We start from the raw sequence: 86,103 nt of genomic DNA, 5'->3' as shown, positions 1-86,103 counted from the left end.
GCTATTTCTAATATGGTGCCCGGAGGCGGAATCGAACCACCGACACGGGGATTTTCAATCCCCTGCTCTACCGACTGAGCTATCCGGGCTAACGGGGCGTTATTAAACGGATTTTCGGTCTCACCGTCAACTGTTTTTTTGAAAAAAGTCCGGATATCGCATTGTTTGGATAAAAAGACAGCGAAGTGCGATAAAAACACGCAAAAATTCGACCCTTATCGCGGTTTACTGGGGAAGTTGCGCGAAGTCTTTTTGATAGCGTGTGACCTTTTGTAAGTAGCGTCTTGACTCCGAAGAGGGGTGGCGATGGGTTAGCGCCCAGTAGACTTGGTTAGGTTTTAAACGGTTCAGGTATTGCATTGCACGCTCGCGGTTATTATCAAAGGTCAGTAGCACATTACCGGTGCCGCCGTTATAAGCGGAAATCATACTGTAGTGCAAAGAAAGTGGGTCTCGCACCGCTTTGAGATAGCGATTTTTGAGAATATAGAAATAGGCGGTTCCCATATCAATGTTCTTTTCTGGATCAAAAAGGTACTCAGGTGTGGGCTGGCCACGACGTTTTTTTACCAGTTTGAATACATCGCGTCCCGCCGTTTTCGGGACCACTTGCATCAATCCATAGGCGTTGGCCCAGCTCACAGCATACGGGTTAAAGCTACTCTCGGTTTTAATAATGGCATAAATCAGCTTTTCAGAGATGCCGTAACGTTCAGAGGCACGACGGACAATATCCGCATATTGATAGCTGCGTTGTGCGGCGTGATCCGTCACCATAGGAATAGTGACAAAATACATGTTTTGAAAACGGACCTGTTTTTTCTTTAGCCGCCGGTCAATAAGATAGTCAGCAAAGCGATTGGCGCGCCATTGCCAGGTGATGGCTTTACCTTCGTGATCAACCACTTGCCCTTCGAGAAATGGGCGTCCCGTCAGCGGAACTTTTGCTGCAGAGTAAAGATCCACAGAAGCAGGATCGCGCGGGGTTAATAGGGTGGTGACAATGGCTTGTCTGAGGTGATCTTTCGGATCGTCAGTTGCGACGGTTTCCACTTGGATCACACCGCGTTCAAAGTCGATTCGTGCGCGACTTTTGTAATTATCCGTGTATTTGACGTAGTCACGTTTTCCGGAAACAAAGACTTGATCTTCGCCCCAGCGGACTTCGATTTTGCCAGTAAATTGGCTGATAAGCTGATTCAGGGCGTCGATATCTTTTTCGAATTGCCCTGGAATAGGCGCTAGATTTTTCGCAAACCGGTTAGTCGTTTGGTAATCCACGCCCACATATTTTTCGACGCTCTCTCGGCTGCAGCCGGAGAGCAACGCGCCATAACAGCACACTAACAAACAGAGTATTCGCGTCATTTTTGATTGTATTAGGATAAAAAAACACCCGCATTGAGCGTAACACAATGCGGGTGCGTTGCTGTGGTCAAGCCGCCTAGCTGTGGGCGACACCACGGAATTTACGCTTCGGGTGGCACATAGCCATCGATTTGCACGTCTTTTCCTTCAAACAAAAAGTTGACCATTTCTTGTTCAATGATCTTACGATGTTCAGGATCCATCATATTGAGCTTCTTTTCATTGATAAGCATGGTTTGCTTCTTTTGCCATTCCGCCCAGGCTTCTTTGCAAATATTGTCATAAATGCGTTTGCCCAACTCTCCCGGGTAGAGTTGAAAATCGAGTCCATCGGCTTCTTTTTGGAGACGTTGGCAAAATACGGTACGGCTCATAATCTAGGCTCCTTGTCATCGCCGGTTAGAGATTGTTGGCGCTCATGTTCAAGCAAGGTTAACAGCTTTTTCACTGGGGCCGCTAATCCTACTTTTGCAGGTTGTGATAAGTTATACCAAAGCCCTTGGTTGGCTTCCATGATGATTTGCGGTCGCTCAGCCACCGAGACTTTAATCGGTACAATATCTAAGTGAAAGTGACTGAAGGTATGTCTAAACGCGGTTAAGACCTCAGTTTTGACCGGTTTGATATTATGTAGCTTATCGGCAATATCGGCCTCGAGCGTGTGCTCAACCGCTTCAGGCAAGCACCATAACCCGCCCCAAAGGCCGCTTGGTGGTCGTTGCTCTAACCAGATTTCATCTTGATGCTGGATCAGCAAAAAACTGGTTTGTTTGACCGGTAAGGTTTTTTTCGGTTTTTTGCCAGGAAAATCCATTTGCCGACCTTGTGCGCGTGCCTCGCAGCGGTCGGCAACAGGGCAAAGATCACATTTAGGCTTGCTTCGTGTACAAACCATCGCGCCCATATCCATCATGGCTTGGTTGTACTTGTCGGTATCTGTGGTGGGCGTGAGTGTTTCGGCAATCTCCCATAACTTGTTTTCTACCGGCTTTTTACCCGGCCAACCTTCGACGGCAAAACAGCGCGCTAAGGTGCGTTTGACGTTGCCGTCTAAAATGGGGTGCGGTTGACTGAGCGACAAAGAAAGCACGGCGCCGGCGGTTGAGCGGCCGACACCTGGGAGCGCCATGACCTCATCGAGCGTGGTAGGAAATACGCCATCATGGTGGTTGGCAATCACTTGTGCCGCTTTGTGAAGGTTGCGGGCACGGGCGTAATATCCTAACCCCGTCCATAAATGAAGAACTTCATCCTGATCGGCATTCGCTAAGTCGATAACGGTCGGAAACCGTGCCATAAACCGTTCAAAATAAGGGATTACTGTGCTTACTTGGGTCTGTTGCAGCATAATCTCACTGAGCCAGACTTTATATGGCGTTTTGTTTTGCTGCCAAGGTAAGGTTTTACGGCCATATTGCTCATACCAGTTTAAGATGGCATCGGAAAATGATTGACTCACTGTGTTCTCTCTTATTGTTTTGCTCACACGTGCACAAAGGCAGGCCACAGGGTACACTAACGGCAGGGCGTACTAATAGGATCAGCGCGTCCACCTTGCGCTATCGCAAAAACTTTGCATAATGCGCAGTCCGTTTAGATTTCCAACAATCGATGGTGACGGCTACCGGCATCATTACTACTGCATCACAGGCACCCAATCATGACTGAAGTCACTAAAACCGAACTCACCGAGGATGGCAAAGTTATTCGTAAAGTACGCAGTTTTGTGCGTCGCGAAGGCCGTTTAACGAAAGGGCAAGAGCAAGCGCTAAACGAATCCTGGCCGACCATGGGGATTGACTTTGACGCCACCGAGCTTGATTGGCAGCAGGTGTTTGGTAATGATAATCCTGTGGTATTAGAAATCGGTTTTGGCATGGGCGCCTCTTTGGTTGAAATGGCAAAAAATGCCCCTGAGAAGAACTTTGTGGGCATTGAAGTGCATACCCCTGGTGTGGGCGCCTGTTTAATGGCAGCGCGTGAAGCCGGTGTCACCAATCTGCGTGTGATGTGCCACGATGCGGTCGAAGTGTTTGAGCAAATGTTGCCGAAAGAAAGTTTGGACACGGTGCAACTTTTCTTCCCTGACCCATGGCATAAAAAACGTCACCACAAACGCCGTATTGTGCAGTTACCGTTCGCTGAAATGGTAAGAGACAAGTTAAAAATGGGTGGCGTATTCCACATGGCGACGGACTGGGAAAACTATGCTGAGCACATGATCGAAGTGATGGAAGCGGCGCCTCACTATCAAAATACCGCAAAAGAGGGCTATTATGTTCCTCGTCCTGAAGAGCGCCCGCTGACTAAATTTGAGCAGCGCGGGCAGCGCCTGGGTCATGGTGTATGGGATATCAAATACACACGCACAGCCTAATGTGCTAAGGCGCGACGGCGCAGATAAGTGAAAGCGGAAAGCCAACCTCAGGTTGGCTTTTTTGTCCCCTGTTGTAAAAGGATCCTGTTGGTGAAACCAAGCTCTCAACTGTTAGCGCAAATCCTGGAGGATGTCCGTCCTTTAATGGGTCGCGGTAAGGTGGCTGATTACATTCCAGCCCTTGCGGATGTGCCGAATCATAAACTCGGTATTGCGGTTTGCTACAACGATGGCGACCTGATCACCGCCGGTGACGCGGACGAAGCCTTTTCTATCCAGTCGATTTCTAAAGCGTTAAGCCTGACATTGGCAATGCAAAATTATCGCGCGGAAGAAATATGGACACGGGTTGGTAAAGAGCCCTCTGGTCAGGCTTTTAACTCATTAATCCAGCTTGAGATGGAGCAGGGGATCCCGCGTAATCCGTTTATCAACGCTGGCGCCTTAGTCGTCAGTGATATGCTGCATACGCGTCAATCAGCCCCTCGCCAGCGGATGTTAGAGTTTGTGCGTCAGTTAGCGGACAACCCCCATCTTTGTTATGACAAGGTGGTTGCGGATTCAGAAATGCAGCACAGTGATCGCAATGCGGCAATTGCTTATCTGATGCGTGCGTTTGGCAATTTTGACAATGAGGTGGTGCCGGTTTTAACTAATTATTTCCACTATTGTGCATTAGAAATGAGTTGTGTTGATTTGGCCAAAGCCTTTTTCTACCTGGCGAATCAAGGAACGCCTTTATCGGGAAAAACGCGGATTTTAACGCCGACGCAAAGCAAGCAAATGAATGCGCTCTTAGCGACGTGTGGCTTGTATGATGGTGCGGGTGAGTTTGCCTACCGTGTTGGTATGCCTGGCAAGTCTGGCGTTGGTGGTGGGATTATTGCAATTGTGCCAGGCGAAATGTCGATTGCCGTTTGGTCGCCAGAACTGGATCCATCGGGTAACTCGTTAGCAGGCACCGCCGCTTTAGAGCTGTTATCTGCTCGGATTGGGCGGTCTATTTTCTGATCCTAGCCCCGATACCGGTGAATAAAAAGCCCCGCATGCACGATGAGCGGGGCTTTTTGTTATTAGGCGCAACCGCTATGACTGGGCTATACGCCCTTGGTTAGCCTTGTGCCGCGAGCGTAGCGAAGGCGTGGTCAGCAGCTGCCAGTGTCGCATCAATTTCCTTTTGGCCGTGCGCCAAGCAGGTAAAGCAGGCTTCAAACGCAGACGGTGCGAGATAGATACCTTGCTCGAGCATTAAGTGGAAGAAACGCTTAAAGCGCTCAGTATCGCACTGCTGCACGTCTTTGAAGCAAGTGACTGTGTCTTGGTCCGTAAAGAAAAAACCAAACATTGCACCGGCTCGGTTGGTCGCTAATGGAATACCGTGTTTGTCGGCCAAGGCTTTAAAGCCATCAGCAAGTTGTTTGGTGACACTATTGAGGTAATCATGATTGCCTGGTTGACGTAGTTCACTAAGACACGCGAAGCCAGCTGCCATGGCGACCGGGTTACCGGCCAAGGTGCCCGCCTGATAAACCGGACCGGTCGGTGCTAAGTATTCCATCACATCGCGACGACCACCAAATGCACCTACAGGCATGCCACCACCGACGATTTTACCTAGGGTAGTCAAATCAGGTTTGACGTCGTAATAGGCTTGTGCGCCGCCAAGTGCCACGCGAAAGCCCGTCATCACCTCATCAAAAATTAGCAGGGCACCAAATTCATCGCATAGCGCGCGTAAACCTTGTAAGAAACCTGGCTGTGGTGGCACACAGTTCATGTTACCGGACACTGGCTCGACAATAATACAAGCCACCTCGTCAGGGTAAGTCTCGAACGTTTGGCGTACCGAGTCTAGATCGTTATAGGTGCAGGTCAGCGTGTGTTTGGCAAAATCTGCCGGTACCCCGGGGGAGTTTGGCTCGCCGAGCGTGAGTGCGCCTGAGCCTGCTTTCACGAGTAAGCAGTCACCATGGCCATGATAGTTGCCTTCAAATTTGATGAACTTATCGCGTTTGCTATAGCCGCGCGCGAGACGAATGGCACTCATGGTCGCTTCGGTGCCAGAGTTCACCATACGCACCATTTCCATGGATGGAACAAGCTCAGCAACCAGTTCTGATAAAGTGGTTTCACTTTCGGTGGGTGCACCAAAGCTCAGTCCACGCTGGGCGGCATCAACCACAGCTTCTCGAATGGAGGCGTGGTTATGGCCGAGAATCATTGGGCCCCACGAGCCGACGTAGTCGATGTAAGCTTTGCCGTCGGCATCAAAGATGTACGCGCCGTCAGCACGCTCCATAAAGACAGGGTCACCGCCGACACCGGCAAATGCACGCACGGGAGAATTCACGCCACCGGGAATGGTGCGTCTAGCTTGTTGAAAAAGTTGTGCTGATTTGGTCATGACATATCCTGTTAGGTAAGGCTTCGCCTAAATTGCGTCGGTGTATTTTAACCAAAGATACAGAACACTGGCGAGGTAGAGTATGATTTCATTGCAACAAGTTTGGCAATTAATACGTACTGATCACAATTGCGATCAAGCGCGCAATACTTGAACACTTTACTCAGGTATTAGATAATCCACTACTAAGCACCAAGAGCATGTGAGGTAACAATGAGCGAAGCACCTTTGCCGTTAGAGTTTTCTGAGGCCGCGGCGACCAAGGTAAAGACGCTGATTCAGGAAGAAGAAAACCCAAACCTGAAACTACGCGTCTACATTACCGGTGGTGGCTGTAGCGGCTTCCAGTATGGTTTTACCTTTGACGAAAACGTCAATGAAGGCGATATGGAGATCGAGAAAAGCGGCGTGATGTTGGTAGTGGACCCCATGAGTTTACAGTATTTAATGGGTGGGAAAGTCGACTATACCGAGGGGCTGGAAGGATCGCGCTTTTTCATTGATAACCCGAATGCCACCACCACGTGTGGCTGTGGCGCATCATTTAGCGTCTAATTTTTCGGCTGCGATAAAACGTACGACTTTTCGTTCCATCACAAAAACGGCGCCCTGTAGCGCCGTTTTTTGTCGCAATAGCCTGTTTAACCGCCACGGTTATAATGGTTTAAGTTGCCTACTGTCGCCAGTAGCTGGTTAAATTTGCTCAACTGTGCCATACGAGATTCAGCCAAGCGAACGAATTCTCGCTTGTCTTTACCTTGCAGGGATTTCGCTTCTGGCAATGCGACGGTGCGTGGGTTCTTATGCACACCATTGACCAAGAACTCGTAATGTAAGTGCGCCCCCGTAACACGCCCTGTTGATCCAAGCGTGCCGACGATATCGCCTTGTTTGACGCGCTGGCCGGTTTTCACTTTGCGTTTGGTCAAGTGCAAATACTTAGTGATGTATGTCGAGCTATGGCGGATAAAGACATAATTGCCGTTAAAGCGATTATAAGACGCTTTCATCACGATACCGTCACCAGCCGCTTTGATAGGCGTACCAACCGGTGCGACATAATCGGTGCCGCGATGCGGTTTGACCCGACCCGTCACCGGGTGCAGACGGCGTGGATTAAAGTTTGAACTGACATATCTAAAGTTCACCGGCGAGCGCAAGAAGGCTTTTTTCATCGCTTTACCGGTTGGTGTGTAGTATTTGCCACTCTCTGCTCGCACGGCGGTAAAGGTTTCACCACGGTTGGTGAACGTGGCTGCCAGAATATTACCGCTGCCAATGTGTTCACCTTCGACAAACTCCTCTTCATATAAGACGGAAAAACTGTCTCCGTTACGAATATCGAGGGCAAAATCGACATCCCAGCCGAAAATCCCCGCCAGTTGCATGATTTGGTTTGGAGTGAGGCCTGCGCCTGACGCGGCTTGCCAAAAGCTCGATTGAATGGTCGCTCGGGCAAAATTTATCTGGGTATCAACGTGTTTGGTTTCAATACGAGATTGATAGGTGTCATCGATCTTATTGACGATGAGGGTTTCATTGCTACCGCGTGGCTGAATCAGTTGCACCAGCTCGCCGCTGTCATCAACGCCTAAACGTACTTCATCACCAGGATTCAGATACGCCAAACGCTGGGTATGCTCATCGGCATTCACGAGGCGATAGAGATCAGTTGGGCTCAGGCCCGCGCGGTTAAACAGCAACGCCATACTTTCACCCGGTTGCACCTCATAGGTGGACCAATGGATAGTGCGGCTAAACTGTGCGGGCATTTCATCTTGTGGTGGCAGTAACGAGACGGCATCCACAGGGACAGGGTAGTGCTTACCCGGTTCAAAATTGGGTTGAGGGCGCGGGGTGCTTGGGCCATCAGGCACCAACATTAATAAGACTACGAATGCACTTAATGCACCGATAATGAGTTTATGTAACTTGGGTAAGGCTGCGAGTTTATTTAACGGCATGAAGACTATGTTGAATCACTACGAATAAAGTTATGACAGTCAGACACCCAATCGGTTTTATTGGGGATGATGCCCTGAAGTAGATTTGACACGGCTGACACAAAGACCACACACATTTTTTGATGGCAGCCACTGCGCACACCCTGTATACACTCTATCAGTTTAACTGGTTTCAAAAACTGTCGCTATTCGAGTAATATGTCCGTTTATCACATTTTTGCCTATTAGGTAGGAGCAACAGACTATGGCGAGCCTTGAAGCCGCGCTAGCAGAACTAAAACGTGGCGTTGATGAAGTAATCCCGGAAGACGAGCTGGTGGCAAAGCTGAAAGAGGATCGTCCTCTTCGCATTAAGCTCGGTGCGGATCCTACTGCACCGGATATCCACCTCGGTCACACAGTGATCTTAAATAAGCTCCGAGCTTTTCAAGCGCTTGGCCATGAAGTGATTTTTTTGATTGGCGATTATACCGGCATGGTTGGTGACCCGAGTGGTAAAAACACGACGCGCCCGCCATTGACACGTGAGCAGGTACTGGCAAACGCAGAAACCTACAAAGAGCAGGTCTATAAAATTTTAGACCCTGCTAAAACACGTATTGAGTTTAACTCTAAATGGCTGGGCGAATTAGGCACGGATGGCATGATTCGTCTCGCGGCGAGCTCAACCGTGGCGCGTATGCTCGAGCGTGATGACTTTAAAAAGCGTTATACCAGTAACCAAGCGATAGCTATTCATGAGTTTATCTACCCACTCTTGCAAGGCCACGATTCAGTCGCGTTGGAAGCGGACGTTGAGCTGGGCGGGACCGACCAAAAGTTTAACTTGTTAATGGGGCGTGAGCTGCAAAAGCAAGCGGGACAAAAGCCGCAAGTCGTGATGACGATGCCGCTATTGGTTGGGCTTGATGGTGTTAAAAAGATGTCTAAATCGGCCCATAACTACATCGGCGTCAGCGAACGTCCAGATGATATGTTTGGTAAAATCATGTCGATTTCTGACGATCTCATGTGGGATTACTACGAGCTGTTGTCATTCCGTCCTCTCGAGGAAGTGGCTCAGTTTAAGCAAGATGTTCAAGCGGGTAAAAACCCTCGTGATATTAAGATCTTGCTGGCGAAAGAAATCATTGCCCGTTTCCATTCAGACGCCGATGCTGACGCGGCCGAGCAAACTTTTATCAATCGTTTCCAAAAAGGGGCGATGCCAGATGAGATGCCAAGCTTTACCTTTGAGCAAGGTATTGCGATTGGTAATCTGCTAAAAGAGGCGGGACTGGTAAATTCCACCTCAGACGCGCTGCGTATGATCCGCCAAGGTGCGGTGAAAATTGACGGCGAAAAAGTGGAAGACACTAAGCTGGTGCCAGCAGCGGGTGAAGCCGTATATCAAGTGGGTAAGCGTAAGTTTGCGCGTGTGACGTTAAGCTAGAGATCCCCTAAAAGGGGACTCTACGTAACGTATAAAGGCATGACTAGCTGATAACGAAAAGCCCTCGCGTAATTCGCGAGGGCTTTTCTCATGATTTACTGACTAGGTATGCCAAACGCCTTTTAGTGCACGTACCATGTGTTGACCAAGGTAAAACGCCGTTTGTAGGCAGGCTTCGCTAAGTTGGGCATCGTCTGGAGTGTGTGCAGTCACCCCAAGGCTTGTGCCACTTGGGTTAATGTTTTCTACCCCGATATTGGCACGGCCTAGGCTTAGCCACAGCATGTCATGCTGGCTGGCTAAGGTTTGGAAATACTGCAGTGTCTGGGGCTGATCGCCACCTGGGTAGGTGCCTACGGTAAAGCCTGCCGCGTACTTTCCTCGCCAATCTTGTGTTTCCCAGCTTGGGCTGGACGCATCGGCAAAGGCTTTAAATTGTGCGCTTGGCCCACCCATGTAGGTGGGAGCACCAAAGATGATCGCGTCGACCTCTTTGAGTTTTTCAAACAGCTTATCATCGATAAAGCGTCCGTTTTCTATCATTTCTGATGTAATGCGATACACCACTGGCTCGGCATCGCCGGCATGAATGCCTTCTGCGATGGTGGTGGCGAGTGCATGCGTGTGTTCATCTTCAGAGTGATAAATGATGGCAATGCTGATCATAGAGGCTCCTTTATTAGGCTGTTCTCCATGACATTAGGGTGTGCTGCCTAGATTTCAACCACCATTTGCCATATATCACGACACCTTAACACTAATGGCTATCACTATTTATCGAGCGCAAACGGCGGTAAAGATAAATGCCAGCGAATGGCCGCTAAACGGATCAGTAAGGTGGTGAGCATACCGGCGAGCGATGCCGTGACTGTGTCTGGACTCACTTCGATAGCAAGAGTATGGACAATGCCGCCAGCAATACAGGCCGTTGCATACACTTCCGTTCTCAGCACCATAGGCACTTCCCGCGCGAGCACATCACGAATAATGCCACCGCCACAGGCCGTTATGACCCCCATGATCACCGCGACAAGTGGCGATGCACCATAGCTTAGGGCTTTATCCACCCCAATGCCGACAAAGACCGCTAAACCAATCGCATCCGCGCAAGGCAGTACGTACCAAGGTAGACGGCGCGGATGGCGGATCAGCAGCATGGTCGCCACGCAGGTGGCTAATATCACCCAAATATAAAGCGTATCGGTAATCCAAAAGGCTGGTGTGGCGCCCATGGCCATATCTCTGACGGTGCCTCCTCCAATGGCGGTGGCACAGGCCAACACCACCACGCCAAAGGGGTCCATTCTTAAGCGACCGGCGACTAACACCCCTGAAATAGCAAAAACGGCGGTGCCAAATAAATCGAATAAATACAGAATCATGGTTTGTGTCATGCTAGGTCCTATTGCGCGTGACGGACTTTATCGAGGGCGGTACAAATTTGCTCTGCGGCATTCAATGCGCGTGGTGTGGCGCGGGTTAACCAGTCAGGATTCAGTGGCCAGGTAAAACGTTGTGCGTGATCGGGCACTAATTCAGCCATCGATTGCCAAGATTCTGGCAATGTCGCACCGGTGTAGAACACCGTTTGTGGTAAGCGAGTGATCACCTGTTCCATATTCACTTGCGGATAGGCGGCTGGGCTTTCGGCGAAAATATTTTCCCCGCCGCATAAGCGAAATAACTGACTCGGCCAAGCACGATCACTGGCGGTCATTAAAGGCGTATCGCTGAGTAGATAAAAATAGCGTACAGATGGTGCGTTCTGATAACGCGCTTTGAGCTGTGCGAGCTTTTTATCAAAGGCTTTTGCGTTGCGTGTGGCGATATCAGACGTCTTACTGTAGCGGCCTAACTCGCGAATAAACTGGCCAATGTCGCTAAGCTGGTTGGGGTTAAGGTAACGAATCTCAAATCCCATCTTAGCGAGAGTTTCTAGCGGTTTAGGCGGATTGCCGCCACGCCAAGCTAAAATTAAATCAGGCTTTAGGGCGATAATGCGCTCTAACTTTATCCCGCGGTAATTGGCCACGCGTTCAAGAGACTTTGCTTGCTCTGGGTAATCACTATAGGCGCTGGCTGCGACTAGATGAGGACCAAGTCCTGCGGCATAGGCGAGCTCAGTCGCATGAGGAGCAAGACTGATCACTCGAGGTGACGTGGCATAAGCGCTGAAAGCCAGTCCCCAAAGCGAGATGAGAAACACAGGTCTACATACCAAAAGCAGCACGAGGCGGGCGCGAAAACGAGGCATCAATCCGAGTCCTTAAAGAATAAGAAGCAAAGAGCTTAACGCAAGCCAAATTAAAACACTGTGTTTTAATTTTAAACGCAAAAGCAATAGGTGGTAACACGCCGGGGTGACCCCGTAGCCAATTTTGGTTCTGAGGGTTTTCGTGCCTTGATAGATAGCCGGGCCACCGAGAGATAATTGAAAGCGGCTTCCCGCACAGGCGAGTAGCCAACCCGGTCCTGGCGTGCGCCAACGACGGCCTTGTTGCCAGCAAGCTTTGAGATGCGTCCATGGCGTACGCCCTAGCGCCAACACGAGCGCAAACAGCGACATTGGAATGGTGTCGACCAGGTTGAGTAATCGTGCGGTTGCAAGGCCGAATGGATAATAGGCTAGTCGGCTGGGTGACCAGACGCGATGGAGATGAACCACACTGGTATATAAAAGGGCACCGACGCCACCGGCAAGCGCATAGTAAAAGATCACACAGGCGCCATGCCGAGCCGTGCCAAGGATCAGCGTTTCGGCGCCGGCTTTACCGATGCCGATCAATGACAAGGACTCAGTGTCTCGGTTTACCTGTGTCGCGAGTAATGCACGCGAGGTACCTTTATCATGCTCATCAATGGCCTGCGCGAGTGCGTGTCCAAATTGGTCAATCGGTCGCCACGCTAATGCGAGCCAAAGCAAAATCCCATCAAAGAGTGGACGTGACCAGACGAGCTCACGAGCGGCAATCAATAAAATAGCCAAGGTGCCGCACATCAAGGCCAAGGCGAGACCACCCGCGAGTTTGCGTTGCTGTTTAGGATCGTTATCTTTATTGACTTGGCTCGCCAGCAATACGGCATACTGCTGCCAATATTGAAAAGGAGAGTGCTGGGTTGAGAGCGGCAGTAACCAGTGGATCAGCACCGCCAGCCACAGCGCCCATAAGCTTCCGTGGTTGGCGGCGAACAGTATCCATTGTTGCGGATTAAGCAAAGCATCCATGATCGTGGTCGGGTTAGTCGTTAATCATCGTCACCATTTTTTCGACCATGGCGGAGGAGCTTTTTGCTGCCAGAGGCAAGAATTCTTCAAAAGACATGGGTGACTCTTTTTCTGCGACCACGTCAGAAATAGCACGTACTACCACAAAAGGTGTTTTGAACTGGGCACAAACTTGCGCAATGGCAGCCGCTTCCATTTCTGCGGCAACGGCTTGGGGGAAGTGAGTGTGGATATGTTGACGATGTGCGTCAGTGTGGACGAAGGTATCTGCGGTACAAATGAGTCCGCGAACCACATGAGTCTCAGCGTCGACCGCTTTCTCAGCTAATTGCATTAAGGCTTCATCCGATTCAAATACTGCCGGCTGCTGTGGCACCTGCCCCATTTGATAGCCAAATGCGGTTGCGTCCGCATCGTGATAACCAACCTGAGAAGACACAACGACGTCTCCGACATTGAGCGAGGGCTCAAAAGCACCCGCAGAGCCGGTATTGATCACCCAATCAGGCTGGTGCTGTGAAAGCAACAAGCTGGTGCCAATGGCCGCCGCTACTTTACCAATCCCCGACTGCAACAAAACAATATCATGGCCGTGTAAGGTGCCGGAGTAGAAGGTGCAACCGCCCTCATGGTGCGTCGTTAGGCTGGTTAGCTTGTCGCGCAGTAGAGTGACTTCTTGCTCCATTGCGCCAATAATGCCGATTTTCATGGTTATAATCCTGTTCGCGCGTTAATGCCGTTAGTGTACATTAGACAATAAAAAAGTGCCTCCTTTGAGGCACTTCTGATGCTGTCGTTGATCTTAACGCGTTTAAACTTCAAGGTAATCCATGATCCCCTCCGCCGCTTTACGGCCTTCATCGATAGCCGTGACCACTAAGTCGGATCCTCGTACTGCATCCCCGCCGGCGAAGATCCGCGGATTCGTGGTTTGGTATAAGATCTCACCTTTGGCAGGCGCCTGAATCCGTCCTCGTTCGTCTAGTGCGACATCGTAAGGTTCCAACCATTCCATTGCATGAGGCTGAAAACCAAAAGCCATGATCACCGCGTCAGCTTCCAGTATGTGTTCACTGCCTTCAATCGGCTCAGGACGACGGCGGCCGGCGGCATCCGGGGCACCCAATTGGGTTTTCACTACGGTGACGCCGCGGACATTGCCGTTATCGTCCACTTCAATGCCAAGCGGTTGCAGGTTGAACATAAAGTTGACGCCCTCTTCACGCGCATTTTTAACTTCTCGACGTGAACCCGGCATGTTTTCTTCGTCACGGCGATAAGCACAGGTGACGCTAGCGGCTTGTTGGCGAATCGAGGTACGCACACAGTCCATAGCCGTATCCCCGCCACCGAGGACCACAACGCGTTTCCCTGCCATATCGATAAAGTCGGGCGCATGATCCAGATCCATCACTTTATAGGTGTTGGAGACTAAAAAGGGCAGGGCATCAAAGACACCGGGCGCATCTTCATTCGCGAGCCCGGCACGCATGTATTGATAGGTTCCCACACCTAAGAATACCGCGTCGTAGTCATCCACGAGGGTTTGCATCTCAATATCTTTGCCGACTTCGGTGTTGAGGCGGAACTCTACACCCATCTCGGTAAAGACGCGCTGACGATGACGCATGACATCCTTTTCTAATTTAAAGGAAGGAATGCCAAAGGTAAGCAAACCACCGATCTCAGGATAACGATCAAAGACGACGGGTTTAACGCCATTGCGTACTAACACATCGGCGCATGCCAGACCAGCAGGCCCTGCGCCAATCACGGCCACTTTTTTATCGGTCCACTCGACATGTGACATATCGGGCTTCCAGCCCATTTCAAAGGCTTTATCGGTAATGTATTTTTCGACATTACCGATAGTCACCGCACCAAAATCGTCGTTGAGAGTGCAGTCACCTTCGCACAGACGATCTTGCGGACAGACTCGGCCGCAGACTTCTGGCAAGCTGTTGGTTTGATGTGACAGTTCTACCGCTTCAATAATCCGCCCTTGGTTGGCAAGCTCTAGCCATTGCGGAATGTAGTTGTGTACTGGGCACTTCCATTCGCAATACGGGTTGCCACAATCGAGGCAACGATCTGCTTGGGCCGATACTTCCTTCTCGGTGAAAGGCTCATAGATCTCAACGAACTCAATCTTGCGCGTTTCAATCGCTTTTTTGCGCGGATCAATGCGCTGGACATCAATAAACTGATAGATGTTCTGGCTCATGGGTCCCTCCTTTTATTGCGCCTGAACGCGCAACTCGGTCGCGCTACGACTTTGATGGCCTAATAAAGTATTCACATCCGCCGCTTTGGGTTTGACCAAATAGAAGCGATGCACCCAATGATCAAACTCATCCAGTAGCTGTTTTGCACGATCCGAGCCAGTTAGCTCAAAATGCTGAGCAATTAAGCCACGTAAATGCTCTTGGTGGATCGTGAGAGCTTCCAGTGAGAGTGCCTCGACCAATTCAGCATTGATATGGGCATGGAAGTCGCCCTCTTCATCCAGCACATAAGCAAAGCCGCCTGTCATTCCAGCGCCAAAGTTGACACCGGTGCGCCCTAGAATTGCCACAATACCGCCTGTCATGTATTCACATGCGTTATCGCCTGCGCCTTCCACAATGGCATGGACGCCTGAGTTGCGTACCGCAAAGCGCTCTCCTGCTTTACCCGCAGCAAAGAGCTTGCCGCCCGTTGCACCATACAGGCAGGTGTTACCCATAATGGTGGACTCATGGCTGGCAAATGCCGATCCAACCGGTGGACGGATGACAATCTGTCCGCCACTCATGCCTTTACCGACATAATCGTTGGCATCACCGATGAGGGTAATGTTGACTCCAGCGGCATTCCATACCCCCAGAGACTGGCCTGCGGTGCCTTGCAGTTGAATATCGAGCGGATTGGCTGCCATTCCGGCATTGCCATAGCGTTTGGCGATGACGCCTGACAAGCTAGCACCGACTGAGCGGTCGGTATTACGGACCGAGCGGTAAATACTCGCGCTACGATTCGCCTCAATCGCATCACTCAGTTCACTCAGCAGAGTCTGGTTCAGCGCCGCTTTATCGAATGGCGTATTCGGCTCACTGCAATATAAGGTTTTTCCCGGCCAAGGCGTTGGCGCCTCAAGGATATGGCTTAAATCCAGTTTCAACTGTTTGGCGGTAAAGCCTTCAACTGCCTCTAATAAGTCGGTACGGCCAATCAGATCGGTGAGTTTCTCGACCCCGAGCTCAGCGAGCAGTTCGCGTACCTCTTCACCCAGGCCTTTGAAGAAATTCATCACCTGTTCGGGGAGGCCTTTAAAGTGATCGCGACGCAAGGTTTCATCCTGGGTTGCCACACCGGTCGCGCAATTGTTGAGATGGCAAATTCGCAGATATTTACAACCGAGTGCCACCATGGGGGCGGTACCAAAGCCGAAACTTTCTGCGCCTAAAATCGCCGCTTTAATAATGTCGAGACCGGTTTTCAAGCCGCCATCAACTTGCAGGCGAATTTTGTGGCGTAAGCCATTTTCCACCAAAGCTTGCTGGGTTTCGGCTAGGCCGAGCTCCCAAGGGCTACCTGCATACTTCACCGATGTCAGCGGGCTGGCACCGGTACCGCCATCGTAACCCGAAATGGTAATCAGATCGGCATAGGCTTTCGCGACGCCAGTGGCAATGGTGCCAACACCTGGTTCCGAGACCAGCTTAACCGAGACCAGTGCCTGCGGATTCACTTGTTTTAAGTCGAAGATCAGCTGCGCTAAATCTTCAATTGAGTAAATATCATGATGAGGCGGCGGCGAAATCAGGGTGACTCCAGGCACGGAAAAGCGTAGTTTCGCGATCTCTGCGGTCACTTTATGCCCTGGCAGCTGCCCGCCTTCACCCGGTTTCGCACCTTGCGCGACCTTGATTTGCAGCACGTCGGCATTAGTTAAGTAGTGCGGGGTGACGCCAAAGCGGCCCGAGGCAATTTGTTTGATCCGAGAATTACGCTCGCTATTGAAGCGACGTGGATCTTCACCGCCTTCTCCAGAGTTGGAGTGACCGCCTAGACGGTTCATGGCAATGGCGAGAGCTTCATGGGCTTCTGGACTTAAAGCGCCAATTGACATAGCGGCTGAATCAAAGCGTTTAAACAGCTCGGTCGCGGGTTCTACGCGCTCGAGTGCAAGCGGCGTTTGTGCTTTTTTCAAGCGCATTAAGTCACGCAAGGTCGCGACCGGACGTTCATTGACCGTGTTGGCGTAGGTTTTGTAATCCATGGTTTCACCCGAGCGGACCGCGCTTTGCAAGTTGGTCACTACATCGGGGTTATAAGCATGGTACTCACCGTCATGCACATATTTGAGCAAGCCACCGTGCTCAAGCGGTTTGCGTTTAATCCACGCGCGACGGGCAAGGTTGATGAGGTCTTGTTGGAAATCGTCAAAATTTGCCCCTTGAATCCGACTCGCGACGCCTTTAAAGCAAAGTTCAATGACATCGTCATGCAGACCTACGGCTTCAAACAGTTGCGAGCAGCGGTAAGACGCAATGGTCGAGATCCCCATTTTCGACATGATTTTGTAAAGGCCTTTATTGATGCCATTACGGAAGTTAACCATGACGTCACGATAAGGTTGGTTGACCGCACCAATATCGACCAAATTAGCCAAAGTTTCGTAGGCTAAATAGGGATAAACCGCGGTGGCGCCAAAACCGAGTAACACCGCAAACTGATGGGCATCACGAGCGCTACCGGTTTCGATGATGATGTTGGCATCACAGCGCAGGTTCTTGCTGACCAAACGTTTTTGCACTGCACCGACGGCCATGGCGGCTGGGATTGGGAGCGTGTCTTTATGAATACTGCGATCGGACAGCACGACCAAGACGGTGCCATCGCGGACACAGCGCTCAGCTTGATCACAAAGGTCAAGGATCGCTTGGTGAAGATCTTTCTCGTTCGGGTTGTAGTTAATATCGAGAACCGTATTGCGGTAATAGGTGTCGTCCAGCTCGAGTAACTGGATCAGATCTGAAAACAGCAGTACGGGCGATTTAAAGGCAACCCGTTCGGCATGGCCATCGGTCTCGCAAAAGACGTTCATCTCGCGACCGATACAGGTCGCCAATGACATCACGTGATTTTCCCGTAACGGATCGATAGGTGGATTGGTGACCTGAGCAAATTTTTGCCGGAAATAGTCACTGACACAGCGCGGACGCGAAGAAAGCACCGCCATTGGTGTGTCATCGCCCATAGAGCCGGTCGCTTCTTGGCCGATATCACCCAAGACCTTGACTACCTGGTCAATCTCTTCGTTCGACATGCCAAACAGCTTTTGATACGTCTTGAGCTGACCATCTTGCAGGTTGCGGCTGCCTTCACTGGTTTGTGGGTCCAGATCTTCAAAAGGCGTCAGGCGACGGACGTGTTGATCGAGCCATTCGCGATAGGGGTGGCGGCTTTTGAGCTCATTATCGATTTCACCCGAGTGCCAAATTTTCCCTTCTCGTGTATCAATGACCAGCAACTCGCCTGGCCCGACACGCCCTTTTTCCTCAACTTCATCCGGTGCGTAATCCCAGATGCCGACTTCAGATGCCAAGGTAATAAATTTATCTTTGGTGATTACATAACGCGCTGGACGCAGACCGTTTCGGTCAAGATTACAGGCCGCGTAGCGACCGTCTGACATCACGATGCCGGCTGGGCCATCCCAAGGCTCCATATGCATCGAATTAAAATCATAGAATGCGCGGAGCTCATCATCCATATCTGGATGATTTTGCCAAGCAGGCGGCACAAGCAGGCGCATGGCTCGGAACAAGTCCATACCACCGGCAAGAAAGACTTCCATCATGTTATCGAGGCTGGATGAGTCTGAACCGGATTCATTCACAAATGGCGCCGCTTGGTATAAATCTGGCAATAATGGCGAGTTAAACTTATACGCACGGGTCCGAGCCCACTGGCGATTCCCTTCAATGGTGTTGATTTCACCATTGTGTGCGAGGTAGCGGAAAGGCTGGGCAAGCGGCCAGCGCGGCTGTGTATTGGTACTAAAACGCTGGTGGAACAAACAAATCGACGACTCAAGGCGAAGATCGGCCAAATCAGTGTAAAAGCGCGGCAGATCTGCCGGCATACACAGTCCTTTATAGACAATGGTTTGGGTCGACAAGCTGGTCACATAAAAATCTGCATCATCGGTGAGGGCCTTTTCGGCGCGACGACGTGCAATGTAAAGGCGACGTTCGAGATCGCGAGCTCGCCAGCCGGCTGGACCATTGATAAAGACTTGCTCAATCACCGGTTGAGACTGTTTGGCGATGTCTCCAAGTACGTCAGAATTGGTCGGTACCGTTCGCCATCCCACCACTGAAAGGGTTTCAGCGTTGATTTCTTGCTCGAAGCGTTGTTTGGCTTGTTGGGCTTTAGCTGGATCGGCGCTTAGAAAAATCATGCCGACCGCGTAAAGGCGGCTAAGCTTCCATTGATTTTGCTCAGCGATAAGGCGGAAAAAGCGGTCTGGCTTTTGCAGCAGCAATCCACAACCATCGCCTGTCTTACCGTCTGAGTTGATACCACCTCGGTGGGTCATGCGGTCAAGTGCAGCGATAGCGGTACGAACCAGTTTGTGGCTTGGCTCTCCCTCTTGGTGGGCAATAAGGCCAAAACCACAGTTATCTTTTTCCAGCATTGGGTTGTACAGCGACATTGCAATTCTCCCTTGCTACTGCGTGATGCGCAGTGATTGCATTTATTGTCGTGATCCTCCTGACCACTCTGAGCGGGCTTAGCCTTGTGACTATGCTCCCGTTATGTTGTGATTTTTTAACGAGATTTGTCGGTTATTGGTTATTTAACTAGCTGTTTTTAAAAACAATAACCGAATCAAATAAGGGGAAAACACGACTCAGCGACCTTCCAAATTAACGGGAAACCCCGCAAAGGTCAAATTTTTGTATGCAACCTTTATGCATATAAAAATGTAAAAAACGACGATTTAAGGTTATGATTTAGCGTGATTTTAATGCGGATAATCAGGGAATAATAGCTATTCGCAATTATGCTTTTTAGTTAAATAATTATTAAATAAAGGCATAATTTGAGTAGATATTCTAATTTTAACAACAAATAGAGAAGGGTGCGTTTTATGCGTCCACTTTCATAGCGAAAATCACTACAGATTGATGTAATAAAATAACAGATGATATTTATAAAGCTGTGAACAGGGTAATTACGCCCCCAATGTAATGTGTGGCAGAATACGATGCGAGTGAAAACTGGATAGAACACATTAGGGACAAGGGCACAGGAGCGGCATGGCGTTTTTTATTTTTTTGCTTGTTTTATTGGCCGGTGGCGTGCTGGGTTACGGATGGCGAGCGCGTCAAGAGACAGTGGCGCTATCTGACTGGCAGGTTTACATGGCCAGCTTGGAAACGCCGCATGCCATTGTGACTGCCGAACAGGGCGACATTTTATATGCCAATGCTGCATGCGTAGACACCTTTTCACTGGTCGATAGCCAACAGCAATTTAAAACCGCTACCCCGCGACAGCAGCAAGCCGTTCAGGCATTCATCCTAGCACAGCCCTGGCCGCAACCTTTTTCTCATGTTGATGCGAAAGTCCGAGCGCCGGGGGCGAATCGGGTGCGTGTCAACGTGCAGTTATCGGGGTTACCGATTCGTTGTCGAGGAAAGCGAGCATGGGTTGTCTCCTTATCATCGACGGATCAGCGCACCCATTGGCAGCTTCATGAGCAAGAGCAAGGCGTACTCTTGAGCGTGATTAACTCGCTGGAGGAGTTGGTGTGCTTTCAAGATGTGGAAGGGAATGTGGTCGGTACCAATGCGGCATTTGATCGTTTTTGGCAAGGCCGTGAGCAAGAGGCCATTGTTTGGCAAGCGGATCAGCCGCTGACGCAGCCTCAAACTGAACGGACATGGGCGACACAACACAATGATGAAAGCTGTTTATTAGAGACCAATATTACCGCACTTAAAAATGATAAACAGGCAATCATTGGTACCTTGTGTATCAGCCACGATGTGACCAACTGGCACCAGATGCAAGAGCGATTACAAAAAGAAGCGCAACAGCGCCAATCCGTTGAGCAGGTCTTAGAGCAACGCAGTCATTTACTCAGTGCGATTTTTAAGTCGAGTATCGATCCGATTGGGATCTATGACCAAGACTACTATCACTTGGCTTGCAACCAAGCTTATGCTGATGCATTAGGCACGACGATTGAGGCGTTGGAAAACGCCCCTGCGCAGAAAGTGGTTGATCCTGATATCTTCGAACAACACCGACAGCGTGATCAACAAGTATTGGATACGGGTGAAACCATGACTTATGAGGATGTCATTCTTGGTCAGTTAGGCGAGCAAACCTGGTATGAGGTGGCAAAATCACGCATTCAAGATCCGGTGACGGGCGATCCTGCCATTTTGCTGATGGCACGGGATATTACCGAAAGAAAAGACACGCAACAGCAGCTTGCCGACGCCATTATGGCTTTGCAAGCACTCAGTTTTGTCGACAGCCTCACCCAAGTGGCGAATCGACGTAGTTTAGATGAACAGCTGAGCAAACTGTGGCGTTCACAAGCGCGTGAAGGCACGCCACTTGCCTTTATCCTCTGTGATATCGATCATTTTAAACTGTACAATGATCACTATGGTCATCAACAAGGTGACTGGGCGTTACAAAAAGTGGCAAACGCGTTGACCTCAGCCGTTCACCGGCCGCTTGATGTGGTGGCGCGTTATGGCGGCGAAGAGTTTGCCATTGTATTGCCGCAAACCGAACTGAACGGCGCTATCCAGGTTGCCGAGACTGCACGCGAGCGGGTGCTATCGGCAGACATTGCCCATCATCAGGCAGTGATTACCGGTAAAATTACTATCAGCCTTGGCGTTGCTTGTGTGACACCCTCCGCGGATGGTGATTACGGTGATTTAATCCAGCAAGCGGATCGCGCTTTATATCAAGCTAAACGCAACGGTCGAAATCAAGTGAGTGTAGTGAAAGGCATGCCGACACCACACGGATCAAGCCCTCGACGCGCCTCGGTCGCCGAATCGACTTACCTAGAATCTAGCGGTTAATCATCCTTTATGAAACAACTTAAAGTCCTCGCACAATATTATGTCGATTTACTGGTTAAACTCGGGATTGTGCGCTTTAGCATGCTGCTCGCCTTAGCCTTAGTAGCGCTGGCGGTTGTGGTGCAAGTGGGCATCACGCTGGTGCTTGAAGGCACGGTCCAGAATATCGACATTATTCGTTCTGTATTTTTTGGTCTGATCATCACTCCCTGGGCGGTCTATTTTTTATCAGTGGTGGTGGATCAACTGGAAGAGTCTCGTCAACGTTTATCCAAGCTCGTCTCAAAACTTGAAGAAATGCGCGCGCGCGATATGCGTTTAAACCGTCAATTAACCGAGAACATTGAGCAGCTCAACTTAGAGATAGAAGAAAGAGAAAAAGCTGAGGAAGCGCGGCAACAGGCGATTAAAGATCTGGAAAATGAAGTTTATCAGCGTGAAAAAGCCCAGTTAGAATTGGCTGAGCAAACCGCGTTACTGCGATCATTTATCGATGCCTCGCCCGATTTAATTTATTACCGCAATGCCCAGGGCCAGTTTTCCGGTTGCAATCGCGCAATGGAAGAGCTCACCGGTTACGATGAGAAAACCCTAAAGGGCATGACGCCTTGGGATGTTTATCGTGAAGATATTGCTGAAAAAGTGGTTGAAACGGATCAGCAAGTTTTTGATGCCAATGTCTCGATTACCTATGAACAATGGCTGGAATATCAAGATGGTCGAAAAGCCTATTTTGAGTTGCGAAAAGTTCCTTTCTTTTCACGAGACGGGCGACATCTAGGATTACTCGGCTTTGGACGCGAAATCACCGAGCGTAAGCGTTACCAAGACGCGCTAGAAAAAGCGAGTCGAGAAAAGACAGCGTTTATTTCGACCATTAGTCATGAACTTCGTACCCCGTTGAATGGCATTGTGGGGCTCAGTCAAATACTGCTCGACTCTCAATTAGACGATAAACAGCGTAATTACTTACGCACCATTTACGTTAGTGCCATCACGCTAGGTAACATTTTTAATGACATTATCGATTTAGATAAATCCGATCGAAAACGTTTGTCATTGCATCCTACCAGCATCGATCTGCGCGAGTTTGTGACCGAGATTGATAATATATCGACATTGATGGCGGAGCAAAAAGGTCTACGTTTTGAACTCGAGCGGGTCACGGACTTGCCCGAGTACGTTGCAGTGGATGCGACCCGTTTACGGCAAATTCTTTGGAACCTGGTGGGGAATGCGGTCAAGTTTACCAAGCAAGGTTGTGTGATTATCACGGTCAGTGCTGAGGTTGATCACGATACTGCTCATCTGTGTTTTGATGTTGAAGACAGTGGTATTGGGATCCCTGCGGATGAGCAAGATAAGATCTTTGCAATGTACTATCAGGTAAAACAAGCCGGTGAAAACCTGCATGCCGTGGGCACTGGGATTGGCTTAGCCGTTTCGCGTAAACTGGCGCGTTTGATGGGTGGCGATATCAGCCTCGACAGTGAAGAAGGTCAAGGCAGTACGTTTACACTTACGGTGAGTGTGCCACTGAGTGAACCCAATGAAGAACAGATGCCTTCCCCTGCGCTGATAAACAATGCGTTACGTATTTTGCTTGTCGAAGACATTGAGCTGAATATCACCGTCGCCACCAGCTTGCTTGAAAGCCTGGGTCATGACGTCACCGTTGCTCGCGACGGGCAAGCCGCGCTTGATGCTTTTGTGCCTGGCGCGTTTGATCTCGTCTTACTCGACATTCAGTTACCGGATATGACCGGGTTTGATGTCGCCGCGACATGGCGACAGCATCACGCGCATTTACCGCCCTTGGTTGCTCTGACAGCCAATGTGATCAACGATAAAAATAGCTACTTAACGCAAGGTATGGACGATGCTATCAGTAAACCCATTAGTGTCTCAGCCCTCAATCACGTGATTTCGCATCATGCTTTGGCCGGCGAGGCGGTATCCGCGCAGACTGCTGAATCTGAACCTCAGACGCAAGCGGCGCGGCCAGTGGCGAATGAGCAAGCTGAGCGCTTATTGGATATGGACATGCTCACCGGATACGTCGAGCTGGTGGGAATTAAGCCTGTACGTCAAAGTATCGAAATGTTTGAAGCAACCATGCCAGACTATATCGCGATCTTAGACTCGAACATGACCGCACGCGATCAAGACGGCATTGTTTCAGAAGCCCATAAAATTAAAGGCGCCGCGGGGTCGGTGGGGTTAAAACATATCCAAAAAGTCGCGCAAAAAGCTCAGTCGCCTGATTTACCGGCATGGTGGGAAAACATTGCTGATTGGATCGATGAAATAAAAGCGGGTTACCCGCACGATTTAGCGGTATTAAAAGCCTGGTTAGATGAGCAAAGCGACACTCACCGTTAACTTGATAAGATCAAAAAAAGGCGCCTTAGATTGGGCGCCTTTTGCCTGTACAAACGGCAGTTTTCACCGACTATCGGCTTAGCGTTGACACTTACTGCTCTTCAATCTCGCCGCAGAAGCGATAGCCTTCACCGTGAATGGTGGCAATAATCTCAGGTGTGTCGCTGTGCGATTCAAAGTGCTTGCGGATCCGGCGAATGGTGACATCAACCGTACGATCATGCGGTTTCAGATCGCGGCCGGTCATTTTCTTCAGCAGTTCAGCACGGGTCTGGATCTTGCCAGGATTTTCACAAAAGTGAAGCAATGCACGGAACTCAGAGCGAGGCAGTTTGAAGGTTTCTCCCTCAGGATTGATCAGTGAACGGCTGTTAATATCTAACGTCCAACCATTGAAGGTATAAACGTCAACATTACGTTTCTCTTCACTCCCGTTCACACTGCTTAACGCACGCGTGAGCAGGTTACGGGCACGGATAGTCAGTTCACGGGGATTAAACGGTTTGGTGATATAATCATCTGCACCGATCTCCAACCCAAGGATTTTATCAACTTCGTTATCTCGCCCGGTCAGGAACATCAGTGCCATATCCCCTTGTTCACGCAGTTCACGCGCCAGGAGTAGGCCATTTTTACCAGGCAGGTTGATATCCATGATCACAAGGTGAACGTGGTGGTTTGACAGGATTTGATGCATTTCGTCGCCATCGCTGGCTTCAAACACATTGTAACCTTCGGCTTCAAAGATACTTTTCAGCGTGTTACGTGTGACCTGTTCGTCTTCTACAATCAGAATTTGCGGGGTTTGCATTGGCGATACCTAATATCTAAATAGAATCCGGTTATATTCCACAGTCTAGACCGACTAGCCTGTGAAAAAAATTTACAAAATGCGAGGAATGTCTACCGCGAACCTCGCAACTAACATATGGCACGCCATCCATAGAGAAGTGTTCGTCGATGCTAGACAACGCACCGTGTGTTCCAGCTTGAGACGGGGCATGGCGGACTTGATTCAACGCCAAGCCGATCACTGTGCTATCCATTAATTATCGCCAATTGTATTCATTTAACAGCACGCTAACAATATATTAGGATGAAGGTTGATGATTTTTTTCATCCTTTATTGACCCCAATCAAAAGCATGTTACGTGTCAGTTAGTACCAACTATCCGTTTAACTTCATGAATAATCGCGCATAATTAGTAATTAAGCATAGTATTAGTAGCCAATGGATGTAAATAATGTGTGATCAAAATACGCAGCAAGATTTGTGGAAAACTTACCAATCGATCGCTTTTCATGCCCCTCAAGCGCCCGATGCGGCTGCATTTGCTATTCTTACCGCATTTAATCCACGCAGCCAACCTTTATCTGACAATGAGAATTACTTACGTAATGAGCGGCTTGCCAAGGCGATGACGCAGGCCGGTCTCCGTTATTGGCCGATGAATGGTGGCGCACCGGATGGAAGTTGGTTTGAACCTGGTTTTGCGGTCGCGATTGCGTCATCGGATGCCGTGGCCTTGGCGAAAACTTGGGAGCAAAACGCGATTTACTGGGTTGAAAACGATACATTATGGTTGTTGCCTGCCTTAATGACAGACTTTACGCCACAATCACTTAACGTGCGTTTTTCTTCCTTGTTGGTGGCGGCAAAGACGTAAACGAGTCACCCTATTAATAATGAGGAGAAAGATATCATGGACGATAAACTGCCTGACTTATGTGACCAACACCCTGACGCGGTGCAATGGGTTCCGATGCAATGGTTTGACTATGGGGCAAAACGTGGCTTTGAAGGTCGAGTGCGAACGGTGCGTTGCTATCGCGATAACTCGAAAGTGAAGGCGTTATTGGCGTCGCCCGGTGATGGGCAGGTGTTGGTCGTTGACGGTTCAGGTGCCATGGATAGAGCTTTGTTAGGCGACTTAATTGGACAAAGTGCGGTCGATAACCATTGGGCGGGGATTGTGATTGCCGGGCCCGTGCGTGATGCGGCCACCTTATCCACCTTACCGCTGGGCATAAAAGCACTGGGGGTGTGTCCAATTAAAACGCACAAATACGATCAAGGTGAGGTTGATGTGGCGATTACGCTTGCGGGGATCACCCTGACAGTGGGGGATTATCTGTATGCAGACCAAAATGGTGTGATCGTGTGCACCAAGCCGCTAAACACGTGAATCAAAAACTTAGCCCTACCCCGAGTTGATAGATAGATTCGGGGGCGGCGTCGGCATCAAACTCAACATCTAGTCCGGCATTGACGCCAAAAGCGTCGCTAAATTGGTAGCGACTGCTGACGCCCCATTGATCAATTAAGGCGTTATCATTGTCATGGCTAATCTGGCTCGACACACGTAGCTTGTCGGTAAAATGATAATCAATGCCGCTGAGTAAACCATGCGCGCTGGTCGATTGCGCAGTCTCGCTTTTTAACTGTGTTCCTATGTAGACAGAGACATTCTGTAGTGGATAGCGATAGCCTGATTGGACCGTCCAACTGTCAAAGCCTTGGCTCGCCGAGGGAATAGACTGAATAAAAAAATGCTCTGACGCCAATTCAGGTGCGGTGTTCCACGTTAGTTTTTCAGCCCACGCGGGTGTCGCCACGACGTGTAGGGCGAGGGCCAACCATCCTAGTTGTTTTACGCTCACATCCTTTGCCTCTTAGCTTTTGATTAACGCTGAGCTCGGTGGGTTCTTGTTTGTTCGCTATCGTGAGTGTAGACAAAAAAACGTTTTGTAGCCCATGATCTGTGACGATCAAGCTGGTTTTATTGCCATCTGTGTATGACTCAGGCGGTTTTCATCGTTGTATGGGCGTACATCGTGAAAATGCCCCGCTTTCACTTGACGTTGCAGTTGTTGCCAATAGGCCGCCTCAAATAGCTCAGGATGAAGACGATCAAACTCTTTTGCCACCGTTCGGTTAACCAGTAAAAAGGTACGAAATTCCTCGGGGAATACATCGTTCTCTCCCACGCTGTACCATGGCTCAGCCGCTAATTCGTCTTCAGGGTAACGCGGCGGAGGAATACGGCGGAAGTTAACCTCGGTTAAATACGCGATTTCATCGTAATCATAAAAAATCACCCGGTTGTGGCGACTGACACCAAAGTTTTTAAACAGCATATCGCCGGCAAAGATATTGGCGGCGGCCAGTTCTTTTAATGCATCGCCATATTCTTGTACCGCCTGGGAAATCGCCTCGGGTGCCGCTTGCTCTAAATAGATATTAAGTGGGATCATTCGCCGCTCCATGTATAGGTGGCGAATCCGTACTTCGCTGTCGGTCACCGTGATGCAAGACGGCGCCACCGCGAGCAGTTCGTCGATTAATGCGTCACTAAACCGATCGCGAGGGAAAATAAAATGACGGTATTCTTGGGTGTCGGCCATACGACCAACACGGTCATGCTCTTTGACCAGCCGGTATTTCTCCCGCACTTGGGCATGGGTCATTTGTTTTTGCGGTGCGAACTTATCTTTGATGATTTTAAACACAAACCCGTATGAGGGGAGGGTGAATACAGACATCACCATGCCTTTTACGCCGGGGGCGATATCAAATAAATCGTCTGAGTTTTCCAGGTGATGAAGAAACTCACGGTATAACTCTGTCTTACCATGCTTTTGACATCCGATGGCGGTGTAGAGCTCTGCGGGCGTTTTATTGGGCATGAGCTGATTGAGAAAGTCGACTAAAGCGGCAGGTACCGGAGCGTAAACCATAAAGTAGGAGCGAGCGAAGCCGAATACGATACTGACGTCATCACTGTCGGTAATGCAGGCATCAATATAGAGCTCACCGTGATCAGAAATCGCGAGCGGTAATACCAGCGGTCGGCGTTGATTGGCCATATCGAGCCTGCCAATTAGATACGCGCCTTTATTACGGAAAAATGGCTGACGGACCATCTCAAGGGTGAAGCTCATTGTGAGCTGGGGGCCAAAGCGCGCCTGCAGGATTTGGGTTATTCGCTTAAGATCACCGGTTTTATCTCGCCAAGGTAGGGTAAACGGTGTGCTATCTAGCATTCGTTCTAGCGTGGCATAAATGCCTGCTTGAGATTGAAACCGCCGAAGTAGTGGCGTGGGGTACTTAGGAATCCGTCCCCCTTGAGCGCTTTGCACAAACAATTTGTCACGACGAATATTCCGATGCTCAAAGATCCGGCAGTAGACAGAGTTAAAAAAACTCTCAGCGATATCGTAGCGCGGGTAATCATCGAGCAACCGGATATAGGCCGCTTTTACCGCCATCAAAAACGAGCGAGTGGCGTGTTCTTTCCCAAGCATCGCGCGGAGCTGTTGGCTGACTAAGCCAACATGGTGGTCATAAAATTGAATACGCGTTTTAAGTGCAAGCTGCACACTTTGCCAATCTTGTTGTTCAAAGCGTTCTTGTGCGCCCGATGTCACATCAAGAAAGCGACCGTACATGGCATCCGAGCCTTGTAAGATGGTGTTTGCAACCAGCTGCGCCATGGCGTCCTGTGTCATTTTCGCTCCTTTCCGTGAACGTTTTTCCCTCGGTTCAAGCTCGCAGAGTTTTGCTGAAAAAGCAATCGGCATCACTTTTTTGTTGACCTTGGCAGCATGATTCGATACACCTAAGGGGAACTCAACAAAATAAATGATAAACGCAACACACATGCAACTAACGATCAGCACCTTGACCACCACAACCACCATTATTACTGGCACACTTTGTGTTGGTGCGGGCTGATACGCACAGAATTTCCAAAAAAAGCCCGTACCTTCCCAGGTACGGGCTTTTTTTTATCTTAAAGAGAGAGGTCCCAAAAGGATGCGAGTTTTAAAATTTGGTGGTACATCGTTGGCCAATGCCGAACGATTTAGCCGCGCTGCCGATATTATTCTGAGTAATCAAGGACAAAGTGATGTCTCTGCGGTTTTGTCCGCGCCTGCTAAAGTCACCAATATTTTGGTCTCAGTGGTCGACAACACGGTCAAACATGGTGAGGCAGAGCTGCCACTTAAAGAGTTAGAAAGCCTTTTTACCGATCTTTTTCATGGGCTTGCCGAGTGTCAACCTAACCTTGAAACTCAGCCTCTATTTGACAAATTAACCCGTAGTCTCGGACAGCTTCGTCAATATGTGCACGGCATGAGCCTGCTCGGTTTGTGTCCCGATAGCACCTATGCGCGCGTGGTAAGCAAAGGGGAGCGTTTATCGGTAGCGGCAATGCATGCGCTCTTAGAAGCTCGTGGCTATGCCGTGTTTGATATTGACCCCGTTAATTATTTTGCTGCGTCGGGCAGTTATTTAAGTGCCGAAGTGGATATCGAAGCGTCATCGCAGCGATTTAAACAATCTCCGATCCCGGCGCAACATATCGGGCTGATGCCAGGCTTTATGGCCGGAAATGAAAACGGTGAGCTGGTTACGTTAGGGCGAAATGGCTCTGATTACTCGGCTGCTGTGCTGGCTGCGTGTGTGCGCGCCCAATGTTGTGAGATCTGGACTGATGTTGATGGCGTTTACAACTGTGATCCGCGTCTAGTGCCTGATGCACGCTTGCTAAAATCACTGAGCTACCAAGAGGCGATGGAGCTGTCTTATTTTGGGGCCAAAGTTCTCCACCCTAAAACCATTGCGCCGATTGCCCGGTTCCATATTCCTTGCCTCATCAAAAATACCGCCAACCCGCAAGGTGCAGGCACCCTCATTGGTGATGATAGTGGCGAGGATAAGCTGCCAATTAAAGGGATCACAACCTTAAGTGACTTGAGCATGGTGAACCTGTCAGGTCCGGGCATGAAAGGGATGGTGGGGATGGCATCACGTGTGTTTGGCGCCATGTCGTCGGCTGGGGTATCGGTTGTTCTTATCACTCAATCATCCTCTGAGTACAGCATTAGCTTTTGTATTCAAAACCAAGATAAAACCAAAGCAGAAAAAGCACTGAGTATCCACTTTGAGCTCGAGTTGAAAGACGGCTTGCTCGAGCCGGTTGAGTTTATCGATGATCTTTCAATTGTTTCCTTGGTGGGTGATGGTATGCGCACATCAAAAGGGGTCGCATCGCGCTTTTTCACCTCTCTGGCGGAAGTGAATGTCAATATTGTTGCCATCGCTCAAGGCTCATCAGAGCGTGCAATTTCGGCTGTTGTTCCCTCAGAGCGGGTATCCGAGGCGGTCAAAGCCTGTCACGAAAACTTATTTAATAGCCAGCACCATTTGGATGTCTTCATTGTTGGGGTCGGTGGGGTCGGCGGCGAGCTCATCGAGCAAATTCGTCGTCAGCAGGCCAAGCTTCGTCAGCAAGGGATTGTGATGCGTGTGTGTGGGTTGGCCAATAGCAAGGGCATGTGGCTGAACAGCCAAGGCATTGATCTGGATACCTGGCGCGATGATTTACCCAATCATCTTTCCGACTTCAGTTTGGCCGGCATGATCCAGTTAGTGCAGCGTAATCACATTATTAACCCAGTGCTGATCGACTGCACCTCGAGCCAACAAGTCGCTGACCAATATACGGCGTTTTTACAGGCGGGGTTCCATGTGATCACGCCGAACAAAAAAGCCAATACCAGTAGCCTTGCGTATTATCACCAGCTACGTCAGGCGGCGCGTGCAACCCACCGTAAGTTTATGTACGAGACCACGGTTGGTGCTGGCTTACCTGTGATCGAAAACTTGCAAAACCTGATTGCAGCCGGGGATGAACTGTCACGGTTTTCCGGTATTTTATCCGGTTCACTGTCTCACATCTTTGGCAAACTAGATGAAGGGGCAAGTTTTAGTGAAGCTACCAACGTGGCGCGAGAAAACGGCTTTACCGAACCGGATCCACGGGATGACTTGTCCGGGATGGACGTGGCGCGCAAGCTTCTTATCTTAGCTCGAGAGGCTGGCATGGAGCTTGAACTCGATGACGTCAACGTGGAGCCGGCCTTACCGCCAGGCTTTGATCAATCCGGTGACGTCGACAGCTTTATGGCTCGGCTTCCTGAGGCGGATGCTTATTTTAAGCAATGGTCGGAGCAGGCTGCGCAAGAAGGGAAAGTATTGCGTTATATTGGTGGGATTGAGAACGGCCAGTGCTTTGTGAAAATTCAAGCTGTCGCCAGTGATGATCCAATGAATAAAATCAAAGACGGTGAAAACGCATTGGCATTCTACAGCCGCTACTATCAGCCAATTCCGTTAGTTCTGCGCGGTTACGGCGCAGGTACTGCCGTAACGGCGGCGGGGGTGTTTGCGGATCTGATGAGAACACTCGGCTGGAAATTGGGAGTATAACCATGGCGGTACGTGTTTATGCGCCAGCATCGATTGGTAATGTCAGTGTTGGCTTTGATGTGTTGGGTGCCGCAGTTAGCCCTATCGACGGCAGTTTACTTGGCGATGTGGTTGAAGTAGCTGATGGGGGAAAAACGCCTTTTTCATTGCGCTGCCAAGGCCGCTTTACCGATAAGTTACCGTCGGATGAGCAAGATAACATTGTGTACAAAGCTTACTTGGCATACGCCGCAGCCTTGCAGGCGAATAATCAGCCTGTCAAACCTGTCGCTATGGTATTGGAAAAGAATATGCCGATCGGGTCGGGGCTGGGATCTAGCGCCTGTTCGATTGTGGCCGCTTTGGATGCGTTAAACCGCTTTCACGATCATGCGTTAGATGAAACCACCATGCTGGCGCTAATGGGAGAGATGGAGGCATCGATTTCAGGCAGCCTTCATTATGATAATGTCGCGCCCTGTTACCTCGGTGGGTTACAGCTCATGCTCGAAAGCCAAGGCGTGATCAGTCAAGCGGTGCCGCACTTTGAAAACTGGTATTGGGTCATGGCCTATCCTGGTATCAAGGTATCGACGGCAGAGGCCCGTACTATTTTACCCGCGCAATATCGCCGTCAGGATGTGATCGCACACGGCCGTTATCTCGGTGGTTTTATTCATGCGTGTCACACCCAACAACCTAAACTGGCGGCCAGTTTAATATGTGATGTGATTGCTGAACCTTACCGACAAAAATTACTCCCTGGTTTTGCTGAAGCACGGGCGCACGCGGCAAACTGTGGGGCATTGGCTACGGGAATATCCGGCTCAGGACCCACCCTGTTTAGTGTCTGTGACGATCAACAGGTTGCTGAACGTTTGGCGCAATGGCTGCGTGAGCAGTATGTACAAAATAACGATGGCTTTGTTCATGTATGTCGCATTGATGGACAAGGCGCAAAAGCAATAGGAAGTCATGCATGAAGCTTTACAACATAAAAGATCACAGCGAAGTCGTTTCGTTTTCTCAAGCGGTTCAGCAAGGGTTAGGGCGTGGACAAGGGCTGTTCTTTCCCGATGCTTTGCCACAGTTTGATGACATGGATGCACTGCTTGCCATGCCATTGGTTGAGCGCAGTACCGAGATCTTGTCGGCACTGATTGGCGAGGAGTTGCCCAAAAGTCATGTGCGTGAGCTGGTCAGCGAAGCGTTTAATTTTGACGCTCCGCTTAAGCAAGTGGGCGAACATATTCATGCGCTCGAGCTTTTTCATGGGCCGACATTGGCGTTTAAAGACTTCGGCGGCCGTTTTATGGCGCAGTCAATTGCAGCGGTGTCTGATGGTAAAAAGATCACTATCTTGACTGCAACGTCCGGGGATACAGGGGCCGCGGTTGCTCACGCCTTTTATGGGATCGACAATATTGATGTGGTGATCTTATACCCAAAAGGCAAAATCAGCCCACTGCAGGAAAAGCTCTTTTGTACCCTTGGCGGCAATATCCATACCGTCGCCATTAATGGCGACTTTGATGACTGCCAAAGCCTCGTCAAACAAGCCTTTGATGATAACGAACTGCGACAGACGATAGGGCTTAACTCGGCGAATTCGATCAATATCAGCCGTTTGATGGCACAAATCTGTTACTACTTTGAAGCGGTCGCCCAAGTGCCCAAGCACAAACGCGATCAATTGGTCATGGCCGTGCCGAGTGGTAACTTTGGCAACCTGACGGCCGGGTTACTGGCCAAAGCGATGGGGTTACCGATTAAACGGTTTATTGCCGGAACCAATGCCAATGACACGGTACCGCGTTATTTGCAATCCGGTCAGTGGGCACCGCATCAAACCGTGGCAACCTTGTCAAATGCGATGGATGTGAGTCAGCCGAATAATTGGCCCCGTATTGAAGAGCTGTTCCGCCGTCAGCAATGGCCGTTAGCTGAGCTCGCCTCTGGGTGGGCAGACGATGAAGAAACGGCAGAGAGCTTACGCGCGTTGGCTCAAGCCGGCTATTTATGTGAACCTCATGGGGCAATTGCTTACCGGTTACTTGAGCAGCAACTTGAAGATGGGGAAGAAGGGATCTTTTTATGTACCGCTCATCCGGCGAAGTTTAAAGAGTCGGTTGATGCCATTTTAGAAAAAGATATTCCCTTGCCCGGTCCGTTAGCCAAGCATGCGCAGATGGCACTGTTATCTAGCGAGCAAGACGCTGATTTTACCGCTTTAAGGGCGTATTTACTTCGATTGGCAAACGCGTAATAAAAAAAAGCCCGCTCTCTACGTAGCGGGCTTTTTATTGGGTGTATTCGACCTTTGTTTATAGCGAGCTAGTAAAGGTGCGAGTAATCACATCACGTTGCTGCTCAGGTGTTAGCGAGTTAAAACGGACGGCATACCCTGATACGCGAATGGTCAGTTGCGGATATTTCTCTGGATGCTTGGCGGCATCTTCCAACGTTTCGCGCTTCAGTACATTAACGTTGAGATGCTGGCCGCCTTCGTTAACGGCTTGGGTTTCGATTTCGACTTCGCGATAGTCAAACTCACCCAAAGAAGACAAAGCAACTTCTTGGTCTGCTTCAAAGCCCTGCTTTGCACAAACACAACGAGCTTGGTCTGCGTCTTTATTGATCAACCAGATAGAATTGATAAGGTCATCATTGGCCGCTGAGGTTACTTGAATGCCGGTGATCATGGCCTATCCCCTTTATTGATAGTGACTTTAATGATGTAAGATTTCATCATTTTTAGCCCTTATGTATACGCCTTTTTCGATGTATATATATTGATTTAGGTCAACTTATGACCATTTTTAGGGGGCGGGTATTTATCTTGCATCAACATAAGTTCATTTATTTCAGTTATGTAGCACGTATTTAAGTGCAATAAAAACCTATTCGTATTAAACAATCTTTCTATGTTGTTATTTTATTACAAATGAAAGTTTTTATGCGCTCTTGTGCACACTCACAGGCTCTATCTGGGCTCTGTCGGTGTGCGATAAGGGGGCAGCATTGCACTATCGGTGCGCAACTACGTAGATGTCAGTCGGGAGACTGAGTTTAACTATATGATTAATATAGAATAAAAAGGTTGGCATTAATCTTTCATAAGCAATATGGCCTTAATAAAGAGGCGACACCTTTGTAGCGAGATAAGGAGCGACTTATGACTCAGCCAATCACGACCATGCCCCGTACTAGCTTGCCAACGCCAAACCGTGCGGTTCAAGGCCGCTGCCAGCGTCACTATCACGCCCACACCGAGCGAACAAAAGATCGGACTCCCCACTGATTTTAAGCGGCTGCCTCGTTAAAATAGCGCCGGTGTGATGATAAGGAGCAACCATGACTCAGGCGCAAACGTGGCAGCAGGTGCTGGCCGAGGAAAAACAACACGCGTATTTTCGCGATACCTTAGCGTATGTCGACGGTGAAAGAGCCAAGGGCGTTCCGATCTTTCCCCCCAAAGACGATGTGTTTAATGCTTTTCGATTCACCGAGCTTGGTGATGTAAAGGTGGTGATCTTGGGTCAAGATCCCTATCACGGACCGAACCAAGCACATGGACTGAGCTTTTCGGTACGGCCAGGGGTAAAAACACCGCCTTCATTGGTCAATATTTATAAAGAGCTTGCGACCGACATTGACGGTTTTAAGATCCCCTCGCACGGTTACTTACAAAGTTGGGCGCAGCAGGGTGTGTTACTTCTCAATACGGTGCTGACCGTGGAGCAGGGTAAAGCGCATTCACATGCTAAGTTAGGTTGGGAAACATTGACTGATCGCGTGATCGATGCGGTGAATTCGCAACGCGAAGGCGTTGTTTTTTTACTGTGGGGGGCACATGCACAAAAAAAAGGCAAAGCCATTGACCGTGATCGCCACCATGTATTGACGGCGCCTCATCCCTCACCGCTTTCAGCTCATCGTGGTTTTTTTGGTTGTAAACACTTTTCACAAACCAATGCATATTTGCTCGAGCAGGGAAGCAATCCGATTGATTGGCAACCGCGTTTAGATGACGAGACAGCGGATAAGCATGGATGAACGGTGAAGCGCTAGTCGATAAATAGACGCTAAGCGAATAGATGAGCGTTAAGCGGACGGATCCGCGTCGGATTGAAGATAAAAAAGGTGCTCATTGAGCACCTTTTAGTCATTTTATGTTGAGGGTGAGTTAATCGAGGTCCAGTTGAGAGAAATCGCCAAAAATATCGATGTCTTCCAATTCTTTTTTTAGCCGCTGTTTATCTTTCAGCGCTTCAATTTCTCTCCATTTACGTTTGACTGGTTTTGCGCGTCCATTGCGCCGTGGTGGGTCTTGCTCAAACATATCGTTAAAGGCAATGTTTTCCATAGTCACCTCTTTTCACCTTGCGGTTAGTTTTTTGATACCACACTCGCCCCTAACATAAAATTGAACTATTTCTCATTTGTGGCAGTGAGATGAAGTTTTTATGAGATTGCGCTCACTGATTTTCCAAATCAGTGACGATTCACTCAACAGCGGCGAGTTTAAATTGACCTCGGTAGCCGTTCACGCGAAGATTGCGCGCCATATCATCATTCCTTTTTAATATGACGAGGGACAGTCAATTGAGCCTACTCACTTTTATCAATGATCTGATTTGGGGCTCGGTACTCATTTATGTGCTCATTGGCGGAGGTATCTTTTTCTCGCTGACGTTGGGCGGTATCCAATTTCGTCATTTCTCGCATATGTTCTCTGTTATGCGTCATAGCCGCCGCCATGACCACGGTAGCATTTCCTCTTTTCAAGCCCTTTGTACGGGACTCGCGGCGCGCGTGGGCACGGGGAACATGGCCGGTGTGGCGGTGGCATTGTCGTTAGGTGGGCCGGGTGCCATTTTTTGGATGTGGCTGATGGCATTTCTTGGTATGGCAACGGCCTTTGCCGAAAGTACCTTGGCGCAAGTGTATAAGGTACAAGATCCCGACGGTTATTTTCGCGGTGGGCCGGCTTATTATATGGAGCATGGTCTTGGCATGCGTTGGATGGGGATCCTTTTTTCTATTTTACTCATTCTCGCCTTCGGGTTGGTGTTTAACTCGGTCCAAGCCAATTCTATTTCGCAAGCGGCTCAAGTGGCGTTTGGCTGGCCTCCTGCATACGTAGGCGCAGGGTTGGTGCTGGTCAGTGGGTTGATTATTTATGGCGGTCTGCGACAGATAGCCCGAACCGCAGAAGTCGTCGTCCCAGTGATGGCGCTGCTATATCTTTCGCTGTCCTTGTATGTGGTGATCATGCACCTTGATCAGGTGCCAGCCGTCTTTATGCTGGTGATAAAAAGCGCGTTTGGTTTACATGAGGCGGCATCCGGCGCGTTGGGTTATACCTTGGCGCAAGGCATGATCCAAGGGATTAAACGCGGCTTGTTTTCGAATGAGGCCGGGATGGGATCTGCCCCGAACGCGGCAGCGTCAGCGACGCCTTATCCGCCACATCCTGTCTCTCAAGGCTATGTGCAAATGCTCGGGGTTTTTGTCGATACTTTGGTGATTTGTACCGCAACTGTGGCGATCATTCTTCTGTCTGGAGAGTATATTCCCGGGGGGGAAGTGACGGGAGTTGAATTAACACAGCGGGCACTGAGTGCACAAGTTGGGGGGTGGGGAGAGCAATTCGTTGCCGTGGCGATTTTTTTCTTTGCATTCACCTCGATTATTGCCAATTACTCGTATGCTGAAACCAATCTACTTTTTATCAATGGCCGCTGGCGTCCGGCACTCCCTTATTTTCGTGCGCTCGTTTTAGGTATGGTCATGTTTGGTGCATTGGCGGAGCTACCGCTTGTTTGGACGCTGGCAGACGCATCCATGGGGATGATGGCGCTCGTCAATATGATCGCGATTTTATTGCTGTCGGGAATAGTGAAACGTCTCGCGGCCGACTATCACACACAACGTTCGTTAGGGCGGGTGCCTGTGTTTGATAGTCGCCGGTTTCCTGAGTTACATAGCCAATTAGATGAAAAAGCGTGGCCGCTTCCTAAGCGCTAGGGGCAACGGTGTTTTTTTTGCACCGGAATGATAGGCTTAGCGATAGACAGACAACAAAGGGGTTAGCAAAATGCTGATTGTGGTTTCTCCGGCAAAAACGCTGGATTATGAGTCACCGTTACCAACCGAACGATACACAAAGCCGCAGTTCACTCCGCATTCAGAGGCGTTGATAGCGGTATGCCGTCAACTGACGCCTGCCGATATCGGCTCATTGATGAAGGTGAGTGATAAAATTGCTAGCCTGAACGCGGTACGCTTTGCTGAGTGGTCACCGACATTTACACCTGACAATGCTCGCCCTGCAGCCTTGGCGTTTAAAGGGGATGTCTATACAGGCTTGGATGCAAATTCGATGTCAGAGCAGGACTTTGACTGGGCACAAGCGCATTTTCGAATGCTTTCTGGCCTTTATGGCCTATTGCGTCCGCTTGATTTGATGCAACCTTATCGCCTGGAAATGGGCACCAAGTTAGCGACGCCGCGTGGCGATAACTTGTACCAGTTTTGGGGCGATATCATCACAGATGCACTCAACGAGACGTTAGCGACGCAAGACAATCCGCTACTGATCAATCTCGCCTCCAATGAATATTTTAAAGCGGTCAACAAGAAAAAACTCGCAGGTGATATTATCACGCCCGTCTTTAAAGACTGCAAAAATGGGCAGTACAAGGTGATCAGTTTCTACGCGAAAAAAGCCCGTGGGATGATGGCGCGTTATCTGATTGATCAACGAGCGACATCCGTGACAGATATTAAAGGGTTTGATGTTGCTGGTTACTACTTCAGTGAAGAACTGTCTAAAGGTAATGAGTTGGTATTTCTGCGCGACGAGCAATAAAGACAAGACTGTGAGTGGTAAAAAAGCCCCATTTGGGGCTTTTTTTGATCGACGCTACTGGCGCGTTATCTCAGTGTAAGATACGTGCACGTATGGTGCCTTCAATGGCTTTGAGTTTTTTCAATGCTTTATCCGCTTGCTCCATCTCCACATCAATGACCACATAACCAATCTGTGCCGACGTTTGTAGATACTGAGCGGCAATGTTAATGCCCTCATCGGCAAAGGTGGTATTAATTTTGGTGAGCACACCCGGGCGGTTGGCATGAATGTGCAGCAAGCGTGAGCGACCTTGATGCTCAGGCAATGACACTTCAGGGAAATTAACACACGATAGTGTCGACCCGTTGTCCGAGTATTTGATTAATTTTCCTGCCACTTCAAGGCCAATATTTTCTTGGGCTTCATGGGTCGAGCCGCCAATATGTGGCGTGAGTAACGCATTATCAAAGGCCTGCAGCGGTGAACTGAACGCTTCTTTATTGGTTTTTGGTTCCACAGGAAAGACATCGATAGCGGCCCCTGCGAGGTGCTGACTTTCTAAAGCGCCGCAGAGCGCGTCAATATCAACGACGGTCCCTCGTGAAGCATTAATAAAGATTGCACCCGGCTTCATGCGTGCGAACGCGTCGGCATCAATCATATTTTGTGTGCTTGCGGTTTCTGGAACATGCAAAGAAACAATATCACTGCGATTCAGTAACTCCGTTAGCGAGTTAACTTGAATGGCATTACCGAGTGAAAGCTTGTTGTCGACATCATAGTAATAGACTCGCATCCCGAGGTTTTCGGCCAAAATACTGAGCTGAGTACCAATGTGGCCATAGCCAATGATCCCAAGCACTTTGCCGCGCGCCTCGTAAGAACGTTCAGCCGATTTTAACCATTCGCCACGGTGAGCCTTGGCGTTTTTCTCAGGAATGCCGCGCAGTAGCAACAAAATTTCACCCAGTACGAGCTCGGCGACGCTGCGAGTATTTGAGAAAGGCGCGTTGAAAACCGGGATACCGCGTTTCGCGGCGGCATCGAGATCAACTTGATTGGTCCCGATACAAAAGCATCCGACAGCCACCAGTTTTTTGGCCTGCTTAAAAACAGCTTCGGTGAGCTGGGTACGTGAGCGTAACCCAACAAAATGCGCGTCTTTGATCGCGGTTTCAAGGTCTTCACCGGTGAGTGAGCCTTTGTGATACTCGATATTGGTGTAACCCGCTTGTTTGAATGATTCAACGGCTGTGGGGTGGACGCCTTCGAGCAGTAAAATTTTTATCTTATTCTTGTCCAATGAATAGTGTGACATGTGGGCTGTTCTCTTCCTTAGAAACAATAGTGGGTCGCAATGTTGCGCCTGAACGCCGGGAGGCATCGTCACCCTTTCCCCTAGATTTCTGGTGAAGACAGTGCAACGGGTGACGTGGTCAGTAGCCTGATCTTTTTACGCCAAGTCGCACATGGGCCTGCGATGAACCGGTATCAGAACAGTGACCAAGATAACAAAAATTCATATAAGGGGTAAGAATTATCCGTTCTATGCCATAAAAAAAGCACCTTTAAAAAGGTGCTTTTAACTTATTGATTACATTGAGCGCAAACGTTTGGTTTTTAATGCTGCTAATGGGCGGGTATAAGCCGTTGATCTGCAGGATTATGCGTTTATTCTGCCACTTTTTTCACCCCGGAATCGGTGCCGGTTAGGACGATATCGGCACCGCGGTTGGCAAATAAGCCTACAGTCACCACGCCCGGGATCCCATTAATGGTATCTTCGAGACCTTTAGGATCCTGAATCTTGAGGTTATGAACATCCAGGATAACATTGCCGTTATCAGTCACCACGCCTTGACGATAGCAAGGATCACCGCCCAGCTTGACAAGCTCTCGTGCCACGTAAGAGCGGGCCATTGGGATGACTTCGACAGGGAGCGGGAACTCGCCAAGCACATCGACGTGTTTGGTATCATCGATAATACAGATAAATTTATCGGCAATGGCGGCAACAATTTTCTCGCGCGTCAATGCGGCGCCGCCGCCTTTAATCATATGATTGCGCTTATTGATTTCGTCCGCACCGTCAACATAGATATCGAGGTGACCCACTTCGTTGGCATCAAAGACTTCAATCCCTAGCGCTTTTAAGCGCTTGGTCGACGCGTCTGAGCTTGATACCGCCCCTTTAATTTTTTCTTTCATTGGCTCAAGGGCATCAATAAAGTAATTCACTGTCGAGCCGGTGCCAACGCCAATAATACTGCCTAGTTTAACATACTCTACCGCCGCTTCACCGGTGGCTTTTTTCTTTTCGTCCTGGGTCATGGTAACTCCTGCGTAACGGGGAATAAGGCGTGATTATAGCGAAGCCAAATCGTGGCGTCAGGCTATGGGTCGCGAAATCGATGCGAGTCAACGTCTAAGTTGGCGAAATGATGGCTCACCAATGCCAGTGTTGGCTTGGTGTCAGTATATGGGGTAAAGGAATATCCCATTGCTCGCAAGGTAATGAATGCCAACGTTGGCAATCATGGGCGAGGCCAATGGCGGTCGCATTTGGCGCGCACAAACCCAGCGTGCGATCATAATAGCCGCCACCCATGCCTAGGCGCTGGCCGTCGGCGTCAAAAGCCACTAATGGCGTGGCGATGATGTCCAGTTTTGAGCTAGGGATTAGGGTGCGAATATCTAAAGTGGGCTCGGCAATGTTATAACGATTAAGGAGCATGCGCGTGTGAGGGTGGTACTGTAAAAACAGCAAATGGCCGCGACTGAACGGATGAACAACCGGTAAATAAACCTGTTTTCCTGCCTGCCAGCAGGCGTTGATTGCCGGTTGGGTGTCCAACTCACCGTCAAAAGAGAGGTATAAGGCGATACGCTGCGCATGAACGACGTCAGGTAATGTCATAAAGCGTGCCGCAACCTGCTGGGCCGCCTCGGTTTGCTGTTCAAGCGAGAGCTGGCGACGCGCGTGACGGATGGTTTGGCGAATCTGCTGTCTGGGCTGCATAACTGTCCTTAATGCTAGCCTGTAAAGGAGGGCCCCGGGATGCCGTTGGGATCGATGGCCCTTGAACCCGCTGGTTCAAGGCGGGTGGGTAGTATAAACCGTAGGCTTCTCGGTACGAGCCGAGCTTGCTCAGTAGCTTATAACAACACACCCTTCGGTTTGCTTATCGGCTCAGGGACGTTGATCCGCTGACAAACACCCCAGGGAATTCGATTATTTTTGCGATCCTTGCACTGCCACTGCTTTATCGAGTTGGGCAGTCATCAGGGCGGTCCGTTGCTTGACCTGATCTTCAACTGTCTCCAACGCTTGTTTGGCATCATTTAATTCATGACAAACATTCAAAGCGGCAATGGCAATTAGCTGCTCTGTATTGGTTACTTTAGTGCGCTCTGCCAGCCGATGCAACCGTTGATCGAACTCGTTTGCTGCATCTTTAAGCGCTTGCTCTTGTCCAGGCGGACAATTGACGCGAACAAGGCGATCCAGGATTTTAATTTCAACCGGTTGTGTGTTCATAGTCCCAAGCTGGCTCCTCATACGGCCCGCAATGTCGAGGGCCAGATACAGAATAATGGCGCTATTCTAGCAATTATTTTCCCGAATACACTACATCGAAAGCCGCCTTGGCGAGTGATGCAGAGAATTTAGACAAAAATGGACACCGAGGGGTTGATCTTTATCATCGTGGCAACGGCCTTCCTGCTCTTACACTGGGTTTGTAACCACCATAATGGACAGAATAATTCTGCATCGCACAAGCTGGCCAAGAATCACGGGTTTTTTCGCTGAGTGATTCAGCCCTGTGGTGTGAAATGCTAAACTAACCCACTTATTTTTGAGCGCACGACCAAGGGCAACATTGTGACTGAAACCCGTTTACCCGCATATGCGAAGACCGCAGAAATATTAACAGCAGATAGCCTGGCGGTTACGCCGGCAGAAATGCATGGATTGATCGCCGGCATGCTAAGTGGTGGCTTGGCACTGGAAGAGGGGAGTTGGCTAACCATGCTTTATGATTATACCAACCAAGGAATGGGCTGGCCGACCGAGTCAAAAACCTTGGCCATGCAGAGCTACCATCAATTGAAAACCCAACTGACAGGAACGGATTTAGATCTCGATATTTATGTTCCGGATGATGAACACTCGGGTGTCGTTGCCCGTGCAGAAGCGTTAGTGGAATGGATTAATACCTTTCTTGCTGGCGTTGGTCTGATTGGGACAAAGGGGCGTAAACTATCCAAAGACGTCACAGAAGCGCTCAGCGATTTAAAGGAAGTGGCGCAGTTAGGGATTGACGAAGACGGGGATTTGCAAGAGCAAGCGGACTTGCTTGAGCAGGTTGTTGAGCATGTGCGTGTGTGTAGCTTAGTTGTCCATGCCGAGCTTGGCGCACGTCTTGAAACTGACGACGAGACGCCAAAAACACGCCATTAACCGCAATGACGTCTGCGATTTGAGGCGTGGTGATGACTCAGGGTGAGGAAAAGTAGGATGAAAGCCTATGACATAGTGATTGCTGGTGGTGCAATGGCTGGCGCAACCGCGGCACTGGCGTTAGATACGCTAAGTGGCGGGAGGTTACGTATTGCGGTCGTTGAGGCGATGGTGCCAAACCATGGTGATCATCCAGGTTATGATGCGCGGAGTATCGCGTTAGCCGAGGGCAGTTGCGCTGCTTTTGAGCAACTGGGACTTTGGGAGGCGTTGGCGCCGTTTGGCACACCGATCCAACATATTCACGTTTCAGATCGTGGTCATGCTGGGCAAGCGCACATTGATGCGCAAACGCAGGGCGTGTCATATCTCGGTCAGGTCATTGAACTGGCAGATGCCGGCGCGGTATTGCACCAAAAACTGCATGCGCGTCCCGCCATCGATGTCTTTTGTCCTGATGCAGTGATCGCGATTGAGCGAAAGCTTGACGCTGTTACTGTCACACTCAAACAAGGACAATCGCTAACGGCATCATTACTCATTGCCGCCGATGGCGGTCGCTCACCTTGTAGTCGTTTGCTCCATCTCCCCCGGCAGCAGCACGACTTTGGCCAAGTGGCTGTGATTGCCAATGTGTCTACGGCGCTTCCGCATCAAGGTCACGCCTTTGAGCGTTTTACCGACACGGGGCCCGTCGCGTTACTGCCCATGTCGCAAGGACGTTGCTCATTAGTGTGGTGCATGACTCCCGATGAGGCGCAACCGCTCACCCAAGTCAGCGATTCGGTTTTTTTACAACGCTTACAACAGGTTTTCGGTTGGCGTCTTGGTAAGTTACTTCATGTCGGAGAACGTCACGCCTACCCGCTGGTGCTCAATCAGGTCGTGCGGCCAGTGAGTCATCGCGTGGCGGTGGTTGGCAACGCAGCACAAAGTTTACATCCCATTGCAGGACAAGGCTTTAACCTCGGCCTGCGAGATGTCATCACGCTGGCTCAAACTGTCAGCGCAGCCTTCCAGCGCGGGCAAGATATTGGCGCGATACCGGTCCTGATGGATTATGCCAGTCAACGCCAGCCAGACAGAGACACAACCGTCGCACTAACATCAGGGCTCGTTCATCTTTTTTCTAATCAGAGTGCACTACTTGCAGCCGCACGGAACGCAGGTTTGGGGTTGATGTCGACCATAGAAAGGGTGAAACAACCCCTCGTGCAACGCACCATAGGATGGGTAGAACCGAAATGAAGATGATCAATGCAGATGTCGCGATTGTAGGTGGCGGAATGGTGGGGCTAACACTTGCCGCCTCACTGGCAGAAACGGACTTACGCATCGTTGTGATTGAAGGTAAAAAACCGGTAGCAACACTAGACGATCTACCAGAAAACCGTGTATCGGCACTGAGTCGTGCGAGCGAGAATATGCTTCGTGCCTTAGATGTTTGGGCGGGTATCGTCGCACGCCGACTGGCAAGCTATCAAAAAATGCACGTTTGGGAGAAAGATAGCTTTGCGCAAATTGATTTTGACGCACAGGCATTTGGTCAGCAAAACCTAGGACACATTGTTGAAAACCGCGTGATTCAACTTGCCCTGCTCGACAAAGTGCAGCAGCAGAGTAATGTCACCATACTCATGCCTGAGCAGTGCCAGTCTATGATGCAAGGTGAGCGCGAAACCTGGTTGCAATTGGCCTCGGGAGGTGGTGTGACGACAAAGCTGGTTGTCGGAGCCGATGGCGCTCGCTCATGGGTGCGCGAGCAAGCACACTTTCCATTGGTTCAGCGAGATTATGGACACCATGCTGTGGTGGCAACGGTACGTACAGAAGCCCCTCATCGAGGCGTTGCGCGTCAGGTTTTTACGCCTGATGGCCCTTTAGCGTTTCTACCACTGTCCGATCCGCATTTATGTTCCATTGTTTGGTCGGTGCCGCCTGAACAAGCGTCGGAGTATCGCGACATGGCGTCTGATGGATTCGAGCGGGCGCTCACGGCTGCCTTTGACGCTAGATTAGGCCGATGTGAGGTGGCCGGACCGCGTGCGAGTTATCCTCTTACCATGCGTTATGCTCAGAATTTTGCCTCTGAGCGCATTGCCCTTATCGGTGATGCCGCACATACCATTCATCCGCTTGCCGGCCAAGGGGTGAATTTAGGGATGTTAGATGCGGCCGCGTTAGCACAGACGCTCACGCAACTTTCAGAAAAAGGGAAAGATGTCGGGGCGTATGCGTCACTGCGTCATTTCGAGCGTTGGCGTAAAGCGGAAGCCATGCAAATGATTGCGGCGATGCAGGGATTCCGGAGCTTGTTTGATGGTCAAAACCCAGTGAAAAAGCTCGTTCGTGGTGTGGGTATGCGCGCGGTGAATCACCTACCCGGCGCCAAACAGCCCTTTATGGCCAAAGCCTTGGGGCTAGAGGGAGAGCTCCCTGATCTCGCGAAGCCACCTGCTCGGCGCGTCCATTTTTCATGATCGTGTGACAACGGAAATTGGCGAAAAAAAGAAAATATGCTAAACAGCATGACGAACAGCTTGTTTGGAAGTTTGTATTTACCGACGGATGTTGCACATTAGCACTGGGTACAACCAGAGCACTGGCTACAACCTGAGTATTGGGTATAACAAGGTCACTGAGTCTAACAAGGAACAATATTATGAGCGATATTCCATCCGGCTTAAAATTTACTGAGACGCATGAGTGGGTGCGTCCTGAAGGGGAAGGCCTCTTCACCATTGGCATTTCCGATCATGCTCAAGCGTTGCTTGGTGATATGGTTTTTGTTGATTTACCCGATGAAGGTGACACCTTTGATGCCGGGGATGATTGCGCAGTGGCCGAGTCGGTCAAAGCAGCGTCAGATATTTATGCGCCGATTTCCGGGCAAGTGATCGCCGTGAATGAGGAATTGGATAGCGCCCCAGAATTAGTCAACAGCGATCCTTACGGCGATGGTTGGCTCTTTCAAGTTCAAGCCACTGACGAATCAGAAATTGATGCCTTGTTTGATGCACAAGGATATGAAGAAACCTTAGGCGACCAAGATGCCGATTAAGGTGTAGTACCAACCGTGTGCCACTAGCATTGACAAGTGAGGGATCCTGGCGGGATCCCTTTCTGTTTATTGGCTTCCCGGTAAGTGACGTCGGCGTGATCAAGCGCCGACGTCACCTGTGTTTGCCAAGCCGTATGGGAGATGCCAAGCTCACTACTTATTCATCGTCAGTCAGAGAGTAAGGTAGAGGCTCACGCTGCCAGATAAACTCTGGCGCATCCGCTAGGCGAAATGCTGTCTCGTCATCGAGGTTGTTTGGCAGAACCGCTAGCACTGCTGCCTGGCCATTAGCTTGACGGTAACCGGCAATCACGGTTCCACCAGAGCGCCAGTTTTCACCGACAGAGCGCTCGATTTTATCCCCTGCCACCGGTGTATGTGTGGCTTGTCCTGTGAGTTTATACATGGCCCGCTTGTTTATTCCTCGGTATTTAGCGCGAGCAACGGTCTCTTGGCCGGTATAACAGCCTTTGGTGAAGCTGATCGCATTCAATGCCTGCAAATTCAACGATTGAGGAATAAATTCACCACTGGTTGCGGCTTCTATGCGAGGGAGTGCGGCATCGATTTCATATCGATCCCAATATTCACTGCTGAGAAGGACCGCGGACGACTGATACTGATTCACGAGCGCGGTTGCCGCCTCGGGAGTGATCGCGAGTAACCAACGATGAGGCGCGATCATCACCGCTGTTCCCTGCTCGCCCTGGCGGACGTTACCTTGTGGGCCAAAGTGGTCGGTCACCCACTTTTCCGCCTGGGTGCCAACCACGCCAAGAAGTACGCAGTCGACTTTATCAAATGCGATCTTAGAGAAGATGGCGTATTTTTTGACTTCCTGTAATTGGGTTGCCTCAATCGATGCCGGCTGCACCATGGCTAAGCCATCTTGGAAGTGGAAAAAACGTAACACGGACCAGACTTTACCTTTTGGATCACAATGCGCCGCTAAGGTCGATTGATCCACGTCGAGTTGCTCAATATCGCAAGTGAGCTGGCCTTGTAAGTATGACTTAGTGTCGTCGCCACTAATTTTGGTTAACGCCCAATTATCGAGGGCAACAATGGCCAGTTCCGGCGTCTGGTCACTGGGGTGTTGTGCCACAGGCTCAAAAGCTTGGGTTTGATACCATTCGCTCATATAAATCACGCTCTCCGTTGAGAAAACACAGGCTATCTCTCGTATAGTAATGGTGCATAACAGGCTTGTCAGCCTTTGTATTGTAAGGGTATTGCGCCAAACGACGGATTAACGCTAGAGAGCTCTCAGATTCGTCTTTTCTTTTTTGGGAAAAGTGGTAGTCAGACCCTGGCGTTGATAGTATCCATCCACTGATATCAGTGATAGAGGTCAACATGGTTAACACTGAAGATAAAGCGCGAATTCGTTGGGCATGCCGTCGGGGGATGCTGGAGCTTGATGTATTGGTCATGCCCTATTTTGAGGCATGCTACGACACATTGAATGAAAATGAAAAACAGGATTTTGTCGCATTTTTAGAAAGCGCCGACCCGGATCTGTTTGCCTGGCTGATGGGGCATGGTAAACCTGACGATCCTAAGATGGTCTCTGTTGTCGAGAAGGTAGTTGCCTATAACCGAAGTAAGTTGCGTACATAGCCAACTCCATTGCCCGCGCTATGTCACCGTCTGTTTATTCCTGGTCGGCATGATGGTGGCATGGCTATTGGCGGTGCATGTGTCCCTCCCGCTTTGCGCGCGTGCTTTCCTGATGCTTCACGTTGTCCGTGAATTGATTCACTTTCAACACCGACTGGTCGAGAGTACCGGCTGTGTCACTGTGTATTTTGATGATTGGATAAGGCTACCCAGCGGCGAACGCCAACCCATCACATGTATCTGGGCGACGCCTTGGCTGATGATGCTCAAAGCGCAATCGGATGCGCGCTGTTTGTATTTGTGGCGCCATGGCTTGCCGGACTATCATTTTCGTCTGCTTTATCGGCATTATTGTCAACCAAAGCAGGATAGTTTGTGACATATTTATGACGCCTTGGTTGCCTTGCTTTACTTTTTCCTAACATCGCCGATAGTTAGTGCAAGTACGTGATTAATCCAGTCTTGCTCTGAAGGTGTTGTAGGGTCGTTATGAAAATAAAACACAAGTTACTTTCTCTTACCGTGATGTCGGTGTTGGCATTACTCGCTGTGATGGCTGCGGCTTGGAACGCGGAAACGCGGTTAGATAAAATGCATCGCCAGTTAACCGCGGTGTCCGATCTCGAGGTCGTACTGCTTAATTTACGCCGTAATGAAAAAGACTTTCTTGCTCGGATGGATCCCAAATACCTCTCTCGGTTTGAAAACAACGTCGCAACCTTTAATCAGCAACTGACCGACTTTCGAGCACGCAGTGCCTCCCTTGGGTTAGAAACCGTCACGATTGATGACGTTAAGACAGCCATGCAAGCTTATGCAAATGGGTTCAGCGAACTGGGTGACGGCTACCAAACATTAGGTTTAACGACAGAGCAAGGCTTAAGAGGCCAAATGCAAAGCGCGAGTCAAGCGCTCGTGGCCGCAACTGAAAACGATATTGTGCTAGAAAGCAGTGCTCGCTTGTTAGTGGCGGACGCCAAGCTGTTTGTTCAAAGCAGTCATCTGGATTACATCGACCAATACCAAAATCATATGGATGCCTTAACAGATTATCTTGAAGGTGATCTATTGGCACTGTTTAAAGCTCACCAGTCTGAAGTTGAAAACGTTGTTGCGCAGAAAAAAGCATTAGGTTTGGCGCCAGATAAAGGGCTTTTGGGCGAGATACGGAGTCAAACGCACCAAGTGGAAAATATGTTTGACGCGTTAAGCAAAGAATACCAGCAAGCGATCGATCAAGCGCTACGCCAGACCACGATAGTGACGGGGTCGATAGTATTGGTGTTAGCGATCATCATGACGGTGGTTTCTCTGTGGATGAACCGAGGTATTCAACGGCGCATCGCGCTGTTCAGTCAGCAGATGGCGGCCATTACTCAGCAACGGGATCTGACCTTGCGCGCCGATGAGACTGGGCAAGATGAAATTTCACTGATGGCAAACGATGTCAATCAGATGCTGAGTAGTATTCAAAAAATGGTGGTCGATGTTAGCCGAGCGGTGCAGGCTTTACACCAAAGCGCAGAGCAGGTGGAGTCTCGCACGGCGCAAACCGGCACCGCACTGGCGACGCAGCTGGATGAAACGACCCATGCTGCAACGGCGATGAATGAGATGGAAAGCACGATTCGGGATATTGCCGGCAATACCGATCAGGCGGCTGATAACGCGAGAACCAGCCTAGGTCGTGCGCAAAATGGACAGCAAGTGGTGGATGATACCCGGACGATGATCATGACATTGGCCGAGACACTCAGCAATACCAGTAACGAGGTGCTTGAACTGAGTAAGCTGTCTGAGACCATTGGCTCGGTATTGGATGTCATTAAAGACATTTCAGAGCAAACGAATCTGCTGGCACTCAATGCTGCCATCGAGGCCGCGCGTGCGGGGGAGCAAGGACGAGGGTTTGCAGTAGTCGCGGATGAAGTGCGTCAATTAGCAACTCGTACCCGGCAATCGACCGATGAAATATCGGGCATTATTACCTCGCTGCAGGCGCAAACACAGTCAGTTGCAGAGCGTATGGAGCAAAGTCGAGAAGATGGCGAAAGCTCTGTCACCAAAGTAGATGCCGCCTCGCAAGAGCTGTCACAGATTATGCAAGATATGCAACAGATTATGGATATGAGTACGCATATTGCGACGGCGATAGAGCAGCAAAGCTCGGTTGCTAAAGAAGTTAACCAGAACGTGCACAACATTCAAGACATTGCCCAGACGAGTACTGAACGCGCGAGCCAAAACCGTCAAGCTGCTCATCAAGTCGCAGAAGAAGCGGCTAACTTAGAGCGGGCCGTAAGTGAATTTAAAAGCTAATCATACGGCCAGTCGAGAGACTGGCCGTTGTTTATTGCGACGATACCATGCGCCACATTAGCAAGGCTGATCGGGAACGAGGATGGTTGGGCCTGATTGAGCATGAGCGTCAGGATAGTCAATGGTGTAATGTAGACCACGACTTTCTTTGCGTTGCATGGCACAACGCACCATCAATTCAGCGACTTGGAGTAAATTACGTAATTCGAGCAAGTTATTCGAGACACGAAAATTAGCGTAGTACTCGTGCGTTTCTTGTTTAAGTAGCTCAATGCGACGCAAAGCACGTTCTAAGCGCTTGGTTGAGCGCACAATCCCCATGTAATCCCACATAAACAGGCGCAGCTCATGCCAATTGTGCTGAATCACCACTTCCTCATCGGAACAAATCACTTGGCTCTCATCCCAAGCTGGCAACGCTGTGTGTGGCTCTATATGGTCTGAGTGGGCTTTAATATGCTCAGCGGCAGACCACGCATACACCACACATTCGAGCAAGGAGTTAGAAGCCATGCGATTTGCACCGTGTAGCCCGGTATAACTCACTTCACCAATGGCATATAAACCAGGCAGATCCGTAGTGCCATTTTTATCCACCATCACACCACCACAGGTATAGTGAGCGGCCGGCACTATCGGGATGGCGTCTTGGGTCAAGTCAATGCCGTACTCTTTTAGCTTCTCGTAAATGGTGGGGAAGTGCTTGGTGATAAATTGCGGATCTTTATGGCTGATATCGAGATACATACAATCAGCGCCAAGCCGTTTCATTTCATAATCAATCGCACGCGCCACGACATCACGGGGAGCAAGCTCACCACGCGGATCAAAGTCTTGCATAAAGCGCGATCCATCCGGGCGTTTTAGGTGCGCACCTTCACCACGTAATGCTTCGGTTAGCAAAAAGTTACGCGCGTCAGGGTGGTATAAACAAGTCGGGTGGAACTGATTAAACTCAAGATTCGCGACACGGCAACCTGCTCGCCATGCCATCGCAATACCATCACCAGAAGAGACGTCTGGGTTAGAGGTGTACTGATACACTTTAGACGCGCCACCTGTTGCCAGCACCGCATCATTGCAGCGGACAGTTTCTACAACTTCTTGATTGCGATTCCAAATATAGGCCCCTAACACATGATTAGGGCCGCCGAGTCCGACTTTTTTACGCGTGATAATGTCCAGCGCGTTATGACGCTCGAGTAGGGTGATATTAGGATGTTGTCGAACGTTATCTTGCAATGAGTTTTGCACCGCCATACCGGTTGCATCGGCGGTGTGTAGAATACGTCGATGACTATGACCACCTTCGCGAGTGAGATGATAACGCGGGGTTTCATCATCACTGTCTTCTTGATCGAAGGGCACGCCACCATCAATCAGCCATTGAACACAGTCTTTGGCGTTACGGGCGATAAAGTCGACAACATCGGTATCACAGATACCGCCACCGGCTATTTGTGTATCTTCGACATGGGACTCCACTGAGTCTTGTTCGTCAAAAACAGCGGCGATGCCGCCTTGTGCGTAGAGTGTCGCCCCTTCACTGAGAGGGCCTTTACTGAGTACGATAACCCGGTGCGTGGGCGCCAAACGTAGCGCCAACGATAAGCCAGCGGCACCGCTGCCGATGACCAACACGTCACATTGATGTTCCTGAGTTGTGGTCGTCATGATCCCTAATCCTCTTTCTGCGCTCCCAATGTTACACCAATTTGACGCGGCCGCGCGCGCTAAGATCAAATCCAGTCTTGCTTGGGTGAAAGTTTGCAACCGTGGCATTGTTTGGGGGACAATACACGCAGCCAAAGACGCGCGCTTTGGTCATTCCGTCACAGTAATGTGATTTCACGCATAATAAAACCAACATGGTGAGGAACTTTTCTCCTAAGCGGTCATCGAATTCTCAGCGAAAGCTCGCAAGCGGGTTTAACCGCGCTCTGACAACGTCGGACCTAGAATGTCGATAATCGGGCGAAAAGATCAACCAAGGAGTAAACGCTCGAATGGGCGAGCAGCTAACCGACCAGGTTCTAATAGAACGTGTACAGAATGGTGACAAGCAAGCTTTCAATCTGTTAGTCGTCAAATATCAAAATAAGGTATGTAACCTTATTGCCCGCTATGTAGGCTCACACAGTGGTGATATTCCGGATATCGCACAAGAAGCGTTTATTAAAGCGTATCGTGCTTTGCCGGGGTTTCGTGGCGAAAGTGCGTTTTATACTTGGTTGTATCGCATTGCAGTGAACACCGCGAAAAACCATTTGGTGGCACAAGGACGACGTCCACCAGGTAGCGATATTGACGCCGACGAAGCAGAAAATTACGAAAGTGGGGGGTCGTTAAAAGAAATATCGAACCCTGAAAACTTGATGTTGTCTGAAGAATTGAGGCAGGTGGTGTTTTCGACCATTGAAACACTGCCTGACGACTTAAGAACCGCAATCACCTTACGCGAGCTCGATGGGCTCAGTTATGAGGAAATTGCACAGGTAATGGATTGTCCAGTCGGTACGGTACGGTCGCGTATATTTCGAGCGCGTGAAGCGGTAGAAAAGCGCATCCGGCCACTGATGAAACGGTAACGAGTTTTACTGGCTGCATGACGGTGACTTGAATGACGGATAAAGAAAAAATTTCGGCGTTATTAGATGGCGAACGGGTGGATACGTCGGTGATCCATGATATAGAGCGAGATAATAGCGCACAACAGACCTGGAGCGACTTCGGCATCATTCGTGATGTGATGCGTGGTGACGCGCCTGGCTCGTTGCAATGGAACATTGCCGATTCTGTCGCGTCCGCGTTGGAAGCAGAACCGGCTTATCAAGGCGCTCACGTTGACAGTAACGTGCACCCGATGCACGAGTCACAGCCGCGTCCGGAAAAGGCGCGTCGCCACCTACCTGGCTGGCTGCAACAGCTCACTCAGGTCAGTGTCGCCGCTTGTGTTTCTCTCGCCGTGATCGTAGGCGTGCAGCATTATAACCAGTCTGAACCAACGTCTCCGGGGGTTGGCAATCAAACCCAACCGCCAGTATTGGAAACGATTCCTTTTGCAGGTGCTGCTGAACCAGTGAGTTTAAGCCGGAATGATTTGCGTGCGACGCCTTCAGAATCTGAAATGATGGAGCAGCGTCGGCGCGTAAATGCAATGCTCAAAGACTATGAATTGCAGCTAAGGTTGAATAAGGATAGTCTGTCTAGCAATCAGACAATGGCACCGTCGACAAGCAGTAGTAAGCAATGAAAAAAACTCTGATCGGTGCGCTTGCGCTGGTCAGTTTGATGTCTGCGCAAGCCTCGGCCGAACCCTCTGCCGAGGCTTTGTTACATCAAATGGATACCGCAAGCGATACCTTGGACTATGAACTGTCCTACATTCTCGTTGGCAAAAATAGCCTAGAGCCACTGCGTTTTCGCCATGCACGGGTAGGTGGCGAAGCGTTTGGTCATCTCATGTATTTAAGTGGTCCGTCGCGAGAAGTAATTCGTCGCGGAAAGGAAATCAGTTATTTTGAACCTGGTTATGACCCTTTCACGATCGCCAGTGATCATATGGTGGCACCATTGCCTACCCTCATTCAGGCCGATATTGATATACTGGCAAACCATTATGACTTTGTCTCAATGGGACATGCGCGCGAGGCGGGCATGGATTGCCAGGTTGTACGTATCACACCGAAAGATGGTGAGCGATATTCGTACGTGCTTTGGCTAGACCAAGACAGTCACCTACCGGTGAGAGCCGATTTACTTGACCGAGATGGGGATCCGCTTGAACAGTATCGCGCCTTATCTCTGGTGGTTACGCCTAAAATTAACGACGCGATGCAAAAACTCACGCAGTTAGCCCTGCCGCCGGTATTAACCCTCCCACAAACAACCCGCCGCTCTGACCTGGATTGGCAGGTGACGGTGCTGCCAGATGGCTTTAAGCCTGTATACAGTAACCGCCATCGTTTAATGATGACTAAGCGGGCAGTGGAAAGCCAAATGTTTAGCGACGGCCTTTTTAGTTTTTCTGTTTATTTAGCCAAAGCCGACGATGTCTCCGTGCGTAAACAGATAGTGCGCCAAGGCCGACGGACGCTGCACAGTGTTATCAATGGCAACGCCGAAATTACAGTGGTGGGGGACATTCCACCGGAGACCGCTAAACGGATTGCTGATTCGGTTCGTATTAATCGCATGCCAACATCACAGACAGAGTAAAAGGTTGCACCATGATTAAAGCACTGGCGGAGGTAACAGGGTACCAAGACGGCTGGCTGTCCCTTGCCTGTCAGCAGCAAACCAGCTGTGGCAGCTGCAAATCGCAAAGCCAGTGTGGCACTGGCATTGTGTCCAAGGCCCTACCCGGAAAAGTGAACCATGTCAGCGTTCGTTCGCCAGAACCGCTGCCGACAGGAACTCTCGTTGAAATTGGCCTCGGTGAAGCCACCTTGGTACGCTCGGCGCTCGTGGTTTATATGGTGCCATTAATGATGATGTTCGTGGGCGCCTTACTGGGACAATTTTTCTTTGCCGCGTTGGCAGGCAGCGGTGAAGGAGGTGTTATCGCACTGAGTCTAGGCTTCGGTGCCCTTGGGGTCGGTATCGCACGACGTTTAGCGAGATATGTCGGGAGTGCCGAACAGCAGCAACCTGAGCTTCTGCGTATCATGGGAGAGCCAATTTCCGAGTTGGCAGTGATAAATACCAGACACCAGGATAGCGACTAGCCACTATTTTCGGTAGAATCCAGCCCAATTGATCTTAGGATCCCATTCTTATTGATAACGAGTAAGTCACACCCACTTATGAAGCATATTCGTAACTTTTCGATCATCGCCCATATTGACCACGGTAAGTCGACGCTTTCTGATCGACTCATTCACGTATGCGGCGGCCTTACTGACCGGGAAATGGCAGAGCAGGTCCTTGACTCCATGGATCTGGAACGTGAACGCGGTATCACCATCAAAGCACAAAGTGTGACACTGAACTATAAAGCCAAAGACGGCAATGAGTATCAGTTGAACTTCATCGATACGCCAGGACACGTCGACTTCTCTTATGAGGTGTCGCGCTCACTGAAGGCATGTGAAGGTGCTTTGCTGGTGGTGGATGCAGGACAAGGGGTTGAAGCACAGACGCTCGCCAACTGCTACACCGCAATGGATATGGACCTTGAAGTGGTCCCTGTCCTGAACAAAATCGATTTACCGGCCGCCGATCCAGACCGTGTGGCGCAAGAAATCGAAGATATTGTTGGTATTGAAGCCATTGAAGCCACGCGTTGTTCAGCCAAAACAGGGGTTGGAGTCGATGGCGTACTCGAAGATATTGTTCGCCTTATTCCACCGCCGGAAGGTAACCCCGACGCCCCCACTCAAGCGTTGATTATCGACTCTTGGTTCGATAAATATCTTGGCGTCGTCTCGTTAGTGCGCATTCGTGAAGGCTCGCTCAAAAAAGGCGACAAAGTGAAAATCATGAGCACGGGCCAAGAATGGAACGTGGACAGCATTGGCATTTTCACGCCCAAGCGTAAAGAGCTTAATGGTTTGCAAACCGGTGAAGTAGGCTGGGTGATCTGTGGGATCAAAGATATCCTCGGCGCACCCGTGGGCGACACCATCACCCATGCCAAAAACGGCTGCGAAAAACGGATTGAAGGGTTCCAAAAAGTTAAGCCTCAGGTGTACGCGGGCTTATTCCCGATTTCATCCGATGATTATGAAAACTTCCGTGATGCCTTGGATAAGTTAAGCCTCAATGATGCGTCGCTTTTCTTTGAGCCAGAGAGCTCTGCGGCGCTTGGCTTCGGTTTCCGTTGTGGTTTCCTTGGCATGCTGCACATGGAGATCATTCAAGAGCGCCTGGAGCGAGAATACGACCTTGAGCTGATCACCACAGCCCCTACGGTTGTTTACGAAGTCACGCAAAACGATGGTGAAGTCATCTATGTAGACAGCCCAGCCAAGCTGCCCCCAGTGAATGACATTCAAGCCATTGGTGAGCCTATCGCGCGTTGTAATATCTTGGTGCCCAATGAATTCGTCGGCAATGTGATCTCCTTGTGTGTTGAGAAGCGTGGTGCCCAAGTGGATATGGTTTATCACGGCAATCAAGTTGCGCTGACCTATGACATACCGATGGCGGAAGTCGTGTTGGACTTTTTCGACCGTATTAAGTCAACATCGCGCGGTTATGCCTCGTTAGATTATAACTTCGAACGTTACGATGTGTCTGACATGGTACGGGTGGATATCTTACTGAATGGCGAGCGTGTCGATGCACTGGCGATTATTACGCACCGTGCTCATGCGCAACCGCGTGGTCGCGAGCTAGTGGAAAAAATGAAAGAGTTTATTCCGCGTCAGCAGTTTGATATCGCCATCCAAGCCTCGATTAGCAATCACATTATCGCCCGTTCAACCGTCAAGCAGTTGCGTAAAAACGTCACGGCAAAATGTTACGGCGGTGATGTGAGTCGTAAGAAAAAACTATTGCAAAAACAAAAAGAAGGTAAGAAGCGCATGAAGCAGGTCGGTAATGTCGAGCTGCCGCAAGAAGCTTTCTTGGCCATTTTGCATGTGGGCAAAGATAAATAACAACGGATTCCATGATGGCCAATACGTTTTCTTTAATTTTAGTGCTGGTGACCTTGGTCACCGGCCTGGTTTGGGCGTTAGATAAATACCGCTGGGCGCCGCGTCGCCGCCAGGCTGCAGGCAAAGCACTGAAGGTCGCACAGACTGATTTGGATGCCGAACAAGTCGCGAAAGTGATGCCACAACCGAGTTGGGTTGAGAATATGGCGTCTATTTTCCCGGTGATCGCGGTGGTTTTAGTGTTGCGATCATTCATTTATGAGCCTTTCCAAATTCCGTCCGGATCGATGATGCCAACCTTATTGGTTGGCGATTTTATTTTGGTGGAAAAATTTGCCTATGGGCTGCGTGATCCGGCTTTTCACACTGAACTGGTTGATACTGGCAAACCTGAGCGCGGTGACATTGTGGTGTTTAAATATCCGCCGCAGCCGAATATTGACTACATCAAGCGTACGGTGGGGCTACCCGGCGATACCATTGTGTATGAAGATAAGCGCTTGTGTATTCAGCCTAAAGGCGAAGCGCAGTGCCAGCCTGTCGCGATAGATAACATTCAGCCTAGTGAATTTGCACAAGGTGGTGTGAATCTGGTGCAAGCACAAGAGCAGCTGGGTGAGCAAGCGCATCAGATCCTTGTCCATCCGAATAAGCGCGATCGAATCAGTGCCTATCAGCCACGTCCGGGCGTCAATCGTTGGGTGGTGCCGGAAGGGCATTACTTTATGATGGGTGATAACCGCGATAACAGTGCGGATAGCCGCTTTTGGGGCTTTGTGCCTGAGCGCAACTTAGTCGGCAAAGCGGTGGCTATTTGGGTCAGCTTCGAATTCGAGCGCAACAGTGACAGCTGGCTACCATCGTGGATACCGACAGGGATACGCTTTAACCGTATTGGTGGAATTGATTAATTCTGGACTATGATGACAAAACTAACAGATAAATTGCAGCGAGAGATCGGCTATCAGTTCAGCAGTGCTGCATTGCTTGAACTGGCGTTGACGCACCGTAGTGCCAATGGCACACATAATGAGCGTCTCGAATTTTTGGGTGACTCAATTCTTAGCTTCGTAATTGCCGAGGATCTTTATCATCGCTTTCCGAAAGTGGATGAAGGGGATATGAGTCGGATGCGCGCGACCTTAGTGCGCGGTAATACACTAGCCGAAATTGGGCGGGAGTTTTCTCTGGGCGAAGTCATGCGCCTTGGCCCAGGAGAACTTAAAAGTGGCGGTTTTCGCCGCGATTCGATTTTGGCTGACGCTGTAGAAGCATTGATTGGCGCCATCTTTTTAGACAGTGATATCAACCGGGTACGAGATATTATCTTGCAATGGTATCAGCAGCGACTCGAAACCATTGAACCGGGTGTCAGCCAAAAAGATCCGAAAACCCGTTTGCAAGAGCTCTTGCAGGGAAAACGTAAACCGTTACCGTCTTATACGGTGATGAAAGTGAAGGGTGAAGCACACAACCAAGAGTTTACGGTAGAGTGCCAGATATCAGGACTGGAGCGTTCTGTGATTGGAAAAGGCAGTAGTCGTCGCAAGGCAGAGCAAGCGGCTGCAGAACTCGCACTACAGAAGTTGACATAATGACTGACACACAGCGCTGCGGCTTTATTGCCATTGTTGGCCGCCCGAACGTAGGAAAATCAACATTGCTGAACCGCTTGGTAGGGCAAAAGTTGTCGATTACCTCGCGTAAACCCCAAACCACGCGTCACCGAATCATGGGCGTGGATACCCGGGATAACTACCAGGCGGTGTATGTCGATACGCCTGGGCTACACATTGAAGAAAAGCGCGCCATTAACCGTCTTATGAATCGGGCTGCAAACAGCTCGTTAACCGACGTTGAATTAGTATTATTTCTCGTGGATGGTACACATTGGACCAATGACGATGAAATGGTGCTTAATAAGCTAGCGCGTTCAGAGTTGCCGACGGTTTTGTTGGTCAACAAAGTGGATAACGTTAAAGAGAAGACGGAGCTGTTTCCGCATCTACAAGCGTTGTCAGAGAAAATGCCGTTTGTCGACGTGATCCCGGTTTCAGCGAAAAACGGGACCAATATTGATGTGGTCGAGCAGCGTGTTCGTGATGCGTTGCCGGCGTCTGAATTCTACTTCCCTGAAGAATATGTTACCGACCGCTCTCAGCGTTTTATGGCCTCAGAAATTATCCGTGAAAAGCTGATGCGTTTTACCGGTGAAGAGCTGCCTTATTCAGTGACGGTTGAAATTGAACGTTTTGACTACAACCCTGAAACCGATGGCTTTCATATTAATGGTTTGATTTTAGTTGAGCGTACCGGCCAGAAGAAAATGGTCATTGGTAAAGGCGGCGAAAAGATCAAACGCATTGGCCGTGAGGCACGCTTAGACATGGAAGATCTCTTCGAACGTAAGGTCTATCTTGAGCTTTGGGTGAAAGTGAAATCCGGCTGGGCTGATGACGAACGCGCGTTGCGCAGTTTAGGCTATATCGACGATCTTTAATTGGCCCGAACATCGGGTCCATGCACTCAGGAGAGGGTGAGTGGACGGCTTTCAACGTGGTTTTGTGCTGCATTCGCGCCCCTATAGTGAATCGAGTCTGCTCTTAGATGTGTTCTCTGAGTTCGAGGGGCGTATCACGCTTCTCGCCAAGGGAGCACGTCGTCCCCGTTCGGCCATAAGAGGCGCACTGCAGCCTTTTACTCCCTTGCTGCTCAAGTGGGGGGGACGCGGTGAATTACGTACATTGCGCAGTGCTGAGGCCACAGGCCTCGCGCTGCCTTTATCAGGCAATGCTCTGTATTCCGGCTTTTACCTCAATGAGTTAGTTATGCGTGTGCTTGAGCCTCATACGCCTTACCCAGCGTTATTTTTCGATTATGTCACCGCCTTAACCCAGCTTGCCCGCTATCACAACCCAGAGCCTGCATTACGCTGCTTTGAGCTTGCGCTGTTAGAAGCACTAGGCTATGGCGTTGATTTTCTTCATTGTGCTGGTAGCGGCGACCCGATCAACGATACTATGACGTATCTATATCGTGAGCAGCAAGGCTTTGTCGCGTCGATCATGAAAAGCCAACATCGGCAATTTACTGGCGCTGATCTACGAGCGTTGGCGACACGACATTTTGAAACGGTGGCACAGCTGCGCGCCGCCAAGCGTTTTACACGTATGGCGCTCAAACCTTATCTTGGTCCTAAGCCGCTAAAAAGCAGAGAATTGTTTAGAAGGAAATAATCATGGATAAAATTTACCTCGGTGTGAACATTGATCACGTTGCGACGATACGTAATGCACGTGGTACCGCGTATCCGGATCCGGTTCATGCGGCGGAGTTAGCTGAGCGTGCTGGAGCGGCAGGGATCACCGTGCATCTTCGTGAAGATCGTCGCCATATCACTGATCGCGATGTCCGTTTACTCAAAGAAACGCTACAAACGCGTATGAATCTGGAAATGGCGGTGACCGATGAAATGGTTGAGATTGCGCTCGAGATTCAACCTGAATTTGTTTGTTTGGTCCCGGAAAAACGTGAAGAGCTCACCACCGAGGGGGGCTTGGATGTCGCAGGCCAGCTGGATAAAGTGAAAGCGGCAACCCAGCGTCTGAGCGAAGCTGGGATTAAGGTTTCCCTTTTTATTGATGCTGATCGCAATCAAATTGAAGCGGCTCATCAATGTGGTGCGCCCTTTATTGAGCTGCATACGGGCCACTACGCGGATGCAACCAATGACAACGATCGCCAATCGGAGCTTAAAAAGATCTCCGCAGCGGCAAGCTCTGCTGTCGACTTGGGGATCAAAGTGAATGCGGGTCATGGCCTGACGTATCATAACGTCACTCCCATCGCGGCGATGCCAGAAATGCATGAGCTGAATATTGGTCATGCAATCATAGGTCGTGCAATGTTTGATGGTTTGCAAAAAGCGGTGGCGGATATGAAAGCGATTATGGAAGCGGCGCGTCGCTAAATGGCCATTGTTGGAATTGGTACAGACATTGTTGAGATTGCGCGTATTGAAAAAGCGTTTGCACGCCAATCGCGCTTTGCCGATCGGATCCTAACCGATAGTGAGCGGGAGCATATGGCAACACATCATGCGCCTGCTCGCTACTTGGCCAAGCGCTTTGCTGCGAAAGAAGCCGCGGCAAAAGCGTTAGGAACCGGGATTGCCGATGGTGTCACGTTTCATGATTTTACCATTACGAATCAGACTTCCGGCCAGCCAGTCCTAAGCCTTTCTGGCCGTGCTGCCCAATTGGCACGCGAGCGTGGCGTTGCGCACTGTTGGCTGACCTTATCGGATGAAAAGGCCTACGCGATCGCGTATGTTATCTTAGAAACGGGTTAACAGCCCTGCGCGTTATCGAGATATTGCGGTGCCAGTTGCTCAATATGTGCAATCTCATCTTGAAGCTCTAACAGCTCAGGTTCGACAGCTGCGATATCTGCCCCGGCTTTTAATTGCGTTTCTAACTCGTGACACAGGCTTTTCAGTTGAGGCACACCGCTATAAGCACAGCTACCGTGGAGCTTGTGGATGGCTTGCCATAAGCTATCGGTCTCTGACTCTCCCGCCAACGCACTAGCGACCACCTTCTTCACTGACGTAAAAGAGGCGAGTAACATTTCTAGCATTTCTTTGGCGAGATCGGCCTTGCCTGCTGCTTGGTTGAGCGCCCGCTGCCAGTCCAGATGACGCGCACTGTGATCCTGGTTAGCCGAATAAGTGGGTAACGGCGCGGCTTGATGAGGTGCTACCGTGTCATCAAAATGCAGCCAACGGCTCAGGGTGCTTTCTAGCATGGCCTCTTCAATGGGTTTGGTGAGGTAATCGTCCATCCCGGCATCAATAAGGCGCTCACGCTCACCAGGCATCGCATGAGCGGTTACTGCTACAATCGGCGTTTGCTGGTTGAGTCCCGCTTTACGGATTTCTTGGCTAGCGGTGACACCGTCCATTTCAGGCATTTGAATATCCATCAAAATGATATCAAAGGCGTATTGGTGTGCCAGTGACAGGGCTTTGACGCCATCATCTGCGGTCACGACTTTCTCTACCCGCTCAGCCAACAAGGCTGTGATCAGTTTCAAGTTCGCGGGATTATCATCGACAGTCATCACGGTGTAGGGCGCCTTTTGCGTGGTGTTAGGTTGAGGTAGCGGCAAAGGCGCCGGCTCGGGTGAACCAAGCAGTGTTTCCAATAGTTTACGCTGCGGGATCGGCTTGGCGACACACGCTCGTACACCGGCTTTCAAAAGATGCTCGGATGCTTCGAGTTCGGTGGTGGGTAAGCAAACCACCACTGACTGCGCTTGCTGCTCACAGAGACTGACTGCATCTTGCATCTCACTGAGCGCAGGCATGCTCCCAGCATCAAAACAAAGGAGAGCAAAATGATACTGACGGTCAGTGAGCACATGGGTGCCGGACGCGGTATCAACGTTTAGGCCCACCTGGCTCAGTCGTTTGCGCAAAATCTCTCTGGTACGCGCATTGGGCTCCACAATCAGAATATCGCGCCCGACCAAAGGCTCGATGTCGAGTGGCTGCGATACCGGTAAATCAGTTTGTGTCAGCTGCAGCGTAAACCAGAATGATGAACCTTGGTGAAGGCGACTGGTAAAGCCAATATCGCCGCCCATTTGTTGGACTAATTTTTGCGTGATCACAAGCCCGAGCCCAGTACCGCCATAACGGCGCGAGATACTGGCGTCTGCCTGTCTAAACGCTTGGAAAAGCTGCGCTTGTTGACGTTCAGAGATCCCAATGCCGGTGTCTTTGACCATCAATTGCAGTTCGACGGTTTCATCGTGTAGCTGTTTAAGATCGACACTGACATCAATATTACCTCGCTCGGTAAATTTCGCCGCGTTGCCAATCAAATTGATTAAAACTTGTTGGATACGAAGCGGATCGCCAACCGCTCCCGCAGGAATCCGAGCATCGGTGCGCAGGGTTAGCTCTAGCCCTTTCTCATGCGCCATAGGGGCGAGTAGGCGCATCACTTCGTCGAGCATCTCTTGCACGTCGAACGGAATGTTTTCTAACAGCAACTTACCCGCTTCCAGCTTAGAGAAATCTAAGATGTCATTGATGATCGTCAGCAGGTTATTGGCGGATTTTTCAATGGTGAGAAGGTAATCTCGTTGACTACTACTGAGCTCGGTTTTTAGCATTTGTCGCGTAAAGCCAATCACCCCGTTGAGCGGTGTACGCAGCTCATGGGACATATTGGCGAGAAACTCGGATTTAACCCGTGCCGCTTCTTGCGCGTTTTTCTTGGCAATGTCTAACTCAACGTTTTGGATCTCGAGCTGCTCTAAGGTTTCGCGTAGATCACTGGTCGCCTGATCAATACTTTGTTGCATTTCCAAATGGTATTCGGACAATGAGATTGCCATTGCATTGATGCCATTTTTTAAGGTATCCAGCTCGCCGAGCAGCTCACCTTCAATCCGCACGTCAAGATGGCCTCGTCGAATTCTATCGACCAAGGTCACCATGTTGCCGATTGGATGAGTCACATCGGCAATCAAACGGTAAGCGAAAAAGCAGGAGAGAATCCCGCCCAGCGCGACCATAACCAGCGCTGTGATCATTTCCTGGTACTGTTTCAACCGTACTGAGCTAAGGTCCAACTCCATCGCGATATACCCCAAAGGGCGCTCGACATTGAGTCCGGGGGTAAAGCGTCCAATTTCTAAAATCGGTGCACGCAAAATCAAGGTATCTTGCTGTTGGCTAACCTGTAATTGTGTGGGAATAGGTTGGCCACTATCGACGGAGAGCATGGCTAAATTGCGGTGGTAATTCGAGGTTACAAACAGCTCGTTACGACGATCGAACACGGCAATACTTCGCACAAACTGAGAATGCTGGCGGTGAGCAAAGCCGATGAGCCGGCGCACGTTTTCACGACTGTCATTTTTCAATCCCACTTCGCTGGCAATGGCGAGCGGTTCTATAATCGCAGAACCGGTTACCGTGAGTTGCTGTTCAAGGTCTTGATAGCGGGTGCTGGTGAAAAATGCACTGAGTAATAGCCCAACAATGAGTGTCGGTGCAATAGTGAGTACAGAAACACGGGTGCGGAGGCCATATTTGGTCATGCTAGATAAACTATGGGAAAATAATCACGACAATTAGCGCCAGTGTACATGATTCAATCACAAAATAGTCAGCGAACTATCACAACTCCCACTGGCAGGATCTCTTGACTGGCTTGGCAACAAGCTTTAAACACTGGAATACGACATGGCGCGCTTTTTTAAGCCCGAAAAAAATAAAAAGGTTGAGCAAAAGCATCAGCTGATAACCATTAAACGCTTAGACCATCATGGCGATGGCGTTGGCTTTTTGGATAAAAAACCGGTGTTTGTCCCAGGTACCTTGCCGGAAGAGCAAGCCTTGGTACAGCTGACCGAACAAAAACGGCAATATGCGCGCGGCCAATTAATTAAACTCGATAGCCACGCCACACAACGTGTTGAGCCAGGGTGCCCGGTTTATCAGCAGTGCGGTGGTTGCAGCTTGCAGCATCTAAGCCATGAAGGGCAGGTTACGCATAAACAGCAAACGCTGAATGAGCTGATGCAAAAATTTGCTGGGGAAGAGGCAACACTGTCGGCACCTATTACAGATAGGCCATGGCAGTATCGGCGTCGTGCGCGCATCAGTCTTCAGGTTGATAAAAAGGGGGCATTGGCAATGGGGTTTCGTGCTCGCCAACGCAGTGCGATTATCAATGTTAGCCATTGTCCGGTCCTGAGTGAGCCATTGAATACCTTGCTTGCGCACTTGCGCCCGTGTTTGGATGGCCTGCGTGGTCGACGTATTTTGGGTCATCTTGATCTGATTGAGGCTGACAACACCACGGTAGTGTCGTTGCGTACCACCAAGGTATTGCACAGTGATGACCGTCAAGCATTGTGCCACTGGGCAGAAACTCAAGGCTGCACCTTTTATCTTCATCAAGGCGATGGCGCACCTGAACGTCTTATCGGCGCCGCGCCAGATTACCAAGTGGCGGGATGTCGCCTTGCGTTTCAACCGAATGACTTTATTCAGGTCAACCCGACGGTCAATCAGAACATGGTGTCACAGGCACTGGATTGGCTAGCGCTAGAGAAAGAAGATCGTGTCTTGGATCTCTTTTGTGGATTGGGTAACTTTAGTGTCCCCGCTGCCAAACTGGTTGGGCACGTTGTCGGGGTGGAAGGCGTGCAAGCCATGGTGAATCAGGCGGCAGATAATGCGAAGATAAATGGTTGTGATAACACCTGTTTTTATCAAGCTGATTTAAATAGCGACGCGTTAGAAGGAGAGTGGACCCATTTCGATTTTACCAAAATCTTACTCGATCCGGCACGCGCAGGGGCTGCGGGTGTTATAGACTTTGTGGCACAATCGAGGGCTTCACATATTGTTTATGTGTCCTGTAATCCTGCCACCCTGGCGCGCGATGCCCGCGTGCTGCTTGATAATGGTTATGCACTTGTCAAATTAGGGATGCTGGATATGTTTCCACAAACAGGACACATGGAATCGATGGCCTTGTTTAAGCCGGTGACGAACAAGCGGGCATAAGCGTTTAGTGGCTTGTCGTTATCGACATGCCTCTCTTGTCAGTAAGAGAGTTAAGGATAGGAACAGTTATGGTTGCGGTACGAGAAGCCCACCTACACGAAGATGAAACATTTGAGGTTAACACCTGGGTTAAGCGACTCGGGCAAGACGCATCGACGACACAAGCCTTGTTAGACGGCTACCAATATTGTCGAGCATTGAGTGACGATGAATCAGCACTCAGCCAGCCTTTGTGGCGAGGCCGAGAGATGATCGAAATCCTCGTGACATTAAGCATGGATGCCGACACCTTGCTGGCCGCGCTATTATTTCCGATGGTCGACGCCGAACTGGTCACCCTGGAGACACTGGCGGACGACTATTCGATGTCGATAGTCAACCTGATTCGCGGTGTGCAGCAGACCGCTGCGATTCGGCATTTAAATACCCAAGCCGACGATGAGGCCACGTCCTCGCAAGTTGATAATGTGCGCCGTATGTTGCTCTCTATGGTGGAAGACTTTCGTTGCGTGGTGATTAAACTCGCCGAGCGTATTTGCCATTTACGTGAAGTGAAAGATGCGCCAGAGTCTGTGCGTCAGCAAGCAGCGAAAGAGAGCGCTAACATTTATGCGCCTTTGGCTAACCGATTGGGAATTGGTCAGCTAAAGTGGGAGCTTGAAGATTACGCGTTCCGTTACCAACATGCGCAAACCTATAAACAAATCGCCAAGCAGCTGGCCGAGCGACGCATTGACCGTGAAAACTATATCAGTGCCTTTGTCGAAGGGCTCCAGCAGGAAATGGAAGCGTCGCATATTAATGCACAGGTATATGGACGCCCGAAGCATATTTATAGTATCTGGCGCAAAATGCAGAAGAAAAACCTGGAGTTTGATGAGTTGTTTGATGTGCGCGCTGTGCGCATCATTGCGGATCAACTTCAGGATTGTTACGCCGCATTAGGTGCCGTCCATACCCAGTTCCGTCATCTACCCAAAGAATTTGATGATTATGTCGCCAACCCCAAGCCGAACGGTTATCAGTCAATTCACACCGTGGTGCTGGGGCCGGAAGGCAAGCCCGTTGAGATTCAAATTCGCACCAAACAAATGCACGATGATGCAGAGCTAGGTGTAGCGGCCCATTGGAAATATAAAGAAGGCTCAGCCAGTGGCCGCAGTGGCTACGATGGAAAAATCACCTGGCTGCGTAAGCTATTGGCATGGCAAGAAGAAATGTCTGATTCGGGCGAAATGCTTGATGAGTTGCGTAGCCAAGTGTTCGACGATCGGGTATATGCGTTCACCCCGCGCGGCGATGTCGTCGACTTACCTATAGGGGCAACGCCACTTGATTTTGCCTACCACATCCATTCAGAAGTGGGTCATCGTTGCATTGGTGCCAAAGTAGAAGGGCGAATTGTTCCGTTCACCTATCACCTACAAATGGGCGATCAGGTTGAAATCATCACGCAAAAAGAGCCTAACCCGTCGCGAGATTGGCTCAATCCCAGCCATGGATTTGTTAACTCAAGTCGTGCGCGCGCCAAAATAAATGCTTGGTTCCGCAAGCAAGACAAAGACAAGAACATTGCTGCCGGTAAAGAAATCTTGGATACCGAGCTACAAAAAATTGGCGGCATCAGTAAAGATGCCAATTTGGCGCTAAAACGCTTTAACGTTAACACGCTGGACGAGCTTTATGCCGGCGTGGGCAGTGGTGATTTGCGCATTAATCAGGTAGTGAACCATATTAATGGCCTGATTAATAAACCGAGCCTGGAAGAAGAAGAGCAGCAGTTGTTAGAAAAACTGCAGCAAAGCGAACAAAAACCGAGCACCGGCAAAGCCCACCGCGATGCCGTGGTTGTCGAAGGTGTTGATAACCTGATGACGCATCTCGCGCGCTGCTGCCAGCCGTTGCCGGGTGATGACATTAAAGGATTTGTTACCCAAGGGCGTGGTATTTCGGTCCATCGTGCAGATTGCGAGCAGCTTAATGAGCTTAGCCATCATGCACCGGAGCGGATTATCGCCACGGTGTGGGGGAAAGGCCATATTGGTCAATACCATGTACGCATTCGCCTTTCGGCAAACGAACGAACCGGGCTGGTCAAAGATATCAATAACGTGTTAAGCAATGAGAAAGCACGGGTAGCCGGGATGCAAAGCCGGGTTGATTATAAAAAGCAAATGTCGATCATGGACTTTGATCTCGAAATCTCTGATTTAGATACCTTAAGCCGCGTTGTAAACCGGCTTGAACAAGTGAAAGACGTGGTCGAAGCGAAACGCCTCCGCTAATACATTCGCCCTGTTTCGACAGGGCGTTTTTTTCATGAAGGAACCTTCTTATGGCGTCAATTGACAACTTACTGACGATCATGGCGACCTTACGCGACCCTAATCATGGTTGTGACTGGGACAAGGCACAAACCTTTGCCTCTATCGTGCCTCATACCTTAGAAGAGGCGCACGAAGTGGCTGACGCCATCGAGCGTAAAAACTGGTCGGACCTAAAAGATGAGTTGGGCGACCTTCTTTTTCAAATTGTGTTCTACAGTCAATTAGGGCGCGAACAACATCGATTTGATTTTGACGATGTCGTCAGTGCAGTGTGCGATAAGCTCACGCGTCGTCACCCTCACGTATTCGGTCCTAAAGATGCGGACGGGAAGCCATTAAGCTCGCCTGATTGGGAAGATATTAAGGCGCAAGAGCGCGCAGAGAAAATGCCCTCAACCCAATCCTGCAGTCTATTAGATGGCGTGACTCAGGGGTTGCCCGCGTTAACTCGCGCCCACAAGCTACAAAAACGATGTGCAAGGGCAGGGTTTGATTGGCCAACCGTGGCGCCGGTTATCGAGAAAGTGCGAGAAGAGCTGGAAGAGGTCGAACATGAATTGGCACAGACACCGGTTGACGCAAGCCGTGTGGAAGACGAAGTTGGCGATCTTTTGTTTGCTGTCGTCAATGTCGCGCGCCACCTAGGCACGGATGCTGAGCAGGCGTTGCGCGCAGCCAATCAGAAATTTGAACGTCGCTTTCGTGGCGTTGAAAACCAATTACGTGATAATGGAAAAAATATTCAACAATGTCAGCTGGATGAACTAGAATCGGCGTGGCAAGCGGTTAAAAAAGACGAGTAAGGCAATATCCTGTAATTGGCATAATTGATTTGTGACAATTAAAAACACCAGGGTGTGTGGTAGCTTTCACATTGTGGGAGTCAGTGGGGTCTGGTATCATAATATCCCGTCCAGAACTTCATTTATTTCCTCTAAATCCAACTCTCAGGTTTAGCATGACGACGAACTACATTTTTGTTACGGGCGGTGTTGTATCCTCCCTCGGTAAGGGTATTGCTGCAGCCTCATTAGCAGCCATTCTTGAAGCGCGTGGCCTTAACGTCACCATCATGAAACTCGACCCTTATATTAACGTGGATCCAGGGACAATGAGCCCTACCCAGCACGGAGAAGTATTCGTCACGGAAGACGGCGCAGAGACCGACCTTGATCTCGGTCACTATGAGCGCTTCATTCGCACTAAAATGACCAAGCGTAATAACTTTACTTCTGGCCGTGTTTATGCGGATGTACTGCGCAAAGAGCGCCGTGGAGACTACCTGGGGGCGACCATTCAGGTGATCCCACATATTACCAACTCGATCAAAGATCGCATCGTCGCAGGCGGTGAAGGTCACGATATTGTGATCGTCGAGATCGGCGGAACGGTCGGTGATATTGAATCATTACCATTTTTGGAAGCGATTCGTCAGTTGACGGTAGACGTGGGCCGCGAACATGCCATGTTCATGCATCTGACATTAGTGCCTTACTTGGCTGCGGCAGGCGAAGTAAAAACCAAGCCGACCCAGCACTCAGTAAAAGAGCTTCTGTCGATTGGTATTCAGCCGGATGTGCTGGTATGCCGTAGTGAGCGTCCAATTCCTGCCAATGAACGCGCTAAGATTGCGCTGTTCTGTAATGTGGCGGAAAAAGCGGTGATCACCATGAAAGACGTCGACTCTATTTACAAGATCCCATCGTTGATCCGTTCGCAAGGGTTGGACGATTTGGTGTGCAAGCGCTTTGGCATTGAAGCCGTAGAAGCTGACTTGTCTGAATGGGAGCAAGTGAGCTACGAAGAAGCCAACCCAATGGGTGAAGTCACCATTGGTATGGTCGGTAAGTACATTGAATTGCCGGATGCGTACAAGTCCGTCAATGAAGCGTTAAAACATGGTGGGTTGAAAAATCGCCTGACCGTCAACATCAAGTACGTGGATTCACAAGATCTTGAAACCCGCGGCAGTGAAATGCTGAAGGACTTGGACGCGATTCTCGTCCCTGGTGGATTTGGTGACCGCGGCATTGAAGGTAAGATCCTTGCGGCACAATATGCACGTGAAAACAATGTGCCGTATCTGGGTATTTGTCTTGGTATGCAGGTGGCGTTGATTGAATACGCACGTAATGTCGCCGGCATGGAAGGCGCTAACTCGACTGAGTTTAGCCAAGAAAGCCCTTATCCTGTCGTTGGCCTGATCACTGAGTGGGTCGATGAAGAAGGCAAAGTGGAAGAGCGTAGCGAGACGTCAGATCTTGGTGGCACCATGCGCCTAGGCGCGCAGCTTTGCCACTTAGCTGAAGGTTCGAAAGCGCATCAGCTCTACGGCAATACCCAAATCCATGAGCGCCATCGCCACCGTTATGAAGTGAATAATCTGCTACGTCCTAAGCTAGAAAAAGCAGGATTGTCAGTTTCTGGTCTGTCTGCCGATAAAAAGCTGGTAGAGATCATTGAAAACCCAGCACATCCTTGGTTCGTGGCGTGCCAGTTCCACCCGGAATTCACTTCAACGCCGCGTGATGGCCATCCACTGTTTGCTGGATTTGTTGCTGCGGCAGGCAAAAAACAGCGTGGTGAGCTATAAACGACATTCGAGCGGTAGCCCAGAAGGCGGCCGCTCTTTATTTTTAAAAACAATGACAGACGAGAGGAATCACAATGTCTAAGATCGTTAAAGTTCTAGGTCGTGAAATTATTGATTCACGCGGTAACCCTACCGTTGAAGCGGAAGTTCACCTAGAAGGTGGTTTCGTTGGTATGGCAGCAGCTCCTTCTGGTGCATCTACGGGTTCTCGCGAAGCACTAGAACTGCGTGACGGTGATAAGTCACGTTTCATGGGTAAAGGCGTACTGAAAGCGATTGAAGCTGTGAATGGCCCAATCGCAGAAGCATTGCTGGGTAAAGACGCTAAAGCGCAAGCAGATATCGACCAAGTGATGATCGATCTCGACGGTACCGAGAACAAATCTCAGTTCGGTGCTAACGCTATCCTCGCGGTTTCCTTGGCGAACGCCAAAGCGGCGGCAGCGGCAAAAGGCATGCCTTTGTTCGAGCATATCGCTGAGCTAAACGGTACTGCGGGTCAGTTCTCTATGCCTCTGCCAATGATGAATATCCTGAATGGTGGTGAGCACGCGGATAACAACGTTGATATCCAAGAGTTCATGATCCAGCCAGTCGGTGCTAAGACGCTAAAAGAAGCGCTGCGCATCGGTGCAGAAGTATTCCACAACCTTGCCAAAGTACTGAAAGCCAAAGGCCTAAGCACTGCTGTTGGTGACGAAGGTGGTTTTGCGCCTAACCTAGAGTCAAACGCAGCAGCACTCGCTGCGATTAAAGAAGCGGTTGAGCAAGCAGGCTACGAGCTGGGTAAAGACATTACTTTAGCAATGGACTGTGCAGCGTCTGAGTTCTATGACAAAGAGCAAGGCATCTACAACATGAAAGGTGAAGGTAAAACCTTCTCTTCAGAAGAGTTTAACCACTATCTTGCTAAGCTGGCTGAAGAGTACCCAATCGTGTCTATCGAAGACGGCCTCGACGAGTCTGATTGGGACGGCTTTAAGCACCAAACCGAACTGCTGGGTGACAAGCTTCAGCTGGTTGGTGATGACCTGTTCGTGACTAACACTAAGATCCTGAAAGAAGGCATCGACAAAGGTGTGGCGAACTCTATCTTGATCAAATTCAACCAGATCGGTTCGTTGACTGAGACGCTGGCTGCAATCAAGATGGCGAAAGACGCTGGTTACACGGCGGTTATCTCTCACCGTTCAGGCGAAACTGAAGACGCAACCATCGCTGACTTAGCGGTGGGTACTGCAGCAGGCCAAATCAAAACCGGTTCGATGAGCCGTTCAGATCGCGTTGCTAAGTACAACCAGCTTATCCGCATCGAAGATGCACTGGGTGAAAAAGCACCGTTTAACGGTCTAAAAGAAGTGAAAGGCCAATAATCGGCACTTAGACACTTTTATTAGAAAAGCCGCGCCGTTTAACGGCGCGGCTTTTTTTCGTTTAGGAAAACCATGACACCAGCGACCTGATCCGCTAGCCTATGCGACTAGAATTCTATTGTGCAAATACGTCGAGCCGATATAGGAAGGAGTACAGGTATGAGGCTGCTATCGGTTGCGCTGTTTCTCACGCTTGTTTGGCTACAATACGATTTATGGTTAGGCAAAAATGGCGTGACAGATTACTGGCAAATTGAAGCCAATGTCGCCGTGCAGCAACAGGCCAATCAAAAACTCGTGACGCGTAATCAACAAATGTACGCGGAGATTGCGGATTTAAAACGCGGTCAAGAAGCGATTGAAGAGCGCGCACGTAACGAGCTTGGCATGATCAAACCCGACGAAACATTTTTCCGATTGGTCGATACAAGACAATAACCGATTACCGCCTGTAGGCGGTACTAACAAAGAAGATAACTTGTGGTCGAACAAACCTCTTTGCAGCCTGGCGCTTTGCGGTCGGGTATCAGTGCCGTGGTCCCTGCCGCCGGGGTAGGACGCCGAATGCAGGCTCACTGTCCTAAACAATACCTTACTTTAGCAGGCAAAACGCTGCTTCAACATACCGTTGAGCGCTTGCTGGCACACCCTACGATTAGTTCGGTGGTGATTGCGATTAGCGCTAACGACGGTTACTTTGCGCAAACTGGCCTTGGTGAGCATGCCGATGTGCAGGTTGTGACCGGGGGGCTAACTCGCGCAACCTCTGTACAAGCTGGATTAGCAGCGGTGACAACTCAATGGGTCATGGTGCATGATGCGGCACGACCGTGTGTGACGCATGCAGACATTGATGCGCTGATCGCGCACGCGCAATCTCATCAAGACGGAGCCTTATTGGCGGCGCCAGTGAGAGACACGATGAAGCGCGCGAATGACGATGGACAAGTGGCACATACGGTTGAGCGCGAAGCGCTTTGGCATGCCCTGACGCCACAAATGTTTTTAACTCAAACACTAAAACGCGCACTGGAAATAGCCGGTGATCAGGTCACCGATGAAGCTTCCGCGATTGAAGCGATCGGCGGACATCCGATTTTGGTGCCTGCGAGTGCTAGCAATATTAAGGTCACCCATCCAGAGGATCAGTGGCTTGCAGCGTTTTACCTTTCACAACAAGAAGGCCAAGCATGATGCGAATTGGACACGGCTTTGACGTGCATAAATTTGGGGGCGATGGCCCGGTTATTATCGGTGGGGTGGCAGTGCCTTATGAGCAAGGACTGATCGCGCATTCAGACGGTGATGTTGCCCTCCATGCGTTGTGTGATGCTTTACTGGGCGCGATTGCCGCCGGCGATATTGGCCAGCATTATCCAGATACCTGTGAAGAATGGGCTGGGGCCGATAGCCGGATGTTACTGCGAGACGTTTACACCAAAGTACGAGCGAAAGGCTATCAGCTCGGGAATGCGGATATCACCATTATTGCCCAAGCACCTAAAATGGGCCCGCATATTCAAGCGATGCGCGCGGCGATCGCAAAAGACTTGTGCGTGGAAATGGGCGCGGTCAACGTCAAAGCGACGACGTCAGAGCGTCTTGGTTTTACTGGCCGTAAAGAAGGCATCGCGTGCGAAGCCGTTGTCTTATTGAATAAAGAGGCTCTATGACAGACTTACTGGCACCTTTAGCGTACTCACATGGTCAGCCGACACAGTCCGGGACCTTAAAAGCCTCTCCAGACGATTTTATTGTCTCAGAATCCCTCGGTTTTACGCCATCTGGTCAAGGCGAGCACTTTTTAGTCCGAATTAAAAAGCGGGGTGAAAACACGCAATACGTAGCTAACGAACTGGCAAAAGCCTGTGGTGTTACCTCGCGCCAAGTCAGCTGGGCCGGTTTAAAAGATCGCCATGCGGTAACAGAGCAATGGTTCAGCGTTCACCTGCCAGGAAAAGATGATCCGGATTTAGCGGCGTTTGTCGAGACCCATCCGGGTGTTGTCAGTATCGAGGGCACCGCACGGCATCAACATAAACTACGTCCGGGTGATTTGATTGGTAATCAGTTTACGCTCTGTATTCGTCAGCTTACCGATCCGCAAGCATTGCTCCCTCGTCTTGAAGCCATTGCTAAAGAGGGCGTCCCTAATTATTTTGGCGCTCAGCGATTTGGTCGCGAGGGCAACAATGTGGCGATAGCTCGTGCTTGGGGGCGTGGAGAGCGCAAAGTCCGGGATAAGAGTAAACGTAGTTTTTATCTCTCAGCTGCGCGTGCGTTGTTGTTTAATCAAGTGGTTTCTGCGCGATTAAAGGCTGGCTTGTTTGACCAGACACTGGCTGGTGATTTATGTATGGACGAGCAAAAACAAACGTATACGGTCGAGGCCGGTCTTCAAAAGCCAACCATTACTGCACCGATGACGGGTGATAATGCTTTACCGACCACCGCTGACGCCGAGCAGTTTGAGTTAAATGTGGTAGAACAAGAGCCAGATTTATTGGCGGTGATTCGCGATAATCGCATGCGTCATGACCGTCGCCTAATACGTTTACTGCCTCAGGCCATGACGTGGTCGCACGATACTGATACCTTGACCGTCAGTTTCTTTTTACCTGCGGGGGCATTTGCGACAGCAGTGATGAGAGAAGTTGTGATTGCAAATGAACAAGGAGAGCGTGATGCGCATATTGATTAGTAACGATGACGGCTACCATGCGCAAGGGATCCAAACATTGACCGAGGTGTTATCGAGTATTGCTGATGTCGTAGTCGCCGCGCCGGATCGTAACTGCTCAGGGGCCTCCAACTCGTTAACGTTGGAAAATCCATTACGGGTACGTGAACTGGGTCCCCAACGTTATGCGGTTCAAGGCACCCCGACGGATTCGGTCCATTTAGCCCTGCGGGAGCTGTTGCCGTGGGAGCCCGATTTTGTGATTACAGGGATCAATCATGGGGCGAATTTGGGTGATGACGTACTGTACTCGGGGACGGTCGCTGCGGCAACAGAAGGATTTTTCCTCGGCGCGCCAGCAATCGCAGTCTCACTTTGTGGTCATCAACACTTTGACACTGCGGCACATGTGGTGAAACAGTTTTTAGCGAAAAACCAGCGTCATGAGGCGCCGAACCATCGTTTGATCAATATTAATGTGCCGGATGTGCCTCTTGACCGTCTTGCGGGTTGGAAAGTGACCCGTCTTGGCGCCCGCCACCACGCAGAAGATGTGATAAAACAAGGCGATCCGCGAGGTAAACCGATATACTGGATTGGCGCGCCGGGTAAAACACAAGACGCAGGACCAGGAACCGACTTCCACGCGATTTCTGAGCAGTTTGTCTCTATCACACCACTGCAAGTGGATTTAACCGCTCATGATACGCTAGGTGTGTTTTCGCAATGGCTGACTGAGTAGTCCCCTCGCGTGCCATACTGGGCTAGCCGCAATGAGGCGGCAGCCTTATTTATCGATTCAAACTCAGTGATAAAGGAAGCAGACGTTGAGTCAAGCGCAATCACTTATTCAATTTTTGCAACAACAAGGTGTGACAAACACTGACGTTTTAGATGCCATGCAAGCCGTGCCCAGACATTTATTTGTCTCTGAAGCCATGACCCACCAGGCCTACGGAAACAATGCGTTACCGATTGGTTGGGGACAAACCATTTCACAACCTTATATTGTGGCTAAGATGACATCGCTACTCAATTTGCAACGAGATAGTCGCATTTTGGAAATTGGCACTGGGTCCGGTTATCAAACCGCCATCCTCGCGAACTTGGTCGATCATGTTTATTCTGTCGAACGGATTAAACAATTACAAATGCTGGCCAAACGGCGCCTTAAACAGCTGGATATTTATAACGTTTCCACCAAGCATGGAGATGGTTGGCAAGGTTGGCCGAGTAAAGGACCGTATGATGCTATTATGGTCACCGCGGCAGCCGCCAACATTCCGGAGGCTTTGTGTGAACAACTTAATGATGGCGGTGTGATGTTGATTCCCATTGGTGATGCTGAGCAAACGCTGATGAAAGTCACGCGTGACGGAACGAGATTCGACACCGAGATGGTTGAATCGGTTAAATTTGTTCCCCTTGTTGCGGGCGAACTGGCATAAACTGCCTGAGCGATGGAGCTGTGTTTTAAAATAGATGAAAATCGCGCTTTTTCTGTCACTATTAGTTTTTTTATCTGGTTGTTCCTGGCGAGGACCGGCACCGGTATCCAGTGTGACGCCCGATTACACCAGTGTGGATAGAGGCAGCTACCGCGGTAGCTATTATGAAGTGAAAAAAGGCGACACGCTTTACTACATCGCTTACATCACGGATCGCGATATTGACGATATCATCGAGCATAATAATTTACAGCCTCCTTACACCATTTATCCCGGGCAGACACTGGCATTGTGGAAGCCCGCTTATCAGCGTCCCGATGTGGCTAAATCGCCCACTAGGGACCAATCTTCCTCATCTTCTTCTGCTGCCGAGGTCGTCGCCAATGGCGCTTCTGTGGCCGCTGCCACAAAAGCCACTGCAAGTGCTGCGTCGGTAGCAGCATCTTCTAGAAAAGGCGCCGATCCTGGCAAATTCGAGGGGAAAAAGAAGTCAAAAACCGCGACTCAACGCACAAAAGACGTTGAATCGGACCCTTCAGCGGGGTACAGTCAAGTAAAAGAAAAAAGTAAAAAAGTTGTTAATAAGCGGACCGCTAGCGTATCTAACCAACAGATTACCTGGCAATGGCCAGCAAAAGGCCGAATGGTGTCCCGATTTTCTAGTACAGAGCGAGGCAATAAGGGCATAGATATTGCTGGGCAACGAGGACAACGTATTCAGGCAGCGGCAGATGGAAAAGTCGTTTACGCCGGAAGCGCGCTTCGAGGTTACGGTAAATTAATAATAGTGAAACACAATGATGATTATCTGAGTGCGTACGCGCACAACGATTCGTTTTATGTTTCAGAAGGCCAAGCTGTCACGAAGGGGCAAAAAATAGCTTCAATGGGCAGTTCTGGTGCAAACAGTGTTCGGTTGCATTTTGAAATTCGCTACAAAGGAAAATCGGTCAATCCGTTGCATTATCTGCCAAAGCGTTAGCACAGGGGCAAAACCAAAGTGATAACGCTGCAGCCACCGATGTGACGGGGCCGGTTAAAGCAGAAACACATTCTGCTTTGCTGCTACGTCATAAGGGAGGCGCTATGAGCCAAACAAATACCGCAAAAAAACTGGACGGCTTGAATCAAGACGTGGAATTGGACACCGTTGAGGCGCAAGCCACAGAGGTGGCCGAAGAAGTCGAAGAGGCTGTTCAGCAACAAGCAGCCACGTCCAAAGCCTCTGATGCCACCCAACTTTACCTAAGTGAAATCGGCTTCTCACCACTTCTTACCGCCGAAGAAGAGGTGCTTTATGCACGTCGAGCGCTACGGGGTGATGAGGTTGCGCGTAAACGTATGATTGAGAGTAACCTGCGATTGGTGGTTAAAATTTCGCGTCGTTACTCGAATCGGGGGCTAGCGTTATTGGATCTGGTTGAAGAAGGGAACCTTGGCCTGATCCGTGCCGTAGAAAAGTTTGACCCAGAGCGCGGCTTCCGTTTTTCAACCTATGCAACCTGGTGGATTCGCTAAACCATTGAGCGTGCCATTATGAACCAGACGCGTACTATTCGTCTGCCTATTCATGTCGTCAAAGAGTTGAATGTGTATCTGCGTACTGCCCGTGAATTAGCGCAAAAGCTAGATCATGAGCCGACAGCGGAAGATATTGCCGCGCAGCTTGATAAGCCGGTTGAAGATGTAAATCGTATGCTCCGCCTCAATGAACGTATTGGCTCTGTGGATAATCCGATTGGTGGTGACTCAGAAAAAGCGCTGTTGGATATCATCCCTGACGAAAAGCAGGATGGCCCTGAATACACCACGCAAGACGATGATATGAAGAAATCGATTGTGCAATGGCTACAGGAGCTGAATCCGAAGCAACGCGAAGTGTTGTCGCGCCGGTTTGGTCTTCTGGGACATGAAGCCTCTACGCTGGAAGATGTTGGGCGTGAAATTGGCCTAACCCGTGAGCGGGTTCGTCAAATTCAAGTGGAAGGCCTACGTCGTTTACGCGACATGCTGACCCATCAAGGGCTAAGTATTGAATCGCTCTTTAATGTCGAACAATAGACAATACTACCCAAATCATAGAGCAACATTAAAACGGGACAGCAAAGGCTGTCCCGTTTTTTGTTGTGCGGTCATCGATGCTTTGGTGATGATTAACGCGCGATAATCAATGCGAATGGCTTCACCTGGCGTGATTAACGTGATTGCTGCAATGCTTTAAGGGCATAAAGCGCATCTAAGGCCTGACGCGGGGTCATTTCATCTGGATTGAGTGCATCAATTGCATGATCTAATTCACTGGGCTCGGGGAGCAAAGGCAATTGCGTCGGTGTTATTTTACCGACCGACTGTTCGGTATTTGCCGTGTGCTGGCCGCTTTGCTCGAGTTGGGCCAACTTATGTTTGGCGCGGCGAATGACGGGTTTGGGAACCCCGGCCAGGCTTGCGACTGCTAAACCATAAGATTTACTGGCTGCTCCCTCTTGTACCGCGTGCATAAAGGCGATTTCATCGCCATGCTCCATCGCATCTAGATGAACGTTGACCAAGCCTTCCATTTGTCCTGGCAGTTCGGTGAGCTCAAAGTAATGTGTGGCAAATAGGGTCATGGCATGGATTTTTTCTGCCAGCCACTCGGCACTGGCCCATGCTAAGGACAAGCCATCATAAGTACTGGTGCCGCGTCCAATTTCATCCATTAACACCAAGCTGTTGGCCGTGGCATTGTGAAGAATGTTCGCGGTTTCTGTCATCTCTACCATAAATGTCGAACGCCCTGAGGCAAGGTCATCGGACGCGCCAATACGGGTAAAGATACGATCAATAGGTCCAATGGTGGCGTGCTCGGCGGGCACATAGGCACCGATATGACTTAGCAAGGTGATCAAGGCTGTTTGACGCATATAGGTAGATTTACCCCCCATATTCGGACCGGTAATGATCAGCATGCGGCGTTCAGGATTTAATGTGATCGGGTTGGGGATAAATGGATCCGTCATGACCTGCTCAACCACCGGGTGTCGACCCGCTTCGATATCGATCCCCGGTTGTTCGGTCAATGTTGGGCGATGATAGTTGAGGCTATCAGCACGCTCCGCGAGGTTACACAATACATCTAACGCGGATAACGCCTCTGACGCTTGCTGTAATCGCGCCAAATGTGGCAGTAACTGATCAAACAATTCGTCCCATAAGCGTTTTTCGAGCGCCAACGCATTAGACCGAGAGCTTAATACTTTGTCTTCATGCTCTTTTAATTCTGGGATGATGTAGCGCTCGGCATTTTTAAGCGTTTGACGGCGAATATAGTGCGCAGGTACCCGATCACTTTGCGCGCGGCTGATTTGAATATAAAAACCATGCACCTGGTTATAACCCACTTTCAGCGTGTCGATGCCATGTTGCTCGCGCTCGCGGTTTTCTAGTTCTTCTAAGTAACGTGATGCGCCTTCGGACAAGTCGCGCCACTCATCCAGTTCCGCGTTGTACCCTGGCGCAATCACGCCGCCATCACGGATCACTACCGGTGGATTGTCGACGACGGCCCGCGTGAGTAGATCGTGTAACTCCGGCATCGGAGTGGTGGCTTTTTGGTGATCGGAGAAGGCACTGTGGTCAAGCTCGGTGAGCAATGTTTGCACCTCAGGTAGCTGCGCCAATGCAGTACGTAGCTTTGCCATATCACGCGGGCGCGCTGAACGCATGGCCAAGCGAGCAAGGACACGTTCAATGTCTCCCACCGGCTTGAGGGCGTCGCTAAGATCCGTGTACAAGCTATTGTCTAGCAGGGTGCCAATGGCATCTAAGCGCTGATTGAGCACTTGGCGATCGCGCAAGGGTTGATGTAACCAGCGTTTGAGTAAACGGCTGCCCATCGGTGTCGTGGTTTGGTCTAGCACCTCGGCCAGCGTGTTATCGGTGCCACCGGCGAGATTTTGGGTGATTTCTAAATTACGTCGTGTTGCAGCATCAAGCACGACAGAGCTATCTTGCTGATCTTTAACAATGGCACGAATGTGAGGCAGTGCCGTACGCTGCGTTTCTTTAGCATATTGTAAAACACAGCCTGCCGCGCTTAGCCCAAGAGAGCAGTCCTCGACGCCAAAGCCAACTAAATCGCGCGTACCAAACTGGCCGGTCAATTGGCTGCGTGCCGTGTCTAAATCAAACTCCCATATTGGACGGCGTCTTGCACCGCGGCTCACCGATAAGAGATCGGGGTAGGGGAAGTCCTCTGGATACAAGAGTTCGACAGGCTGAGTACGCTGCAATTCCGCCTGCATCTGCTCATAGGTTGTCGGCTCAGTCAGAACGAATCGCCCAGAGGTGATATCTAAAGTTGCAAAGCCAAACTGGTCGTTATCGCACGTCAATGCGGCCACTAGGTTGTCGACGCGTTCACTCAGCAATGCCTCATCAGAGACGGTACCCGGTGTCACGATGCGTACCACCTGGCGCTCAACCGGGCCTTTACTGGTGGCAGGATCACCAATTTGCTCGCAAATGGCAACGGGTTCACCCAATTGCACCAACTTGGCTAAATAGCCTTCCACGGCATGATAGGGCACGCCTGCCATGGGGATCGGTTCACCGCCTGAACTGCCGCGTTTGGTCAATGAAATATCTAATAATTGAGAGGCGCGTTTGGCATCGTCGTAAAAGAGTTCGTAAAAATCTCCCATACGATAAAAGAGCAGCTCTTCAGGATGCTGCGCTTTAAGTTTGAGATACTGTTGCATCATGGGAGTGTGCTTTTCGAGCGCTTGTACTGTCACGACTAGACCTGCAAAATGGAACGTTAAGGGCGTTAGAATACGTGATCGGACCGCAAGGGGTAAAGTTGTGGTGCAGGTTTCTCAACCCAATAAAAAGGAGTGCGCAGTGGACCCTTTATTCTCATTGGCAAAGCGTTTGGGTGATGCCCTATTGGATACAGAATTAACCGTGACTACCGCGGAGTCATGCACCGGCGGCGGTATTGCCTATTGCCTGACCGATGTGCCAGGCAGCTCGCAGTGGTTTCAGCAGGCATGGGTTACCTATAGCAACACCGCAAAGCAAGCATTAGTTCATGTCCCCACGGATTTACTGGCCCAGTATGGCGCAGTGAGCGAGCCTGTGGTCAGCGCGATGGCGGAAGGTGCATTGGCCGAGGCTAACGCAGGATTAGCGATTGCGGTCAGTGGTGTTGCAGGACCGAGTGGTGGTAGCGATGATAAACCGATCGGTACTGTTTGGTTTGCTTGGGCGTGGCACAATGGTGAAACGGATAGTGAAGTATGTCATTTTGATGGTGATCGGCGCGCCGTGCGTGAACAAACCATTGAACATGCACTCTCATTTGCGCTACAGCGATTGTCGCCATAATCGGAGGCGTGTCGCATCCGATAGATTTTTTCTAAACAGGGCTAGACACTGTATAAATGGACAGTATACTTAGCCCCATTAATGATAGCTTTTATCTCATAGAGATAGCGTTTTATTTCCTGGAGACCGAAATGGACGATAACAAAGAAAAGGCGCTCGCAGCCGCACTCGGGCAAATCGAAAAGCAATTTGGCAAAGGCTCAATCATGCGTCTGGGTGATGACCGTACCATGGACATCGAAACCGTATCGACCGGCTCTTTGTCTCTGGATATTGCGCTAGGTGCAGGTGGCCTACCATTTGGTCGTATCATCGAGATCTATGGACCTGAATCATCAGGTAAAACGACATTGACCCTAGAAGCCATCGCTGAAGCACAAAAAAAGGGCAAGACTTGTGCGTTTATTGACGCGGAACACGCACTCGACCCAATCTATGCGCGCAAGCTGGGTGTCGATATTGATAACCTGTTGGTGTCTCAGCCCGATACTGGCGAACAAGCTTTGGAAATTGCTGATGCGCTGACGCGTTCCGGGGCCGTTGATATGATTGTTATCGACTCGGTCGCAGCCTTGACGCCAAAAGCTGAGATTGAGGGCGAAATGGGCGACTCCCACATGGGTCTGCAAGCACGTATGCTGTCACAAGCGATGCGTAAGCTGACCGCCAACATCAAAAACAGCAATACCATGATGGTCTTTATCAACCAAATTCGGATGAAGATTGGTGTGATGTTTGGTAACCCAGAAACGACCACAGGCGGTAATGCATTGAAGTTCTATGCATCGGTCCGTTTAGATATTCGCCGCATTGGTGCGATTAAAGAAGGCGATGAAGTGGTGGGTAACGAAACCCGCGTCAAAGTGGTAAAAAACAAAGTCGCCGCACCGTTTAAACAAGCAGAGTTCCAAATTCTTTATGGTCAGGGTATTAACTTGCAGGGCGAGCTGGTGGATCTGGGTGTGAAACATAAGCTGGTGGAAAAAGCCGGTGCCTGGTACAGCTATAAAGGTGACAAAATTGGCCAAGGTAAAGCCAATGCATGTAAATACCTGAAAGAAAACCCCCATATTGCTGAAGAAATTGACACCACCTTGCGAGAGATGTTGCTGCAGCCAGGCCTGAACAACGAAGCTGTAGACGCCAACGTTGAGGCAGATACTGAGGACGAGAAGCTGTAATGGCGGCATCGTGCCAAGAAATAGCGGTGGGCCTGTTGGCTCGCCGCGATCACTCTGTCCACGAGCTAGCACAAAAATTGTCTCAACGCGGATTTGATGACGACGCAATTACCCTCACTATTAATGACTGCTTAGAACGAGGCTGGTTAGATGACGCGCGCTTTGCTACCAGCCTGTTGCGTCAGGGAATAAACAAACATCATGGCTGGTTGCGTATCTGCCAAGATGCGAAACGTAAAGGCGTTGATATTGAGCTACTCGCCCGCGCAGAGCAAGACGCTGAAGTGGATTGGTACCTAGTCGCCAAAGAAACAGCGATACGTAAGTATGCTGACCTAGATGGCCGTCTTCCTCCTGTTGAACACAAGGTGAAAGCGAAACGCATGCGTTTTTTACAATCGCGCGGTTTTAACTTTGATCAAATCCAATACGCGCTGAATGACGACGATATCGACCCGCATTTCTAAACCAATCCTACTCTGTCTCTTTTCCCCACGCGATCGGTTGTTTACAATGGCGTAAACAATACGATGCTCCCATCGCGTCATTACCATAACCGGTTGCTAACGCAATATTCGATTATCAGGATTAGCCAATGTATATGAGCACTGATGAGATCCGTACAGCGTTTCTCAAGTTCTTTGAAAGCAAAGGGCACCAGATTGTGCCTAGCTCATCGCTCGTCCCTGCCGACGACCCAACACTGTTGTTCACTAATGCAGGCATGAACCAATTTAAGGACACCTTTTTAGGGGCCGAGAAGCGAGACTACACACGTGCGACCTCAGCACAACGTTGTGTGCGCGCCGGCGGTAAACATAACGACCTTGAAAATGTAGGCTTTACCGCTCGTCATCACACCTTTTTTGAAATGCTCGGTAACTTTAGTTTTGGTGACTACTTCAAAAAAGACGCGATTGCTTATGCGTGGGCGTTTTTGACCGAGACGATCGGTTTGCCAAAAGAAAAACTGTTGGTGACCATTTACCACACTGATGACGAAGCGTTTGATCTTTGGCATAACACCATCGGTGTACCGGCGGATCGCATTGTGCGTATCGGCGATAAAGAAGGCGGAAAGCCGTATGAGTCAGACAACTTCTGGCAAATGGGGGATACCGGACCTTGTGGGCCTTGCAGTGAAATTTTCTACGACCACGGTGAGCATATCTGGGGAGGACCTCCAGGTACGCCTGAAGAAGACGGTGATCGCTTCATTGAGATCTGGAACATCGTTTTCATGCAGTTCAATCGACAAGCTGATGGCACCATGGAGAACCTCCCTAAACCGTCAGTTGATACGGGAATGGGGATTGAGCGTATCGCCGCGATTAAGCAAGGCGTGCACTCCAACTATGAAATTGATGTTTTCCAGCAATTAATTAAGCAAGTGGCTGACATCATCGGAGTTGAAGACCTGACCAATCAGTCTTTGCGTGTGGTCGCTGATCATATCCGATCTTGTGCGTATTTGATTGTCGATGGTGTGATGCCTTCTAACGAAGGGCGCGGCTACGTGTTACGTCGAATTATTCGTCGTGCGGTGCGTCATGGTAATAAGTTAGGCAGCAAAGACACCTTCTTCTACAAGTTGGTGGGGCCGTTGGCCACCATCATGGGCACGGCCGGCGAAGATCTGCGTGCGCAGCAAACCATGGTTGAAAAAGTCCTAAAAATTGAAGAAGACAACTTTAGTCGTACTCTTGAACGCGGCATGTTAATGCTAGAAGAAGCGTTAGATAAAGTGGATGGCGATGAGTTGGATGGCGAGACCGTCTTCAAGCTTTACGATACCTACGGCTTTCCAGCGGACTTAACCAACGATGTCGCGCGTGAGCGCGGTTACCGCATTGATGAAGCCGGTTTTGAAGCGGCGATGGACGCTCAGCGTCAACGCGCGCGTGAAGCCGGTCAATTTGGCACCGATTATAACCAAACGATTAAAGTCGACCACGGCTCTGATTTCTGCGGTTACACAGGCACAGAGGCGAAAGGTCAGATCACTGAGATTTTCGTGGAGGGTGAATCGGTCGACCATCTGGCATCGGGCGATCACGCGGTGGTTATCCTCGACCACACCCCTTTCTATGCCGAAGCCGGTGGTCAGTGTGGTGATACAGGCATCATTGATACCGACCAAGGGCGTTTCACGGTAACGGATACCCAGAAGATCGGGCAGGCGATTGCTCATTATGGTGCTTTATCCGACGGACAGCTAAGTGTTGGCGCGCAGGTAACCGCGCAAGTCGATGCCAAGCGTCGTCATGCGGTGGCCATGAACCACTCAGCCACGCACCTGTTACATGCAGCGCTCCGTGAGGTGCTCGGCGATCACATTGCGCAAAAAGGGTCCTTGGTGCGCGCTGATGGTTTGCGCTTTGATTTTTCTCACTTAGAGCCTGTGACTGCCGATGAGCTAAAAGCGGTAGAGCGTATCGTTAATGAGCAAATTCGCGCTAATAATGCAGTACAAACGGAAGTCATGGATATCGACGCTGCGAAACAAAAAGGCGCGATGGCATTGTTTGGTGAGAAATACGACGACGAAGTGCGCGTATTGAGTATGGGCGACTTCTCCATCGAGCTTTGCGGTGGCACGCATGCCAATCGTACCGGCGACATTGGTATGTTCAAAATCGTTTCAGAGGCAGGTATTGCAGCTGGAGTTCGTCGTATCGAGGCCATTACAGGTCAAGCGGCGATAGATAATGTGTACCAAACCCAAGCCGACTACGAGGCCAAATTGGATGAAGTGCATGGCAAAGCTAAAGGGTTGGAGAAGAAAATCCAACAACTGAAGCAAAAGCTCGCAGCACAAGAAAGCGCTGGATTGATTAATCAAGTGCGCGAAATCAATGGCATTAAGGTACTGATCAGCCAACTCGATGGGGCAGATAACAAGGCACTGCGTAGTATGGTTGATGATCTCAAAAACCAAATGGGGAGCGGGATTGTGCTTCTCGGCAATGTCGCCAACGATAAAGTAGGCTTGATTGCGGGTGTGACCAAAGATCTCACCGGTACAGTGAAAGCGGGTGAGCTGGTCAATGTTGTCGCGCAACAAGTCGGTGGTAAAGGCGGTGGTCGCCCTGATATGGCGCAAGCGGGTGGTAGCGATGTAAGCGCATTACCCAGCGCGTTAGCCGCTGTCGATGCTTGGCTTGCCGAACGGTTATAATTCGCTAAAAAGCATTTAAGAAAAGTCAAGAAGGTCGCCATGCGCGGCCTTTTTTTGTGATCTAGATTAATAATTGCACTTTTTTTTTGATTCTGTATAGTGCAACGCCTTAGGCGATGTGTCGGTGCTGAGCGGTGATATCGCTTACATTTTATCGCTTTGCTGACCAGTGCAACACTGATTTCTCTTACTCTGTTGTCTCAGATCACGCGCCTTTATGGCTAACGGTATGATGATAAAACAGTAAATTTCTCTGCCCTTTTCTGGATATGGTGTGATAATTCGGCCATAGTGTGAAGTGCGGGTAACAAAACCTCCCGCATTGGCATCACGAGCAGGGAAATAATCCAACGATTGCAGATAGCGAGCCGATACGCTGGCGGGTTATCTGGCTCAGAAACTAATTGAATAAATAAAAGATTGATACTCAAGGAGTAGAAGCATGCTGATTTTGACTCGCCGTGTTGGCGAAACCTTGATGATTGGTGATGAAGTCACCGTCACTGTGTTGGGTGTAAAAGGTAACCAAGTACGTATTGGTGTAAATGCACCGAAAGATGTCTCTGTACACCGCGAAGAGATCTACATGCGTATTCAAGCCGAAAAAGGCGCGCCAGCCGGTAGTCAAAACGACTACTAACAAGGCAAAGAGGTCGACCAGGGTCGACCTTTTTTATGGTTGGTTTTCCCATAAAATCAAAATGAAACGGCGAGAAAACCAACAATAGAAACACCTAGTGGGTGATAATTGTCCATTTGTTCGTAACAAGGCGACTTTTCCCCTAAAAGTGTTTGACATATATCTGGCTCAAAGTAATATGTGCACCCGCAGCGACGGTGAGGTGGCCGAGTGGCTGAAGGCGCTCCCCTGCTAAGGGAGTATACGGTTTGTAGCCGTATCGAGGGTTCGAATCCCTCCCTCACCGCCATGTTG

The 86,103-nt window shown here is 50.0% G+C and carries 75 protein-coding genes, 2 tRNA genes, 1 other RNA gene, 1 pseudogene and 1 other annotated feature; of the genes and pseudogenes, 52 read left to right on the top strand and 27 right to left on the bottom strand.

All coding sequences use genetic code 11. The features are described 5' to 3' along the window. Positions 1-13 precede the first annotated feature (13 nt). The 4 genes from BZJ21_RS06005 to mutY form a co-directional block, all read right to left on the bottom strand. Positions 14-89, bottom strand: a tRNA-Phe gene (locus BZJ21_RS06005). Between the two features lie 136 nt (positions 90-225). Beyond that, entirely contained in the window at positions 226-1,368 is a 1,143-nt protein-coding gene (gene mltC / locus BZJ21_RS06000) for a membrane-bound lytic murein transglycosylase MltC (RefSeq protein WP_077669347.1), read from the bottom strand. A 101-nt stretch (positions 1,369-1,469) separates the two neighbouring features. Next, a complete protein-coding gene (locus BZJ21_RS05995; RefSeq protein WP_021024203.1) occupies positions 1,470-1,742 on the bottom strand; it encodes an oxidative damage protection protein in 273 nt (90 codons plus the stop codon). Further along, a complete protein-coding gene (gene mutY / locus BZJ21_RS05990; RefSeq protein WP_077669346.1) occupies positions 1,739-2,827 on the bottom strand; it encodes an A/G-specific adenine glycosylase in 1,089 nt (362 codons plus the stop codon). Before mutY ends, BZJ21_RS05995 begins: the two co-directional genes overlap by 4 nt. 201 nt (positions 2,828-3,028) lie before the next feature. Here mutY and trmB point away from each other — a divergent pair, with 201 nt between their 5' ends. Together trmB and glsB are read left to right on the top strand one after the other, a co-directional pair. Continuing rightward, positions 3,029-3,745, top strand: a complete 717-nt coding sequence (gene trmB, locus BZJ21_RS05985) for a tRNA (guanosine(46)-N7)-methyltransferase TrmB (protein WP_077669345.1) — start codon at positions 3,029-3,031, stop codon at positions 3,743-3,745. A 90-nt stretch (positions 3,746-3,835) separates the two neighbouring features. Next, positions 3,836-4,756, top strand: coding sequence for a glutaminase B (gene glsB / locus BZJ21_RS05980; RefSeq protein ID WP_077669344.1), 921 nt, complete (start codon positions 3,836-3,838; stop codon positions 4,754-4,756). Between the two features lie 100 nt (positions 4,757-4,856). On the opposite strand, the gene hemL is transcribed toward glsB, so the two are convergent. Next, a complete protein-coding gene (gene hemL / locus BZJ21_RS05975) occupies positions 4,857-6,149 on the bottom strand; it encodes a glutamate-1-semialdehyde 2,1-aminomutase (RefSeq protein WP_077645824.1) in 1,293 nt (430 codons plus the stop codon). Positions 6,150-6,362: 213 nt separating this feature from the next. Here hemL and erpA point away from each other — a divergent pair, with 213 nt between their 5' ends. Further along, entirely contained in the window at positions 6,363-6,704 is a 342-nt protein-coding gene (gene erpA, locus BZJ21_RS05970; protein WP_021022145.1) for an iron-sulfur cluster insertion protein ErpA, read from the top strand. An 86-nt stretch (positions 6,705-6,790) separates the two neighbouring features. Here erpA and BZJ21_RS05965 read toward each other — a convergent pair whose 3' ends face one another. Then, on the bottom strand, positions 6,791-8,113 hold the full coding sequence (locus tag BZJ21_RS05965) for a peptidoglycan DD-metalloendopeptidase family protein (protein ID WP_021022144.1): 1,323 nt from the start codon (positions 8,111-8,113) through the stop codon (positions 6,791-6,793). A gap of 244 nt (positions 8,114-8,357) precedes the next feature. Here BZJ21_RS05965 and tyrS point away from each other — a divergent pair, with 244 nt between their 5' ends. Then, complete coding sequence (gene tyrS / locus BZJ21_RS05960) at positions 8,358-9,545, top strand: tyrosine--tRNA ligase (RefSeq protein ID WP_077459820.1); 1,188 nt, start codon at positions 8,358-8,360, stop codon at positions 9,543-9,545. A 102-nt stretch (positions 9,546-9,647) separates the two neighbouring features. Here the strand turns inward: tyrS and BZJ21_RS05955 are convergent, their stop codons facing one another. The 7 genes from BZJ21_RS05955 to gltB all read right to left on the bottom strand — a co-directional run bounded on the left by BZJ21_RS05955 (position 9,648) and on the right by gltB (position 19,474). Beyond that, positions 9,648-10,211: a flavodoxin family protein gene (locus BZJ21_RS05955; RefSeq protein ID WP_021022142.1), complete on the bottom strand. Its 564-nt coding sequence runs from the start codon at positions 10,209-10,211 to the stop codon at positions 9,648-9,650. A gap of 104 nt (positions 10,212-10,315) precedes the next feature. Next, positions 10,316-10,927 carry a TRIC cation channel family protein gene (locus tag BZJ21_RS05950; protein WP_025744819.1) on the bottom strand — a complete coding sequence of 204 codons (612 nt, stop codon included), beginning with the start codon at positions 10,925-10,927 and terminating at the stop codon, positions 10,316-10,318. Between the two features lie 20 nt (positions 10,928-10,947). Then, positions 10,948-11,799: a vitamin B12 ABC transporter substrate-binding protein BtuF gene (gene btuF, locus BZJ21_RS05945; RefSeq protein WP_077645827.1), complete on the bottom strand. Its 852-nt coding sequence runs from the start codon at positions 11,797-11,799 to the stop codon at positions 10,948-10,950. Between the two features lie 12 nt (positions 11,800-11,811). Beyond that, the gene (locus tag BZJ21_RS05940) at positions 11,812-12,771 is read right to left on the bottom strand and encodes a cobalamin biosynthesis family protein (RefSeq protein ID WP_077459818.1); all 960 of its coding nucleotides are present in this window, start codon (positions 12,769-12,771) and stop codon (positions 11,812-11,814) included. A 13-nt stretch (positions 12,772-12,784) separates the two neighbouring features. Then, on the bottom strand, positions 12,785-13,480 hold the full coding sequence (gene mtnN, locus BZJ21_RS05935) for a 5'-methylthioadenosine/S-adenosylhomocysteine nucleosidase (protein WP_077645828.1): 696 nt from the start codon (positions 13,478-13,480) through the stop codon (positions 12,785-12,787). Positions 13,481-13,582: 102 nt separating this feature from the next. Next, positions 13,583-14,995, bottom strand: coding sequence for an FAD-dependent oxidoreductase (locus BZJ21_RS05930; RefSeq protein ID WP_077459816.1), 1,413 nt, complete (start codon positions 14,993-14,995; stop codon positions 13,583-13,585). Between the two features lie 12 nt (positions 14,996-15,007). Further along, the gene (gene gltB / locus BZJ21_RS05925) at positions 15,008-19,474 is read right to left on the bottom strand and encodes a glutamate synthase large subunit (protein WP_077669343.1); all 4,467 of its coding nucleotides are present in this window, start codon (positions 19,472-19,474) and stop codon (positions 15,008-15,010) included. A gap of 607 nt (positions 19,475-20,081) precedes the next feature. Between gltB and BZJ21_RS05920 the strand changes: the two genes are divergently transcribed. Beyond that, on the top strand, positions 20,082-21,875 hold the full coding sequence (locus BZJ21_RS05920) for a diguanylate cyclase domain-containing protein (protein WP_077669342.1): 1,794 nt from the start codon (positions 20,082-20,084) through the stop codon (positions 21,873-21,875). Positions 21,876-21,884: 9 nt separating this feature from the next. Further along, positions 21,885-24,257 carry an aerobic respiration two-component sensor histidine kinase ArcB gene (gene arcB / locus BZJ21_RS05915; protein ID WP_077576417.1) on the top strand — a complete coding sequence of 791 codons (2,373 nt, stop codon included), beginning with the start codon at positions 21,885-21,887 and terminating at the stop codon, positions 24,255-24,257. A 91-nt stretch (positions 24,258-24,348) separates the two neighbouring features. Here the strand turns inward: arcB and arcA are convergent, their stop codons facing one another. Beyond that, positions 24,349-25,068: a two-component system response regulator ArcA gene (gene arcA / locus BZJ21_RS05910; RefSeq protein ID WP_021022133.1), complete on the bottom strand. Its 720-nt coding sequence runs from the start codon at positions 25,066-25,068 to the stop codon at positions 24,349-24,351. A 433-nt stretch (positions 25,069-25,501) separates the two neighbouring features. On the opposite strand from arcA, the gene BZJ21_RS05905 reads away from it, so the two are divergent. Together BZJ21_RS05905 and BZJ21_RS05900 are read left to right on the top strand one after the other, a co-directional pair. Next, positions 25,502-25,924 (top strand): DUF3293 domain-containing protein, encoded by a 423-nt coding sequence (locus tag BZJ21_RS05905; protein WP_077459812.1) that lies wholly within the window; start codon positions 25,502-25,504, stop codon positions 25,922-25,924. 36 nt (positions 25,925-25,960) lie between these two features. After that, positions 25,961-26,443, top strand: a complete 483-nt coding sequence (locus BZJ21_RS05900) for a putative 4-hydroxy-4-methyl-2-oxoglutarate aldolase (protein WP_077669341.1) — start codon at positions 25,961-25,963, stop codon at positions 26,441-26,443. 1 nt (position 26,444) lies between these two features. On the opposite strand, the gene BZJ21_RS05895 is transcribed toward BZJ21_RS05900, so the two are convergent. After that, positions 26,445-26,918: a hypothetical protein gene (locus BZJ21_RS05895; RefSeq protein WP_198533633.1), complete on the bottom strand. Its 474-nt coding sequence runs from the start codon at positions 26,916-26,918 to the stop codon at positions 26,445-26,447. 108 nt (positions 26,919-27,026) lie between these two features. After that, positions 27,027-28,766, bottom strand: coding sequence for a bifunctional isocitrate dehydrogenase kinase/phosphatase (aceK, locus tag BZJ21_RS05890; RefSeq protein ID WP_028569570.1), 1,740 nt, complete (start codon positions 28,764-28,766; stop codon positions 27,027-27,029). A gap of 164 nt (positions 28,767-28,930) precedes the next feature. After that, positions 28,931-29,048: a sequence feature (Thr leader region), on the top strand. Between the two features lie 25 nt (positions 29,049-29,073). On the opposite strand from aceK, the gene thrA reads away from it, so the two are divergent. The 3 genes from thrA to thrC are packed head-to-tail and all read left to right on the top strand — an operon-like array spanning position 29,074 to position 33,778. Beyond that, positions 29,074-31,533 carry a bifunctional aspartate kinase/homoserine dehydrogenase I gene (gene thrA, locus BZJ21_RS05885; RefSeq protein ID WP_077576420.1) on the top strand — a complete coding sequence of 820 codons (2,460 nt, stop codon included), beginning with the start codon at positions 29,074-29,076 and terminating at the stop codon, positions 31,531-31,533. 2 nt (positions 31,534-31,535) lie between these two features. Further along, a complete protein-coding gene (gene thrB, locus BZJ21_RS05880; RefSeq protein WP_077576421.1) occupies positions 31,536-32,495 on the top strand; it encodes a homoserine kinase in 960 nt (319 codons plus the stop codon). Further along, entirely contained in the window at positions 32,492-33,778 is a 1,287-nt protein-coding gene (gene thrC / locus BZJ21_RS05875; protein WP_077459807.1) for a threonine synthase, read from the top strand. Before thrB ends, thrC begins: the two co-directional genes overlap by 4 nt. Before the next feature lie 58 nt (positions 33,779-33,836). Here the strand turns inward: thrC and grcA are convergent, their stop codons facing one another. Beyond that, positions 33,837-34,214: an autonomous glycyl radical cofactor GrcA gene (grcA, locus tag BZJ21_RS05870; protein WP_021022125.1), complete on the bottom strand. Its 378-nt coding sequence runs from the start codon at positions 34,212-34,214 to the stop codon at positions 33,837-33,839. Positions 34,215-34,687: 473 nt separating this feature from the next. Here grcA and BZJ21_RS16800 point away from each other — a divergent pair, with 473 nt between their 5' ends. Together BZJ21_RS16800 and ung are read left to right on the top strand one after the other, a co-directional pair. After that, positions 34,688-34,813 (top strand): hypothetical protein, encoded by a 126-nt coding sequence (locus BZJ21_RS16800; protein ID WP_269087434.1) that lies wholly within the window; start codon positions 34,688-34,690, stop codon positions 34,811-34,813. Between the two features lie 53 nt (positions 34,814-34,866). Beyond that, on the top strand, positions 34,867-35,568 hold the full coding sequence (gene ung / locus BZJ21_RS05865; protein ID WP_077646680.1) for a uracil-DNA glycosylase: 702 nt from the start codon (positions 34,867-34,869) through the stop codon (positions 35,566-35,568). Positions 35,569-35,698: 130 nt separating this feature from the next. Here ung and BZJ21_RS05860 read toward each other — a convergent pair whose 3' ends face one another. Next, a complete protein-coding gene (locus BZJ21_RS05860) occupies positions 35,699-35,878 on the bottom strand; it encodes a DUF3545 family protein (protein WP_025674805.1) in 180 nt (59 codons plus the stop codon). Positions 35,879-36,117: 239 nt separating this feature from the next. Between BZJ21_RS05860 and BZJ21_RS05855 the strand changes: the two genes are divergently transcribed. Together BZJ21_RS05855 and yaaA are read left to right on the top strand one after the other, a co-directional pair. Continuing rightward, positions 36,118-37,542: an alanine/glycine:cation symporter family protein gene (locus tag BZJ21_RS05855; protein ID WP_236719522.1), complete on the top strand. Its 1,425-nt coding sequence runs from the start codon at positions 36,118-36,120 to the stop codon at positions 37,540-37,542. Between the two features lie 70 nt (positions 37,543-37,612). Next, the gene (yaaA, locus tag BZJ21_RS05850) at positions 37,613-38,386 is read left to right on the top strand and encodes a peroxide stress protein YaaA (protein ID WP_077459804.1); all 774 of its coding nucleotides are present in this window, start codon (positions 37,613-37,615) and stop codon (positions 38,384-38,386) included. Between the two features lie 70 nt (positions 38,387-38,456). Here the strand turns inward: yaaA and serA are convergent, their stop codons facing one another. The 5 genes from serA to zapA all read right to left on the bottom strand — a co-directional run bounded on the left by serA (position 38,457) and on the right by zapA (position 41,906). Beyond that, entirely contained in the window at positions 38,457-39,686 is a 1,230-nt protein-coding gene (gene serA, locus BZJ21_RS05845; protein WP_021022120.1) for a phosphoglycerate dehydrogenase, read from the bottom strand. 353 nt (positions 39,687-40,039) lie between these two features. Next, a complete protein-coding gene (rpiA, locus tag BZJ21_RS05840) occupies positions 40,040-40,699 on the bottom strand; it encodes a ribose-5-phosphate isomerase RpiA (RefSeq protein WP_077669340.1) in 660 nt (219 codons plus the stop codon). Positions 40,700-40,814: 115 nt separating this feature from the next. Continuing rightward, a complete protein-coding gene (locus BZJ21_RS05835) occupies positions 40,815-41,387 on the bottom strand; it encodes a 5-formyltetrahydrofolate cyclo-ligase (RefSeq protein ID WP_077669339.1) in 573 nt (190 codons plus the stop codon). A gap of 27 nt (positions 41,388-41,414) precedes the next feature. Continuing rightward, a non-coding RNA gene (ssrS, locus tag BZJ21_RS05830) (6S RNA) lies at positions 41,415-41,597 on the bottom strand. 3 nt (positions 41,598-41,600) lie between these two features. Further along, a complete protein-coding gene (zapA, locus tag BZJ21_RS05825) occupies positions 41,601-41,906 on the bottom strand; it encodes a cell division protein ZapA (RefSeq protein ID WP_077459802.1) in 306 nt (101 codons plus the stop codon). A 345-nt stretch (positions 41,907-42,251) separates the two neighbouring features. Between zapA and BZJ21_RS05820 the strand changes: the two genes are divergently transcribed. From BZJ21_RS05820 to gcvH, 4 genes are all read left to right on the top strand, one after another. Beyond that, on the top strand, positions 42,252-42,830 hold the full coding sequence (locus BZJ21_RS05820; RefSeq protein ID WP_077459801.1) for a UPF0149 family protein: 579 nt from the start codon (positions 42,252-42,254) through the stop codon (positions 42,828-42,830). 57 nt (positions 42,831-42,887) lie between these two features. Next, positions 42,888-44,078, top strand: coding sequence for a 2-octaprenyl-6-methoxyphenyl hydroxylase (gene ubiH / locus BZJ21_RS05815; protein WP_021022114.1), 1,191 nt, complete (start codon positions 42,888-42,890; stop codon positions 44,076-44,078). Beyond that, on the top strand, positions 44,075-45,310 hold the full coding sequence (locus BZJ21_RS05810; protein WP_077669338.1) for an FAD-dependent 2-octaprenylphenol hydroxylase: 1,236 nt from the start codon (positions 44,075-44,077) through the stop codon (positions 45,308-45,310). The genes ubiH and BZJ21_RS05810 overlap by 4 nt, the downstream gene beginning before the upstream one ends. Before the next feature lie 182 nt (positions 45,311-45,492). Continuing rightward, positions 45,493-45,891, top strand: a complete 399-nt coding sequence (gcvH, locus tag BZJ21_RS05805; protein WP_021022112.1) for a glycine cleavage system protein GcvH — start codon at positions 45,493-45,495, stop codon at positions 45,889-45,891. 157 nt (positions 45,892-46,048) lie between these two features. On the opposite strand, the gene ygfZ is transcribed toward gcvH, so the two are convergent. Beyond that, complete coding sequence (gene ygfZ, locus BZJ21_RS05800) at positions 46,049-47,032, bottom strand: tRNA-modifying protein YgfZ (RefSeq protein WP_077669337.1); 984 nt, start codon at positions 47,030-47,032, stop codon at positions 46,049-46,051. 215 nt (positions 47,033-47,247) lie between these two features. On the opposite strand from ygfZ, the gene BZJ21_RS05795 reads away from it, so the two are divergent. From BZJ21_RS05795 to BZJ21_RS05785, 3 genes are all read left to right on the top strand, one after another. After that, on the top strand, positions 47,248-47,511 hold the full coding sequence (locus BZJ21_RS05795; RefSeq protein WP_021022110.1) for an FAD assembly factor SdhE: 264 nt from the start codon (positions 47,248-47,250) through the stop codon (positions 47,509-47,511). Further along, positions 47,480-47,890, top strand: a complete 411-nt coding sequence (locus tag BZJ21_RS05790; RefSeq protein WP_131826334.1) for a hypothetical protein — start codon at positions 47,480-47,482, stop codon at positions 47,888-47,890. Before BZJ21_RS05795 ends, BZJ21_RS05790 begins: the two co-directional genes overlap by 32 nt. Before the next feature lie 110 nt (positions 47,891-48,000). Next, entirely contained in the window at positions 48,001-49,830 is a 1,830-nt protein-coding gene (locus BZJ21_RS05785; protein ID WP_077459796.1) for a methyl-accepting chemotaxis protein, read from the top strand. A 57-nt stretch (positions 49,831-49,887) separates the two neighbouring features. Here BZJ21_RS05785 and nadB read toward each other — a convergent pair whose 3' ends face one another. After that, positions 49,888-51,504: an L-aspartate oxidase gene (gene nadB, locus BZJ21_RS05780; protein WP_077669335.1), complete on the bottom strand. Its 1,617-nt coding sequence runs from the start codon at positions 51,502-51,504 to the stop codon at positions 49,888-49,890. A 332-nt stretch (positions 51,505-51,836) separates the two neighbouring features. Here nadB and rpoE point away from each other — a divergent pair, with 332 nt between their 5' ends. From rpoE to acpS, 11 genes are all read left to right on the top strand, one after another. Continuing rightward, positions 51,837-52,418 carry an RNA polymerase sigma factor RpoE gene (gene rpoE / locus BZJ21_RS05775; RefSeq protein WP_021022105.1) on the top strand — a complete coding sequence of 194 codons (582 nt, stop codon included), beginning with the start codon at positions 51,837-51,839 and terminating at the stop codon, positions 52,416-52,418. A 32-nt stretch (positions 52,419-52,450) separates the two neighbouring features. After that, on the top strand, positions 52,451-53,083 hold the full coding sequence (locus BZJ21_RS05770) for an RseA family anti-sigma factor (protein ID WP_077459794.1): 633 nt from the start codon (positions 52,451-52,453) through the stop codon (positions 53,081-53,083). Continuing rightward, positions 53,080-54,048 carry a sigma-E factor regulatory protein RseB gene (rseB, locus tag BZJ21_RS05765; RefSeq protein WP_077459793.1) on the top strand — a complete coding sequence of 323 codons (969 nt, stop codon included), beginning with the start codon at positions 53,080-53,082 and terminating at the stop codon, positions 54,046-54,048. Before BZJ21_RS05770 ends, rseB begins: the two co-directional genes overlap by 4 nt. A gap of 11 nt (positions 54,049-54,059) precedes the next feature. Then, entirely contained in the window at positions 54,060-54,557 is a 498-nt protein-coding gene (locus BZJ21_RS05760; protein WP_077669334.1) for a SoxR reducing system RseC family protein, read from the top strand. Between the two features lie 78 nt (positions 54,558-54,635). Next, positions 54,636-56,432, top strand: coding sequence for a translation elongation factor 4 (lepA, locus tag BZJ21_RS05755; RefSeq protein WP_077669333.1), 1,797 nt, complete (start codon positions 54,636-54,638; stop codon positions 56,430-56,432). 14 nt (positions 56,433-56,446) lie between these two features. Continuing rightward, positions 56,447-57,343, top strand: coding sequence for a signal peptidase I (gene lepB, locus BZJ21_RS05750; RefSeq protein ID WP_021022100.1), 897 nt, complete (start codon positions 56,447-56,449; stop codon positions 57,341-57,343). Between the two features lie 12 nt (positions 57,344-57,355). Then, positions 57,356-58,027 (top strand): ribonuclease III, encoded by a 672-nt coding sequence (gene rnc, locus BZJ21_RS05745; RefSeq protein WP_028569567.1) that lies wholly within the window; start codon positions 57,356-57,358, stop codon positions 58,025-58,027. Continuing rightward, on the top strand, positions 58,027-58,932 hold the full coding sequence (gene era / locus BZJ21_RS05740) for a GTPase Era (RefSeq protein ID WP_021022098.1): 906 nt from the start codon (positions 58,027-58,029) through the stop codon (positions 58,930-58,932). Before rnc ends, era begins: the two co-directional genes overlap by 1 nt. A 40-nt stretch (positions 58,933-58,972) precedes the next feature. Further along, positions 58,973-59,668 (top strand): DNA repair protein RecO, encoded by a 696-nt coding sequence (gene recO, locus BZJ21_RS05735; protein ID WP_021022097.1) that lies wholly within the window; start codon positions 58,973-58,975, stop codon positions 59,666-59,668. Between the two features lie 2 nt (positions 59,669-59,670). Then, positions 59,671-60,402: a pyridoxine 5'-phosphate synthase gene (gene pdxJ, locus BZJ21_RS05730; RefSeq protein ID WP_021022096.1), complete on the top strand. Its 732-nt coding sequence runs from the start codon at positions 59,671-59,673 to the stop codon at positions 60,400-60,402. Then, positions 60,403-60,783, top strand: coding sequence for a holo-ACP synthase (gene acpS, locus BZJ21_RS05725; protein ID WP_077669332.1), 381 nt, complete (start codon positions 60,403-60,405; stop codon positions 60,781-60,783). Here acpS and barA read toward each other — a convergent pair. Further along, positions 60,780-63,545, bottom strand: coding sequence for a two-component sensor histidine kinase BarA (gene barA / locus BZJ21_RS05720; RefSeq protein ID WP_077669331.1), 2,766 nt, complete (start codon positions 63,543-63,545; stop codon positions 60,780-60,782). The two genes, acpS and barA, sit on opposite strands and share 4 nt — an antisense overlap. Positions 63,546-63,690: 145 nt before the next feature. On the opposite strand from barA, the gene rlmD reads away from it, so the two are divergent. The 13 genes and pseudogenes from rlmD (at position 63,691) to rpoS (ending at position 77,504) form a co-directional block, all read left to right on the top strand. Beyond that, on the top strand, positions 63,691-65,022 hold the full coding sequence (rlmD, locus tag BZJ21_RS05715) for a 23S rRNA (uracil(1939)-C(5))-methyltransferase RlmD (protein WP_077669330.1): 1,332 nt from the start codon (positions 63,691-63,693) through the stop codon (positions 65,020-65,022). Positions 65,023-65,090: 68 nt separating this feature from the next. Beyond that, positions 65,091-67,307: a GTP diphosphokinase gene (gene relA, locus BZJ21_RS05710; RefSeq protein ID WP_077669329.1), complete on the top strand. Its 2,217-nt coding sequence runs from the start codon at positions 65,091-65,093 to the stop codon at positions 67,305-67,307. Between the two features lie 50 nt (positions 67,308-67,357). Then, entirely contained in the window at positions 67,358-68,152 is a 795-nt protein-coding gene (gene mazG, locus BZJ21_RS05705; protein ID WP_021022091.1) for a nucleoside triphosphate pyrophosphohydrolase, read from the top strand. A gap of 155 nt (positions 68,153-68,307) precedes the next feature. Next, positions 68,308-69,942: a CTP synthase gene (locus tag BZJ21_RS05700; protein WP_021022090.1), complete on the top strand. Its 1,635-nt coding sequence runs from the start codon at positions 68,308-68,310 to the stop codon at positions 69,940-69,942. 74 nt (positions 69,943-70,016) lie between these two features. Beyond that, the gene (eno, locus tag BZJ21_RS05695) at positions 70,017-71,315 is read left to right on the top strand and encodes a phosphopyruvate hydratase (RefSeq protein ID WP_077459783.1); all 1,299 of its coding nucleotides are present in this window, start codon (positions 70,017-70,019) and stop codon (positions 71,313-71,315) included. A gap of 159 nt (positions 71,316-71,474) precedes the next feature. After that, on the top strand, positions 71,475-71,753 hold the full coding sequence (ftsB, locus tag BZJ21_RS05690; protein WP_021022088.1) for a cell division protein FtsB: 279 nt from the start codon (positions 71,475-71,477) through the stop codon (positions 71,751-71,753). 42 nt (positions 71,754-71,795) lie between these two features. After that, positions 71,796-72,509: a 2-C-methyl-D-erythritol 4-phosphate cytidylyltransferase gene (ispD, locus tag BZJ21_RS05685; RefSeq protein WP_021022087.1), complete on the top strand. Its 714-nt coding sequence runs from the start codon at positions 71,796-71,798 to the stop codon at positions 72,507-72,509. Then, positions 72,509-72,988, top strand: coding sequence for a 2-C-methyl-D-erythritol 2,4-cyclodiphosphate synthase (gene ispF / locus BZJ21_RS05680; protein ID WP_077646658.1), 480 nt, complete (start codon positions 72,509-72,511; stop codon positions 72,986-72,988). Before ispD ends, ispF begins: the two co-directional genes overlap by 1 nt. Further along, positions 72,985-74,016: a tRNA pseudouridine(13) synthase TruD gene (gene truD / locus BZJ21_RS05675; RefSeq protein WP_077576437.1), complete on the top strand. Its 1,032-nt coding sequence runs from the start codon at positions 72,985-72,987 to the stop codon at positions 74,014-74,016. The genes ispF and truD overlap by 4 nt, the downstream gene beginning before the upstream one ends. After that, complete coding sequence (gene surE / locus BZJ21_RS05670) at positions 74,000-74,737, top strand: 5'/3'-nucleotidase SurE (protein ID WP_077459780.1); 738 nt, start codon at positions 74,000-74,002, stop codon at positions 74,735-74,737. The genes truD and surE overlap by 17 nt, the downstream gene beginning before the upstream one ends. A gap of 85 nt (positions 74,738-74,822) precedes the next feature. After that, positions 74,823-75,443, top strand: coding sequence for a protein-L-isoaspartate(D-aspartate) O-methyltransferase (locus tag BZJ21_RS05665; RefSeq protein WP_077459779.1), 621 nt, complete (start codon positions 74,823-74,825; stop codon positions 75,441-75,443). 34 nt (positions 75,444-75,477) lie between these two features. After that, positions 75,478-76,425 (top strand): peptidoglycan DD-metalloendopeptidase family protein, encoded by a 948-nt coding sequence (locus tag BZJ21_RS05660; protein ID WP_077660062.1) that lies wholly within the window; start codon positions 75,478-75,480, stop codon positions 76,423-76,425. A 104-nt stretch (positions 76,426-76,529) separates the two neighbouring features. Further along, positions 76,530-77,504 (top strand): annotated as a pseudogene (gene rpoS, locus BZJ21_RS05655) (RNA polymerase sigma factor RpoS). Between the two features lie 134 nt (positions 77,505-77,638). On the opposite strand, the gene mutS reads toward rpoS, so the two are convergent. Next, positions 77,639-80,185 carry a DNA mismatch repair protein MutS gene (mutS, locus tag BZJ21_RS05650; protein WP_174566337.1) on the bottom strand — a complete coding sequence of 849 codons (2,547 nt, stop codon included), beginning with the start codon at positions 80,183-80,185 and terminating at the stop codon, positions 77,639-77,641. Between the two features lie 139 nt (positions 80,186-80,324). Here mutS and BZJ21_RS05645 point away from each other — a divergent pair, with 139 nt between their 5' ends. From BZJ21_RS05645 to BZJ21_RS05620, 6 genes are all read left to right on the top strand, one after another. Next, on the top strand, positions 80,325-80,810 hold the full coding sequence (locus BZJ21_RS05645; RefSeq protein ID WP_021022082.1) for a CinA family protein: 486 nt from the start codon (positions 80,325-80,327) through the stop codon (positions 80,808-80,810). A gap of 131 nt (positions 80,811-80,941) precedes the next feature. Then, entirely contained in the window at positions 80,942-81,991 is a 1,050-nt protein-coding gene (recA, locus tag BZJ21_RS05640) for a recombinase RecA (RefSeq protein ID WP_021022081.1), read from the top strand. After that, positions 81,991-82,458, top strand: a complete 468-nt coding sequence (locus BZJ21_RS05635; RefSeq protein WP_236719521.1) for a regulatory protein RecX — start codon at positions 81,991-81,993, stop codon at positions 82,456-82,458. The genes recA and BZJ21_RS05635 overlap by 1 nt, the downstream gene beginning before the upstream one ends. Before the next feature lie 128 nt (positions 82,459-82,586). Continuing rightward, positions 82,587-85,169: an alanine--tRNA ligase gene (gene alaS, locus BZJ21_RS05630; protein ID WP_077669327.1), complete on the top strand. Its 2,583-nt coding sequence runs from the start codon at positions 82,587-82,589 to the stop codon at positions 85,167-85,169. A 442-nt stretch (positions 85,170-85,611) separates the two neighbouring features. Further along, positions 85,612-85,809 (top strand): carbon storage regulator CsrA, encoded by a 198-nt coding sequence (csrA, locus tag BZJ21_RS05625; protein ID WP_021022078.1) that lies wholly within the window; start codon positions 85,612-85,614, stop codon positions 85,807-85,809. A gap of 196 nt (positions 85,810-86,005) precedes the next feature. Continuing rightward, positions 86,006-86,098 (top strand) — tRNA-Ser (locus BZJ21_RS05620). The last annotated feature ends 5 nt before the right edge of the window (positions 86,099-86,103 follow it).

This window comes from Salinivibrio costicola subsp. alcaliphilus, from assembly GCF_001996185.1.
Classification (GTDB): domain Bacteria; phylum Pseudomonadota; class Gammaproteobacteria; order Enterobacterales; family Vibrionaceae; genus Salinivibrio; species Salinivibrio costicola.
The sequence above is the reverse complement of the archived record's forward strand: the minus strand, read 5'-3'. Positions and strand labels throughout refer to the sequence as shown.

What these genes read in the sequence shown, in the direction of transcription:
- BZJ21_RS05810 (WP_077669338.1), top strand. Translation starts at nt 44,075, where the DNA reads ATGAAGATGATCAATGCAGATGTCGCGATTGTAGGTGGCGGAATGGTG.
- rseB (WP_077459793.1), top strand. Translation starts at nt 53,080, where the DNA reads ATGAAAAAAACTCTGATCGGTGCGCTTGCGCTGGTCAGTTTGATGTCT.
- barA (WP_077669331.1), bottom strand. Translation starts at nt 63,545, where the DNA reads ATGACCAAATATGGCCTCCGCACCCGTGTTTCTGTACTCACTATTGCA.
- ubiH (WP_021022114.1), top strand. Translation starts at nt 42,888, where the DNA reads ATGAAAGCCTATGACATAGTGATTGCTGGTGGTGCAATGGCTGGCGCA.
- BZJ21_RS05760 (WP_077669334.1), top strand. Translation starts at nt 54,060, where the DNA reads ATGATTAAAGCACTGGCGGAGGTAACAGGGTACCAAGACGGCTGGCTG.
- BZJ21_RS05860 (WP_025674805.1), bottom strand. Translation starts at nt 35,878, where the DNA reads ATGGAAAACATTGCCTTTAACGATATGTTTGAGCAAGACCCACCACGG.
- mutS (WP_174566337.1), bottom strand. Translation starts at nt 80,185, where the DNA reads ATGATGCAACAGTATCTCAAACTTAAAGCGCAGCATCCTGAAGAGCTG.
- aceK (WP_028569570.1), bottom strand. Translation starts at nt 28,766, where the DNA reads ATGACACAGGACGCCATGGCGCAGCTGGTTGCAAACACCATCTTACAA.
- BZJ21_RS05785 (WP_077459796.1), top strand. Translation starts at nt 48,001, where the DNA reads ATGAAAATAAAACACAAGTTACTTTCTCTTACCGTGATGTCGGTGTTG.
- BZJ21_RS05905 (WP_077459812.1), top strand. Translation starts at nt 25,502, where the DNA reads ATGTGTGATCAAAATACGCAGCAAGATTTGTGGAAAACTTACCAATCG.
- BZJ21_RS05900 (WP_077669341.1), top strand. Translation starts at nt 25,961, where the DNA reads ATGGACGATAAACTGCCTGACTTATGTGACCAACACCCTGACGCGGTG.
- truD (WP_077576437.1), top strand. Translation starts at nt 72,985, where the DNA reads ATGACAGACTTACTGGCACCTTTAGCGTACTCACATGGTCAGCCGACA.
- gcvH (WP_021022112.1), top strand. Translation starts at nt 45,493, where the DNA reads ATGAGCGATATTCCATCCGGCTTAAAATTTACTGAGACGCATGAGTGG.
- rlmD (WP_077669330.1), top strand. Translation starts at nt 63,691, where the DNA reads ATGGCGCGCTTTTTTAAGCCCGAAAAAAATAAAAAGGTTGAGCAAAAG.
- ung (WP_077646680.1), top strand. Translation starts at nt 34,867, where the DNA reads ATGACTCAGGCGCAAACGTGGCAGCAGGTGCTGGCCGAGGAAAAACAA.
- mtnN (WP_077645828.1), bottom strand. Translation starts at nt 13,480, where the DNA reads ATGAAAATCGGCATTATTGGCGCAATGGAGCAAGAAGTCACTCTACTG.
- gltB (WP_077669343.1), bottom strand. Translation starts at nt 19,474, where the DNA reads ATGTCGCTGTACAACCCAATGCTGGAAAAAGATAACTGTGGTTTTGGC.
- tyrS (WP_077459820.1), top strand. Translation starts at nt 8,358, where the DNA reads ATGGCGAGCCTTGAAGCCGCGCTAGCAGAACTAAAACGTGGCGTTGAT.
- eno (WP_077459783.1), top strand. Translation starts at nt 70,017, where the DNA reads ATGTCTAAGATCGTTAAAGTTCTAGGTCGTGAAATTATTGATTCACGC.
- lepA (WP_077669333.1), top strand. Translation starts at nt 54,636, where the DNA reads ATGAAGCATATTCGTAACTTTTCGATCATCGCCCATATTGACCACGGT.
- mltC (WP_077669347.1), bottom strand. Translation starts at nt 1,368, where the DNA reads ATGACGCGAATACTCTGTTTGTTAGTGTGCTGTTATGGCGCGTTGCTC.
- BZJ21_RS16800 (WP_269087434.1), top strand. Translation starts at nt 34,688, where the DNA reads ATGACTCAGCCAATCACGACCATGCCCCGTACTAGCTTGCCAACGCCA.
- rpiA (WP_077669340.1), bottom strand. Translation starts at nt 40,699, where the DNA reads ATGACCCAGGACGAAAAGAAAAAAGCCACCGGTGAAGCGGCGGTAGAG.
- BZJ21_RS05770 (WP_077459794.1), top strand. Translation starts at nt 52,451, where the DNA reads ATGACGGATAAAGAAAAAATTTCGGCGTTATTAGATGGCGAACGGGTG.
- mazG (WP_021022091.1), top strand. Translation starts at nt 67,358, where the DNA reads ATGGCGTCAATTGACAACTTACTGACGATCATGGCGACCTTACGCGAC.
- hemL (WP_077645824.1), bottom strand. Translation starts at nt 6,149, where the DNA reads ATGACCAAATCAGCACAACTTTTTCAACAAGCTAGACGCACCATTCCC.
- BZJ21_RS05965 (WP_021022144.1), bottom strand. Translation starts at nt 8,113, where the DNA reads ATGCCGTTAAATAAACTCGCAGCCTTACCCAAGTTACATAAACTCATT.
- erpA (WP_021022145.1), top strand. Translation starts at nt 6,363, where the DNA reads ATGAGCGAAGCACCTTTGCCGTTAGAGTTTTCTGAGGCCGCGGCGACC.
- BZJ21_RS05700 (WP_021022090.1), top strand. Translation starts at nt 68,308, where the DNA reads ATGACGACGAACTACATTTTTGTTACGGGCGGTGTTGTATCCTCCCTC.
- BZJ21_RS05635 (WP_236719521.1), top strand. Translation starts at nt 81,991, where the DNA reads ATGGCGGCATCGTGCCAAGAAATAGCGGTGGGCCTGTTGGCTCGCCGC.
- arcA (WP_021022133.1), bottom strand. Translation starts at nt 25,068, where the DNA reads ATGCAAACCCCGCAAATTCTGATTGTAGAAGACGAACAGGTCACACGT.
- lepB (WP_021022100.1), top strand. Translation starts at nt 56,447, where the DNA reads ATGGCCAATACGTTTTCTTTAATTTTAGTGCTGGTGACCTTGGTCACC.
- era (WP_021022098.1), top strand. Translation starts at nt 58,027, where the DNA reads ATGACTGACACACAGCGCTGCGGCTTTATTGCCATTGTTGGCCGCCCG.
- BZJ21_RS05930 (WP_077459816.1), bottom strand. Translation starts at nt 14,995, where the DNA reads ATGAGCCAGAACATCTATCAGTTTATTGATGTCCAGCGCATTGATCCG.
- nadB (WP_077669335.1), bottom strand. Translation starts at nt 51,504, where the DNA reads ATGACGACCACAACTCAGGAACATCAATGTGACGTGTTGGTCATCGGC.
- ispF (WP_077646658.1), top strand. Translation starts at nt 72,509, where the DNA reads ATGCGAATTGGACACGGCTTTGACGTGCATAAATTTGGGGGCGATGGC.
- BZJ21_RS05940 (WP_077459818.1), bottom strand. Translation starts at nt 12,771, where the DNA reads ATGGATGCTTTGCTTAATCCGCAACAATGGATACTGTTCGCCGCCAAC.
- acpS (WP_077669332.1), top strand. Translation starts at nt 60,403, where the DNA reads ATGGCCATTGTTGGAATTGGTACAGACATTGTTGAGATTGCGCGTATT.
- zapA (WP_077459802.1), bottom strand. Translation starts at nt 41,906, where the DNA reads ATGAACACACAACCGGTTGAAATTAAAATCCTGGATCGCCTTGTTCGC.
- BZJ21_RS05920 (WP_077669342.1), top strand. Translation starts at nt 20,082, where the DNA reads ATGGCGTTTTTTATTTTTTTGCTTGTTTTATTGGCCGGTGGCGTGCTG.
- btuF (WP_077645827.1), bottom strand. Translation starts at nt 11,799, where the DNA reads ATGCCTCGTTTTCGCGCCCGCCTCGTGCTGCTTTTGGTATGTAGACCT.
- alaS (WP_077669327.1), top strand. Translation starts at nt 82,587, where the DNA reads ATGTATATGAGCACTGATGAGATCCGTACAGCGTTTCTCAAGTTCTTT.
- BZJ21_RS05660 (WP_077660062.1), top strand. Translation starts at nt 75,478, where the DNA reads ATGAAAATCGCGCTTTTTCTGTCACTATTAGTTTTTTTATCTGGTTGT.
- BZJ21_RS05955 (WP_021022142.1), bottom strand. Translation starts at nt 10,211, where the DNA reads ATGATCAGCATTGCCATCATTTATCACTCTGAAGATGAACACACGCAT.
- pdxJ (WP_021022096.1), top strand. Translation starts at nt 59,671, where the DNA reads ATGGATAAAATTTACCTCGGTGTGAACATTGATCACGTTGCGACGATA.
- relA (WP_077669329.1), top strand. Translation starts at nt 65,091, where the DNA reads ATGGTTGCGGTACGAGAAGCCCACCTACACGAAGATGAAACATTTGAG.
- rnc (WP_028569567.1), top strand. Translation starts at nt 57,356, where the DNA reads ATGACAAAACTAACAGATAAATTGCAGCGAGAGATCGGCTATCAGTTC.
- surE (WP_077459780.1), top strand. Translation starts at nt 74,000, where the DNA reads ATGCGCATATTGATTAGTAACGATGACGGCTACCATGCGCAAGGGATC.
- rpoE (WP_021022105.1), top strand. Translation starts at nt 51,837, where the DNA reads ATGGGCGAGCAGCTAACCGACCAGGTTCTAATAGAACGTGTACAGAAT.
- BZJ21_RS05795 (WP_021022110.1), top strand. Translation starts at nt 47,248, where the DNA reads ATGGTTAACACTGAAGATAAAGCGCGAATTCGTTGGGCATGCCGTCGG.
- recA (WP_021022081.1), top strand. Translation starts at nt 80,942, where the DNA reads ATGGACGATAACAAAGAAAAGGCGCTCGCAGCCGCACTCGGGCAAATC.
- grcA (WP_021022125.1), bottom strand. Translation starts at nt 34,214, where the DNA reads ATGATCACCGGCATTCAAGTAACCTCAGCGGCCAATGATGACCTTATC.
- yaaA (WP_077459804.1), top strand. Translation starts at nt 37,613, where the DNA reads ATGCTGATTGTGGTTTCTCCGGCAAAAACGCTGGATTATGAGTCACCG.
- thrA (WP_077576420.1), top strand. Translation starts at nt 29,074, where the DNA reads ATGCGAGTTTTAAAATTTGGTGGTACATCGTTGGCCAATGCCGAACGA.
- arcB (WP_077576417.1), top strand. Translation starts at nt 21,885, where the DNA reads ATGAAACAACTTAAAGTCCTCGCACAATATTATGTCGATTTACTGGTT.
- csrA (WP_021022078.1), top strand. Translation starts at nt 85,612, where the DNA reads ATGCTGATTTTGACTCGCCGTGTTGGCGAAACCTTGATGATTGGTGAT.
- BZJ21_RS05995 (WP_021024203.1), bottom strand. Translation starts at nt 1,742, where the DNA reads ATGAGCCGTACCGTATTTTGCCAACGTCTCCAAAAAGAAGCCGATGGA.
- ygfZ (WP_077669337.1), bottom strand. Translation starts at nt 47,032, where the DNA reads ATGAGCGAATGGTATCAAACCCAAGCTTTTGAGCCTGTGGCACAACAC.
- BZJ21_RS05835 (WP_077669339.1), bottom strand. Translation starts at nt 41,387, where the DNA reads ATGCAGCCCAGACAGCAGATTCGCCAAACCATCCGTCACGCGCGTCGC.
- serA (WP_021022120.1), bottom strand. Translation starts at nt 39,686, where the DNA reads ATGTCACACTATTCATTGGACAAGAATAAGATAAAAATTTTACTGCTC.
- ftsB (WP_021022088.1), top strand. Translation starts at nt 71,475, where the DNA reads ATGAGGCTGCTATCGGTTGCGCTGTTTCTCACGCTTGTTTGGCTACAA.
- thrB (WP_077576421.1), top strand. Translation starts at nt 31,536, where the DNA reads ATGGCGGTACGTGTTTATGCGCCAGCATCGATTGGTAATGTCAGTGTT.
- trmB (WP_077669345.1), top strand. Translation starts at nt 3,029, where the DNA reads ATGACTGAAGTCACTAAAACCGAACTCACCGAGGATGGCAAAGTTATT.
- BZJ21_RS05950 (WP_025744819.1), bottom strand. Translation starts at nt 10,927, where the DNA reads ATGATTCTGTATTTATTCGATTTATTTGGCACCGCCGTTTTTGCTATT.
- thrC (WP_077459807.1), top strand. Translation starts at nt 32,492, where the DNA reads ATGAAGCTTTACAACATAAAAGATCACAGCGAAGTCGTTTCGTTTTCT.